The sequence below is a fragment of the Thioclava atlantica genome, assembly GCF_000737065.1.
Lineage (GTDB): Bacteria > Pseudomonadota > Alphaproteobacteria > Rhodobacterales > Rhodobacteraceae > Thioclava > Thioclava atlantica.
Window position 1 is genome coordinate 56,118 of the sequence record NZ_AQRC01000012.1, and the last position, 83,813, is coordinate 139,930.

Genomic DNA, 83,813 nt, shown 5'->3' on the forward strand with positions numbered 1-83,813 from the left:
GATCTGCCTGATGCATGCGCAGGGCCTGCCCGAGACGATGCAGGACGATCCGGACTACACGGACGTTCTGCTCGACGTCTACGACTATCTCGAGGACCGGATCGCGCTGGCCGAGGCGCATGGCGTCGCGCGCGCCTCCGTCATCGCCGATCCGGGCATCGGCTTCGGCAAGACGATCCAGCACAATCTCGCGCTGATCCGCGGCCTGAGCCTGTTCCACGCGCTCGGCTGCCCGATCCTGCTGGGCGCCTCGCGCAAGCGGTTCATCGGCACGATCGGCGCGGCCGAAGAGGCCGATCGCCGGATGCCGGGCACGCTCGCCGTCACGCTCGCGGGGCTCGAGCAGGGCGTTCAGATCCACCGCGTCCACGATGTCGCGGAAATCGCGCAGGGCCTGCGCCTGTGGAGCGCGATCAAGAAAGGGTACGAGGAATGAGCAGGAAACTCTTTGGCACCGATGGCGTGCGCGGCGAGGCGAATTCCGGCCACATGACCGCCGAGATGGCGCTCAAGCTCGGCGCGGCGGCGGGGCGCTATTTCCGTCAGGACGATTCGCGCGGACATCGGGTGGTGATCGGCAAGGACACGCGGCTCTCGGGCTACATGTTCGAGAACGCGCTGACCGCGGGGCTGACCTCGACGGGGATGAACGTGCTGCTGCTCGGGCCGGTACCGACGCCCGCGGTGGGCTATCTCACCCGCTCGATGCGCGCCGATCTGGGGATCATGATCTCGGCCAGCCACAACCCGGCCAAGGATAATGGCATCAAGTTCTTCGGCCCCGACGGGTTCAAGCTGTCGGACGATGCCGAGGCCGAGATCGAGGCGCTGCTCGATGGCGAGATCCGCCTCGCCAAGCCCGAGAATATCGGCAATGCGAAGCGCATCGACGACGGGCTGGGGCGCTATGTCGAATATGCCAAGACCACCTTCCCGAAACTGTGGAAACCCGAGCTGAAGGTCGTGGTCGACTGCGCCAATGGCGCGGCCTATCGTGCGGCGCCCGCGGTGTTGTGGGAGCTCGGCTGCGAGGTGATCCCGGTCGGCGTCTCGCCCAACGGGCGCAACATCAACGACCGCTGCGGCTCGACCCATACCCAGACCTGCGCCGAGGCGGTGGTCGCGCATGGCGCCGATCTCGGGATCTCGCTCGACGGCGACGCGGACCGGGTGATGATCATCGACGAGACCGGGCAGGTCGCGGATGGCGATCAGATCATGGCGCTCTTCGCGGCCCGCTGGGCCGAAAGCGGTCAACTCAGGGGCGGCGCGCTGGTCGCGACCGTGATGTCCAATCTCGGGCTCGAGCGGTTCCTCGAAGGGCGCGGGCTGCGGCTCGAGCGCACCAAGGTCGGCGACCGCTACGTGGTCGAGCGGATGCGCGAGGGCGGCTTCAACCTGGGCGGCGAGCAATCGGGCCATATCGTGATGACCGATTACGCGACCACCGGCGACGGGCTGATGGCGGGGCTGCAATTCCTCGCCGCGATGGCCGAGACCGGCAAGCGCGCCTCGGAACTGGTGTGCCAGTTCGAAACCGTGCCGCAGATGCTCAAGAACGTGCGCTACGGCGCGGGGCAGGAGCCGCTGAGCGCACCCGGTGTCACCAAGGCGATCGCGGCGGCCGAGGCGCGCCTGTCGGGGCAGGGCCGCCTGCTGATCCGCAAATCGGGGACCGAGCCGCTGATCCGGGTGATGGCGGAATGCGAGGACGAGGCGGTCCTGGCCGAGACCGTCGACGGGATCGTCGCCGCGGTCGAGGCCGAGACCGTGTAAGGGGGCGCTGCCCCCTCGGGCCCCGGGCCCTCACCCCCGGGGTATTTCGCTCTAGGTGAAGATCAGGTCTGGACGAGCCCGAGACCGATCCAGATCAGCAGCGTCGCCTCGAAGATCGTCCAGGCGATCCCGATCCGGGCCCAGCCTTTGGGGCCGGACGCGCGGCGCACGCTGCGAAACAGCCCGCTGAGCACCGCGATGCGATAGATCCCGGCCAGGATCGCGGTGCCGCCGAAGAGCGGTCCGAGATGGCCGGGCGCGATCTTCGCGGTAAAGAGCGCGATCAGTACCAGAAGCGGAACGACCAGCATTGCAGGCCCGTAATTGCCCGCCCAGAACGTGTCGCCCGGGCTGAGGCGGCCCGCGAAGAGATCGGCGAACCAGCGCGGGGTGAAGAATTTCGCGCGCTCCGCCTGGATCGCGTCGAATTCGTCTTGCGGCATGTCCTGCATGGGGCCTCCTGAGCTTTGCTGCGACCTTTTCAGGAAATGCGCCCCCGGGCAAGCGGGTGCGCCAATCGGGCGGAGGGCGGCCGCGCACGCCTCGCTCAAGACAATGTAAATGAACCGGAGGCCGCGCGCGCGGGTTGAGGTGACGGAGGAGAAGAGGAGAGCTCGAGAAGAGGAGGTCTCGCAATGAATGGCTCAACCGTATTTCCGATTTCACATTTCTGGCCGGTGGCGATCGGGTTCCTGGCGCTGTCGATCAACTATTTCGTGCAAGGCGGCGCCGCGGTCGCACACGGGCCGCGATGGTCGGGCGACGAGGTGAAATGGGGGCGCACCCTCGGGCTCTGGGGGATCTTCCTCGGCGGGGTCGGGCAGCTCGTCACCGGCATCTACCTGATGGTCGGCCTGACCTGGTTTCCGGTCTTCGACAACGCCGCGCCGCTCTACATGGCCGCGGTCGCCTTCTCGATCTACGGCATCCACTGGATCGTGATCGGCGCGCGGCGGTTTCTGGGGGCCGATAGCGGGCCCGAGGCCTGGATGGCGATCCCGCTCTTCGGGCTCAGCGCGCTCGGGATGATCTCGTTCTTCGGCAATGGCGACACGCCCGTGGGGATCCTGTTCATCGGGCTGGTGCTGATCTATGTCGCCGAGATCTACACCCGCTGGACCAATAGCGAGAGCGGCGAGCGCTGGACCGGCTATTTCCAGCTCGCGACCGGGGCGTGGCTGTTCTACCTCGCCTTCGCCGTGACGCTGAACATGGCCAACGGCATGAACTGGTGGGTGTAAGCCCGCGCGCCCCTGGAAAATGAAAAACCCCGGCGCCGAGGCCGGGGTTTTCCTGTTCTTGATAGGGCGCGATCAGTTGCGCGACTTGTCGACCATCTTGCCCTTGGAGATCCAGGGCATCATGGCGCGCAGCTTCTCGCCGACCTGCTCGATCTCGTGCTCGTCATTGATGCGGCGGGTCGCCTTGAAGAAGGGCTGGCCGACCGCGTTTTCCTGCATGAAGTCACGCACGAACTTTCCGGTCTGGATGTCGGTGAGGACGTCCTTCATGCGCTTCTTGGTCTCCTCGTAGGGGAGGATGCGCGGGCCCGAGACATATTCGCCGTATTCGGCGGTGTTCGAGATCGAGTAATTCATGTTCGCGATGCCGCCCTCATAGATCAGGTCGACGATCAGCTTCACTTCGTGGAGGCACTCGAAATAGGCCATTTCCGGCTCGTAACCGGCTTCCACGAGGGTCTCGAAGCCCATGCGGATCAGCTCGACGAGGCCGCCGCAGAGAACCGCTTGCTCGCCGAAGAGGTCGGTTTCGCATTCCTGGCGGAAGTTGGTCTCGATGATTCCCGAGCGGCCGCCGCCGATGGCCGAGCAATAGCTCAGCGCGATGTCCTGGGCCTTGCCGGTCGCGTCATTCTCGACCGCGAAGAGGCAGGGCACGCCGCCGCCCTTGGTGTATTCGCCGCGCACGGTGTGGCCCGGGCCTTTCGGGGCCATCATGATCACGTCGATGCCGGGCTTCGGCTCGATCAGGCCGAAATGCACGTTCAGGCCGTGCGCGAAGGCGATGGCGGAGCCTTCCTTCAGGTTGTCATGGACGTATTTCTTGTAGGTCTCGGCCTGAAGCTCGTCGGGCATGGTGAACATGATCACGTCACACCAGGCAGCCGCTTCGGCGATGCCCATCACCTGAAGGCCTTCGCCTTCGGCTTTCGCTTTCGAGGGCGAGCCGTCGCGCAGCGCAACGACGACGTTCTTCGCACCCGAATCGCGCAGGTTCAGCGCGTGGGCGTGGCCCTGCGAGCCGTAGCCCAGAATGGCGACTTTCTTGTCCTTGATCAGGTTCACATCGCAATCGCGATCGTAATAGACGCGCATGGCGTTCCTCCTTCTTGTCTGGGGTTGAGAATAGCCGTTCTGCCCGAAAGAGCATTTCAGAAGTTGAGGAAAATGCGCGCATGGCGTAAAAATCATTCTTAATACTTTCGTTACTCGAGAAATCCATGCAGATTGACGATACCGACCGCCGGATCCTGCGCCAGATGATGGCCGAACCGGGCCTGCCCACGGCGGAACTGGCAGAGCGCGCGGGCGTGACCACCCCCACCTGCTGGCGGCGGATCGAGCGTCTGCGCGAGGGCGGCGTGATCCGGGGCGAGGAGGCGGTGATCGACTGGCCAGCGCTCGGCTGGGAGGTCGAGGTGAGCTTGCGCTTCACCCTCGACAAGACCAATCCGCGCGCCTTCGACGAGTTCATCGCAGCCGCGCGCGAGGTGCCCGAAGTGCTCGAGATCCAGAGCTTTCTCGGCTCGACCGACATGCGCCTGCAGGTGATCGCCCGCGACATGGCGCATTACCAGGAAATCTATCGCAACCGCATCCTGACCCTGCCGCATATCGCGGAACTCGACGCGCTGATGCTGATCTCGACGATCAAATCCAGCGCGGAGCTGCCGGTATGAGCCTCGATCTCGACGATACCGACCGGGCTATCCTGCGCGCGCTCAGCCGCGATTCGACGCAAAGCGCGGGTGCGCTCGGGCGCAAGCTGGGTCTGTCGCAGCCCGCGACATGGCGCCGAATTCGTCGGCTCGAGGAGGCGGGGGTGATCGCGGGGCGCCGCGTCGTCGTCGATACCGAGGCGCTCGGCTTCGGCGTGACGGTCTTCCTGGGGGTGAAGCTGGCCGCGAAGGGGCGCGTCAGCCTCGAGGATTTCGAGCGCGCCGTGACCGCGATCCCCGAGGTGCAGCTGGTTCAGCACGTCCTTGGCCTCTTCGATTACCGCCTGCGCGTCACCGCGCGCGATCTGGCCGATTTCGAACGCGTGTTGCGGCGTCGGATCATGACGCTGCCCGGGGTGGGGCAGGTCGAGGCGAATGTGCTTCTGAGCGAAGAACGGCGGCCCGGCCCGCTGGGCTGATTCATTTTCAGTTGAAAATTTGGGCGTTCTGCGCGCCAAATGGGCGGGTTGCCCGCTTCGATCTCGCCATGGCGCGTGTTGGGAAGCGGAAGGCATGGACCGTCCCTCCGGTGCGGTCTTGGATCGGGAGGGAGGGACCGATGCTCGACGCCACTATCCAGACCAAGACTGCGCCCAAGATGCAGCGTTCGCGTGGAGCCGCGCGGGCGGGATTCGACGGTGCGCGGCTGGTCGGGCTGCATCAGAGTGGGTCGGCCAAGGCTATCCTGCCCCGCGTCCCGGGCGCGCCCGAAGTGGTTTTTCTCAATACCTCCGGCGGTTTGACCTCGGGCGACCGGCTTTCCTATGAGACGGATCTCACGGGGGGCGCGCGGCTGGTCGCCACGACCCAGGCCGCCGAGCGCGCCTATCGCGCCGATGACGGACGCGCCGAGGTGAGCGTGCATCACAGGGTCGGGGCTGGCTGCCATCTCGACTGGCTGCCGCAGGAGACCATCCTCTTCGATCGCGCCAAGCTTTCGCGCGACACCGTGATCGAGCTTGCCCCCGACGCGTCCTGCCTGATGCTCGAGGCGGTGGTGCTCGGCCGGATCGCGATGGGCGAGCGGGTCCGCGATCTGCAGTTCCTCGACATGCGCCGGATCGAGCGCGTCGGCCGCCCCGTCTTCATCGAACCTTTCGCGCTTGGCTCCGAGCTTCTCGCCAAGGGTGCGCGCGGCGCGATCCTCGGCGAGGCCCGAGCCTTCGCGACGCTGGTGCTCTGCGCACCCGGCGCCGAGGATGCGGTGGACCCGGTGCGCGCGGTGCTCGACGAACCCGGCGTCGAGGGCGCCGCCTCGGGTTTCGACGGGAAATGCGTGATCCGATTGCTGGCGGAGGAGAGCTGGCCGATGCGCCGCCAGATCCTGCGCCTGATGGAAACCTTGCGGCGCGGGCAACAAGCCCCGCGCGTCTGGCAGATCTGAGGAAGAAAGATGAACCTGACACCGAGGGAAAAGGACAAGCTGATGATCAGCCTCGCCGCGATGGTCGCGCGGGGCCGGCTCGAGCGCGGCATGAAGCTCAACCATCCCGAGGCGATCGCGATCATCTCGGATTTCGTGGTCGAGGGCGCGCGCGCGGGCCGTTCGGTCGCCGATCTGATGGAGGCGGGCGCGGGCGTGATCTCGGCCGATCAATGCATGGAGGGGATCCCCGAGATGATCCATTCGATCCAGGTCGAGGCGACCTTCCCCGACGGGACCAAACTCGTCACCGTCCACCATCCGATCCGCTGAGATAAGTTTCGCTAATCCAACCCGCCCTGAAATAAGTTTTGCTTACGTGAGGCCCTCCATGAAGAAACTCGCCGCTCTCGCCACTCTCGCCCCCTCCGCCGCGCTCGCCCATCCCGGCCACGGCGCGGGGACGACGCTGTTCTTCCATGACGGCCCGCTCGTCGCCGTGCTCGTGCTCGCAGCGCTCGCCTATGTCGGGCCCGAGCTGGCCCGCGCCCTGCGCCGCAAAAAGGATTGAACCGATGATCCCCGGAGAGATCCTGCCCGCCGCGGGCGACATCACGCTCAACGAGGGGCTCGAGGCGATCACGCTGATGGTCGCCAATACCGGCGACCGCCCGGTGCAGGTCGGCTCGCATTACCATTTCGCGGAGACGAATTCCGCGCTCGCCTTCGATCGCGCAGCTGCGCGCGGTTACCGGCTCGATATCGCGGCGGGAACGGCGGTGCGCTTCGAGCCGGGCCAGAGCCGTGAAGTGCGCCTCGTGCCCTATCGCGGGGGGGCGTGAAGTCTATGGATTCAATCAGAAAGTGATGGGGGCGCTCTGATGCCGGCTTTGATCCCGCGCAGCACCTATGCCGACATGTTCGGCCCCACGACCGGCGACCGGGTGCGGCTCGCCGATACCGATCTCATCATCGAGGTCGAGCGCGACCTGACCACCTATGGCGAGGAGGTCAAGTTCGGCGGCGGCAAGGTGATCCGCGACGGGATGGGCCAGAGCCAGATCTCGCGCGCGGGCGGGGCGGTCGATACCGTCATCACCAATGCGCTGATCGTGGACCATACGGGCATCTACAAGGCGGATGTCGGGCTGAAGGGCGGGGTGATCGTGGCGATCGGCAAGGCGGGCAATCCCGACACCCAGCCGAATGTCGACATCATCATCGGGCCCGGGACCGAGGCCATTGCGGGGGAAGGGAAAATCCTGACCGCAGGCGGGTTCGACGCGCATATCCATTTCATCTGCCCGCAGCAGATCGAGGATGCGCTGGCCTCGGGGATCACGACGATGCTGGGCGGCGGCACCGGCCCTGCGCATGGCACGCTGGCCACGACCTGCACGCCGGGGCCGTGGCATATCGGTCGGATGCTGCAAAGCTTTGACGCCTTCCCGATGAACCTCGCGCTGGCGGGCAAGGGCAATGCCTCGCGCCCCGAGGCGCTGGTCGAGATGGTCGAAGGGGGCGCCTGCGCGCTGAAGCTGCACGAGGATTGGGGCACCACGCCGGGCGCGATAGATTGCTGCCTGTCGGTGGCCGACGACATGGACGTGCAGGTTATGATCCATACCGACACGCTCAACGAGAGCGGCTTCGTCGAGAATACGCTCGCCGCGATCAAGGGCCGCACGATCCACGCCTTCCATACCGAGGGCGCGGGCGGCGGCCATGCGCCCGATATCCTGAAGGTGGTCAGCGCGCCGAACGTGATCCCGTCCTCGACGAACCCGACGCGGCCCTACACGGCGAACACGGTCGAGGAGCATCTCGACATGCTGATGGTGTGCCACCATCTCGACAACAAGGTGCCCGAGGACGTGGCCTTCGCCGAGAGCCGAATCCGCAAGGAGACGATCGCGGCCGAGGATATCCTGCATGACATGGGCGCGATGTCGATCATCTCCTCGGACAGTCAGGCGATGGGCCGGGTGGGCGAGGTGATCATCCGATGCTGGCAGACCGCCGACAAGATGCGCAAGCAGCGCGGACGCCTGCCCGAGGAAAGCGGCGAGAACGACAATGTCCGGGTGAAACGCTATATCGCGAAATACACGATCAACCCGGCGATCTGTCACGGGATCTCGGGCCATGTCGGTTCGGTCGAGGTGGGCAAGCGCGCCGATCTGGTGCTGTGGAACCCGGCCTTCTTCGGCGCGAAACCCGATATGGTGCTGATCGGCGGCTCGATCGCGGCGGCGCAGATGGGCGATCCGAACGGCTCGATCCCGGCGCAACCCTTCTACATGCGCCCGATGTTCGGCGCCTATGGCGGGGCGCGGCACGCCAGCGCAGTCACCTTCGTCAGCCAGGCGGCGCAGGCGGGCGGGATCGCGGCCAAGCTGGGATTGCAGAAGACCACGCTGGCGGTCGAGAATACCCGCGGCATCGGCAAGGCGCAGATGATCCATAACGCGGCGACGCCGCAGATTGACGTGCATCCCGAGACCTACGAGGTGCGTGCCGATGGCGAATTGCTGACATGCGAGCCGGCCGAGGTCCTGCCGCTCGCGCAGCGCTATTTCCTGTTCTGAGGGGTCAATGCAGCTCGCAGAGGGTCACAGCAAGTCCCGGTGCGGCGGCGAGATGCCCGTCGACCGTTGCCAGCATCGGATGGCGCGGCGCCGGCGCGCTATGGGGAAGGGTGTGCAGTACCCGCGTCACCTTCATCCGGTGGAAGGCGGGATCGCTGCGGATCGCCTCGGGCAGCAGGCGCGGCTCCAGCACCTGCCGGCTCTGGGTGACGATCTCCACCCGGCTCCAGCGCCCGAGCCGCGGCATGTCGGGCTGGGTCAGATAGGCCTCGCGCAACTCCGCCTCGCGGCGGCGCAACCGCGCGATTTCGGAGCGGATATGGGCAAGCTCATCGGCGGGCGCGCGGCGGTGCAGCATGCGGTGTCTCCTTTGATCCGAACACGAGAAGCCTGCCGCCACTCTTTTGAGAAACAGTTAAAGGAGACGCGATCATGAGCGATTACCCCAGAGCCGGTTCGGTCGCGCCCGCGGGCGCCTGGTCGGAAGCGGTCGATCACGTCGCGCTCGATTACGAGGGACGCTTCCTGCGCCGCAAGCGGCTGGTGGCGGCGTCGGGCAAGGGGTTCCTCGTCGATCTGCCCGAGGTGACCAATCTCGTGGGCGGCGAGGCCTTCGTGCTCGGGGACGGGCGCTGCATCGAGGTGCGTCCGGCGCTCGAGCCGGTGCTGGTCGTGACCGGCGATCTGGCGCGGCTCGCCTGGCATATCGGCAACCGCCACACGCCCTGCCAGATCGAGGCGGAGCGGCTGGTGATCCGCGCCGATCACGTGCTCGAGGCGATGCTGAAGCGCCTGGGCGCCGAGGTGTCGCCGGGGGTGGAAACCTTCCAGCCCGAGGGCGGCGCATACGGGACGGGCCGCACGATGGGCCACGATCACGGTCATTCGCATGACCACGGCCACGACGATCATCACGACCATGCCTGATCCCACCGCACCGCTTGCGCTGATGCAATGGCTCTCCCCGGCCTTTCCGACCGGGGCCTTCGCCTATTCGCACGGGCTCGAGCAGGCGGTGGCGGCGGGCGAGGTGCATGATGCGGAGAGCTTCGCGGCCTGGCTGGAGGATGTGATCGAGCTTGGCGCGGGCTGGTGCGATGCGGTCCTTCTGGGCTGCGGGCTGAGGGGCGGCGATCCCGATCAGCTCGATGCGGTGGCGCGCGCGCTCGCGGGCTCGGGCGAACGGCTGCGCGAGACGGTGGAGCAGGGCACGGCCTTCGCGCTGGCGCAGGCGGGCTTGCGGGGCGCCGAGGTTCCCGCGCGCGCCCTGCCGGTCGCGGTGGCCGAGGCGGCGCGGGATCTCGATCTGCCCGCGGCGCAGACGGTTTCGCTCTATCTGCATGCCTTCGCGTCGAACCTCGTCTCGGCGGCGGTGCGGCTCGTTCCGCTGGGGCAGATCGCCGGGCAGCGGGTTCTGGGCGGGCAACATGAACGGATCGCGGCGCTGGCTGTGCGGGCGGAGGCGGCGGAGCTTGCCGATCTGGCCAGTTCGGCCTTTCGCGCCGAGATCTCGGCGATGCAACATGAGACGCTCGACGTGCGTCTGTTCAAGACTTGAGGTGAGATGATGGGCAACGGACCTTTGCGGGTGGGGATCGGCGGACCGGTGGGCGTGGGCAAGACCACGCTGACGGAACAGCTCGCGCGGGCGCTGGCGGCGCGGGTCTCGATGGCGGTGGTCACGAATGACATCTATACCCGCGAGGATGCCGAGGCGCTGATGCGCGCGCAGGTCCTGCCGGGCGAGCGGATCCGGGGCGTGGAAACGGGGGGCTGTCCGCATACCGCGATCCGCGAGGACGCCTCGATCAATCTTGCCGCCATTGCCGATCTGAACGCGCAGATCCCCGATCTGGAGCTGGTGCTGATCGAGAGCGGGGGCGACAACCTCGCCGCGACCTTCAGCCCCGAACTGGCCGATCTGACGATCTATGTGATCGACACGGCGGCCGGACAGGACATCCCGCGCAAACGCGGGCCGGGGGTCGCGAAATCGGATCTGCTGGTGGTGAACAAGACCGATCTCGCGCCGCATGTGGGGGTCGATCTGGAGCTGCTCGAGGCCGATACGCGACAGGCGCGGGGCACGCGGCCCTATGTCATGGCGAAGCTGCGCCGCGGCGAGGGCATCGACGAAATCGTCGATTTCCTGTGCCGCGAGGGCGGGCTGGAGCTGTGCCCGGCCCCCGCTTCCGCCTCCGCCAGCGCCTGATCTTCCGGTTCCGCTCAGTTCGGATCGCGGCGCGCGCCTGCTATCGTAGCCCCTCGCTTCGGGGGGCTTTCGATGATCCGGGCTGCTGCGTCCCTCTGTCTCGCCATCGCGCCGAACCTCGCGCCGGGCTGCCCGGCGCCGCTGCCGCTCGAGGTGGCGCCCGAACAGATCGCGGAGCTCACGCGGTGGATCGAGCGCCATTCCGACTATGCCGCCAGCGCGCTCGGCCCGCCTCCGATCTTCCTGTGCCAGACCGGCGAGGTGATCGCCTATGAGGGGCACGACGTGGTGGTCGATTCCGAGCTGCGCGCCGCCTACGACCTGCGCAACGACCGCATCTTCCTCGTGCTGCCCTGGTCGGCAAGCGATCCCCGGAACCTGTCTTCGCTGCTGCATGAGCTGATCCACCGCGCGCAGTTCGCGGCGCGGGACTGGCCCTGTGCGGCGGCGACCGAGCCCGAAGCCTACCGATTGCAGGAGCAATGGCTGGCCGAGCGGGGGATCGAGGCGGGGTTCAACTGGTTCCGGATCGAGATCGAGGCGCGTTGCCTCTCCGATCATCATCCGTGAGGGGGGGCGGGCGACGCCGTGCGGCGGTCTCAGCCCTCCGCGCTCAGCCGTTCGGCCTTCTTGCGCACCAGAACCGTGCGCAGATCGTGCATCGCCATGAGCAGCGCGTCGGTGATCTCCTCGAGCTGGGCGTCGCTCGCACGTGATTGCGCCCATTGGGCGACGAGGTTGAGCTGATCGACCGTGCGCGCGATGTCGTCAACGTCGCGTTCGGCCAGCACCGCGCGGCGGCGGGCGATCCAGGCCTCGATCTCGGCGCGGTCCTGCGCGCTCAGTTCGCGCTCGCCCTGCGGCTTGATCTCGCCATTGCGGACATTGACATTGGCGAGCGGGTCCATCTCGATCCGACGCTGCCGGTTCTCGGTATCGACGCGAAACACCGTCGCGCCGTTTTCCTTCACCCGGAAATAATACTCCGGCAGATCGCCCATGCGCCGCTCTCCCCGCTGGCCCGTTCCGGGCCTTATCGAAGCCCCTCGCAGAAGGCCTTGATGCGTGCGCAGGCCTCGGTCAGGACATCATCCGACGTAGCGTAGCTGATGCGGAAATTCGGTGAAAGCCCGAAGGCCGCGCCGAAGACGACAGCGACGCCGTTTTCCTCGAGCAGCGCGGTGGCGAAATCCTCGTCCGTCTCGATCTTGCTGCCCCCGGCCGAGGTCTTGCCGATGCAATCCGCGATCGAAGGGTAGACATAGAAGGCGCCCTGCGGGGTGGGGCAGGTGATGCCGGGGCAGGCATTGAGCCCGGCGACCACCAGATCGCGCCGGCGCTTGAAGGCCGCGCGCGAGGTGGCGATGTAGCCCTGCGGGCCGTTGAGCGCCTCGACGGCCGCCCATTGCGAGATCGTGCAGGGGTTCGAGGTGGACTGGCTCTGCACCTTGCGCATCGCGGCGATCAGGGGCTCGGGGCCCGCCGCATAGCCGATCCGCCAGCCGGTCATCGCATAGGCCTTGGAGACGCCATTGACGGTCAGCGTGCGGTCGTAGAGCCCCGGTTCGACCTGCGCGGGCGTGGTGAAGTCGAACCCGTCGAAGGTGAGATGCTCATACATGTCGTCGGTCATCACCCAGACATGCGGGTGACGCATCAGAACATCGGTCAGCGCCTTCAGCTCGTCGCGCGAATAGGCCGCGCCCGAGGGGTTCGAGGGCGAGTTGAACAGGAACCACTTGGTCTTGGGCGTGATCGCGGCCTCGAGCGCCTCGGGGCTGATCTTGTAGCCCTGCGCGGGATCGCCTTGCACGAAGACGGGCGTGCCGCCGCCGATCAGAACCATGTCGGGATAGCTGACCCAGTAGGGCGTGGGGATCACCACCTCGTCGCCCGGGTTCAGCGTCGCCATCAGCGCGTTGAACAGAACCTGCTTGCCGCCCGAGGAGACCGAGACCTGAGACGGCGCATAGGACAAGCCGTTCTCGCGGGCGAACTTGGCGCAGATCGCCTGTTTCAGCTCGGCGATGCCGTCGACGGCGGTGTATTTCGTCTTTCCGGCGACGATCGCGGCGACGGCGGCCTGCTTGATGTTCTCGGGCGTGTCGAAATCGGGTTCGCCCGCCGAGAGGCCGATCACGTCATGGCCCTGCGCGCGCAGCTCGGCGACTTTGCCGGTCATCGCGACGGTCGGCGACGGCTTCACCCGCGCGAGCGTGTCGGAAAGAAAGGCCATCGGGTCGTCTCCGGTTTGTAACTCGTCTCCCGAACTCTTAGGGTTGGCCGGGTAGGCGATCAAGTGCAAGCGGGCAAGTGCGAGCGGGCAGGTGCAAGCGGGCCAGCGACAGCGGGAGAGCGGCGATGAGCGATGACTGGTATGGCGACAGCTCGGCGACCTTCGGGGATCGTCTTGCAGGTGCGCGCGAGGCGGCGGGGCTGAGCCAGGAGGATCTGGCGCGGAAAATCGGCGTGCGGCTCGAGACGCTGCAGGCCTGGGAGGACGACGTGGCCGAGCCGCGCGCGAACCGGCTCCAGATGCTCTCGGGGATGCTCAACGTCACCTTGATGTGGCTCCTGACGGGCGAGGGCGAGGGGCTTGACGGCCCGCCCGAGACGGTGGCAGATGCCGGGGCGGAGCGCGCCCTGGTGCGCGAGATCCGCGAAGTGCGGGCCGGCCTCGAAGAGCTCGATGCGCGGCTCGGACGGCTCGAGAAGAGATTGCTGTCGGGAGAAGAGGCATGACCGAGACCCGTGACGCGCGGCTCAAGCGGATGCGGATGCGCAGCTGGCGCCGCGGCATCAAGGAGATGGACCTGATCCTCGGGCCCTATGCGGATGCGAAACTGGCCGAGCTCGACGAACCCACGCTCGATCTCTATGACCGGCTGCTCGAGGAAAACGACCAGGATCTCTACCCCTGGGTCTCGGGCGCGCAGCCCTGTCCGCCGCAGTATCTCGATCTGCTGACCGAGATCGGGAACTTCGCCCGCGAGCGGCATATCACCCGTGCGTAAGCCCCGCGCCGTCCGGTCTCGGGCGGCTTAACGGTTTTTTTCCCATTTTCCGCAACTCTCGCCCCAAGGAGCGGGAAAACCGGCGGAGAATGAGATGACGGTGCAGAAAACTGCGAGCGAGATGATGCCCGTCCCGGCGGCGCCCGGGCTGATGGCGGGTTACCTGGACAGCCTGGCGCTGCTCGAGCGGCTGCACCGCCTGCTTCTCGACGTGATCAAGGACGAGTTCGAACGGCTCGCCATCCTCGAGATCAACCCGGTACAGGCGCTGCTGCTGTTCAATGTCGGCGAAAACGAGGTGGCCGCGGGCGAGCTGAAGACCCGCGGCTACTATCAGGGCTCCAACGTCTCCTACAATCTCAAGAAACTGGTCGAGGCGGGATACATGCACCACCAGCGCTGCGAGATCGACCGGCGCTCGGTGCGGGTGCGGCTGACCAAGAAGGGGCGGGCTCTGCGCGACACGGTCGCGGCGCTGTTCGAACGCCACGCCTCGGGGATGGAGGCGCGCGGCGTCATCGGCTTCGAGGCGATGGAGGAGATGAACCACACGCTGCGCCGGATCGAACGCTACTGGACCGAGCAGATCCGCTACATCTACTGACATGCGCCGCGGGGTACGCGCGCCACGTTGCGTCTCCCGCCCCTTGCCATGCCCCCGCGCATCGCCCAATCTTGCGCCCGAGGAGGGCGGGCGATGCAGATGTACGAGGCGATCAACGTGCTGGGCGGAGCCCTGCAGCCCTGCTCGTTCCGGCCCCGCACGGGCTTTTTCCGCGATGGCAGCTGCAATACCTGCTGGGAAGATGCGGGCGGCCACACGGTCTGCGCGGTGATGACCGCCGAGTTCCTGGCCTGGTCAGCCTATATCGGAAATGATCTGAGCACGCCGCGCCCCGATGTCGAATTCCCGGGGCTCAAGCCGGGCGACCGCTGGTGCCTGTGCGCCTCGCGTTTCCTCGAAGCGGTGGAGGAAGGCTGCGCGCCCCAGGTGATGCTGGCCTCGACCCATCGCGACGCGCTGCGCGTGGTGCCCTTCAAGGTGCTTGCGGCCCATGCGGCGGAAGGCAAGGCACCGAAGGGCTGACGGGAGGGGCGGCCCCGAGGCGCCGGGGCGTCTCGCGTTCTGGGCGATTTCACCTTTTTCCCCGGCTCGGACGCGCCGGTGGCGCTCCGCCCGACCTTCTCAAGGCAGGAGCGTCGAAGGGGATGGTGTGAGGCGATCGGGCCGGGCACGGGGGCGTTGGCGAACGTTCGGGGACACCCTGGTCCGGGCCCGCCGAGCCCCCTTATCCCACCGGCACCCAGATCACGTCCTCGATCTTCGGCGCGCCGGTCGCGAGCATCGCCAGCCGGTCGAAGCCGAGCGCGATGCCGGAGGCCTCGGGCATGATCTCGAGGGCGGCGAGGAAATCCTCGTCGATCGGGTAGCGCTCGCCATAGAGGCGCTCCTTGAGATCCATGTCCGCCTCGAAGCGTCGGCGTTGCTCGGCCGGGTCGGTCAGCTCGCCGAAGCCGTTGGCAAGTTCGACCCCGCAGGCATAGAGCTCGAAGCGTTCGGCCACGCGCGGATCGTCGGGGGCGGGCCGGGCCAGCGCGGCCTCGGCCAGCGGGTAGCGGTCGAGAATGGTTGCGCGGCCATGGCCCAGATGCGGCTCGACCCGCGCCACGAGGATCTTCGAGACCATGTCCGCCCAGCCGTCATCCGCGGCGACCGGAAAACCGACCGCGTCGCATTGCGCGCGCAGGGCCCCCGCATCGGTCTCGGCGCCCTTGCAGGTCGCGAGCAGGTCGATCCCGGCATGACGCGCGAAGGCCTCGGCGACGCCCAACCGTTCGGGTTCGGCGAAGGGATCGCATTCGGCCGTGCCGTAGCGCAGCACCGACGACCCCGCCGCCTTCGCCGCAAGCCGCAGGATCGCCGCGCAATCGGCCATCAGCGCAGTGTAATCCTCGCCCGCGCGATACCATTCGAGCATGGTGAATTCGGGGCTGTGGCGCGTGCCCGCCTCGCGGTTGCGCCAGACATGGGCGAAGGCGGCGATGCGGGGCTCGCCGGCCGCGAGCAGCTTCTTCATCGCGAATTCGGGCGAGGTATGCAGATACATCCGCCGCGCCTGCCCGTCATTGCCGATCAGATCGGTCGCGAATGCGTGCAGATGCGCCTCGTTACCCGGGCTCACCTGCAGCGCGCAGGGATCCACCTCGACAAAATCCTGTTCGGCCAGCCAGGCGCGGATCGCGGCCTGGATGCGGTTGCGCGCGAGCAGTGCGGGACGGCGGTCGGCATGGCGTTCGGGGCTCCAGAACGGGGGCATGGCAAGCCTTTCAGGCTGGAAATCGGGGCGCAAATGGTTTAGGCGACCTGCAGCCCGGGCGCCAGAGCCCGTTTTCCAATTCCACAAGGGAACGCAATGGTCAAAGTCATCGCCTCTTCGGTCCGCAAGGGCAACGTGCTCGAAATCGACGAGAAGCTCTATGTCGTGCTCTCGGCGCAGAACATCCATCCCGGCAAGGGCACCCCGGTGACCCAGGTGGACATGCGCCGGATCTCGGACGGGACGAAGGTGTCGGAGCGCTGGCGGACGACCGAGCAGGTCGAGCGCGCCCATGTCGAGGAAAAGGAATACGACTTCCTCTACGAGGACGGCGAAGGCTACCACTTCATGGACCCCGAGAGCTACGAGCAGATCGCGGTGCCCGAGGACGTGATCGGCGATGCGAAAGTGTTCCTGCGCGACGGTATCCGCGTCTATCTCAAGACCTTCCAGGAAGCCGCGATCGCGATCGAACTGCCGCAGAAGGTGACCGTCGAGGTCGAGGAGACCGAGCCGGTCGTGAAGGGCCAGACCGCGTCCTCCTCCTACAAGCCGTCGATCTGCACCGGCGGGATCCGCGTAATGGTGCCGCCGCATATCGGCGTGGGCACCCGGATCGTGATCAACACCGAGGACAGCACCTATCAGGAGCGCGCGAAGGACTGATCCTTCGGCTCCATCGGGTTACGGGGAAGGCGTCCTGCGGGGCGCCTTCTCTCATTCGGAAGGCCAGAGGCTGCCCGTCCCGCGCCAAGGAGCGCCACGTCGCCCGCGCGTTAGCCTGTGCCCCTCTCTTCGCGCAGCGGCCAGAGCTCCAGCAGCCCCGCCCCCAGCACCAGCAGCCCGCCCGCGAGTTCCATCGGCGAGAGCGTCTCCCCGGCGAGAAACGCGGCCGATAGAGCGCCGACCAGAACCTCGGTCATCAGCAGGAGCCCCACGCGGGCGGGTTCGAGCCGCACCGTCGCCCACATCAAGGCGGCGAGCGACAGCCCCCACCAGAGGGCCCCGGTGACCAGCGCGAGCGAGACGGTGCGCGCAAGGTCCCGCACCGCGTCAGGGGCCGGGAGCGGTTCGAGAAACGGGGCGAGCAGGAGGGTGACGAGCGTTGCGCCGAGCGCGAAGACGAAGGCGGAGGCGGGCGCCCCGAGATCGGATTTCGCGCGGATGCCGGTGGTGGCGATCGACCAGAGCACGCCGCCTGCGAGCGTCATCCATTCGCCGAGATCGCGCGGCAGGGGCAGACCGTCTCCCGCGCCGAGCATCAGCGCGAGGCCGCCAAGCCCGACCATGATCGCCAGGTAGCGCAGGCGCGGCGTCGGCCAGCCCATCACGAAACGCCCGATCAGCGTGGACCAGACCGGCGTGAGGAACCACATCAGGATCACCAGCGCGACGCGGCCATAGACGAACCCGATCGAATAGAGGGCGAAGGCGGCGCCCCCGAGCGCGATGGAGACGAGCGCGACGGGCGCGCCGCGCCCGATCTCGCGGCGGCGGGCGAGGGCGACGGGGGCGAGGACGCCAAGCGCGCAGAGCGTGATCGCGAGCGTGCCCCAAGCGCCGGGCAGGCCCCGCGCGTCGAGCGCGCGCACCGGCAGCCAGTAGAGCCCCCAGAAGGCGCCCATGGCCAGCGTGATCGCGCTGGCGATGAGGGTGACGCGCGCCTCGGGCATGAGTCTAGCCGAGCTTCGCAATCCATGCCGTCAGCGCCTCGAGCGCCTCGGGCTCGTCGAGGAAGGGAATATGGGCGCGGCCGGGCACCTTGGCATAGATCATGTCGGGACGGCGGCGGCGCATCTCGGCGCAGGTCGCATCGCTCAGCAGGTCGGAATTGGCGCCGTGGATCAGCGCCAGCGGCAGACCGTCGGCGGCGTCGAAAAGCGGCCAGGCTTCGGGGACGCCCTCCTTGAACGCGGCGAGGAAGGCCTCGCGCAATTCCGGGTCGTAATTGATCTTCAGCCCGGTTTCGGTCTCGACGTAATGGTGGCGCACCTCGTCTTGCCAGCGGCGCTCGGGCACGCCCTCGAAGCCCTTCATCGCCTCGGGCAGCTTTGCGGCCATCTCGGCATGGGTCCGGGCCGCGGGGTTGCGCCCGATATAGTCGAAGATCTTGTGGAGCCCGTCCGTCTCGAGCACCGGGCCGACATCGTTCAGGCAGAGCCCCGTCATGCGCTCCTTCGCGGTCGCGGCCATGAACATCCCGATCAGCCCGCCGCGCGAGGTCCCGAGGATCGCGGCCTTCTCCAGCCCCAGATGATCGAGCAGTTGCAACGCGTCCTTCGCCTCGCGCGGGACGGTGTAGGTGGCCTCGCCCGTCCATTGGCTTTGTCCGCGCCCGCGATAGTCCATCCGGATCAGCCGCACATCGTCGAGGAGCGGCACGACATAGTCGAAATCGCGCGTGTTGCGGGTCAGGCCCGACAAGGCGAGGACGGGCACGCCCGTGCCCTCGTCGAGATAGGCCAGTTTCGCCCCGTCATCGGCGGTGAAGAAGTTCATGCGCGTCTCCTCTGGATTGCGGCTCTGCCAGCGATCATAGTGCGTTGAAAGGAGATCGCCATGTCCGAGACGCTCGAGAAACTGCAAGCGCGGCTCAACCAGCTCGAAGAGGAGATCGAGCAGGAATGGGACCGCCGCCGCGAGGCGATGGCCTTTCGGCTCGAGCATAACCGGGTGGTCTTCGAGCGCGAGGTCCGCGAGGCCCATCGCCGGGCGCGGGTCGGTTTCTGGACGTTCATGAGCCGGACCCGGCCGCTCTTCGTTCTCACCACCCCATTCGTCTACGGGCTGCTGGCGCCGTTCGCGCTGCTCGACCTCTGCGTCACGCTCTATCAGGCGGTCTGTTTTCCGGTCTACAAGATCGCCAAGGTGAAGCGGGCGGATCATATTTCGATCGACCGCCAGCATCTGGCCTATCTCAACGGGTTGCAGAAGCTCAATTGCATCTATTGCGGCTACTGCAACGGGCTTCTGAGCTATGTCCGCGAGGTCGCGGGGCGGACCGAGCAATATTGGTGCCCGATCAAGCATTCCCGCCGGTTGAAGGCGCAGCATCGGCATTACCGCGATTTCGTCGACTATGCCGATGCCGAGGGCTTTATCGCGCAGACCGAAAAGCTTCGGGATGCGCTGCGCCAGATGAAGGACTGATCAGATCCAGTCGGGGACGCCGCGCAGATCGCGCAGGGTGGCCGCGGGCTTGTAGGGCAGGCGTTCGAGCGGAGCGCCGCCGCGATTGACCCAGAGCACCCGGAAGCCCGCCTTCGACGCGCCGGCGGCATCCCATCCGTTCGAGGAGATGAAGGCGGTTTCCTCGGGAGAGACGCCCATCTTCCGGGCGATCATCGAGTAGACCTCGGCGGCGGGCTTGTAGCGGCGCAGCTCGTGGATCGAGATCACGTCATCGAGCAGATGGCCGATCTTGGCGGCATGAACCGCGGCGTCGAGCATCTCGGGCGCGCCGTTCGACAGGATCGCGCGCCCGATGCCGCGATGCTGCAAGGCTTCGAGCATCGCGGGGACCTCGGGGAAGGCGGAGAGCTCGCGATAGAGCGCCATCAGCCGATCGGCGAGGTTCGGATCGTCGAGCCCCTGCGCCTCCATCGCCCAGTCGAGACCGTCGCGGGTGAGCTGCCAGAAATCGACGTAATCGCCCATGATCTCGCGCAGCCAGGAATATTCAAGCTGCTTGCGCCGCCAATCGGCCGCCAGGCGCGGCCAGATCTCGGTCAGGCGCGGCTCCTCATGCGCGAGTTCGCGCGCGGCGGCATCCACGTCGAAAAGCGTACCGTAGGCGTCGAAGACGCAAAGCTGTATGGACATTGGCAATTCCTCCCCTGCGTCAATCTACCCGCTATGCGAACGGGTGCAATGCGATGTGGCGCAAAAGGAGGAAAGCCTGCCCCGCAAACCCGTGCAGGGCAGGGGCAGGATCAGAGGTTTTCGGCCGCGGGCATGCCCATGACGTGATAGCCGCTATCGACCGAGATGATCTCTCCGCTCGTGCAGGCGCCGTAATCCGAGCACAGATAGACGGCGGTGCCGCCGATCGTCTCGAGCGTCGCGTTGTGGCGCAGCGGTGCATTCGCCTCGGTATGGCGGAAGGTCTTGCGTGCGCCGCCGATCGCCGCGCCCGCGAGGGTCTTCATCGGGCCGGGCGAGATCGCGTTCACGCGGATGCCCTCGGGGCCCAGATCGGCCGCGAGGTAACGCACCGCCGATTCCAGCGCGGCCTTGGCGACGCCCATCACGTTGTAGAACGGCGTCACCCGCTGCGAGCCCATATAGGTCAGCGTGATCATCGAGCCGCCCTCGCTCATCAGCTCCGAGGCGCGCTTGGCCACGTCGATGAAGCTGTAGCAGGAGATCGTGAGCGAGTTCTTGAAATTGTCGCGGGTGGTATTGATGAACCGGCCCGCGAGCTCGGTCTTGTCGGAATAGGCGATCGCGTGGATGACGAAATCGAGCGAACCCCATTCGTCCTTCAGCCTGGCGAAGGCGGCATCCATCGAGGCGTCGTCATTGACGTCGACATCGAGCAGGAGGGACGAGCCCACGGAGGCCGCGAGCGGCTCCACGCGCTTGCCGAACGCTTCGCCCTGATAGGAGAAGGCGAGCTCTGCGCCTTCGTCCGCCAGTGCCTTCGCGATGCCCCAGGCGATCGAGCGCTCGTTGGCGACCCCCATCACGAGGCCGCGCTTGCCCTTCATTAGTTCCGCCATTCCCGTCCCTGCCGCCGTTTGTGGTCGTTAGTCGCGATACTTGCTCATCACGAGCGAGGCATTGGTGCCGCCGAAGCCGAAGCTGTTCGACAGGACCGAGTCGAGCTCGATATCGTCGATGCGCTGCGTCGCGATCTCTTCCGGTTTGATGGCCGGGTCGAGTTCGGTGACATTGGCCGAGGCCGCGATGAAGTTGTTCTTCATCATCAGGATCGAATAGATCGCCTCATGCACGCCGGTCGCGCCGAGCGAATGGCCGGTGAGCGACTTGGTCGAGGAGATCTTCGGCACATTGCCTTCGCCGAAGACGCGGCGCACGGCCTCCACCTCGGTCACGTCGCCCGCGGGCGTCGAGGTGCCGTGGGCGTTGATGTAGGAGATCTTGCGGCCTTCGGGCAGCGTCGAGGTCGCGAGGCGCATCGAGCGCTCTCCGCCCTCGCCCGAGGGCGCCACCATGTCGTAGCCGTCCGAGGTCGCGCCGTAGCCGGTCAGCTCGGCATAGATCTTCGCGCCGCGCGCCTTGGCATGCTCGAGCTCCTCGAGCACCACCACGCCGCCGCCGCCCGCGATCACGAACCCGTCGCGCTTGGCGTCGAAGGCGCGCGAGGCGAGTTCGGGGGTGTCGTTGTATTTCGAGGACATCGCGCCCATCGCGTCGAACAGGCACGACAGGGTCCAGTCGAGTTCCTCGCCGCCGCCGGCGAAGATCACGTCCTGCTTGCCCATCTGGATCAGTTCGGCAGCGTTGCCGATGCAATGCGCAGAGGTCGAGCAGGCCGAGGTGATCGAGTAGTTCACGCCCTTGATCTTGAACGGCGTGGCGAGGCAGGCGGAGTTGGTCGAGCTCATGCAGCGGGTGACCATGAACGGACCCATCCGCTTGGGCGAACCCTTCTCCATCACGATGCGGTGCGCCTCGAAGAAGTTCGAGGTCGAGGGGCCGCCCGAACCCATGATCAGGCCGGTGCGCGGGTTCGAGATGTCGCTATCCTCGAGACCGCTATCGGCCAGCGCCTGCTCCATCGCGATGAAGTTGTAGGCGGCGCCCGCACCCATGAAGCGCAGGTTGCGCTTGTCGATATGGTCCTCGAGCACGATCTGCGGCTGGCCCTTGACCTGGCTGCGGAATCCGCGTTCGGCATAGTCCTCGGCGAAGACGATGCCGGACTTGCCCGCCTTGAGGCTGGCGGTGACTTCTTCGGCATTATTGCCGATGGGCGAGACGATGCCCAACCCGGTGATGACAACGCGGCGCATATGGGCCTCCTGTCCTTGTCTCGTGGGGGTCAGCTCTCGGAGAGCGCGACCTTCATGTCCTTGACCTGGTAGATCACTTCGCCATCGGCCTCGACGATCCCGTCGGCGACGCCCATGGTCAGCCGGCGGGTCTGCACGGCCTTGGTGAAATCGACCTTGTAGGTCAGCATCTTGCGATCGGGGCGCACCATGCCGGTGAGCTTCACCTCGCCGACGCCGAGCGCGTAGCCGCGCCCCTGCCAGCCGCGCCAGCCGAGGTTGAACCCGGTGAGCTGCCACAGCCCGTCCAGCCCGAGGCAGCCCGGCATGATCGGGTTGCCGGGGAAATGGCATTCGAAGAACCACAGATCGGGGGTGATGTCGAACTCGGCGACCACATGCCCCTTGCCGTGCAGACCGCCATCACCCGAGATATCGGTGATGCGATCCATCATCAGCATCGGCGGGGCCGGAAGCTGTGCATTGCCGGGGCCGAACAGCTCTCCGCGTGCACATTTCAGAAGATCTTCTTTCCCGAAGCTCGTCGGAAACCCTGCCATCGGCGCTCCTTCCCGGTTTTGGCGTCCTTTTGCATCCCTCTATCACCGCGCGACGGAGCGGCGCAAGGGTAACGGCGCGGCGCGGGGTGTGCAGTTCCATTGAAACCTGAGTCGAAAAGTCGCATATAGAGAGCGAGGAGTAATGCCATGGCAATGACGAATCCGACCGAACACCGCCGCGGCCATGACTGGCTGGCGACCGCCGGGCTGCGCCCGACGCGGCAGCGGCTCGCGCTTGCGACGCTTCTGGTGGGCGACGGGAAGGATCGACACGTGACGGCGGAAAGCCTCTATGCCGCGGCGCTCGACGCGGGCGAAAAGGTCTCGCTCGCGACGGTGTACAACACGCTCAAGGCCTTTTGCGATGCCGGGCTGATGCACGAGATCACGGTCGATGGCTCGCGCAGCTATTTCGACACCCGGATGGACGATCACCCGCATTTCTTCTGGGAAGACGAGAATTACCTCACCGATGCGCCCGCCGAGGAGCTCAAGCTCGCCTCGGTGCCCGCGGCCCCCGAGGGGACCGAGATCACCCGCGTGGATGTGGTGATCCGGGTGCGCAGAGCGTAATCCGGCAGGACCGGACATGAACGGCCCGCCACGAGGCGGGCTTTTTGCTGTCATGTGAACGGGCCGGGTGACGAAGCGACCCGGTGTCAGGGCAGGATCGCCAGCCAGGCCCAGATCGTCAGGATCGACAGCGCCGTCGCGATCAGCACCGAGGAGGCCGCGACCCGGCGCGCAACACCGTAGATATTGGCGAAGAGATAGGCGTTCACGCCCGGCGCCATCGAGGCGGTCAGTGTCGCCGAACGCAGTGCCGCGGTGTCCACCTTGAAGGCGAAATGCGCGAGGCCATAGGCGATCGCGGGGTGCAGGATCAGCGACAGCCCGGTGACCATCGCGATCGCCTTCGCATCGCCCTCGGGACGGTAGCGGTAGAGCACGCCGCCAAGGCCGAACAGCGCCGCGGGAAGCGCCGCGCGCGCCATCATGTCCATCGAGACCTGGATCGGGTGGGGCAGGGGCATGCCGGTCAGCGTGGTCACGATCTTGATCGCGAACCCCGCGAGGATGCCGATCACCAGAGGGGTCCGCAGCACGCCCACCAGCGCGTTGAGCCCGACCCGGCCGAGGCTCGCCCCCGAGCCCGAGGAGCGCACCATCTCCATCGCGAGGATGCCCACGGTGTAGAGGAAGGGCGAATGGACCGAGATGATCGCGAAGTTGTTCGACAGCGCGTCCGCCCCGTAGGCGCGCTCGGTGATCGGGACGCCCAGCAGGAGCGAGTTCGAGAACAGGCAGGCGAAGCCGATCGCGACGCTTTCCGGCCCGGTGCGCCCCATCATCCGTGCGCCGGTGATGCCGATCGCGAAGGAGACCAGCGCGCCGGCATAGAAAGCCGTCATCATCGGCCAGTTGTAGCTCTGCCCCAGATCGAGCCCCGCGATCGAGCGCGCGAGCAGCACCGGCACCGCGAAATTCTGGGCAAAGCGCATCAGCCCGTCGACCGCGGCCTCGGAGAACATCTTCCGCCAGGCCACGACATAGCCGAAGCCGAGCACGAGAAAGACCGGAAGGATGACGTCGATCAGGGTGCTCATGGGGCGGGGAATTCCAGCACCATGCCGTCATGGGCCGGGCGCACATGCTCGGGCGTTTCCGCCGCGACCGCGTCGTGATCGAGATCGATATGCATATTGGTCAGCACCGCGCTGGCAGGCCGGGCGCGCGCGATCCATTCGAGCGCGCGCGACAGATGCGCATGGGTCGGGTGCGGCGTGCGGCGCAGCGCGTCGAGCACCCAGCAATCGAGATCGTCGAGATGCGCCCAGGCGGGCTCGGGGATCTCGGAGACATCGGGCAGGTAGGCGAGCCCGCCGATCCGGAAGCCGAGCGCGTCGATATTGCCATGCTCGACCCGGAACGGCTGGAACGGGATCGCCCCGCCCGCGCCGCTCACCTCGAAGGCATGTTCGTGGCGGATCGCGTTGAGATCGCAGATCGGTTTGTAATTGCTGTCCGGCGGCTGGACGAACGCATAGGCGAAGCGGCCCAGCAACGCGGATTCGGTGTCGTTATCGGCCCAGACCGGCAGGCGGCGGCGCATGTTGAACACGACCTGGCGCAGGTCGTCGATCCCGTGGACGTGATCGGCATGGCTGTGGGTGTAGACCACGCCGTCAAGCTCGCCCACGCCCGCATCCAGCAATTGCTGGCGCATGTCGGGCGTGGTGTCGATCAGCACCCGGGTGGTGCCCGCGGGGCTCACCCGTTCGACCAGCATCGAGCAGCGGCGCCGGCGGTTCTTCGGGTTGGCGGGGTCGCATTCGCCCCAGAGATTGCCGATGCGCGGCACGCCCCCGGAGGAGCCGCAGCCGAGGATCGTGAAGCGCAGGCGGCTCATGCGGCGAGGCTCCCGCGCTCGCCATGCTCGGCGGCCTTCCAGAACAACCGGTCGAAATTGGCCTGTGTCGCCGCGGCGAATTCCTCGAGCGGCAGGCCGAACACCTCCGCGCCGACCTTCGCGGTGAGCGCCGTGTAGGCGGGCTCGTTGCGCCGGCCGCGATGGGGCGGGGGCGCGAGATAGGGGCTGTCGGTTTCCACCAGGATCCGGTCGAGCGGGGCGGCGGCGAAGATGTCGCGCACCTCCTGGCTGCGGGGGAAGGTCGCGATGCCCGACATCGACAGGTAGAAACCCATCTCCACCGCGGCCTGCGCCAGACGCGGCCCCGAGGAATAGCAATGCATCACGCAGCTATAGGGTTTGGCCTTCATGCCCTCGCTCAGGATCGCCTCCATGTCGGCATCGGCGTCGCGCGAATGGATGATGAGCGGCAGGCCGGTTTCCTGCGCGGCCTCGATATGCAGGCGCAGCGAGGTCTTCTGAACCTCGGCGCTCTCGGCGGTGTAATGATAGTCGAGCCCGGTCTCGCCGATGCCGACGAATTTCGGGTGCTTGGCGAGGGCGACCAGCTCCTCGACCGACGCCATCGGCTCTTCGGCGACGCTCATCGGATGGGTGCCCGCGGCGTAGAAGACCCCCTTGTGGGTTTCGGCGATCGCGCGCACCGAGGGCTCGTTCTTCAGCTTGGTGCAGATCGTGACCATGCGCGTGACGCCGGCAGCGTTGGCGCGCGCCACGACCTGATCGAGCTCGCCCGCGAAATCGGCGAAATCGAGGTGGCAATGGCTGTCGGTGATCTCGGGCGGAAGGGGCAAAACGGTCTCCTTTCGCGCCGCTCACGAGGCGGCGGCTGTGATCTCCAAGACGATATCCATCACGAGCGCGGCAGGGTCAAGGTTGACCGCCCGGCCGTGGCGCGCCCGCGCGCCCAGGGTCTGGTGCAGGCTGGCCCATTTCATCGCCGCCTGTTCGTCCGGCGAGATCCGCGCGAGAAGCTCGGCCTCGCCCGGAGCGGCCTCGGGGCTGGGCGGGCCCGCGACGCCCGCGCGCGCGGCGCGCGACAGAAAGAGGTCGATCAGGTTCAGCACGAGCTGGTAGCGGTCCTCGTTGCCCTTGCCCACGCAGCTTTCGGCCAGCGCCAGCGCGCCGAGCCGGTCGAGCCGGGGCAGGGTGGCCATGAGGCCCACGAGCTTGGCATAGGTCGTCATCCCGTCGAGATTGACGAGCCGGATCGCCGCGCCCACCGATCCGCCCGAAAGCGCGGCGAGCGCGTGATGGTCCAGTTCGGGCGGCTCGCCCGCCTCCTCGGCGGCGGCAAGCGCGGCCTCCATCTCTTCGGGCGCGAGCGTGCCCAGCCGCAATTCGCGGCAGCGCGAACGGATCGTCGGCAGAAGCCGCGCCGGCTGATGCGCGATCAGCAGGAAGGTCACCCGGGCGGGCGGCTCCTCGAGCAGTTTCAGGAGCGCGTTGGCGGCCTGCGTGTTCATCTCGTCCGCGGCATCGACGATCACCACCCGGCGGCCCCCTTCGGCGGCGGAGAGATGCAGGAAGGAGCGCAGCTTGCGCACCTCGTCGACGCGGATGTCCTGACTGAGCGCCGACTCGGTCGCGTTCGCGCCGCGCTTCAAGACGAAGATCCCCGGCTCGGATCCGGCATGGATGCGCGAAAGGGCGGGGTGGTTCGGATCGGGCTCGAGGCTGGTTGGCGGTTGCACGTCGCCGAAGAGGCCGGGGCCCTCCTCTTCCGGCCGGGTCAACAGGAAGCGGGTGATCCGCCAGGCCAGCGTCGCCTTGCCCACGCCGCGCGGGCCGGTCAGCAGCCAGCCGTGATGCAGCCGCGACATGTTGAAGGCGTCGAGGAAATCCTGCTCGGCCCGGCTCTGACCGACCAGCCGCACGGTGTCGCGCGGGTGGCGCGCGCCGGGGGCGAGGGTCGGATCGGGAAGGTCGGCTAGGCTCATGGCGGGCACTCTAGTAGCGCGCGCGGGCGGTTTCCAGCGGGGTTTTGCGTGGGATGGGCCAGGTTCCCGAGGTTGGCGCGGGCGGCCACCTCCGGGCCGGAGCTCAGCCGGGCAATTCCGCCTGAACGGTTTCCAGCACGTCTTGCGCCACCCGCTGCGGATCGCGCGCGCCGTCGATCACGCGGAAGCGGGGCGCGAATTCCTTCGAAAGCGCAAGAAAGCCCGCGCGCATCTTCTCCTGCAGGCCGAGGCCGAAATCCTCGAAACGCTCCTCGGTGCCCTGCCGGCCCTTGGCGCGGGAGAGCCCGGTGGCCGGGTCGATGTCGATCAGGATCGTCAGGTCGGGTTCGCGCTTGATCATCAGGCTGTGGAGCTGATCGACCACCGCGCGCAGATCCCCGCGCGAGAGCCCCTGATACATCCGGGTGCTGTCGGCGAAGCGGTCGCAGATCACGACCTTGCCGGAGGCGAGCGCGGGTTCGATCACGCGTTCCAGATGGTCGCGGCGGGCGGCGGTGAAGAGCAGGATCTCGGTCTCCGCCGACCAGCGGTCGGGATCGCCCTCGAGGACGAGACGGCGGATCTCCTCGGCACCGGGCGAGCCGCCCGGTTCGCGCGTCAGAACGACGTCATGCCCCGCCTCGCGCAGGGCATCGGCCAGCATCCGCGCCTGGGTGGATTTGCCCGATCCGTCAATACCCTCGAAACTGATGAACATCCGGGCTCAGCTGCTCGCCTGTTTCTTGGCCGCGTCGATCGCCATGCCGGTGAGCCGGGCGAGCGCCGCCTTGACGCGGACCGCGAAACCGCCGCGCTTGACGTCATCGGTGGCGACCAGGGCGACCTCGCGCGGATCGTCGAGGCCGGGAACGGTGATCACCAGCTTGCCGATCTTCTGACCCTTCGCGATCGGGGCGGCGACCGGGCCGTCGAAGACGGCCTCGGCGGTGACCTTGTCCTTCGAACCGGCCGGCAGAAGCAGCGACAGATCCTTCTCGGGGGCGAGGCCCACGGTGGATGTCCCGCCAAGCCAGACGGGGGCCTCCGCAAGCCGGGTGCCCGCCCTGGCCACGTCCTTCATGACGAATTGCCGGAAGGCCCAGTTCGCCACCGCTTCGCCTTCCTGCGCACGGGATTGTTCGGAGGGAAGGCCCGCGAGGACGAAGACGATCCGGCGTTCGCCCATCAGCGCCGAGCCCACCAGCCCGTAGCCCGCTTCCTGGGTGTGACCGGTCTTCATGCCGTCGGCCTTCCAGTCGGCGGCCTTGATGTCGAGCAGGGGGTTGCGGTTCTCGGCATTCGCCGGAGCGCGGTCCTTGTAGTTGAAATGGGTCTCGGAGAAGAAGTGATAATATTGCGGGAAATGGGAGATGATGCGGCTCGCGACGAGCCCGAGATCATGCACCGACATCCGCTGGCCGGGATCGGGCCAGCCGCTCGCATTGGCGAACATCGAGTTCTTCATCCCCAGTTCCTGGGCGCGCTCGGTCATCAGCTTGGCGAAGGCGGGTTCGGAGCCCGCGAGGCCCTCGGCGACCACCACGCAGGCATCGTTGCCCGAATTGATGATGATGCCCTGCACGAGATCGCGCACGCTCGGCCGGTCGGTCGTGTTGAGAAACATCGTCGAGCCGCCCATCGACTGCGCATGGGGCGAGACGGGGAAGGTGGTGTCCATCGTCACGCGTCCGTCCTCGAGCGCCTCGAAGAGCAGATCGAGGGTCATCAGCTTCGACATCGAGGCCGGCGGGATCGGAATATCGGCATTCTTCGACAGCAGCACCGTCTTGGTGGTCAGGTCATAGACCCAGGCGGCGCGGGCCTTGGTGTCGAACGCCCAGGCGGGAAGCGCGATGAGCGAGGCGAGCAGGGCGGCGGTAATCAGTCGCAGGAAGGTCATGTCGTTGCGTCGTTCCTAGTTCGAGACGGGGAAGGCATCCGGATAGCCCAGCCCGTGAATGGTCGTCTCCAGCGCCTTGAGGTCGGTCTTGCTCGGGGCAGGGCCCGCGACGACGCGCCAGAAGGTCTTGCTGTGGCTCGTTTCCTTTCGGATCGAGGCGATGATGCCCGCCTTCGCCATCTGGCTCTGGGCGCGTTTGGCATTGGCCTCGCTCGAGAAGATCCCGATCTGGACATACATCCTGCCCGCGGGCGCTTTCGGCGCGGCGGCGGTCTGGGTCGTCGCGGCGACCGGCGGTGCGGGGGCGGGGCCCGGCGCGGGCGGAGCGCCGATCGCCGGTTTCGCCGGCTTGGGTTGCGGCTTGGTCGGCATGCCGGACATGTCACCCGCCGCGGAGGCCGGTTTCGCCGCGCCGCCGCCCGTATCGCCGGGCGCGTCGAGCGAGCTCTGCTCGACCGTCTCGGGCTGCGCGATCACCGGCTTGCTCACCAGCGGTTCGGCCTGCGCCGTCTCGGCGGGCGCGGTCTCGCGGCGAAGCGCGATGACCGAAAGCTCCGTCGGTGCCCCCGCGAGCATGCCGAGCGCGTCGGCCGCATCGGAGCTCACCTGCAATTTCGGTCCGGGCGCGTCCAGCTCGCGCTTGAACAGCGCGCCGATCACGAATTTCCCGTTCGACTTGTTGCGCACGATCACCCGCTCGGGATCCTTCACGCCGGGATAGGCGACCCAGACGCCCCCGAGCGAGGGCCGTCCGTCCCAGAGCCCCTTCTCGTCGACCGAGAAGACCTGCGGCGCCTCGACATCGCGTTCGACCAGCTTGGTGCCGCTCTCGGAACGTGCCGCCGCCGTATCGCCCGTTTCGGTCTTCGGTTTGAGAAAGCCGAAGGGATTGCCGGTGGTCTCCTGGCAGCCCGCCAGCGCGAGGCCGGTTCCCAAGACGAGGGCGATCTTCATCGCCCGGTTGCGCGTGGTCCTGTCCTGCCGTGTCATCTCTTGCCCCTCTCGCGCGGTTTTCCCGCCTCTTGGTTGCCTCGCCATGGCGGCGCGCCGTTTCCCTGTCCGTTCGACGGCCCGCGCAGGCGCGATCCTAGCGATTTGCCCCCGCCGTGAAAAGCAGCCCCTTGAGGCGCGGGCGGAAATCGGCGCGAAAGGCTTTCAGAATCGCGTGAAGCGGTCTAGTTCCGTGCCGGTCGGAGGAGTGGCAGAGTGGTTTAATGCACCGGTCTTGAAAACCGACGTAGGTGAAAGCCTACCGTGGGTTCGAATCCCACCTCCTCCGCCAATATATACCGTTAACTACTTGTTTTTACTTGATAAAATACTAAGATTATTAATCTTGACCCCTCTTCTGTTCCCTCTGTGGGGCCGGAAGGTTTCGGCCTTTATTCGCCTGTTTTGGCGCGCTCTTAGGGTTCCCGCAGTTTCCAAGACGAAGGCCGCCTCCTTTCGGAAGGCGGCCTACGACGCGAGATTCGCGGGGGTGGCGGGGCGGCTAGTCGGGTCTGGTGGCGGAGCGTAAAGCGTAAATTTCCTCGAGCGTCAGTCCCATTGCGCGCGCGGCATTGTGTTCGGCTTGCACTCGTGGCTCCTCGCCCTCGTATTCGCGGACCGCCGCGCGTTCTTCCCAAAGGTCCAGCATGACTTCCGGGTGTCCCGACAAAACCGACAAAACCGACAGAACCTCGCTCGACTGGGGATTTGTCAGTTCTGTCGGTTTTGTCAGGCGGGTTTGGGGCGCTCGTGCGGCGGCCAGCCAACGGGTCACGGCTGGGCCTCATGGATTGCCGGGTTCACCGCAAAGGCTCGGCTGGGGCGGCCGCCTTGCGGGCCGGGTGTGGCGTCCAGAGGCCGCAGGATTTCACCGTCTTCCAGCAATGCAAGTGCCGGATTGAGTTTGCCGATCGTGCTAAGCCCTGTCAGGTCGAGGCGTAGCGCCTCGCGACTGGTGAAGCGTGACCAGCCTTGCGCGCGGATTGCTGCCAGCAATCGCCGCGCCCCACGCTCGGCCGGGCTGAGGGCCGCATCAGCATAGGCGCGCCGGGCCATTGGTAGCAGATAGGATTCGACCAGATGGGCGGCGCGTCCGAACGCGTTCGCGCTCACCTCGCTTGGGGCTTCGCCCGGTGCCGCCGTCCAGTCGAGATAGGTCAGCACCAGCGACAGCCGCACCGCGAAGCCCGGCGCTTTCCCGATGAAGGACAGGAGTAAACCTTCCGCGCCTGTCTCCCACTCGCGGGTGGCTAGGCGGAAGCTGTCGAGAAGGTCGCGTGCCGAATCTGAGAAAGGGATGATCCAAGGTCGTGCAATATCGCGATCATCCACGGTCAGGTTCAGACCATGCAGCCGGGCCAGCGCCTCGGGCAACAGGGCTTGCCCCGGAAAGCCGCGCGGACGGCGCAGCGCCACGGGCTCGGGCCAGAACGGCAGGAAGCGCGCGAGCAACCCGTCATCGTCACTGCGCAGCAGTAACGATTTGAGCCGATCGGGTTGGATGCCGCCTGTGACCCCGATCGAGAGCCGGTCGATATGGACCGGGGCGCGGCCCATCCGCTCGACGGTATAGGCGCGCCCGCCATAGGCTTCGAGCCAGAACGGCCGGTCCGAACCGCCGCCCGCGTAGCGTGTCATGCCTTGCAGCCAGCCCGCCAATTCATCGCGCGCCATCAGTGTTCCGCGCGGTTGACGTTCCAGGATCACCGCGAGGCGTTCGACCGTGCTGTCCGCGATGGCAAGGCGCGGCGCAAATGGCTCCGGGCCGGGATCGGCGCTTTCCGGGCGCGGGGGCGGTTCGGAGCCTTCTTTCAGCGCTGCCTTGGCCTGTTCTTTCCACCCGCTCTCGGCCAGCCGTGCCAGCTCGGACGCTTCGCGCCAGGCGGTAATGTCGCCTTCGATCGCGCGCCAGCTTTCGCGCTCGACCGTCTTGAGCGGGCCAAGCACGGCGTCGAGGCCGGGCGATTTGTTTGAAGACGGCGCACCAATCGCCATTGTCCAGAGGATCGGCGGTTCGGCCCAGCCCTCCCAGGGCGCAACCCAGCGCGTATTGCCAAGCGCGGACCCGATCACGGCCAGCAATCCGGCTAGGACGTAATCGGGTGGCGCTGATTTGGCCTCGGCGGCGCATGCGATCCAATCCGCCCAGGCGGGGGCAAAGACCTCGCCTAGCGGTAACCTGGGTGCAGACGGGGTTTCGACGCGTAGGAAGCGTGGTGCGGGGGCGGGCCAATCGGGATGATAGGGGATTTCCCGGCTAGTGATATTGCTAGGCATAGCATAGGCAGTCATGCGCGTGCCTCCTTCCCGCAGAGCACATCATTCCAATCGTTTCCTTCGGAGGCGGGCAAGAGGGAGACGCGCCAGCCGAGCCCGTATGCCCGTGCGGCCAGTTGCTCGGCAGCCGCGTGCCCGGCCGGATCGCCATCGCTCGCGATCGTCAGTTGCCCAGGTCGGGACGGAAGATTCAGTGCTGCCATGCCGCCTGCGCTCAGCGCAGCCCAGACGCTCGGGGCGCCCGGCAAAAGGCCCGAGAGCAGTGATAGACCGGTTTCGATCCCTTCCGTTACCACAAGCCTGTCCCGGCCGTGGGAAAGCCGAACGGCGCCGCCCTTGGTTGGACCAAGCATTGCCTTGGCCGGGGTGATTGGCGCTTTGCCGGAACCGTCATGCGCAAGGTAGGTGCGATGGATCGCAGGCCCCGGTCCGCCGGCGACCCTAGCCAGAAGCGCGGGCCAGCGCGTGGCACTCGCGTGCCAACAGTTTTCCGCATAGGCTAGGCTAGGCGGTAGCTCACAAGTGATCCCGCGCCGCCTAAAATAGGCTTCCGCTAGGCTTCCCCTGAGCGGCTGTGCCTCAGACCAAGCGCGTTCGGCCTGGCGGGCACGGCGCATTGCATTCTCTCTGTCCGCTACGCGCAACTCTCGATCGGAAATGTTGCTCGGCTGGCTGTTCACCTGCGCGCCCAGGCTGCGCAGGGCGGAGCGGATCTCGGCATAAGAACAGCCGCGATGACATTTGAGCAGCACGCGACCTGCCGAGCCGTCGGCAAGGCTCAGGCTTGGGCTGCGATCTTCATGCGCGGGGCAACGGGCCGTGCCATAGCCGCCATGCCAGGCACCGCCCAGGCGACGGGTCAAATCAGCGGCCGGGCTCATCGCGTCACCTCACACGGGAAGTTCGCGGGGAGGGCGTGGAGTTTCGGCCAGGAGAGGCCGGTTTCCCGCTGGGAGGCGCGGACGAGCGCGTCTCGGGTCACAAAGTAGCCTAGCGTGTCCCAAGCGGTGCCCCCGGCCTTAAAGTCGGCCCGACGCCTCTGGAAGAGCCACTGAATTCCGTCGCGGCATATTGCGGCGCGGTAACGGCCGTGTCGGACGATAACCTTTGTATAGGCGTCATCAGTTTCGCGGTTCGCGGCACCGGCACGTGCTTGGCGGGAGGCTCTTGCTGCGATCAATCCAGCATTCATTGCATCACCTCCTCGTCACAGCTCTCCAGCCAGTCGCGCAGATCCGCCTCGCGCCAGCCCACCGCGCGCTTGCCGATCCGCACCGGCTTGGGAAAGCGCCCCTCGGCGATCATCGCGTAGAGCGTCGAGCGCGATAGCCCGACCAGTCGTTCCACATCAGGGCGTCGAAAAATCCGTCCGTTCATTAGACATATCTCTCCTAGTCCCGCGCCAATGCGTTTGCGCGCGGGGTGTTTCTGGCAGTAATGCGAGTGGGTTGGGTCATCCCCGAAGATCCCGTCGGGCAACCCCGAAAGGCTTGTCCGACGCGAGCCACCTGCCGCCGATAAGCGCCTCGCAAGGCCTGTAAATCACAGGTGATTCCGTCTTGTCTTGCTGGGTTCGATGGAGCTTTTATCTATTTTATTTCAATGCATTAGATTTGAAATAGTGGGGCTTACGCTATAGGGTAAGCGATTTGAAAAAAGTTTTGCAGAAATACGAGGAGGCGCGCGGATTGGGCGGCCGCATTAACGTGGACACTCGCCCTTGCAGGAGCGTATCACTTCGCGCGGCAAACAGCCCGTGACGGTCCTGATCGACCGATCAAGCCCATGCGGAGCGCGGTTTGGGGTCGGTGCTGAGGGCGAAAAGCGGGCTTTCGCTGCGCGATGCAGCAGCGACCGCAACCAGCACTGACAACCCAGACCGCGCGCGAACCAATACAGTCCTAAGAGACAAGCACAGAAGCTACTCCATCAAGGATTTTTCGGTGGGAGGGAATATAGTTGGGGGCCAAAGCGATAAAGGCCCAAGCCCAAGGTTTGTAATTGTGGCCGTCGGGATTAAAGTATCGATCTTTGGGTAAGCCTAATAGCTCAGGAGCCTTGTCTTTGATCAACTTATCTTTTTCGTAGTCTCGTTTCGCCTCATCTTGAAAGCGAGCAATATCATTCTCTCTTCGCTCCGAATGCCTTCTACCTTCTTCGGGTGTCAGAAAACTACGCGGCAGGAAGCTATCTTTGACGATTTCGGGGCACTCATCTTTGAACGCCATGAACACGAGTAAAGGCGCATCTAAGGGGCGATCCGCATAGCAGCGCAAAGCAACTTCGACCTTCAGGAGTATTCTCTTGGTTTTGCGCATCGAAAGCTGACACTCGACCGCGAGTATACTTGCCATTTCAGCTGCGCGTTCCACTGAAAACGCTTCATTCTCGCCGAACGGAATCTTCAATGGCAAATCGCATGCCAATTCGTAAACGGCCGTCTTGAACGCTTCGGGCTGTGGATCAAGTTTCAGTCGAATATCGACGAACTTGTCGAGATATTTTTCGTCTCCCTTTGCAACCCCGAACCGGTGCCTCGCAAGGCTCTCTAAGTAGTCTGCATTCACCATTAAGCAGAAGACGAAGCCGGACTGGCCGAAGATGAGTTTTGTCGCTTCCAAGAACGAAATCGCATATTCAGGGTGGCAGCGATCAAGCTCATCGATGATCACCACAACGCGTTCGTTCTCAGCGCCTTCGACGAGCGCTGCCCGTAGAGCTTCAAGCTGTTCGGGAAGTTCAGTTTTTCGAACTCTTTCAGCTGCCATCTGCGAAGCGATGAGCTGCCCCGCTACTTTCGACATCTCGCTACCAACATCCTTGATTACACCATCAAGCGCGTCGAAATCTTCTAGCTGGTCGATGGCGCTGTCGGTTATCGCTTCAAGGATTTCGTCTGCGCCAGACTTAAGCATGACGCGGGTGAGGGCCCTAGCGCCGACAGCTCCAACTTTCTTGGCGGATTCAAGCGCTTTCCTGCCCTTGCTTTTCTCGTCTTTCGGCAGCGCGTCCACGAGCGCGCCAAGCAGCGTAATGACAGGGTCGCCGGAGTGATCAGACTGCTGCACGTCGACTTCAACGACAACTTCGCCCGCTGTCTTGAGTTGCTTTGCCCAACCTTTGCGGAAGAAGGTCTTGCCACGACCGAACCCGGCTTCGATGGAAATGACCTTTTCCGTTTCAATTGACTGAACGAGGTTTGTGAAGGCATTGCCAATCTCTTCGTAACCCAGTCGGTCGTTTTCCCAAGCGCCTTCCGCAGATGCTGCATCCTTCAAAGCAAATACCCTCAACAATCGGTCAAATATGAAAGCAACCATTAGAAAATCATGAACTGCTGATTAGTGAAAGAGAAGAAAGCGCCCAGTTGGCTTAAGGCCCACTGGTCCTTCAATGAAAGTCGACATTGAAAGGCAATTTGGGGTTGGGAGCGGCCATGCGTTCCACCAGTTTTGAAGTTCCGCTCTGGGCCGAGCGCGTCGACACGGCCGGGCTAGTCGCAAGAAAGGCTTGCCGCGACGCCGCCGACGCGTTCTGATAAATGGGACATGAAAACTGAGGCGCAGCGGGGAAAACCTGGCAGCGCTTTGTTTTTCTGAGTTTTCCTCGAATGCACCCGACTTGCGCATCGGTTCGACAAGTCGCACGAAGCGCTAGGGTACAGAATCCCAACAAATGTGGGCTGATATTTCCGTTTTTTCTGGTTCCTCGGCAAAAGATCGCGCAACCATGCTCACGTCTATTGTTGTCCCTCAACACCCAATTCTGGAGGCTATTATGCGCTGGCTATTCTCGGTCTTTCTCGTTGCTCTTACCGCCGGGAGCGCCCTTGCAGGCGTGCATATCTCAGACCGTTATGAATATACGGTCATTTCGAGCCCGGACATCGAAGTGCCAGCCCGACAGTTCGTCTCCTACAAAGCTCACATCCCGACCTCAGGAACGCTTTCCGTCTCAGTTGCTGTCCTGAACAAGACCTTCAATGACGGGTCATTCTGGGTGTGCGACGCAAGCGGCTATCAGGCCCTCTATGCAGGTCGCGCAGCCCCGAGTTGCCGCGGCATGGAGCGCACGAGAGGGCATTTCTACTTCACCTATAACGTGGACCGTCCCGGTGACTATTACCTAGTCGCCGATAACCGCTTCAGCATGCTCGATGCGAAGCACTACGCCTTCGAGGTGCGTGCAGACATTCGCACGCCAGACCGCATTCGCCAAGGCTACACCGGTCTACTGACCCTCATCTCGCGCGCCGAGCAAGAAGTTTTCAGCGCGCCCCAGATCAACTTCTCCATGAAACCCTGCGGGACAGCGAATGCTTATTCGAAAACGGTCGATGGCAGTATCGTCGTCTGCTCTGAGCTTGCACAGATGCTCGAAGATCAAGGCAACACCAAGGCGATCGTTGGGATCATGTTCCATGAGATGGGCCACAGCCTTCTAAATCTTTGGGGGCTTCCCAACTGGGGAAATGAGCAAACCGTGGACGAATTCTCCGCCTACATGATGATGCGCTATCTCGACGATAGCTACATTAAGGCCGATATCGACTTCTTCTCAAACGGTAACACACAGCAAGAAGTTGCGAACATGGTGAAAAACGGAGATCCTCATCCGCTCTCCATCCAGCGCGTGCGAAATCTTCAGGCTATCTTGAAAAATCGAACCGGCTTCATGCAGCGCTGGAACCGAGCCCTCTACCCTCACATGAAAACCTCGGTTCTTCAGGGCATCGCACAATGGCCAACCACCTCAGATGACCCTCTCCTGGCGCGAGAGATTCTGGCGCAGCGCTGAAGAACGCGCCGAACCCACGGTTCTCGACTTCGCCTGACATACAGGTAGAGCTGCAGTTGTTCTGGAAAGCAGAATGGCCGCCGCAAGGTCGAGGCGGCCATTGGCGCAACCCTTATTGGATTGGCTCCAGATCCAAGGTTTCGGTTGTTGAAACTCACTGTTCCTGCGCTGGTGTCCCAAATACCAGAATGTGTCGCAACGCTGCATGGCCTCGTCGAGCCCCTTTTGACCGTCGACATACGACCCAACGCGCATATCTGCTTTTCAAGTCGCGCGACCTGGGACAACGACCTGGCCGCCATCGAAAGGATCGACGGGCTTCCCGGCTGAACGGTCGCGCCGATAATGCACCTCGAACAACAACCAGACGGCGAGGGAGCGACCGTCGGCTTCGTCCGCAGAGCTGACATCGGAGCCAGAAGGATGCTGCGCCGGGTTCCGAACGACCGCTTCGGCGAAGCAGCGCTGCGCCGCCAACGAGGACCGCGAATGTCCGTTCAGGGCCGAATGGCGCACTCGCGCATGCGCCAATGTAGCGAAGGCAGATTGCATTTCTAGGTGCCGCCAAGCGGGCAGCGCCTATCTACGCCCCCAAAAACTCCGCCCACTGTGCCATCAGCTCACGCCGCCGCTCCACCATGTCCGACCGGCGATAGGCGCGCTCAACGGTGCTGCCCACATGATGCGCGAGTGCCAGTTCGGCCAAAACGTGATCATGCCCATTCTCAGCCGCCCAATCGCGGAAGGTAGAGCGTAGCCCATGTGGGACCGCTGTATCGCCCGATTGGGGGTCGAGAAAGCGTTTCGCATTGGATTTCTGCGCGGACTCATCCATCCGGCGCATGACGGCCGAGATCGACATGTCTGACAGAGCTCCGCCTCGCGGCGCGAAGAAGGCAACATCGCTGCCTTCCAGACGTGGCAGCGCCCGCAGTACGTCGATGGCCGCATCGCTCAGCGTCACGCGATGCTCGCGCGCCGCCTTCATTCGCTCCGCCGGGATGATCCAAAGCCGTTTGTCGAGGTCCAGTTCCGCCCAGGTCATCCCACGCACCTCGCCGGAACGTGCCGCCGTCAGGCAAAGGAATTCTAACGCGCGGGCGCTCATCCCATCCATCTTGCGCAGTCGCGCCCAAAAGGCGGGGGCATCGGCCAGAGCGACGGCCGGATGGTGCTTTTTCTTCGCAACCTTGCTGGGTTTCGGCAACACTTCCGAAAGGTTGCCTTTCCAGCGCGCCGGGTTTGCCTCGATCCGATAGCCCGAAACGGCTGCCCAGGATAACACCGCCTCCATCCGCTGGCGCAAGCGGCTGGCCGTTTCTGTCTTCGTGGACCAGATCGGAGTCAGCACATCAAGCATATCTTGCAAGCCAAGATCCTCGACCGACTTCTCTCCGATCACTGGCACCGCGTATCGGTCGAGCGTCGAGCGCCATTGCTTGCGGTGCTTCTCGCTGCGGAACTCGGCCAGCTTGTGCGCGATGTAGCGCTCCACCGCCTGGCCGAAGGTCAGAGCCTCGATGCGCTGCCGCCGTTCCTCGATCGGGTCTTTGCCCACATAGGCCATGCGCTTGTTCGCGATCGCCTGTTCGCGGGCCATCGCAAGCGTCACGACCGGGGGCGATCCGAGTCCCGCTTCGCGTAGCTTTCCGTTGATCGTGATCCGTTGAATCCAGTTCTTCCGCCCGTCGGGCTTGACCCGCAGTCGCAAGCCGTGGCCTAGCTTGTCGGAATAGCTGCCAGGCTGTTTGATGTTCTTCACGAATGTCGCTGTCAATTTTCCGTTCAAAAAACTCTCCGTCGAACTCTGGCGTTCCCCCAATTGATCCCTTTTTGGGTGCCGGATAGGGCGGGTTTTTGCAAGAGGTCTTCGGAACAAGATTTTCAGAAATCCTCTTATTTACAAAGGTAATGTGGATGTATTCGGATTTACCGGGAAGCCATTATGGGTGTCACCTCCTCCGCCAGTTTCCCAACATGCTGAAGGCAGACAAGGAACGGCCGCCGGGGCGAGGCAGGAATTGCCCCGTTGGAGTCCCCTGTCCACGTCCCCGCACGGTTCCGGCGCGCAAGCTTATTGGCGGCGCACGGCGCGGCGCCTTCCGGGCCGGATTGGTGCCGCATCGGTGGGGGGCGGCCTCCACCCGGTCGCGGTGGAGACCAATCTCGTACGAACGAATGTTACGTCAGGTCGGCAGCGCTCGGTTCGCGCCGATCCCTGAGAAGCCCGTTCAACCCGCGGTCGCCAAGCGGCAATTCGACGGCGTAATTCACGCCGCGCCCTTGCGTGGGTTCCAAGTGCATCGCGCCGTCATGCAGGGCGACCAGTTCGCGCGCGACGATCAGGCCCAGCTCGGACCCTTCGGCCTGTTCCGTGGCGGAGGGGGGCGTCTCGGAAGTCTCGTCGATCGCGACTTCGCGCGGATAGGGTTGCCCCTGCGCGACGATGCTCAGGCGCGCGATCCGGTTCTGCGTGTCCCTGAGAACGGTCACGTCGACGGTTCCGCCCGTCTCGGAGAGCCGCTCCGCATTGGCGAGAAGGTTGATCAGGACCCGTCTCACCTGCTTGCGGTCGGCGTTGACGATCGCCGGCGTGCTGTCCGGTGCGGTGACGAAGGCCAGCCCGGGTTTCTCCGGGTCGCCGCGCCAGTCCGCCACGACCTCCTTGACGAGATCGAGCAGATCGAAACGCTCCTTGTTCAGCTTCAGGCTCTTGGCCTTGATCCTTTCGAGATCGAGAAGGGTGTCGATCAGCTCCTGCAGGCTTTCGCCCGTGTCGACGGTGAGCCGCGAGATCTTCGTGTCAGTCTCCGGGGCGGAGGCCTGCGCGCCGCTGCGCTGCTGGGCGAGAGAATCGCGGATCGCGGTCAGCGGCATGCGAAGCGCGTGGCTGACGGTGGCGAGGAAATCCGCATTCGCCTTCTCCGCCAGCTGGCGCTCGGAAATGTCGCGCAGGATGCCGACGAAGAGCCGGCGCTTCCCGAGCATCGTCTCCGTCACCGTCAACTCGAGCGGGAAGGTCGTGCCGTCCGACCGCTTCCCGGTTTCGGTGCGCCCCGACCAGTCGATCCGCCGCGTCCCTTCCTTCTGGTAGCGGGTCAGGTAGTTGTCGTGATGGCGCGCGTGGCGGAGCGGCATCAGCATGCTCACATTCTGCCCGATCACCTCTTCCGCCTCATATCCGAAGATCTCCTCGCATGCGGGATTGAAGGTGACGATCTTGCCGCTGGTGTCGATCGACAGGATGCCCTCGCCGACATTGTCGAGGATCAGGCGGAGCCGGGATTCGGCCTGGACATGCTTGTCGACGAGGAGCTGGAAGGCCTTGGCGAGCTGGCCCAACTCGTTCTTCCACTGGACGGGGAGGTTGAGGGCGGTCTCGCCCTTCGTGGCCCGCTTGACCTCGGCCCTGAGGATGTTGAGCGGGCGCATGATGATGGTGATGAGAATGAAGGCTGCCACCACTGCGAGCGCCACCACCAGGGCGGCGGCCAGCGCGCTCTCCATCCCGATCCCGCCGATCTTGGCGACGGTTGTCGCGACAGGTTGAACGAAGGCGATTTTGATCTTCCGAGCGGGCTGCTCGGGGTTGATCGGCATGGTCGTGAAATAGGAGATGTTGCCGTCGGCCTCCAGAACTCCGCTTTCCTGATCTGCGGTCAGCAGCTTCTCCGCGATCCCGGTGGGCGGGCGCGTGTATTGACCGGCCACCTCGAGACGCGCGATTTCCCCGCCGGTGAAATAGGTCATGTAATCGCCCTGGTCATTCATGACGATCACGTTGGAATCCTTGTCGATCCCCCCGAAGGAACTGCTCAGGAGCGTGCCATAGTCGATATTGACGATGATGAAGCCTTCGAGCCCATTCGTGGCCGACAGCACCGGATGCATCACCCTCAGCGTGTAGGTCAGGGGATAGGAAATCCGGCCCTCTTCGCGGTTGAAGGTGACGGGCGAAAACAGAACATGCCGCTCGCCCCCCGAAGGTCCGTGCGCGTGCGTCTCGTGCCAGTCGTGATTGACGATCTGCTTGTAATAGGACTCGTTCGACTTGTTCTGCAATGCGACGTCGGGCGTTGCGGTCACGCCGTTGGCGTCCCTGTCGACCCGGACGATTTCCTTGCCGCCGTTGCGCACGCCGATCAGTCGAGCCTGCTTGTATTCGGGGCGGCTTTCGAGCAGCGCCTTGAACAGCGTGGTCACGCGCTGCTTCGAGTCGCGCGCGGCGGCCAGGGCAGCGGCCGGGCTGGCCGGATCGTTGTTCTCCGAGAGCAGCGAACGCACCTCGCCCGCCTTCGACACCAATTCCGCATCCGCGGCGAACTGTCGGTACTGCTCGCCGTAGTAGAGCGACAAAAGCTGCGTCTCGCTCTGCATGCCCTTCAAGAAGGCCCGGCGCGAGATTTCCTTCGCGTTCTCGTTGAAGAAGTAGGTGACACCGGCCGAGGCGGCCAGGGCCAGGGAACAGGTAACCAGAGTGATCGTTCTGCGCAGGGGTATCAAGTCTTTCCCTTTGTTCTAAGCACTATCCATGAGTTGCGTCGGCCCGGTTCAAACCCGGTTCTGGCGGTCGTCACACCCGACCATATCCAATCATGACGCCCGATACATCGAAAATACTACATGCCGATGGGCGCGAGGGGATGAGGTGCGGGGGGGTGCATCGACATTCGGTCGCCAGAGTTCCGTGCCCCGTCGAGGGGCGTTTCCCACTGATTCCTTTGCGGAATTTTGCGAAAGTCAGGGTCAGGGACGGTCGCGATTTCCTCCGTTTTCATCGTGGTGGTCGGTCTGATTTATCATGAATCTTTCTTGCATCTTTGGTTTTTTATGTCAGAAAACATATCCGATACGCAATAAAGATGCGCGAGCCCTGAAAGGGGCAATTATTAGCCGCAAAAATGACAGAATGTTTTCGCGAGATTTTTAAATCCCGAGGTATTTTAATGGGAGAAATGAAATGATTTCTAGCAGACGACTGATCGCGTATGGCGCGGCACTGACCCTCTCGATCTCTTCCGCACCACTCGCAACTGCCCTGACCGTCGGGGCCAGCATCGGCGGTGTAGACGCGAACGCGAGCCTTGGCGGAAGCGGGGTAAGCGCGAGTGTCGGCGTGGGCGGCTCGAACACTGGTGGTTCGGGCGGTTCGACCGGTGGCACGGGCGGAGGCGCCTCTGGTGGCGGATCCGGCGGCTATGCCGGCGGTTCGACCGGCGGAACCGGCGCCGGATCCGGCGGTGGCTCCCCGCAGGGCGGCGGCGGATACATGTACGGCTCCGCCGCGCAATCCGGCGCCAACGCAAAGGCAATGGGCTACCCGTCGGGATATGCCGGTGCCTCGGCGGCGCAATACCAGCGGCTGATCGGAACGACGGTCCTTTCGGCAGAATCCCTGCCGCTGGGAACGATCGTTGGCATCCGGCCCCAGAAGAACGGACCGCCTCTGGTCATCTTGTCGGTGAATCCCGCGCTCGGGATGAAGCAGGACAATGTGACCATGCGCATGCGTCTCGGCGAGGAGCATGCCGGAAGCGCGATCAAGCTCACGATCCCGGTGGGTGCTTTCGCGCAGCTCTTCCCGGCGTCGTAAGGCTGCGGAGGTCGGCGCAAACCGGCCTTCCCCATGAAAAGCGCAAAGGGCCACCCTCGGCCCTTTGTGCATGAGGCGGCTCCCCAGTTCCTCTCATTGCGCGTTCTCGGCGCTCGGACACCGTCGGTGCGAAGGTCACCCCATCCGGGTGTGAAGGTTCCACAGCAGCCAGATCGTGCCGCCCCCCATCAGGAGCAGGATCAGCGTCGTGAAGAGGATCAGGTGAAGATCCTCGCGCGTCTGACCCTTGAGACGGATATGCAGGAAGAAGCGCAGATGCGCCGCGATCTGCAACACCGCCGCGATCGCGGTGACCCAGAGGATCGTCATGCGCGGCGCAAGATCCCAGGCCACGAGCGCGAAGACCGGAAGGGTGAGAGCGAGAGCCAGCCCCAGCCCGATTAGATAACTGCGCGCCTCGCGGCGCTTGTCCGTCTCGTCGCTCATGCCAGCCCCCCGATATAGACGAGTGAGAAGATCCCGATCCAGACGAGGTCGAGGAAGTGCCACAGCACCGCAAGGCGCACCATCGACACCTTCACCCCGTCATCGAGGCCGTATCGCGCGAGTTGCCCGAGGATCGCGAGCCCCCAGAGACAGGCGGCGCTCACATGCAGACCGTGGAGCGGCACCAGCGCGAAGAAGGCCGAGAGGAAGCCGCTCGCCTGCGGGACCCCGCCCTTGCCGGCCATCTTGAGAAAATCGTGGATCTCGAAGCCGACGAACGCGAGGGCAAGGGCCATCGCCACGACGAGCCAGATCACCATCTTCGTCGGCCGATCCTCGTGTTTGAGCGCGAGATGCGAGAAGCCGATCGCGACCGATGAGGCGAGCAGCAGCATCGTCTCGATGAAGATCGACTTCAGCTCGAACAGATCATGCGGGCCGGGGCCGCCATTGGTATTCGGGCGCATCACCACGTAGGTCGCCATCAGCAGGCCGAACAGGATCGCGTCCGACATCATGAAGACCCAGAAGCCGAAGACCTCGGTCTCGGCGCGGTCATCGGCGCTCTGGTGGTTCGAGCCCAGATTGAGGCCCGGGTGGCGGGTTTGGGTAGCGCTCATTCGGCAGCCTCCTGCGGCATCGGGATCGCGTGCCCGCGGTTGTCGCGGGTATATTCGGCGCGGCGCGAGACGCGCGGGGTGCGGGCGGCGAGGGCACGGAACGCGCGCCAGGTCTCGCGCACCTCATGGGCCGGGATCACCTTCTCGGTGTCGCGCCGGAAGCCCTGCGCGATGAGGACAACCGGGACCAGAGCGGCCAGCGGGAGGGCCAGCCACCACAAGTACCAGGTGAGCGCGAAGGCGAGGCCGGTTCCCAGGGCCCCGATCACCGGGCCCAGCACCGCGTTCTTCGGCATGCGGATATCCTCGTAGCCGTCATCGGGCGGTCCGAGGTCTTCCCCGGTCATTTTCAGCGTCGCGAAGGCGTCGCGCCCCTCGACCCGGGGCAGGGCGGGGAAGTTCCATTCGGGCGGCGGAGCCGGGAGGCCCCATTCCAGCGAGCGCCCGTCCCAGGGATCGCCCACCGGCACCGCGAGCCGCGCCCGGTCGCGCACCGAGACCCGGAGCTGCACGAGCAGGAAGGTGAAGGCGAGCACGATCAGCCCCGCCCCCGCGAGCGCCACGACGGTCCAGGGCAGCCAGGCGCCGGTGAAATAATCCGCCATCCGCCGGGGCATCCCCATCAGCCCGAGCGCATAGAGGGGAAAGAAGGCCCCCATGAAGCCGAAGATCCAGCACCAGGCCGCGCGATAGCCCCATTTCTCGTCCAGCCGGAAACCGAAGGCCTTGGGAAACCACATCGTGTAGCCGGCGATCATCCCGAACAGGAGGCCCGGGATCAGCATGTTGTGGAAATGCGCGACGAGAAAGAGCGTGTTGTGGGTCTGGTAGTCGATCGTCGGATTGGCCAGCAGGATCCCCGAGAGCCCGCCGATGGTGAACAGGAACAGGAAGGCCAGAGCGTAGAGCATCGGGACCGAGATCCGCACCCGGCCGCGATACATGGTCAGCATCCAGTCATAGATCTTCACCCCCGTCGGCACCCCGATCAGCATCGTCGCGATCCCGAAGGCGGCATTGAGATTGGCGCTCTGGCCCATGGTGAAGAAGTGGTGGACCCAGACCGTGAAGCTGAGAACCGCGATCGCCATGGTCGCGATCACCAGCGCGGTGTAGCCGTAGAGGGTCTTGCCCGAGAAGGTCGAGAAGACCTCCGACCAGACGCCGAAGGCGGGCAGGATCAGGATATAGACCTCGGGATGGCCGAACAGCCAGAACAGGTTGGCGTAGTTCATCATGTTGCCGCCGCCGCCATTGGTGAACAAATGGAAGTCCAGATAGCGGTCGAGGGCGAGCAGCGCGGTCGCGATGGTGAGGGGCGGCATCGCGAAGATCATCAGGATCGAGGTGCACAGCGCCGTCCAGGTGAAGAGCGGCATCCGCATCAGCGTCATGCCCGGGCAACGCTTCTTGTAGATCGTGACCGCGAAATTGATGCCGGTGAAGGTCGTCCCGAGCGAGCTGAGCGTGACCGCCCAGATCCAGTAATCGGGTCCGGCTCCGGGATTGAAGGCGGCCTCGGTATAGGGCGGATATCCCGACCAGCCCCCGGTCGAGAACGGCTCGAGCACGAGGCTCACCATCAGGATGATCCCGCCCGCCACCGTCAGCATCAGCGAGACCGAGTTGAGCACCGGGAAGGCCACGTCGCGCGCCCCGATCTGCAGCGGCATCACGTAATTGATCATCCCGGTCAGGAAGGGCATCGCCATGAAGAAGATCATGATCGTCCCATGGGTCGAGAAGAGTTGCGCGAAATGCTCGGGCATCACAATCCCGCCGCCGTCATGGCCCACCACCTGCTGCATCCGCATCACGAAGGCCTCCGCGAGAGCGCGGGCGAGCATGACGAAGGAGAACACGATATACATGATCCCGATCTTCTTGTGATCGACCGAGGTCAGCCAGTCCGACCAGAGCGGTTTCCACCAGCCCTTCCATGTCACGATGACCAGCGCGACGAGCGCGCCGAGAACCGCCGCCCCCGCCGCCGCCGAGCCGGTGATCCCCGACAGCAATTCGGTGCGACCATGCGCGGTGACGATATCGCTCAGCGGGATCGCGTCGAGTGTCAGCCGTCCGAAGGGAAATCCCCAATCCGTCATTCTCCCGTCTCCTTCATCCCGGCGATCTTGTCGAACAGCGCCGTCGGCGCGGCCGCGAAATGCACCACGGTCCCGTCGGGCATCCCCAATGCGTGGCGCAGGTCGAGCTTCGTGCCCTTGTGCTCCAGCGCCGCGCGGGCTTTCTCGTCGAAGGGCAGCCCCTGCGCCCTGGCCTGCGCGACCCAGCTCTCGAAATCGCCGGGGCGCATCGCCACCGCGGTGAAGCTCTGGGCCGAGAACCCTTTGCCGTTATACTGGGTGTTGCGCCCCTCGAAGCGCCCGGGGCCGTCGGCGGCGAGATTGAGCTGCGTGCGCATCCCCTTCATCGCGTAGATCTGGCTGCCCAGCCGCGGGATCAGCAGGCTCTGCATCACCGTGTCCGAGGTCAGGTTCAGCTTCACAGGCCGGTCTGCGGGAAAGGCCATCTCGCCCACGCTCGCGACGCCCTGTTCGGGATAGATGAACAGCCATTTCCAGTCGTATCCGATCACGTCGATCACGACGGGCGGGGCCTTGGCTTCGGCCACGGGAAGGTAGGGATCGAGCTGGTGGGTCCGTTCCCACAAGATGGTTCCGAGAACGATCACGACGAGGAACGGGACGCCCCAGGCCAGCACCTCGAAGAGAAGGGAGAATTTCCATTCCGGGCGGTAGTCGCCACGCGCGCGCCCGTAGCGATAGCGCCGTACCAGCCAGGGCGTCGCCGCGAAGACCGGCACGACCACGATTGCCATGAGGATCAGGATGAGACGTAGATGTGAGACCTGCGCCGCCGCAACCGGACCCGCGGCATCGAGGAAACTGTCGGCCTGCGCCGCTTGGGCGGAGGCCAGGCATGCCGCACATGCCATGCTCGTCTCGAAGGGCAGGGGCCAGCGCAGAGCGGCAGCTCTCATGGCGGAAACTCGCTTGTTTTGGCGGGCTTGCTTGAGGTCACGCGCGCCGCGCAGCCGGCCGGCAAGCCGCTAAGGAACTGGGTGATTATGCAGGCCAACCGATCGGCGCGGCTCTGGTTCCTTCACACCGCCGTAAGGAAGCGAGGGGGACGCAATCGCGAAGAGGCATGAGGGGCCCGGCCCTCGGTTCCGCGTCTTCGGCGGCGGGGTCACTCCTGGCCGTCCTCGTAGAGATCGAGCACGTCGTCCTCCATCACGCCGCCGATGATCGCGAAGGCGGGCGGCGCGCCCTGGAAATCGCCGAGCGTGAGATGGGGGAAGACGAAATATTTCGCGGCGACGTTTTCCTTGCGCGCGGCAAAGATGATGCGACGGATCCCGGCGAAACGCGCAGCCGCGAGGCACATCTCGCAGGGCTGAAGGGTGCTGATCAGGACGCAATCGCCGAGATCGGCGCGACCGAGCGCGGCAGTCGCGCGGCCGAGGGCGACGATCTCCGCATGTTGCGTCGGATCGGTGTCGCGCTCGACATGGTTGGTGCCGGTGGCGACGATCTTCCCGTCACGCAGCACGGCGGCGGCGATCCCCGCCTTGCCGGGCTCGCAGACTGCCGCACGCGCCTGTGCGACGGCTTCGCGCATCGCGTCGCGTTCGAAATCACTGGGCGTGTCCATCGTGCCTCCGGGGTGCGGGCTTCTCTTGCGCAACCGCCGGTGGGCCAACATGTTCCCTTGAGGTCTGCCCCGGGTCGTCCTAACCTTCGCGCAGGGCCCCCTGCGCGGAGAGCCATTCCTTCACCTGCGTCGCGTGGGCCCCGGATATTCTCACCGTATCGACGAGAGCGAGAGCTTCCTCGGGGTCGCGGATGAGGCGGGGGGATTTCAGATCGCCCCCTGCGCGCCAGAGCGCCACGATCTCGCCGCTCTCGCCAGTTTCGGCGATCAGGAGATTGTCTTTCATATTTCCCTCGCAGACGTCGCAAGACTGTCGCGCCACATGCGCGCGGCAGCCTGCTTTTAGCGAGATATCCCTCCCGGTCAACGCTCGCCTGAGGGCGCGATTTTCTTCGCGCGTCATCAAGGTTTCACATGAACGCAACGGGACTTTCATTTGAATGGCTAGGGTGCGGACCGAACGAAATCGGCCGGGCTGTGACGCATGACATTCACCTTTTCCGATCGCCAGCGGCAGATCCTCGACGAGGTCCGGCGTGCGGGTCAGGTCTCGATCGAGAGTTTCGCGCAGATCTTCGGCGTGTCGCCGCAAACCATCCGCAGGGATGTGAATGAGCTCTGCGCGGCGGGTGCGCTGCGCCGGGTTCATGGCGGCGTGGAGATGCCGCAGAGCGAAAACCTGCTCTACAGCTCGCGCCGGACCCTGAACGGGGTGGCCAAGCGCAAGATCGGAGCGGCCTTCGCGGCGCGGATCCCTTCGGGCGCCTCGCTCTCGGTTTCGATCGGGACGAGCCCGGAATATGCGATCGGAGCGCTCGAGGCGCAGAGCGATCTGATGGTGCTGACCAACAACCTCAACATCGCCCTGTCGGCCTGCGAACGCGAGGGCTGGACGGTGCGGGTTCCCGAAGGGGCCGTGCGCGCCGGAGACCGGGACATTCTCGGGCCGCAGGTCGAGGAATTCTTCGCCCGCTACCAGGTCGATTTCGGTGTCTTCGGGGTCGGCGGGGTCGCTGAGGACGGCACGCTTCTCGATTTCACCGAGGCCGAGGTGGCCGCGCGCATGGCGATCTTGCGCAATTGCCGCCGCTCCGTGCTGCTGCTCGACCGCACCAAATTCGGCCGGCCGGCGCATGTGCGCGGCGGTCACATGCGCGAGGTCGACGAGGTGATCTGCGACGGGCCGCTGCCTGCGCCGATCGCCGCGGATCTCGCGGCGGCGGGCGTCACCGTCTCCATTACCGAGGATATGCAATGACCGCGATCGAAACGCAGCAGGGCCGGGCGATCCGTCTCGCCGGGATCTCGAAGCACTGGGGCGAGACGACGGCCCTGTCGGAAATCTCGGTCGAGGCGCCGGCAGGAAGTTTCACCGCGCTGCTCGGCCCCTCGGGCTGCGGCAAGTCCACCCTTCTGCGGATCGTGGCCGGGCTCGAGGAAGCCAGCGGCGGGCAGGTCCTCATCGGCGAGGAGGAGGTGACCGGCCGCCCCGCCGACAAGCGCGACCTGTCGATGGTGTTCCAGTCCTACGCGCTCTTTCCGCATCTCAGCGTGGCCGAGAACATCATCTTCGGCCTGCGCACGCGGCGCGTGGCCCGCGCCGAGCGGATGGCGCGGCTCGCGCAGGTCGCCGAGCTTCTGGGTCTTGCGCCCTATCTCGACCGCAAGCCGGGGCAGCTCTCGGGCGGGCAGCAGCAGCGCGTGGCGCTGGGGCGCGCGGTGATCTCGCAGCGCCCGGTCTGCCTGATGGACGAACCGCTCTCCAATCTCGATGCGAAGCTGCGCCAGACCATGCGCACCGAGCTGCGCGCGCTGCAGCGCGAGTTGGGCTTCACCATGCTCTACGTCACCCATGACCAGGTCGAGGCGATCACCATGGCCGATCAGGTCGTGCTGATGAATGCCGGCCGGATCGAGCAGGTGGCGAGCCCTCACGACCTGTACGAACGGCCCGCGACGATCTTCGCCGCGCGCTTCATCGGCACCCCGCCGATGAATATCCTGCCGCAGTCGGCACTGGGCGAGACCGGCGCGCGACTGGCGGCGGAGCTCGGCGGCGACCTGGCCTTCGGGATGCGTCCCGAGGCGCTGCGGCCCGATCCGCAGGGCCTGCTCGAGATGCAGGTCACGGGCGGCGAGTATCTGGGCGCGGATGCCCTCGTCCAAGGCCGCATCGGGGGCGCCGAAGCCCTGATGCGCGTTCCGGGCCAGGCGCTGCCCGAGCAGGGCACCGCGCTGCGCGTCGCGCTCGCGCCCCAGGATCTTCACCTCTTCGACGCGGGCACGGGCAGGCGGATCGACTATCCGCAGCCCGCGTCGCCGATGGCTCGACCGGGACACCCGGCGGGCAGCTCTGGCGCAATGTCGCCGCTTTCCAACCCGAAGGAACCCTGAAACATGTTCGATACGCTCTTCAAGGGTGCCGCGACCGCGGCGGCGCTCGCCCTCGTGACCGCGCTTCCCGCGCGTGCGGTGGACCTGCAATTCTACTTCCCCGTCGCCGTGGGCGGTGGGGCGGCCAACACCATCGAGTCGCTCACCGATGCCTATATGAAGGATCACCCGGACGTTAAGATCGACCCGATCTACGCCGGCTCCTATCAGGACACGATCACCAAGGTGATCACCGCGGCGCGCGGCGGCAACCCGCCCCAGATCGCGGTGGCGCTCTCGGTCGACATGTTCACCCTTCTCGACGACGACCTGATCCTGCCCTTCGACGATTACGTCAAGACCGACGCGGACAAGGCGTGGCTCGACGGCTTCTACCCGGCCTTCATGGAAAACAGCCAGGTGGACGGCAAGACCTGGGGCATCCCGTTCCAGCGTTCGACCCCGGTGCTCTACTGGAACAAGGCGGCGTTCAAGGCGGCCGGCCTCGACCCGAACACCCCGCCCGCGACCTGGCAGGACATGGCCGCGATGGGCCGGAAGCTGACCAAGACCGACGCCAATGGCAATGTCACGCAATGGGGCGTGCGCATCCCGACCTCGGGCTTCCCCTACTGGCTGTTCCAGGGGCTGGTCGCCGAGAATGGCGGCAAGCTGGCCAATGCCGAGGGCACCGAGACCTATTTCGACAGCCCCGAAGTGATCGAGGCGCTGCACTACCTCGTGGACCTGTCGAGCAAGGACAAGGTCATGGAGCCGGGCATCGTCGATTGGGGCGCCACGCCGAAAGCCTTCTTCGAGGGCCATACCGCGATGATGTGGACCACCACCGGCAACCTGACCAACGTCCGCAAGAACGCGCCCTTCGACTTCGGCGTCGCGATGCTGCCCAAGCACAAGATGCGCGGCGCTCCGACCGGCGGCGGCAACTTCTACCTCTTCAAGGGCTCCTCGCCCGAGCAGCTTTCGGCCGCCGTCGATTTCATCAAGTGGATCACCGCGCCCGAGCAATCGGCCCAGTGGACGATGGCGACCGGCTATGTCGCGCCGCGCCCGGCCACCTGGGACACCCCCACGATGAAGGAATACGCCCAGGAGTTCCCGCCGGTGCTCGTCGCGCGTGACCAGCTGCAATACGCCACGGCCGAGCTCTCGACCCACGAGAACCAGCGCGTGACGCAGATCCTCAACGACGCGCTCGCTGCCGCCATCACCGGGCAGAAGACGCCCGAGGACGCGCTCAAGGACGCGCAGCAGAAGGCCGACGCGGTGCTCTCCGCCTACCGCTGATCCCGAACTCACTTCCCGGGGCGGGCCGTTCGCGGCCCGTCCCGACAAACCCCGGAAGGACGACCCCGATGCGCAAGCGTGAATGGATATATGGCTGGCTTCTGATCCTGCCTGCGCTGACGCTGATCTTCCTCTTCACCCATTTTCCCGCGGTGCTGACGCTTCTGCACAGCGTCTTCTCGACGCCGCGCGGGCGCAAAGCCGCGCATTTCGTGGGGCCCGCCAATTACGAGCGGATGATCCACGACCCGGTCTTCTGGAAGGTCCTGACCAACAATCTCTGGTATGCGCTCGGGACGATCCCCGTCGCGATCGCGTTGGCGCTGCTGATGGCCGTGCTCGTCAACCGGCCCTTTCCCGGCCGGGCGCTCTCGCGGATGGCCTTCTTCACGCCCACGATCCTGCCGCTGATCGCGGTGGCGAATATCTGGCTCTTCTTCTACACGCCGGGCTTCGGGCTGATCGACCAAATCCTCGGACTGTTCGGCCAGGGCCAGACGAACCTTCTGGGCGATCCCGCGACCGCGCTTCCCGCGCTGATGGTGGTCGCCGTCTGGAAAGAGGCGGGGTTCTTCATGATCTTCTACCTCGCCGCGCTGCAGGCGATCCCGCCGCAACTGGCCGAGGCCGCGCGGATCGAGGGGGCGGGGCGCTGGACGATCTTCCGCCGGATCACCTTCCCGCTGCTGATGCCGACGACGCTTTTCGTCTCGATCAACGCGGTGATCAACTCGTTCCGGCTGGTCGATCACATCTTCATCCTGACCAATGGCGGGCCCGACAACGCCTCGTCGCTGCTGCTCTTCTACATCTACGAGACCTCGTTCCGCTATTGGGACACCGCCTATGGCGCGACGCTGACGGTGGTTCTGCTGGCGCTGCTATGCCTGCTCGCGATCGGGCAATTCTTCTTCTTCGAGCGCAAGGTGCATTACAAATGAGCCGCTTCGACCGCTATCTGTGGAATGCCGGGGCGGGACTGCTCGCGCTGCTGTGGATCCTGCCGCTGCTCTATGCCGTCTGGACCGCCTTTCACCCCGCGGCCTACGAGGCGGATTTCACCCTGACCGCGCCGCTCACGCTCGAGAATTTCGGCAAGGCGTGGCAAGCGGCCCCCTTCGGGCGGTACTTCCTCAACACCTTCATCTTGGTCACCGGGATCACCGCGGCGCAATTCGTGCTCTGCACGCTCGCGGCCTACGGTTTCGCCCGCTTCCGCTTTCCCGGCCGCAACATCCTGTTCTCGCTCGTGCTGTTGCAGCTGATGGTGATGCCCGACATCCTGATCGTCGAGAACTACAAGATCATCCGCGCCTTCCATCTCGTGGACACGCTTTTCGCGGTCGCGCTGCCCTATATCGCCTCGGGCTTCGGCGTGTTCCTCATCCGGCAGACCTTCATGACGGTCCCGCGCGAGCTCGACGACGCGGCGCGGATCGAGGGGGCGGGGCCGCTTCTGACGCTCTGGCGGGTCTATGTGCCGCTCGCCAAGCCGACCTATCTCGCCTACGGGCTGGTCTCGGTCAGCTATCACTGGAACAACTTCCTCTGGCCGCTGATCGTGACGAACTCGGTCGAGACGCGGCCGGTCACCGTCGGGCTGAGCGTCTTCGCGACGACCGACTCCGGGGTCGAATGGTCGGTGATCAATGCCGCGACCCTGATGACCTCGGCCCCGCTCCTCATCGCTTTCCTCCTGTTCCAGCGCCAGTTCGTCCAGAGCTTCATGCGCGCCGGCATCAAGTGATTCAAAGAAAGGATAGTTCATGACCCTTCCGCTTCTCGGCGCCGCGATCCGTCGCCACGATCTCGACATCCTGCGGGACTGGATTTTCGAGCCGGGCCGCGCGATCGAAATCCAGGATTTCGTCTTTCCCGAGGTGATCGCAGGCGATCCGGGCGATCTGATCGCCTCCTACAAGGTCGCGCTCGAGGGCCATCGCGGGCGGCGGGGCATCCACGGGCCGTTCTTCGGCCTCGATCTCTCGAACCCCGACCGCGAGATCCGCGCGGTGGTCCGCAAGCGCCTTCTCAAGGGGCTCGAGATCGTCGAGGCCCTGGGCGGGAGCCACATGGTCGTGCATTCGCCCTTCACCTACTGGCATGTTCTCAACCGCGACAATTACCCGACCGTGCATGACCAGATGGTCGAGGCGATGGCGGACTGTCTCGACCCGGTGCTGGCGCGGGCCGAAGATACCGGCTGCACGCTGATGCTGGAGAATATCGACGACACCGATCCGTCGGCGCGGGTCGAGGCGGTCGCGCGGATCGACCATCCGAACCTCATGGTCTCGATCGATACCGGTCATGCCGAACTGGCGCATGGCCGCTATGGCGCGCCGCCCGTGGTCGACTTCATCGCGCAGGCGGGGGTGCGGCTCGGGCATGTCCACCTGCAGGACGCCGACGGCTACGCGGACCGGCACTGGCATCCGGGCGAGGGGCGTATCCTCTGGCCGGCAGTCTTCGCGCAGATCGCGCAGCTTCCCAAGATGCCGCGCCTGATCCTCGAGGTGCGCAACCGCCTCGAGCGCTTGCCCGCCACGGTACGCGCGCTCGAAGCACAGGGGCTTGCCCGCTAGCGGCATAGCCCGCCCGCGATCCGCCCCACCCGCGATCCGCCCGGCCGGTCACGATGCGCTGACCTGCGTTTTGACCGATTGACGCTGCGCGCGGATCGCCTAGTATCGCCCCCACGTCAGGGGAGTCCCGCCTAGGGGACTGAGAGGCTGACAGGGGGCGGTAACGCCCTTGGTGACGCGACCCTTTGAACCTGACCCAGTTGATGCTGGCGTAGGAAGACCGAAGGGTATTTCCCCCAACGCGCGAGCCGGGGTGGTCCTTTCGGGCCACGAGGCCCATTCGCGCGCAAGCGCCGGGCTCTCACGGCCCCTTTCTGCTTCCCGTTTCACTTGGGTCTTTTCGCAAGAGGAGACCGAAATGAAAGACACGATCCCGACCATCACCACCGGCCCGCTGCCCGCCTCGACAAAGGTCTATCTGCCGGGCGAGATCCACGACATTCGCGTGCCGATGCGCCAGATTGCCGTGTCGAACGAAGATCCGCTGAGTGTCTATGACAGCTCGGGCCCCTATTCCGACCCGCAGGCCGCGATCGACATCGCGAAGGGCCTGGGCGATCTGCGCGGAAACTGGCTGGCCGAGCGCGGCGATGTCGAGGCCTATGACGGACGCGCGGTCACGCCGGCCGATAACGGCTTTGCCGAAGGCGCGCGCCTGACCCCGGAATTCCCGGTGCGCCGCCAGCCGCTGCGCGCGGTGGGGGATCGGGCGGTGACCCAGCTGGCCTATGCCCGCGCGGGCATCATCACACCAGAGATGGAATTCGTCGCGATCCGCGAGAATGAGGGCCGGATGGCCGCCCATGCGCGTGACGGCGAGGCCTTCGGGGCGGAGCTGCCCGATCTCGTCACGCCCGAATTCGTGCGCCGCGAGATCGCCGAGGGCCGCGCGATCATCCCCGCCAACATCAACCACCGCGAGCTGGAGCCGATGATCATCGGCCGCAATTTCCTTGTGAAGATCAACGCCAATATCGGCAACTCCGCCGTGACTTCCTCGATGGAGGAAGAGGTCGAGAAGATGGTCTGGGCGATCCGCTGGGGCGCCGACACGGTGATGGACCTCTCGACGGGGCGCAACATCCACAACATCCGCGACTGGATCATCCGCAATGCGCCGGTGCCGATCGGGACGGTGCCGCTCTATCAGGCGCTGGAGAAGGTGAACGGCATCGCCGAGGACCTGACCTGGGAGATCTACCGCGACACGCTGATCGAACAGGCCGAGCAGGGCGTCGATTACTTCACCATCCATGCGGGGGTGCGGCTGCACATGATCCCGATGACGGCGAAGCGTGTGACCGGGATCGTCTCGCGCGGCGGCTCGATCATGGCAAAGTGGTGCCTGCACCATCACCGCGAAAGCTTCCTCTACGAGCATTTCGACGAGATCTGCGACATCTGCCGCCGCTACGACGTGTCCTTCAGCCTCGGCGACGGGCTGCGTCCCGGCTCGATCGCCGACGCCAATGACGAGGCGCAATTCGCCGAACTGCGCACGCTGGGCGAACTGACCAAGATCGCCTGGGCCAAGGAGTGTCAGGTGATGATCGAGGGCCCCGGCCATGTACCGATGCACAAGATCAAGGCGAACATGGACGAGCAGCTCAAGCATTGCCACGAGGCGCCCTTCTACACGCTCGGGCCGCTCACGACCGATATCGCGCCGGGCTATGACCATATCACTTCGGCCATCGGGGCGGCGATGATCGGTTGGTTCGGCACCGCGATGCTGTGCTATGTCACGCCCAAGGAGCATCTGGGCCTGCCTGACCGCGACGACGTCAAGACCGGCGTCATCACCTACAAGCTGGCCGCCCATGCCGCCGATCTGGCCAAGGGCCATCCGGGCGCGCAGCGCCGCGACGATGCGCTGTCGCGGGCGCGCTTCGAGTTCCGTTGGGAGGACCAGTTCAACCTCGGGCTCGACCCCGATACCGCGCGCGCGATGCATGACGAGACGATGCCGAAAGAGGCCCACAAGGTCGCGCATTTCTGCTCGATGTGCGGGCCGAAATTCTGCTCGATGCGGATTTCTCACGACATCCGGGCCGAGGCCGAGAAGCGCGAGGGCATGGCGAAGATGGCCGAGAAGTTCCGCGAGGGCGGCGCGCTCTACATCCCGGCCGAGAAGGCGGAGCCCGCGGAATGATGTTCTCGGTCCTGGGCGCAGGGGTGGCGGGGCTCTGCACCGCCACTTCCCTCGCCGAGCGGGGTGCGCGGGTCGAGGTGATCGACCCCGACCCCGAGCCGACGGGGGCGTCGTGGTATGCGGGGGGCATGCTCGCGCCCTTCTGCGAGGGCGAGGCCGCACCCGAGGATGTCGTCACGCGCGGACAGGCGGCGCGGGACTGGTGGGCCGCGCGGGTGCCCGGCGTTCTGCAGCAGGGCACGCTCGTCGTCGCGCCCGCGCGCGACCGCAGCGAGTTGCAGCGCTTCGCACGGGCAACCCGGCAGCATAGCTGGGTGAGCCCGGGCAATCTCGAACCCTATCTCGCGGGGCGGTTCGCGGAGGGGCTCTACTTTGCCGAGGAAGCCCATCTCGATCCGCGCGCGGCAACGCGCGCCCTGTGCGCGCGGCTGCGCGATCTCGGGGTGGAGTTGCAGTTCGGAACCGGGGCGCAGCCGCGTGGGCAGATCGTGGATTGCCGCGGCCTCGCGGCGCGCGACCTGCTGCCGGAACTGCGCGCGGTGCGTGGCGAGATGCTGATCCTCGAAACCCGCGAGATCATGCTCTCGCGCCCGGTGCGCCTGCTCCATCCGCGCTTTCCCTGCTACATCGTGCCGCGCGGCGAGGGGCTTTTCATGGTCGGCGCGACGATGATCGAGAGCGACCGCGACGATCCGATCACCGCGCGCTCGGCGATGGAACTGCTTTCGGCGGCCTATGCGCTGCATCCCGCCTTCGGCGAGGCCGCGATCGTCGAGACCGGCGCGGGGCTGCGGCCCGCGCTGCCCGACAACCACCCTTCGGTGATCTTCCGCGGCGAGAGGATCTTCGTGAACGGGCTGCATCGGCACGGCTTCCTGATGTCGCCCGCCCTCGCCGAGGAGGTCGCCGCGACCGTCTTTCAGGAGAACCATCATGCGTGTTGAGGTGAACGGAAAGCCGCGCGAGGTCGCGGCGCGAGACCTCGCCGCGTTGCTTGCCGAGCTGGGCATTGCGGGCGAGAGCGTCGCGACGGCGCTCGATGGCGGTTTCGTGCCGCGCGGCGCGCGCGCCGGGGCCGTGCTCGAACCGGGCGCGAAAGTCGAGATCCTCGCGCCGATGCAGGGAGGCTGACCATGTTCTACGGAACCGAGCTGAAAAACCGGCTGATGCTGGGCACCGCGCAATATCCCTCTCCTGCGATCCTGCGCGACGCGATCGCGGCCTCGGGGGCGGAGGTGATCACCGTCTCGCTGCGCCGCGAAGGGGCGGGGGGCGGGGCCTTCCGCGAGATCCTGAAGGAGAGCGGTTGCCGCATCCTGCCCAATACCGCGGGCTGCCACTCGGTGCGCGAGGCGGTGACCACGGCGCAGATGGCGCGCGAGCTCTTCGATACGCGTTGGGTCAAGCTCGAGGTGATCGGCCATGCCGACACGCTCCAGCCCGACCCGTTCGCGCTCGTCGAGGCGGCGCGGATCCTGAGCGCCGAGGGGTTTCAGGTCTTTCCCTACACGACCGAGGATCTGATCGTGGGCGAGAAGCTGATCGAGGCGGGCTGCGAGGTCCTGATGCCCTGGGGGGCGCCGATCGGCTCGGGGCAGGGGCTGCGCAACCTCGAGGGGCTGCACACGATGCGCGCCCATTTCCCCGACACCCCGCTGGTGGTCGATGCCGGGATCGGCGCGCCCAGCCAGGCGATGGCGGCGATGGAGATGGGCTTCGATGCGGTGCTCCTCAATACCGCCGTGGCCAAGGCGCTCGACCCGGCCGCGATGGCGCGCGCCTTCGGGCAGGCTGTCGAGGCGGGGCGCGTGGCGCATGGCGCGGGGCTGATGCCGCGACGCGACATGGCGCAAGCCTCGACGCCGATTTTCGGCATGGCGGAGTTCGCATCATGAGGCTCGATCCGTTCTACCTGATCGTGGGCGACGTCGCGCGGCTCGAGGCGCTGGTGCCGCTTGGGGTGAAGCTGGTGCAATTGCGGCTCAAGGACATGGAGGAGGCCGAGTTGCGGCGCCAGATCGCACGGGGGCAGGCGGTCTGCGCGGCGCATGGCGCGCAGCTCGTGGTGAACGATTACTGGCAGATCGCGCTCGATCTGGGCTGCGATTTCATCCATCTGGGCCAGGAGGACATGGAGCGCGCGGATTTCGACGCGCTGCGCCAGGCGGGCGTGCGCTACGGGCTTTCGACCCATGACGAGGCCGAGCTGGACCGCGCGCTGGCGCATCGGCCCGCCTATGTCGCGCTCGGGCCGGTCTATCCGACGCTGCTGAAGAAGATGAAATGGGCCCCGCAGGGGCTCGAGCGGGTGACGCGCTGGAAGGCGCTGGTGGGCGATGTGCCGCTGGTCGGGATCGGCGGGCTTACGCCCGACCGGTTGCCCGGCCTCTTCGCGGCAGGCGCGGACAGCGCGGCGGTGGTGACCGATATCCAGCAGGCCGAGGACCCGGTTGCGCGCTGCCGCGCGTGGCTGGCGGCGACGCGAGGCTATGGCGCATGAGCCGCTACGCCCGCCAGACCTGCCTGCCCGAGATCGGCACCGAGGGACAGGCGCGGCTCGCACAGGCGCGGGTGCTTGTGATCGGCGCGGGCGGGCTGGGTGCGAGCGTGCTGCCGCTTCTTGCCGGGGCGGGGGTCGGAGCGCTGCGGGTGATCGATCCCGACCGGGTCGAGGAGAGCAACCTGCACCGCCAGACCCTGTTCCGGATGGGCGATCTGGGGCGCCCGAAGGCCGAGATCGCGGCCGAAAGCCTGCGCGCGCTCAACCCCGATTGCGAGGTCAGCCCCGGCGTCTTCCGCCTCGATCCCGCCAATGCGCGCGCGGAACTGGCGCGTGTCGATCTGGTGATCGACGCGGCCGACAGTTTCGCGGTGACCTATGCGCTCTCCGATCTGTGTCATGCGCGCGGGCTGCCGCTGGTGAGTGCTTCGGTGCTGGGGCGGTCGGGCTATGCGGGCGGGTTCTGCGGCGGCGCGCCGAGCTATCGCGCGGTTTTCCCCGACCTGCCGCCCGCGCTGCAAAACTGTGCAAGCGCGGGGGTGATGGGGCCTGCCGTGGCGAGCCTCGGGGCGCTGCAGGCGCAGATGGCGCTTTCGGTCCTGCTCGGCCACGTTCCGAGCCCGCTCGGCCAGCTTGTCTCGGTTGATCTCGCGACTTGGCGATTTTCGGGCTTCCGCTTCGACGGGGCACCCGAGCCGGGGAGCGGCTCTGCGGTGATCGCGCTGCGCGAGATCCGCCCTGAGGATGTCGTGATCGATTTGCGCGGCGAAGCGGAGGCGCCCGCCCCGGCCCATCCGCGAGCCCTGCGGCTTTCTCCCGAAGCCGTTGCGGCCTTCCAGCCCGATCCGGGGCAGCGCGCCGTCTTCGTCTGTGCGACGGGCCTGCGCGCTTGGTGCGCGGCGACGGTTCTGGCCGCGCGCGGCCCCTACGAGACGGCCATTGTCGCGGTGGGATCATGAGCCGCCCGGTCCTCTTCATCGGCGGCCTCGATTCGAGCGGCGGTGCGGGCATCCTGCGCGACACCGCGACGGCGGCCGAACTGGGCGCGCCCGCGCGCGTCGCGCTGACCTCGGTCACCGCGCAGAGCGATCACGCGGTCACCGCGATCCATCCGGTTCCGAGCGACGTGCTCGCCGCCCAGATCGACATGGGGCTGCACGGGGGCGTTGGGGCGGTGAAGATCGGGATGCTCGGCACGCGCGCCACGGTCGAGACCGTCGCCGACCGCCTGCCGCGCGTGCCGGTGGTTCTCGATCCGGTGCTGCGCTCGAGTTCGGGGCGGGACCTGATCGACGCGGAGGGGCGCGCGGCGATGGTTGGGCGCCTTTTGCCCCGCGCTACCCTGCTGACCCCTAATATTCCCGAATTGCAGGCGCTCGCGGTAGCGACGGGGCTGTCCGCGGAGGCGCCCGAGAGCACCGTGGTTGCAGAGCTTCTCGGGCGTGGCTGCGGGGCGGTCCTCGTGAAGGGCGGGCATGGGGTGCCGGGCGGGCTTTGCGAGGACCGGCTCTATACGAGCGCGGGGCAGGTGGAGCGCTTCGCGCGGCCCTGGGTCCGGGCGTCGCTGCGCGGCACGGGCTGCCAGCTGGCCAGCGCGATCGCGGTGCATCTGGGGAGGGGGCTCGCGCTTGCCGACGCGGTGGCGCGCGCCCGCGATCTGCTTCAGGCCCGGTTCGAGGCGGCCGCCTCCTGAGAGGCGCGCCTGCCCGATCAGCGCCGGTGCACGATCCGCTCGATGGCCTGCCAGACCAGCACCGGCGCGAGGCTCGCGCCTAGAACGAGCCCCCAGAGCGGCGCGCCGAGCGGGGTGAGTCCGAGCAGTTCGGCCAGCGGCGAGATCAGCGGCGGAAGCGTGAGCAGAAGCGAGCAGAGCCCGAGCGCGGCCCAGACCCACGGGTTGCGGGTGATCTCGTTGACGAAGACCCCGGTGCGGGGCGCGCGCATGTTGAAGACCTGCCAGAGCTGGGCGAAGCCGAGGGTGAGGAAGGCGACCGTGACGGTTTCCGTCGCGCTCAGCGCGAGCCCGGTATAGGCGAGCGCGAAGGCCGCGAGCGTGGCGAGGCTCATCAACAGGCTTTGCCCGACGATCCGGCGCCATTGCGGGCGGCCGAGGATCGGCTCGGCCGGCGGGCGCGGCGGCTGGTCGAGCACGTTGCGCTCGCCTTCGCCAAGCGCCAGGGCGAAGGCGGGGAACACATCCGTGATCAGGTTGAGATAGAGGATCTGCAGCGGCAGGATCGGCAGGGGCAGGGTCACCGCCAGCGCGAGGCCGACCACCAGCACCTCGGCGAGGTTGCACGCCATCAGATAGCTGGCGAAGCGGCGGATATTGGCGAAGATCACCCGGCCTTCGCGGATTGCCGAGACGATGCTGGCGAAGGCGTCGTCGAGCAGCACCATCGCCGCCGCGCCGCGCGCCACATCGGTGCCGCGCTTGCCCATCGCCACGCCGATATCGGCCTGCCGGAGCGCGGGCGCGTCGTTCACCCCGTCCCCGGTCATCGCGACGACCTCGCCCGCGCGCTGATAGGCGCGCACCAGATCGAGCTTCTCGGCCGGGGTCACCCGCGCGAAGATGCCGTGGCGGATGAAGGCGTCGCCATCGGTGGTGAGGGCCTGGATCTCGTGCCCCTCGACGACCGGGCCGTCGGAGCCGAGCAGGCCCGCATCGCCGCCGATGCTGCGCGCGGTCGCGGCATGATCGCCGGTCACCATGATGACGCGGATGCCTGCGCGGTGGCAGTTCGCGATCGCTTCGGGCACATCCGCACGCACCGGGTCCTCGAGCCCCACGAGGCCGAGAAAGACCAGCCCTTCGGCAAAATCCCCATCCGCATCGGGGGCCCGTTTCGCGGCGCAGCCCAGAACCCGCAGGCCTTCGCCCGCCATCTCGTGCGCTCGGGCGTGCCAATGCGCCTTATCTTCCTCGGTGAAGGGGCGGGGCGCGGTGTCGCCGGCGATGCGGGAGGCGGTCGCGAGCACGGTCTCGGGCGCGCCCTTGAGCGCGTAGAGATAGCCGTCCTGCGCCTGATGCACCGTCATCATCAGCCGGTGCTGGGTATCGAAGGGGCGGGTGCGTACGCGCGGGAGGCGCTTGCGCAATTCGGCGGGGGCCTGGCCTGCCGCCTGCGCGGCGCGCAAAAGCGCCACCTCCATCGGATCGCCGATGCCCTTCTCGCTCGCGGGATCGAGCACCGCATCGTTGCAAAGGGCCGCCGCCTCGAGAAGCGCCTCGGCCTCGCGGGACATTGCCTTTCCGGCCTCCGCATCGGTGTCGTGGCGCCCCGAGGGCAGCCAGAGCGCGCGGACCTCCATCCGGTTCTCGGTCAGGGTGCCGGTCTTGTCGGTGAGGATCACAGTCGTCGCCCCGAGCGTCTCGACCGCCGAGAGCCGTTCGATCAGCGCGTTCTGCCGCGCCATGCGCCACATGCCGCGCGCGAGCGTGAGCGTGGCGACGACGGGCAGGCCCTCGGGAACGGCGGCGACCGAAAGCGCGATCGCGGCTTCGACGACGAGGCGCGCGTCCTTCCCGGTGAGCCAGCCGATCAGCGCGATCAGCGCCGAGAGCGCGAGGATCACCCACAGAAGCTGGCCCGAGAGCCGGGCGAGCTTGCGTTCGATGGGGGATGTGTCCTCGCCCGCCTCGGTCACGAGCTGAGACAGATGCCCGATCTCCGTCGCCGCGCCGGTCGCGACCACCACACCCCTCGCGCTGCCCTTGAGAAGCGCGGTGCCCAAAAAGAGCATCGAGTGCCGCTCGCCGAGGCGGGCGTCGGGCGCCACCGGCTCGGGCGATTTCGCGACCGCGACCGATTCCCCGGTGAGCGTGGATTCGTCGACCTGCGGATCGGCCCCCTGGATCAGGCGCAGATCGGCGGGGACCGCATCGCCCGCATCGAGCAGGACGATATCGCCGGGCACAAGATCGCGCGCCGGCATCACCCGGTCATGCCCGCCGCGGCGCACCCGGGCGTTCGGCGTCGCGAGGCCCCGCAAGGCCTCGATCGAGCGAGTCGCCTTCAGCTCGGTCGAAAACCCGATGAAGGCGTTGAGCGCGAGAACTATCGCGATCGCGACCGCCTCCTCGATCTCGCCCAGCCAGAGCGCCAGCACCGCGGCCATGCCGAGCAGCGCGACGAGCGGGCTTGCGAATTGCCGTGCGACGAGGGTCACGAGGCCGGTCCGTCGATGCGTGACGAGGCGGTTGGGCCCGGTCTCGGCCAATCTGCGGGCCGCTTCCTCATCGCTCAGACCGACCGCGGGATCGACGCTTCGCGCCGCCAGGACCTCCGCGACAGTGCGGGCCTGATCGGGCAGGGGCTCTCTGGGCGGCTTCGTCACGTCGGGCTCCGGCTGGGGAAGGGATCGGGAAAGGGCAGGACGCTTGGGCCCACTCTAGGCGCGCGGCCGCGCGGGCGCAAAGCGCATTTCAACGGGTTACCCGTCGGACACGGCGCGGCATTGCGGCGCAGCGCGGCCCGGAGGAAGATTGCGATTTCACGCGAATGCATTACGACTGGGGCGTGATCTGGCGCAGGAGCTGACATGTCGAAGACGATCTACATTCTCAATGGCCCCAACCTGAACCTTCTGGGCAAGCGCCAGCCCGAGATCTATGGCCACGAAACGCTCGGGGATGTGGAACGCGCCTGCGCCGCTGTCGCCGAGCCCGCGGGGTTCGAGATCGCGCTTTTCCAGTCGAATCACGAGGGCGGGATCGTCGATATGATCCACGAGGCCCGCGAGAAGGCCTGCGCGATCATCATCAATGCGGGCGCCTATACCCATACCTCGATCGCGATCCTCGATGCGCTCAACACGTTCGAGGGGCCGGTCTTCGAATGCCATATCTCGAATGTCCACAAGCGCGAGAGCTTCCGGCACCATTCCTATATCAGCCCGCGCGCCGATGGGGTCATCGCCGGGTTCGGGACCGAGGGCTACGCGCTCTGCGTGCGCCGGGTCTGCTCGCTTCTGGGCGGCTGAGCCGGACGCGGCGCGACTTTCGCGCCTGAAAATCACGGACCATCACGAATTCGTCGCATGCGCGTAACAGAGCCGTTACGCGCGCGCCCTAACCACGCTTCGAAACGTGGGGGGCACATGAAGCTCGAATTCAGAAACGTGAGCAAGATTTTCGGCGAGAAGGCGGCGGTGGATGACGTCTCCTTCACGCTCGAGGGCGCCGGATTCGTCGGCGTGATCGGACGCTCGGGCGCGGGGAAATCGACGCTCCTGCGCATGGTCAACCGTCTGGGCGATGCGAGCCGCGGCGAGATCCTCGCCGGGGGCACGGATATCCTGCGCCTGAAAGGGGCCGAGAAGCGCGCCTGGCAAAGCCGTTGCGCTATGGTGTTCCAGCAGTTCAACCTCGTGCCGCGGATGGATGTGGCCTCGAACGTGCTGCATGGCCTGCTCGGGCGGCGCTCGACGCTGGCGACGCTGTTCAGCCTCTGGAACAACGAGGATATCGCCCGCGCGCTCGAGATCCTCGACCGTCTCGGCATCGCCGAACAGGCCGCCAAGCGTGCCGAGGCGCTCTCGGGCGGCCAGCAGCAGCGCGTGGCGATCGCCCGCGCGCTGATGCAGGACCCCGATATCATCCTCGCCGACGAACCCATCGCCTCGCTCGACCCGATGAACGCGCAGGTCGTGATGGACGCGCTCAAGCGGATCCAGACCGAGGACGGGCGGATGGTGATCGCCAACCTGCACACGCTCGACACCGCGCGGCGCTATTGCGACCGCGTGATCGGGATGCGCGACGGGCGCGTGGTCTTCGACGGCCGCCCCGACCAGCTCACCACCGGGGTCGCGCGCGAGATCTATGGCGCGGATGCGAGCTTCACCGAAGCCGCGACCTCGACCGCGATCGAGGGGCTGGCCCCCGACACCGAATACGCAGCCGCCCTGATGGGCGACTGAGTTGCCACCGGCTCAGGGGCGCATGACCCAGACCCCGGGCCATTTCCATAACGGGAGACGACCATGAAGACTCTGCTCGCCACTCTGGCCGTGACCACCGCGCTTGCCGGTGCCGCTTCGGCCCAGGACGTCAAGGAATTCAACATCGGCATCCTGGGCGGTGAAAACGCCCAGGACCGTCTGGCCAACAACGCCTGCCTGAAGGACTACATGTCCGAGGCGCTCGGCGTTCCGGTCAAGCTCTACGCTCCGGCCGATTACGACGGCGTGCTTCAGGGCCTGATGGGCGGCACGATCGACCTCGCGCTGCTGGGCGCCTCGGGCTATGCCAAGATCGCGATCGCGGACCCGAAAGCCGTGACCCCGGTCCTGACCACCGCGAACCCCGACGGCTCCTATGTCTATTACTCGGTCGGTTTCACCCGCAAGGACAGCGGCATCACCTCGCTCGAGGACATGAAGGGCAAGAGCTTCGGCTTCGGCGATCCGAACTCGACCTCGGGCTACCTGATCCCCTCGGTCGAGATCCCGAAAGCGACCGGCCATTCGATGGACTCGGGCGACTATTTCGGCGAGGTGAAATTCACCGGCGGTCACGAGCAGACCATCATCGCGGTCTATAACGGCGATATCGACGCCGGTGTGACCTGGGCCGACGGCCAGGGCGCTTGGGAAGACGGCTTCAACAACGGCGCGCTGCGCAAGGCCGTGGATGCGGGCCTGATCGACATGAACAACCTCGTCGAGATCTGGCGCTCGAAGCCGATCCCGAACGGCCCGATCGTGATCCGCAACGAACTGCCCGAGGACATGCGCGCGAAGGCGACCAAGGTCCTCGAAGACCTCAAGACCACCGATGCCGAATGCCAGTACAACGTGGCGGGTGGCGACTCGGCCGGCTTCGTTCCGATCTCGCCGGACTATTACGACACCATCATCGAAGTGCGTAAGAAGAAGATCGCGCAGGGCTCGTAAGCCTTTGCTCTGATGGCGGGCCGGGGACGCATCTCCGGCCCGTTCGCCGTTTCTATTCCCGGAAAGTCCCGATGTCCCTGACCGACCCGAACCTGACCGAGAGCTACCTCGCCATGACCCGCCGCAAGCGGCTCTATGGCGGCCTGATCCTCGTGGTCTTCGTGGCGCTGATGGCCTCGGGTTTCAAGGTCGCCGACGCCCGCAATGCCGGCGGCTTCTTCGACGGGCTGCACCGGATCTTCGATTTTCCCGCCGAGATCTTTTCCGAAGCCTTCGCCAAGTGGCAGAACCTGCCCTCGCGTTTCATCGACGCGGTGCCTGCGCTGATCGAGACGCTCAATGTCGCCGCGGTCTCGACCGTGGTGGGCGGCATCGGCGCGATGGGGCTCGCGGTCCTGTCCACCCGCGGGCTCGCGCCCTGGCCGCGGCTGATCCCGGTCTTTCGCCGCCTGATGGACGTGATGCGCGCGCTGCCCGAGATCGTGACCGCGCTGGTGCTGATCTACCTGCTCGGCGGCGGGCCGGTCGCGGGGATGGCCGCGATCACGCTGCACTGTTTCGGCGCGCTCGGAAAACTGTTCTCGGAAGTGGCGGAGAACGCCGATCTCAAACCGGTCGAGGGGCTGCAATCGGTCGGCGCGAACTGGTTCCAGCGGATCTGGCTGGGGGTGCTCCCGCAGGTCGCGCCGAACTGGTCCTCCTATGCGCTGCTGCGCTTCGAGATCAATATCCGCGCCTCGGCCATCCTCGGCTTCGTCGGCGCGGGCGGGATCGGCTACGACCTGAAGACCGCGCTGCAATGGGGGCAGGGGCGCTATGACGCCGTGGTCGCGATCTTCGCGCTGCTGTTCCTCACCATCGTAGCGGTGGACACGATCTCCGACAAGGCGCGCTCTCGGCTGGTGCGCGGCGGCAAGCTGAAGGAGGGCCGGCTGTGAGCCTGAGCATGACCGATATCACCGTCGCCACGCGCCACGAGGACCTCGCCCGCAGCTTTGCCCGGCGCAAGTGGCGCGCCCTCGCGGTGCCCGCGATCCTGCTGGTCTATTTCGCCTATGTCTTCGCCGCTTTCGATATCGGAGGGGTGATCGCGCAGGCCAAGCCGGACCACGCGAAGGTCCTGCTGCGCGACTTCTGGTCCTACAAGACGCAGGTCAGCCACGAGAACCGCACCGGCCAGACCGTGGTCGCGATCGAGGGCGAACGGCGCGGCACCTATCCCGCCGACGCGCCGCCCGACTGGGTGCATCGCAAGGGCGAGACCACCGCTATCGACCTGCCCGGCGGCGCCAGCGTCACCTATCTGCCCGGCACCGTCGCCCGGCTCGAGATCCCGCAATTCGGCCCCGTGACGGTGGCGCTCGACGGGCGCAAGGTCACGCTCGAACTGCCGCAGGGAAAAAACCTGCCCGACTGGATCTCGGCCTCGCGCACGCGGGTTTCGGTCGATCAGGGCGACTGGCGGTTCTCGATGACGCGCAACCGGACCGAGACCTTCCGCTACTTCCCCGGCTGGGAGCTGTTCTTCTTCACCCTCGACAGCCCGTTCCACGGCAAGAGCGTCAGCCAGCTGGTCTCGCTTGCGCTCTGGGGGCCGCGGGTCGATCCGGCGATGCCGAACATCCAGGCGATGGCGCGCGATTTCTGGAACAACAACATGTGGCACCACTCGAACGTCTTCTGGGCGATGGCCGAGACGGTGCTGATGGCCTTCCTCGGCACGATGGGCGCGGGGCTGATCGCGTTGCCGCTGGCCTTCCTCGCCGCGGTCAATTTCACGCCGCTCAATGCGTTGCGCCTCGCGCTGCGCCGGGTCTTCGATTTCCTGCGCGGCGTCGACGGGCTGATCTGGACGGTGATCCTCAGCCGCGCCTTCGGGCCCGGACCGCTGACCGGCTCACTTGCGATCCTGCTCACCGATACCGGCACCTTCGGCAAGATGTTCTCCGAGGCGCTGGAGAATATCGACGGCAAGCAGGTGGAGGGCATCGGCTCGACCGGGGCGAACGGCATCCAGCGGGCGCGGTTCGGGGTGATCCCGCAGATCGCGCCGGTGATCCTGTCGCAGCTTCTCTACTACCTCGAATCCAACACCCGCTCGGCGACGGTGATCGGCGCGCTGGTGGGTGGCGGGATCGGCCTGCTGCTGACGCAGGCGATCATCACCCAGAAGGACTGGGAAGAGGTCAGCTATTACGTCATCCTGATCGTGCTGACGGTGATGGCCATGGATTCGATCTCGGGCTGGATCCGGCGCCGTTTCATCAAGGGCTGATCCATGCCGAAACTCGACCCCGACGCGCCCCATGTCGCGCCCGATTGCGAGGTGGTGAATTCCACCTTCGGACGTTTCTGCGAACTGGGGCACGGCAGCCGGGTTCTGAACTCCGATTTCGGCGACTACGCCTATTGCGACCGCTATGCCGATATCGCCAATACCTCGGTGGGAAAGTTCGCCAATATCGCGGCCTTCACCCGGATCGGGCCGACCGATCACCCGTGGCGCAGCCCCGCCCAGCATCACTTCCTCTATCGCTCCTCCTATTATTTCGAGGGCGAAGAGGACTGGGGCGAATTTTTCGCCGCACGCGCGGCGCGGCGCTGCACGCTCGGGCCGGATTGCTGGATCGGGCATGGCGCGATCGTGAAGCCCGAGATCGAGATCGGGGCCGGGGCGGTCGTCGCCTCGGGCGCGGTGGTCACGAAGGATGTGGCGCCCTTCATGATCGTCGCGGGCGTACCTGCGCAGCCTCTGCGGATGCGGTTTTCCGAAGAGATCGCGCAGGATCTCCTTGATCTGGCCTGGTGGGACTGGGAGCACGCGCGGCTGCATGCGGCGCTCGCCGATTTCCGCCATCTCCCGATCGAGGCCTTCCTGGAGAAATATCGCGACTGAGCGCGGCTCAACCCCCGTCTGGATGGATGTCGGGATGGATGGTGAGGGCGACGCGGTCGCCCGCGAACCAGCTGATGCCGAATTCGATCGGCTCCCCCTGAAGATCGACGTTCACCGCCTCGGTGCGCAAAAGCGGCGCGCCCTCGGAAAGCTTCATCAGCCCCGCCCGGGTTGCGCGGGCAAGCGTCGCGCTCACCCGTGTCGAAGCCCGGATGTAGTCCGCGACTCCCGCCTCGCGCAAAGCGGCGGTCACTGAGGCATGACGGGCGAGCGCCTCGGGCAGGGTGGGGAACCGCGCGGCGGGGAAGATCGACCGGAACTGCGCGAGCGGCAGGCCGTCCCCGAGCGACAGCCCCTCGAAGACATGCACCTGCGCATGGGGGGAGAGCTTCAGGGCCTCGGCCTCGTCGGCGCGCGCCGGTCGGGTCTCGATCCGCAGCACCTCGCGCGAAGGCGTGCGGCCCGAGGCGGCCACGTTCTGCTGGAACCGAACCCGCCGCCCGATCGGATAATCGGCGGGCGCGGCCATCGCGACGAAAACCCCCGCGCCCCGGCGCGAGACCACGAGTTTCTCCTCTGCCAGCGCGCCGAGCGCATGGCGCACCGTATGGCGATTGACCCCGAACCGCGCGGCCAGCTGCGCCTCCGTGGGCAGTTTCGCCCCCGCCGGGTATAGCCCTTCGGCGATCTCGGAGCGCAGCGTGTCGGCGATCTGGCGCCAGATGGGTGTGCGGTCTGTCATCCAAGTTTCACTTGAGCTCGATGTCGGAATCGGGTGATATTTGTCTAGTTGTATAGGAAGCTAGACAAATCGGCAAGATGTCCAAACTGACCCCAGATCAAGAGGCGCGGCGCGCGCGGATGGGACTGCTCGCGCGGGCCAGGCCGTCCCGGCTCGCGGCGCTCTATCCCGAACTGCCCGCCCATGAGGTGCTGCGCGCGCCCGAATGCGGCGCGGTGATGGTGCGCGGGCGCGTCGGCGCGAGCGGCGGCCCGTTCAATCTCGGCGAGATGACGGTGACGCGCTGCTCGCTGAGGCTCCCGGACGGCACGGTCGGTCATGCCTATGTGCAGGGCCGCGACAAGGACCACGCACTGCGCGCGGCTGCCATTGATGCGCTGAGCGAGGCGGGGCAGGGCGATGTCGCGCCGGTATTCGAGGCCCTGCGTGCCGAGGAGGCCGAGCGCCGCCGGACCCGCGCCGAGAAGGCCGCGGCGACCAAGGTCGAGTTTTTCACGATGGTGCGGGGGGAAGACCAATGAGCGATCTCTCGGGCGGGTTCGCCCATGCTCCCGAACAGGCCGCGCGCGCCTTCCGCGCCTGCCTCGAAACGCTTGCGCGACCGGGGCAGGTTCAGCGTCTCGAAGGTGCGGCCCCGCCTGCACCGCTTTCGCCCGCGGCGGGGGCTGTGCTGCTCACGCTCGTCGATCAGGCGGTGCGCTTGCATCTGGCGCCCTCGCACGACCGTCCCGAAATTCGCGACTGGATCGCCTTTCATTGCGGCGCGCCGCTGGTGGCGGCCGAGGAGGCCGATTTCGCGCTCGGGAGCTGGGAGGCGCTGCAACCGGTTGGCCGGTTCGCGATCGGCACGCCCGCTTACCCGGACCGCGCGGCGACGCTGATCGTCGAGATGGAGACGCTCGCGCCGCCCAATGCCCGGCTCACCGGGCCGGGGATCGCGCGCGACGCCGAGGCGCGCCTGCCCGAGATCGCGGCCTTCGCAGACAATCGCGCGCGCTTCCCGCTTGGCTTCGACTGTTTCTTCACGAGCGGCGACCGGGTCTCCGGGCTGCCGCGCTCGACCAAGGTGGAGGCGCTCTGAATGTATGTTGCGACCAAAGGCGGCGAGCGCGCGATCGAGGCGGCGCATCAATGGCTGGCCGAGGAGCGGCGCGGCGATCGTGACGTGCCCGAATTGTCGATCGCCCAAATCCGCGAGCAGATGAGCCTTGCGGTGAACCGGGTGATGGCGGAGGGCTCGCTTTACGATCCCGATCTCGCGGCGCTCGCGATCAAGCAGGCGCGGGGCGACCTGATCGAGGCGATCTTCCTGATCCGCGCCTATCGCACGACCCTGCCGCGGTTCGGGGCGAGCCTGCCCGTCGAGACCGGCGAGATGGCGATCACGCGGCGCGTCTCGGCCACGTTCAAGGATGTGCCGGGCGGGCAGGTGCTGGGGCCGACCTTCGACTACACGCACCGGCTGCTCGATTTCAAACTCGCCGCCGAGGGCACGACCCCCGAGGCGCAGCGCAAAAGCGCCGACGAGACGCCCGCGCCCCATATCCTCGACCTGCTCGACCGCGACGGCTTGATGGAGCCGCTCGAGACTTCGGAGGACACGCCTTCCGATCTCACCCGCGAGCCGCTCGAGATGCCCGCGGATCGCCCGCTGCGGCTTCAGGCGCTCGCGCGGGGCGACGAGGGCTTCGTGCTCTCCCTCGCCTATTCGACGCAGCGCGGCTACGGCCGGACCCATGCCTTCGTGGGCGAACTGCGGATCGGGACCTGCGCGGTCGAGATGGAGATCCCCGAGCTGGGTTTCGCCGTCGAGATCGGCGAGGTCGAGCTCTCGGAATGCGAGACCGTGAACCAGTTCACCGGCTCGAAGACCGAGCCTGCGCAATTCACCCGCGGCTACGGGCTGGTCTTCGGCCAGAACGAACGCAAGTCGATCTCGATGAGCCTCGTGGACCGCGCGCTTCGCTGGGAGGAACTGGGCGAGGATAATACCGGCGCCCCGGCGCAGGATGCCGAATTCGTGCTCTATCACTGCGACAACATCCAGGCGACGGGGTTCCTCGAGCATATCAAGTTGCCCCATTACGTCGATTTCCAGTCCGAGCTGGAGCTGATCCGCCGATTGCGCCGCGAGGCCGGGGCGGAAGAGAGGGAGGCCGCGGAATGAGCGATCAGGCCTTCAACTTCGCCTATCTCGACGAGGCGACGAAACGGATGATCCGGCGCGCGCTGCTGAAGGGTATCGCGGTGCCGGGCTATCAGGTGCCCTTTGCGAGCCGCGAGATGCCGATGCCCTATGGCTGGGGCACGGGCGGCGTGCAGGTGACTGCGGCCTGCCTGACCCCGGAAGACACGCTCAAGGTGATCGACCAGGGCGCGGATGACACGACGAACGCGGTCTCGATCCGGGCCTTCTTCGCACGCACGGCGGGGGTCGAGACGACGACCCGCACCGGCGAGGCGAGCGTGATCCAGACCCGTCACCGCATCCCCGAGGAGCCGCTCGTCGAAGGGCAGATTCTGGTCTATCAGGTTCCGATCCCGGAGCCCTTGCGGTTCCTCGAGCCGCGCGAGAGCGAGACGCGCAAGATGCACGCGCTCGAGGAATACGGGCTGATGCATGTGAAGCTCTATGAGGATATCGCGCGCCACGGCGAGATCTCGACCGCCTATGCCTATCCGGTGCGCGTCGAGGGGCGCTACGTGATGGACCCCTCGCCGATCCCGAAATTCGACAACCCGAAACTGTCGGACAACCCCGCGATCCAGCTCTTCGGCGCGGGGCGCGAGCAGCGGATCTACGCGCTGCCGCCCTATACGCAGGTCGTCAGCCTCGATTTCGAGGACCATCCCTTCGTCGCCTCCAAGGCCGAGCATTCGTGCGATCTGTGCGGCTGCGGGACGAGCTATCTCGACGAGGTGATCACCGATGACCGGGGCGGGCGGATGTTCGTCTGCTCGGATACCGATTTCTGCGAGACCCGCCGCGCTCAGGGGCATCGGGGGCGGCTGGCTCCGGAGGAGAGGACATGAAGGATATGGGCGAGACGCCGCTTCTGCAGGTCGAGGCGCTGAGCAAGCGCTATGGCGCGCGGATCGGCTGTGCGGATGTGAGCTTCGATCTCTGGCCGGGCGAGGTGCTGGGCATCGTCGGCGAGAGCGGTTCGGGCAAATCGACGCTGCTCTCCTGCCTTGCGGGGCAGATGGCGCCCGATCAGGGCCGGGTGCTCTATCAGGGGCGCGACACGGTGGCGATGAGCGAGCCCGAGCGCCGGGTTCTGGCGCGCACCGACTGGGCCTTCGTGCATCAGAACCCGCGTGACGGGCTCCGGATGGGCGTCTCGGCGGGCGGCAATGTGGGCGAGCGGCTGATGGCGGTGGGCGCACGCAATTACGGCGCGATCCGCGAGGCCGCGACCGACTGGCTCGGCCGGGTCGAGATCGAGGCGGGGCGGATCGACGACCGCCCGCGGCAGTTCTCGGGCGGGATGCAGCAGCGCTTGCAGATCGCGCGCAACCTCGTGACCGCGCCGAAGCTCGTCTTCATGGACGAGCCGACCGGCGGGCTGGATGTGAGCGTGCAGGCGCGGCTCCTCGATCTTTTGCGGGGGCTGGTGCGCGATATGGGGCTTTCGGTGATCCTCGTCACCCACGACCTCGCCGTGGCCCGGCTCCTGGCCGACCGGCTGATGGTGATGCAGGGCGGCCATGTGATCGAGCACGGTCTGACCGATCAGGTTCTCGACGATCCCCAGGCGCCCTATACGCAGCTTCTCGTGTCTTCCGTTTTGCAGGTGTGAGCCCATGATCGAGATCGAAAACCTCTCCAAGAGTTTCACGCTGCACAATCAGGGCGGCGCGGTGATCCCGGTGATGGCGGGCGCGCATCTGCGCGTCGCGCGCGGCGAATGCGTGGCGCTGACCGGCGCGTCGGGGGCGGGCAAGTCCACGCTGATGCGGATGATCTGGGGCAATTACCTCGCCGATGCGGGGGCGATCCGGGTGGGCGATCTGGACCTCGCGCAGGCCTCCCCGCGCGAGATCATCGCGCTCAGGCGCGAAGTGCTGGGTTATGTGAGCCAGTTCCTGCGGGTGGTGCCGCGGGTGCCTACGCTGCGGGTCGTGGCCGAACCGCTCCTGTCGCTCGGCGCGGGCGAGGCGGAGGCCGAGGCGCGGGCGCGCGACCTGCTGGCGATGCTCAATATCCCCGAGCGGCTCTGGGCGCTCTCGCCCACCACCTTCTCGGGCGGCGAGCAGCAGCGGGTGAACATCGCGCGCGGTTTCGCCCATCCCTATCCGGCGCTCCTGCTCGACGAACCCACCGCCTCGCTCGATGCGACGAACCGCGAAGTGGTTCTGGCGCTGATCGAGGAGGCGAAGACCCGGGGCGCGGCGATCGTCGGGATCTTCCACGACGAGGCGGCGCGGGCGCGGGTCTGCGACCGCAAGGTCGATGTCACGGGGTTCTCGCCGCAAGCGCGACGGGGGGCGGCATGAAAGGGCGGCTGATCGCGGTGGTGGGCGCCTCCGGTGCGGGCAAGGACACGCTGATCCGTGGCGCGCTTGCGCGCGATCCGGGCCTGCACTGGGCGCGGCGCTCGATCACCCGCCCGCGCTCGGGGACCGAGCCCTTCGAGAGCCTCACCGAGGCGGAATTCGACACGCGCATCGCCGCGGACCGTTTCGCGCTGCATTGGCGCGCGCATGGGTTGCGCTACGGCGTCGCGCGGGCCGAACTCGAACCGATCGAGCGAGGCGAGACGGTGCTCTTCAACGGCTCGCGCGCCGCGCTGGCCGAGGCCGCGGCGCAGTTCCCCGCGCTGGAGGTGGTCGAGGTGATCGCGCCCGTCCCTCTGCGCGCCGAACGCCTCGCCGCGCGCGGGCGCGAGAGCGCGGCCCAGATCGAGGCCCGGATCGCGCGCAATACCGAGCCGCTTCCCGCCGCACTTCCGGTCCGGCAGGTCTGCAACGATGCCGGCGAGGAAGAGGGTGTGATCCGCTTCCTCGCGGCGCTTCATCCGGTCAGGGCGTAGCGATGGATCAGGTGGAAGCGACCATCCGCCGCCTCACCGAAGAGGCACAGATCCCCGATCACGTAGGGTCGGGGCAGATGCGGCGCGAAGAAGGCCTCGGCGATCGGCGCGAGCCGGGCGCGCTCCTCGGCCGGAAGCGGGCCGCTGAGCGTCATGTGCATCTCGAATTGCTCGAAGACGTAGGGGTATCCGAAATGCGTCAGCAGGTCGCGCTGACGCAGGCTGAGCGACTCGGGCTTGCGCTTGGCGATCTCGGCCTCGCTCAGCGGCGCGCGCAGCGGATCGAGCCGCTCCACGACAGAGCCTGCCATGGCGCGCAGCGCCGCGAGATCGCCCACCGGACGGAGCGCCAGGAAATCGCCGAGCGTCGCGACCTCCATCGCCTCGAGCCGAACCGGCGCGAGATCGTCGGACAGGGCCTCGAGCGCCTCTTCCAGTTCGGCAAGCGAGCGCTCCTCGAACAAGCGGAACGGCGCCTTGATCGTCGCGTGAAACCCATATTTGCGCGGGACGGCGGTGATCTCGCTCAGCGGCCGCGGCAGCCCTTCGAGCGCGGGGGGCGCGGTCTCGCAACCGCGCTCCGCGTCCCATCCCAGCCATTGCGCCCCGGCCTCGGCCAGACCCGGCTCGGCGGGCGCGTGATAGATTGCATATCGTTTGAACTCGTTCATGCTGGCCTCTTCGCATCCCCGCGTCACCGGGATGTGACATTTCCCCGGCAGTGCGCGAGATACAACCCTATACCACGGAGCCTCAGATGAGCGACACGATCCTTGCCAATGCCACACTGGTCCTGCCCGATGAGGTGATCCGGGGGGCGCTCGTGATCCGCGAGGGCGAGATCGCGGCGATCGACCAGGGCACCGAAGTGCCCGCGGGGGCGGCCGATTGCGGCGGCGATCTCTTGATGCCGGGGCTGATCGAGCTGCATACCGACAATCTCGAGCGCCATATCGAGCCGCGCCCGAAGGTCAACTGGCCCCATGCGGCCGCGATCATCGCGCATGATGCGGAACTGGCCTCGGTCGGGATCACCACCGTCTTCGACGCGCTCCGGGTGGGCTCGATCGGCGTGTCGGGGGCGAACCGGGCCGATTACCACGAATATGCGCGCGCTCTCGCGAGCGAGATCCTCGAGATGCGGGCGAGCGAGGCGCTGCGGATCAGCCATTACCTGCACCTGCGGGCCGAGACCTGCTCGGAGACGCTGCTCGACGAGCTGGCGAAATTCGGTCCCGAGGATCGTGTGGGCATCGTCAGCCTGATGGATCACACCCCCGGCGAGCGGCAGTTTCGAGACCTGACGAAGCTGCGCGACTATGTCTGCGGAAAGCACGGGTTGAGCGACGCGGAATTCGACGATCACGTCGCAAGCCAGATCGCGCTCAAGGAACGGCTCGGCCAGACCCACCTGGAGGCTGCAATCGCGGCGGCGGGCCGGTTCGGAGCGGTTCTGGCAAGCCATGACGACACCACTGCGGACCAGGTTGCGCAATCGGCCGGGCAGGGGGTGCATTTCGCGGAATTCCCCACCACGCAGGAGGCCGCGCGTGCCTGCCGCGCCCATGGGATCGCGGTGATGATGGGCGCACCGAACCTGATCCGGGGCGGGTCGCATTCCGGCAATGTGGCGGCGCATGAACTGGCGGAGGCCGATCTGCTCGATATCGTCTCGTCGGATTACGTCCCCTCGGCGCTCCTCTCGGCGGCGCTTCTCCTGGGCGATCTCTGGGACGATCTGGCGCGCGGTGTGGCGACGGTGACAGCGGCGCCCGCGCAGGCGGTCGGGCTCGACGATCGTGGCCGGATCGAGATCGGCAAGCGGGCGGATCTGATCCGGGTGCGGCGGATCAACGGCTCGGGCGCGCTGCGCGGGACCTGGGTGAAAGGCGCGCGGGTCGCGTGAGCTTGCGAGGGCCCCGGCGGGGCTCCGATCCCCCGAATCCCGTTGCGCGAATCTGAGCGAAATCTTTCGCAGGCTTTCGGAATGGTCGCAAATCGCAATCACAAAACCGTGAACGGACGGGGCGCCAAGGGCGCCCCGAATTCCATCCGAGCGGTAAAATTCAAGAAAATAAAGGGATCCGGAAACCGTGTGCTCGCGCCGCCGCGAGCGCACTGCACAAACGGGTCACGGCCTTGTTTTAATACTGTTACATCGACAAACTAAGCGCCGTAGCGCGGATGCCCTCCGAGGGGTCCAGATCGCCAAAATCAAATGAATCCCGCTACAGGATGGGAGGACGACATGAAGAATTTCGCACTCGGCGCGGCTATCGCGTCCGCGGCGCTCGCAGCGCCGCTTTCCGCTTCGGCGCAAACCGAAATCCAGTTCTGGCACGCCTTCACCGGCCGGCTCGGTGAGCTGGTCGATGCGCAGGTCGAACAGTTCAACGCCAGCCAGGACGAATACAAGGTCGTGGCAACGCACAAGGGCAACTACTCGGAAACGCTGAATGCTGGCATCGCCGCGTTCCGCGCCGGCGAGCAGCCCGATGTCCTGATGGTCTTCGAGGTCGGCACCGCGACGATGATGGCCGCCAAGGGGGCCATCAAGCCGGTCTACCAGGTGATGGAAGATGCGGGCGTGCCCTTCAATTCCGACGATTATATCGGTGCGGTGAAGGGTTATTACACCACCACCGACGGCAAGATGCTGTCGCTGCCCTTCAACTCCTCGACCCCGGTTCTCTGGGTCAACCGCGACATGCTCGACAAGGCGGGCGTGGCCAAGGATGCGCCGCTCACCACCTGGGAAGACGTCGGCAAGGTGCTCGACCAGCTCAAGTCCTCGGGCGTCGATTGCCCGATGACCACTGCCTGGCAGAGCTGGATCCATCTCGAGAACCTCTCGGCCTATCACAACGTGCCCTTCGCTTCGGAAGAGAACGGTTTCGCCGGGCTCGACACCAAGCTCGAATTCAACGGCCCGGTGCAGGTCAAGCATATCCAGACGCTGGGCGACTGGGCGAAGAAGGGCGAGTTCGTCTACAAGGGCCGCCGCAACGAGGGCGGTGCCGATTTCCGCGCCGGGACCTGCGCGCTCTTCACCGAGAGCTCGGCCGGTTACGCGGGCATCAAGTCGGAAGCCAAGTTCAACTTCGAGGTCCATCCGCTGCCCTATTGGGGTGACGTGAAGGGTGCGCCGCAGAACACCATCATCGGGGGCGCGTCGCTCTGGGTCATGGCCGGCAAGTCGGACGAGCACTACAAGGGCGTGGCCGAATTCCTGAACTTCCTCTCCTCGCCCGAAGTGCAGGCGAAGTGGCACCAGGACACCGGCTACCTGCCGATCACCAAGGCCGCGGCCGAACTGACCCGCGAGCAGGGCTTCTACGACAAGAACCCCGGCACCGATATCGCGGTGAAGCAGATGACCGCCAACGCGCCGACCGAGAACTCGAAAGGTCTGCGTCTGGGCAACTTCGACCAGATCCGCGGCATCATCGACGAGGAGCTCGAGGGCGTCTGGTCGGGCGACAAGACCGCTCAGGAAGCGCTCGACAGCGCGGTGGAGCGTGGCAACCAACTGCTGCGTCGCTTCGAAGCGGCCAACCGCTGATCACCTGACAACCGCCGCGGACGGGGCCATCCCGTCCGCGGTTTTCCATTTGCGAACACCGGGGCCATGGATAAACGCGTTACCTTCAAGGGCTGGCTGCTGCCGCTGCTGCTGATCGCGCCGCAGGTGCTGATCTCGGTGGTCTTCTTCTTCTATCCGGCGGGCGAGGCGGTCTGGCAATCGCTCTTCATTCCCGATCCGTTCGGCCTGTCGATGCAATATGTGGGGCTCGGGAATTTCGAGTTCCTGTTCAACGATCCCTATTATCGGGCCTCTTTCGTCACCACGGCGGTCTTCTCGACGCTGGTGACGCTGGTTTCCATGGTGCCGGCGCTGTTTCTCGCGGTGCTCGCCGACCGGCTCGTGAAGGGGGCGGGGACCTATCGCACCCTGCTGATCTGGCCCTACGCGGTGGCCCCTGCGGTCGCGGGCGTGCTGTGGCTGTTCATGTTCAACACCCGGATCGGCGTGGTGGCCTTCTATCTCAACCAGCTCGGCTATGACTGGAACCATGTGCTCAACCAGAACGAGGCGATGGGGCTTGTGGTCGTGGCCTCGTCCTGGGGACGGATCAGCTACAACTTCCTGTTCTATTTCGCGGCGCTGCAGGCGGTGCCGAAATCGGTGATCGAGGCCGCGGCGATCGACGGGGCGCGGTTCTGGCGGCGCTTCTTCACGATCGTGCTGCCGCTCCTGTCGCCCACGACCTTCTTCCTGCTGGTCGTGAACATCGTCTATGCCTTCTTCGAGACCTTCGGCGTGATCCACACGATCACATCGGGCGGTCCGCAACAGGCCACCACGATCCTCGTCTACAAGGTCTATGCCGACGGCTTCGTGGGGCAGGATCTGGGCTCGTCCGCAGCGCAATCGGTGGTGTTGCTGGTCGTGGTCGGCCTGCTGACGGTGCTGCAATTCAAGTTCGTCGAGAAGCGGGTGCATTACTGATGGCCGATATCCGCAAAGAACCTCCCCCCGGCATGGTCGAGAAGCGCGGAGGCGCGCTTTGGCTGACCCATGCGCTGATGATCGCGGGCGTGCTTGTGATCTTCTTCCCGATCTGGCTGGCCTTCGTCGCCTCGACCCACACCCAGCCCGAGATCGCGCAGGCGCCGATGCCGGTCCTGCCGGGCAGCCACCTGATCGAGAATTACAAGCGCGCGCTGTTTTCCGGCGTGAATGTTCCGGTCGCGACGATGCTGCTGAACTCGCTGGTGATGGCGCTCGGGATCGCGCTCGGGAAGATCGCGATCTCGCTCCTCTCGGCCTTCGCCATCGTCTATTTCCGGTTTCCCGGGCGGAAGTTCTTCTTCTGGATGATCTTCCTGACCCTGATGCTGCCGGTCGAGGTGCGGATCGTGCCGACCTATCAGGTCGTCGCGGGCTTCGGGCTTCTGAACTCCTATTCGGGCCTGATCCTGCCGCTCATCGCCTCGGCGACGGCGACCTTCCTGTTCCGGCAGTTCTTCCTCACCGTTCCCGACGAGCTGGCCGAGGCCGCGCGCGTCGATGGCGCGCGCCCGATGCGCTTCTTCGTCGACATCCTTCTCCCGATGAGCCGGACCAATATCGCCGCGCTCTTCGTGATCCTCTTCATCTATGGCTGGAACCAGTATCTCTGGCCGCTCCTGATCACCACCAAACCCGAGATGAACACCATCGTCATGGGCCTCAAGCAGATGTTCCCCAGCGGGGACGACATCGCCGACTGGCCGGTCATCATGGCCACGTCGATCCTTGCGATGATCCCGCCGGTGATCGTGGTGATCTCGATGCAGAAACTCTTCATCCGCGGCCTCGTGGACAGCGAGAAATAAAGGCGACCAATGGCTACCGTAGAGCTCGACAAGATCAAGAAACGCTTCGGCTCGACCGATGTGCTGCACGGCATCTCGATGGATATCCGCGATGGCGAGTTCATCGTCATCGTGGGCCCCTCGGGCTGCGGGAAATCGACGCTCCTGCGCATGGTCGCGGGGCTCGAAAGCGTGAGCGAGGGCGAGATCCGCATCGGCGAGAAACGGGTGAACGAACTCGAACCGATGGATCGCGACATCGCGATGGTGTTCCAGAATTATGCGCTCTACCCGCATATGTCGGTGCGCCAGAACATGGGGTACGGGCTCAAGATCGCGGGCATGGCGAAGGACGAGATCAACCGCCGCGTCGAGCAGGCCGCGACGCTGCTGCAGCTTTCCGACTATCTCGACCGCAAACCGCGCCAGCTCTCGGGCGGCCAGCGCCAGCGGGTCGCGATGGGGCGCGCGATCGTGCGCGAACCGGCGGTGTTCCTGTTCGACGAGCCGCTTTCGAACCTCGATGCCAAGCTGCGGGTGCAGATGCGCGTCGAGATCCGCGAATTGCAGCGCAAGCTCGGGATCACCGCGCTTTATGTGACCCACGATCAGGTCGAGGCGATGACGATGGCCGACCGGATGATCGTGATGAACGGCGGGGTGGCCGAGCAGATCGGGACGCCCCTCGAAGTCTATGAGCGCCCGGTGACGGTCTTCGCCGCGCAGTTCATCGGAAGCCCCTCGATGAATATCCTCCCCGCCGAGATCCGCGACGGGAAGGTGTATCTCGGCGAGGTCGCGATCGCTCCGGTTCAGGCGTCCGACGGGCCGGTGAGCCTCGGAATGCGCCCCGAGCATCTCCATCCCGACCCGGAAGGCCCGCTGTCTCTGCGCGTCACGCTGGCCGAGCCGCTGGGCGCGAACACGCTGCTGCACGGCACGCTCGAAGAGTCGGGCGAGGCGCTCACCGCGGCGCTGCCGGGGGTGCATGCGGCGCAGGCCGAGGCCGTGGTGATGCGGCTTTCGGTGACGCCCGAGCATATCCATCTCTTCGACCCGAAGACCGGAAAGAGGCTGGACTGAGCTCAGCCCGCGCTGATCTGGTGGGTGATCTCCCGCGCCGCCTGGCGCACCGCGTCGCCGATCTCGGGCAACCGGGCATCGGGCAGGCGCTGGACCGGGCCGGATATCGAGATTCCCGCCACGGCCTCCGCGTGAATGTTGAAGATCGGAGCGGCGATGCAGCGCATCCCCAGGGTGCGTTCTTCGTCATCGAGCGCATAGCCACGCGCCCGCACCGTTTCGAGCTGGGCGCGCAAGGTCTCGGCATCGGCGATCGTTTTCCCGGTGAAGCGCTGGAACTCGTAGCTCGCGAGCAACCGCTCGAGCCGCTCGGGTTCGTAGCCGCTCAGCAGCGCCTTCCCGATCCCCGAGGCATGCATCGGCGCCACCGTTCCGGGCGGAAAGAAGGCCCGGATCGCCTGATGCGTCTCGACCTGCCCGGCAAAGAGCACCTGGCCCTGCCGCTCGATCCCGAGATTCGAGGTCTCGCCCGTGCTCTGCATCAGTTCGCGCATCAGGGGGCGGGCGCGTTCGAAGACATTGGTATGGCGCAGGAAGCTTGATCCGATGCGGAAGGCGGCAGGGCCGATATGCCAGTCCTGTCCCTCGGGCGAAGTCTCGACGAATTCGCGCGCATGCAATGTTGAGAGCACCCGGTGCATCGTCGCGGGCGACTGGTCGAGTTCGCGCGCGATCGCGCTGAGGTTCAGCCCCTCGTTGCGCGAAAGCAGATCGAGCACGTCGAGCGCCCGGTCAAGCGCCTGGATGGTGGCCTGGGCGGGGTCGGTGTTGAACCCTTTCGGGCGGCCCTTGCGGCGGGGTGGGGCCATGAACCTGCCTCCCGTGATGCGAAAAACTTTTTAAAGCAGCATAAAGCAAAAATATATTTCACAGAATGAAAAACGTATCGCACTGATCAGGCTGGGCTTTCTTGGATTTCTTGCGCCTGCTGCGCCGTTTTCAGAAAAATATCGGCCTCTGGGCCTGCATGGTAGATCTATGCGCAGCCAGAGGAGGAGGCGTCATGATCCATCTCAATCCCGTATTCATTCCGGGCCCGACCAACATTCCCGAAAGCCTGCGCAAGACCATCGACATGCCGACGATGGACCATCGCAGCCCCGGTTTCGCCGATATCCTGCATCCCGCGCTCGAAGGGGTGAAGAAGGTGCTCAGGACCGAGGCCGGCGAAGTGTTCCTCTTCCCGTCGACGGGGACGGGCGGCTGGGAGACCGCGATCACCAACACCCTTTCGCCCGGAGACAAGGTTCTCGCCTGCCGCAACGGGCTCTTCAGCCATAAATGGATCGACATGTGCCAGCGCCACGGGCTCGATGTCGAGGTGGTCACGCAGGCCTGGGGCGACGGCATTCCGACCGACCGCTTCGCCGAGATCCTGAGCGCCGACAAGAGCCACGCGATCAAGGTCGTGCTCGCCACCCATAACGAGACCGCCACCGGCGTGACCTCGGATATCGCCGCGATCCGGCGCGCGCTCGACGCGGCGGGTCATCCCGCGATGCTCTTCGTCGACGGGGTCAGCTCGATCGGTTCGATGGATTTCCGGATGGATGACTGGGGCGTCGATATCGCCGTCACCGGCAGCCAGAAGGGTTTCATGTTGCCGCCCGGTCTCGCCATCATCGGCTTCTCCCAAAGGGCCCTGGCCGCGGTCGAGAGCGCGCGCCTGCCGCGCTGCTTCTTCGATATCCGCGACATGCGCGGCGCCTATGCGGCGAACGGCTTTCCCTACACGCCGCCGGTGGGGCTAATCAACGGGCTCAAAGCTTCGACCGAGATGCTGCTATCGGAAGGGCTCGACCAGGTCTTTTCCCGGCACAACCGGATCGCGGAAGGGGTGCGCAAGGCGGTGGCCGCCTGGGGGCTCGAGCTTTGCGCGGTTCGGCCCGAACTCTATTCCGACAGCGTCAGCGCGGTGCGCACGCCCGACGGGTTCGACGCGAACCAGATCGTGGCCCATGCGCTCAGGACCTATGGCGTGGCCTTCGGTGCGGGGCTGGGCGATGTCGCGGGCAAGGTGTTCAGGATCGGCCATCTGGGGTTGATGACCGATGGGATGGCGCTTTCCGGGATCGCGACCGCCGAGATGGCGATGGCCGATCTCGGGCTGCCGGTCGAGCTGGGCAGCGGCGTCGCGGCGGCGCAGGCGCATTACCGTCAGGCCCCGGCGGAGCTGCGCAAGGCGGTGGCCTGAGCCCGGCTCAGCGCCCCGCGCCGCCATAGCTCCGCCCCAGCCGCTCGAGCATCTCGAGGCTCTGGGAGAGCTGGTCGCGGGAGATGAATTCGTCGGGTTTGTGGGCCTGCTCGATCGAGCCGGGCCCGCAGATCACCGCGCTCATCCCGATCTGCTGGAACAGCCCCGCCTCGGTGCCGAAGGGCACGACCTCGGCCCGGTTCGCGCCGGTCAGGCGGAAGATCAGGTCGCGCGCGGCGTTCTGCTCCATCGGGAGCAATCCCGCCACCTCGCCGATCACCTCGGTCGAGATCTGCGCATGAGGCGCGATCGCGCGCATCTCGGGCAGCAGCACCTCCTCGACATGGCGCGCGATCGCCTCCTTGACGAAGTCCTGATCCTCGGGAACGACCGGGCGCATCTCCCAGTCGAGCACCGCCTTGCCCGCGATCACGTTATGGGCATGCCCTCCGCGCAGACCGCCCACGTTGATCGTGGTCTGGGGCGGGTCGAAGCGCGACGGGACCGGGGCACGCGCCATCAGCTCCGAGCGCAGTTCCAGAAGGCGCGTGATGTAGCGCGCTGCATATTCGACCGCGTTGACGCCGCGCTCGGGGGCCGAGCCATGCCCTTCTGCGCCAGAGAAGGTCACCGTGTATTCGCAGCAGCCCTTGTGCCCCTCGATCACCTGCATCAGCGTCGGCTCTCCGATCAACGCCATCGCGGGCCGCACTTCGCGCTCGGCGAGCAGTTCGACCAGATTGCGCGCGCCGAGACATCCGACCTCCTCGTCATGGGTGAAGGCGAAATGGATCGGACGCTCGGTCGCCGCGGCGCGCAGCGTGTCGAGCTTCGCCAGGCAGGCCGCGATGAAGCCCTTCATGTCACAGGTGCCGCGCCCGTAGAGCCGTCTGTCGCGCTCGGTCAGCGTGAAGGGATCGCTCGACCAGTCCTGATCCTCGACCGGGACCACGTCGGTATGGCCCGAGAGGACCAGCCCGCCCGAGACCTCCGGACCGAGCGTCGCGAAGAGATTGGCCTTGTGCCCGGTCGCGTCGCGATGGATCTCGACCCGCGCGCCCGCATCCGAGAGCATCTCGGCCATATAAGCGATCGCCTCGAGATTGCTGTCGCGCGAGACGGTGGGGAAGGCGATCAGCTCGCGCAGGATCGCGGTGCAGCGCTCGAGATCGTCCATCCGCTCACTCCTTGACGAAGAGCTGTCTGGGGACGTTGCAGAGCGGTTCGGCGGGGCCGTCCTCGCGGATCAGGATGGTCTCGGTGGTCTCGAGG

General features: G+C 66.1%; 91 protein-coding genes, 1 tRNA gene and 1 pseudogene (1 of these 93 only partly in view). 56 read left to right on the plus strand and 37 right to left on the minus strand.

Annotated elements, in window-relative coordinates; all coding sequences use genetic code 11:
• Positions 1 to 436 carry the end of a dihydropteroate synthase gene (gene folP, locus DW2_RS14075; RefSeq protein ID WP_038147641.1) on the plus strand. 584 nt of this gene lie to the left of the window's left edge, so the window shows 436 of its 1,020 coding nt (coding positions 585-1,020); its start codon lies off the left edge, out of view; the stop codon is at positions 434 to 436.
• Positions 433 to 1,776 (plus strand): phosphoglucosamine mutase, encoded by a 1,344-nt coding sequence (glmM, locus tag DW2_RS14080; RefSeq protein ID WP_038147643.1) that lies wholly within the window; start codon positions 433 to 435, stop codon positions 1,774 to 1,776. The genes folP and glmM overlap by 4 nt, the downstream gene beginning before the upstream one ends.
• A gap of 62 nt (positions 1,777 to 1,838) precedes the next feature.
• Here the strand turns inward: glmM and DW2_RS14085 are convergent, their stop codons facing one another.
• Positions 1,839 to 2,228, minus strand: a complete 390-nt coding sequence (locus DW2_RS14085) for a hypothetical protein (protein ID WP_038147645.1) — start codon at positions 2,226 to 2,228, stop codon at positions 1,839 to 1,841.
• A gap of 183 nt (positions 2,229 to 2,411) precedes the next feature.
• Here DW2_RS14085 and DW2_RS14090 point away from each other — a divergent pair, with 183 nt between their 5' ends.
• Entirely contained in the window at positions 2,412 to 3,017 is a 606-nt protein-coding gene (locus DW2_RS14090; RefSeq protein WP_038147648.1) for a hypothetical protein, read from the plus strand.
• Between the two features lie 72 nt (positions 3,018 to 3,089).
• Here the strand turns inward: DW2_RS14090 and ilvC are convergent, their stop codons facing one another.
• Positions 3,090 to 4,112, minus strand: a complete 1,023-nt coding sequence (gene ilvC, locus DW2_RS14095; RefSeq protein WP_038147650.1) for a ketol-acid reductoisomerase — start codon at positions 4,110 to 4,112, stop codon at positions 3,090 to 3,092.
• Positions 4,113 to 4,237: 125 nt separating this feature from the next.
• On the opposite strand from ilvC, the gene DW2_RS14100 reads away from it, so the two are divergent.
• From DW2_RS14100 to ureC, 7 genes and pseudogenes are all read left to right on the plus strand, one after another.
• Entirely contained in the window at positions 4,238 to 4,696 is a 459-nt protein-coding gene (locus tag DW2_RS14100; protein ID WP_038147652.1) for an Lrp/AsnC family transcriptional regulator, read from the plus strand.
• Positions 4,693 to 5,154 (plus strand): Lrp/AsnC family transcriptional regulator, encoded by a 462-nt coding sequence (locus DW2_RS14105; protein WP_038147653.1) that lies wholly within the window; start codon positions 4,693 to 4,695, stop codon positions 5,152 to 5,154. The genes DW2_RS14100 and DW2_RS14105 overlap by 4 nt, the downstream gene beginning before the upstream one ends.
• A 140-nt stretch (positions 5,155 to 5,294) precedes the next feature.
• Entirely contained in the window at positions 5,295 to 6,119 is an 825-nt protein-coding gene (locus DW2_RS14110) for an urease accessory protein UreD (protein WP_051856080.1), read from the plus strand.
• 9 nt (positions 6,120 to 6,128) lie between these two features.
• The gene (locus tag DW2_RS14115; RefSeq protein ID WP_038147655.1) at positions 6,129 to 6,431 is read left to right on the plus strand and encodes an urease subunit gamma; all 303 of its coding nucleotides are present in this window, start codon (positions 6,129 to 6,131) and stop codon (positions 6,429 to 6,431) included.
• Between the two features lie 58 nt (positions 6,432 to 6,489).
• Complete coding sequence (locus tag DW2_RS14120; protein ID WP_038147657.1) at positions 6,490 to 6,669, plus strand: hypothetical protein; 180 nt, start codon at positions 6,490 to 6,492, stop codon at positions 6,667 to 6,669.
• A gap of 4 nt (positions 6,670 to 6,673) precedes the next feature.
• Positions 6,674 to 6,980: pseudogene (locus DW2_RS14125) on the plus strand (urease subunit beta).
• Positions 6,980 to 8,686 carry an urease subunit alpha gene (gene ureC / locus DW2_RS14130; protein WP_038147660.1) on the plus strand — a complete coding sequence of 569 codons (1,707 nt, stop codon included), beginning with the start codon at positions 6,980 to 6,982 and terminating at the stop codon, positions 8,684 to 8,686. Before DW2_RS14125 ends, ureC begins: the two are co-directional and overlap by 1 nt.
• Before the next feature lie 4 nt (positions 8,687 to 8,690).
• Here ureC and DW2_RS14135 read toward each other — a convergent pair whose 3' ends face one another.
• Entirely contained in the window at positions 8,691 to 9,044 is a 354-nt protein-coding gene (locus DW2_RS14135; protein WP_038147662.1) for a hypothetical protein, read from the minus strand.
• 74 nt (positions 9,045 to 9,118) lie between these two features.
• Here DW2_RS14135 and DW2_RS14140 point away from each other — a divergent pair, with 74 nt between their 5' ends.
• From DW2_RS14140 to DW2_RS19130, 4 genes are all read left to right on the plus strand, one after another.
• Positions 9,119 to 9,613, plus strand: a complete 495-nt coding sequence (locus DW2_RS14140; protein WP_038147663.1) for an urease accessory protein UreE — start codon at positions 9,119 to 9,121, stop codon at positions 9,611 to 9,613.
• On the plus strand, positions 9,576 to 10,244 hold the full coding sequence (locus DW2_RS14145; RefSeq protein ID WP_238321336.1) for an urease accessory protein UreF: 669 nt from the start codon (positions 9,576 to 9,578) through the stop codon (positions 10,242 to 10,244). Before DW2_RS14140 ends, DW2_RS14145 begins: the two co-directional genes overlap by 38 nt.
• Positions 10,245 to 10,253: 9 nt before the next feature.
• Positions 10,254 to 10,898 (plus strand): urease accessory protein UreG, encoded by a 645-nt coding sequence (gene ureG / locus DW2_RS14150; protein ID WP_038147790.1) that lies wholly within the window; start codon positions 10,254 to 10,256, stop codon positions 10,896 to 10,898.
• Between the two features lie 72 nt (positions 10,899 to 10,970).
• Positions 10,971 to 11,468, plus strand: a complete 498-nt coding sequence (locus DW2_RS19130) for a DUF6647 family protein (RefSeq protein WP_051856083.1) — start codon at positions 10,971 to 10,973, stop codon at positions 11,466 to 11,468.
• Positions 11,469 to 11,497: 29 nt separating this feature from the next.
• Here the strand turns inward: DW2_RS19130 and DW2_RS14160 are convergent, their stop codons facing one another.
• Both DW2_RS14160 and DW2_RS14165 read right to left on the minus strand, forming a co-directional pair.
• A complete protein-coding gene (locus tag DW2_RS14160; protein WP_038147666.1) occupies positions 11,498 to 11,899 on the minus strand; it encodes a hypothetical protein in 402 nt (133 codons plus the stop codon).
• A 32-nt stretch (positions 11,900 to 11,931) separates the two neighbouring features.
• Positions 11,932 to 13,134, minus strand: a complete 1,203-nt coding sequence (locus DW2_RS14165) for a pyridoxal phosphate-dependent aminotransferase (RefSeq protein WP_038147669.1) — start codon at positions 13,132 to 13,134, stop codon at positions 11,932 to 11,934.
• A gap of 125 nt (positions 13,135 to 13,259) precedes the next feature.
• Between DW2_RS14165 and DW2_RS14170 the strand changes: the two genes are divergently transcribed.
• The 4 genes from DW2_RS14170 to DW2_RS14185 all read left to right on the plus strand — a co-directional run bounded on the left by DW2_RS14170 (position 13,260) and on the right by DW2_RS14185 (position 14,999).
• Positions 13,260 to 13,640 (plus strand): helix-turn-helix domain-containing protein, encoded by a 381-nt coding sequence (locus tag DW2_RS14170; protein WP_038147671.1) that lies wholly within the window; start codon positions 13,260 to 13,262, stop codon positions 13,638 to 13,640.
• Entirely contained in the window at positions 13,637 to 13,912 is a 276-nt protein-coding gene (locus tag DW2_RS14175; RefSeq protein WP_038147673.1) for an FAD assembly factor SdhE, read from the plus strand. The genes DW2_RS14170 and DW2_RS14175 overlap by 4 nt, the downstream gene beginning before the upstream one ends.
• A gap of 94 nt (positions 13,913 to 14,006) precedes the next feature.
• Complete coding sequence (locus DW2_RS14180; protein ID WP_202900120.1) at positions 14,007 to 14,516, plus strand: MarR family winged helix-turn-helix transcriptional regulator; 510 nt, start codon at positions 14,007 to 14,009, stop codon at positions 14,514 to 14,516.
• A 93-nt stretch (positions 14,517 to 14,609) separates the two neighbouring features.
• Complete coding sequence (locus DW2_RS14185) at positions 14,610 to 14,999, plus strand: DUF2237 family protein (RefSeq protein WP_038147675.1); 390 nt, start codon at positions 14,610 to 14,612, stop codon at positions 14,997 to 14,999.
• Positions 15,000 to 15,201: 202 nt separating this feature from the next.
• On the opposite strand, the gene epmA is transcribed toward DW2_RS14185, so the two are convergent.
• Positions 15,202 to 16,230 carry an EF-P lysine aminoacylase EpmA gene (epmA, locus tag DW2_RS14190; RefSeq protein WP_038147676.1) on the minus strand — a complete coding sequence of 343 codons (1,029 nt, stop codon included), beginning with the start codon at positions 16,228 to 16,230 and terminating at the stop codon, positions 15,202 to 15,204.
• 96 nt (positions 16,231 to 16,326) lie between these two features.
• Between epmA and efp the strand changes: the two genes are divergently transcribed.
• Complete coding sequence (gene efp / locus DW2_RS14195) at positions 16,327 to 16,896, plus strand: elongation factor P (RefSeq protein WP_038147678.1); 570 nt, start codon at positions 16,327 to 16,329, stop codon at positions 16,894 to 16,896.
• A gap of 110 nt (positions 16,897 to 17,006) precedes the next feature.
• On the opposite strand, the gene DW2_RS14200 is transcribed toward efp, so the two are convergent.
• Positions 17,007 to 17,903: a DMT family transporter gene (locus tag DW2_RS14200; protein WP_038147681.1), complete on the minus strand. Its 897-nt coding sequence runs from the start codon at positions 17,901 to 17,903 to the stop codon at positions 17,007 to 17,009.
• A gap of 4 nt (positions 17,904 to 17,907) precedes the next feature.
• The gene (locus DW2_RS14205; RefSeq protein ID WP_038147684.1) at positions 17,908 to 18,729 is read right to left on the minus strand and encodes an alpha/beta fold hydrolase; all 822 of its coding nucleotides are present in this window, start codon (positions 18,727 to 18,729) and stop codon (positions 17,908 to 17,910) included.
• A 60-nt stretch (positions 18,730 to 18,789) separates the two neighbouring features.
• On the opposite strand from DW2_RS14205, the gene DW2_RS14210 reads away from it, so the two are divergent.
• Positions 18,790 to 19,380 carry a hypothetical protein gene (locus DW2_RS14210; RefSeq protein ID WP_038147686.1) on the plus strand — a complete coding sequence of 197 codons (591 nt, stop codon included), beginning with the start codon at positions 18,790 to 18,792 and terminating at the stop codon, positions 19,378 to 19,380.
• On the opposite strand, the gene DW2_RS14215 is transcribed toward DW2_RS14210, so the two are convergent.
• The 4 genes from DW2_RS14215 to fabA form a co-directional block, all read right to left on the minus strand.
• Positions 19,381 to 20,052, minus strand: coding sequence for a haloacid dehalogenase type II (locus DW2_RS14215; protein WP_038147688.1), 672 nt, complete (start codon positions 20,050 to 20,052; stop codon positions 19,381 to 19,383).
• A gap of 110 nt (positions 20,053 to 20,162) precedes the next feature.
• Positions 20,163 to 20,951: an enoyl-ACP reductase FabI gene (locus DW2_RS14220; RefSeq protein ID WP_038147691.1), complete on the minus strand. Its 789-nt coding sequence runs from the start codon at positions 20,949 to 20,951 to the stop codon at positions 20,163 to 20,165.
• A 27-nt stretch (positions 20,952 to 20,978) separates the two neighbouring features.
• A complete protein-coding gene (gene fabB / locus DW2_RS14225) occupies positions 20,979 to 22,208 on the minus strand; it encodes a beta-ketoacyl-ACP synthase I (RefSeq protein WP_038147693.1) in 1,230 nt (409 codons plus the stop codon).
• A 29-nt stretch (positions 22,209 to 22,237) separates the two neighbouring features.
• Complete coding sequence (gene fabA, locus DW2_RS14230; RefSeq protein WP_038147695.1) at positions 22,238 to 22,747, minus strand: bifunctional 3-hydroxydecanoyl-ACP dehydratase/trans-2-decenoyl-ACP isomerase; 510 nt, start codon at positions 22,745 to 22,747, stop codon at positions 22,238 to 22,240.
• A gap of 147 nt (positions 22,748 to 22,894) precedes the next feature.
• Between fabA and irrA the strand changes: the two genes are divergently transcribed.
• Complete coding sequence (gene irrA, locus DW2_RS14235; protein ID WP_272944431.1) at positions 22,895 to 23,320, plus strand: iron response transcriptional regulator IrrA; 426 nt, start codon at positions 22,895 to 22,897, stop codon at positions 23,318 to 23,320.
• A gap of 86 nt (positions 23,321 to 23,406) precedes the next feature.
• Here irrA and DW2_RS14240 read toward each other — a convergent pair whose 3' ends face one another.
• The 7 genes from DW2_RS14240 to DW2_RS14270 form a co-directional block, all read right to left on the minus strand.
• The gene (locus DW2_RS14240; RefSeq protein WP_038147697.1) at positions 23,407 to 24,354 is read right to left on the minus strand and encodes an AEC family transporter; all 948 of its coding nucleotides are present in this window, start codon (positions 24,352 to 24,354) and stop codon (positions 23,407 to 23,409) included.
• A complete protein-coding gene (locus DW2_RS14245) occupies positions 24,351 to 25,157 on the minus strand; it encodes an MBL fold metallo-hydrolase (protein ID WP_038147700.1) in 807 nt (268 codons plus the stop codon). Before DW2_RS14245 ends, DW2_RS14240 begins: the two co-directional genes overlap by 4 nt.
• Positions 25,154 to 25,972: a TatD family hydrolase gene (locus DW2_RS14250; protein WP_038147703.1), complete on the minus strand. Its 819-nt coding sequence runs from the start codon at positions 25,970 to 25,972 to the stop codon at positions 25,154 to 25,156. The genes DW2_RS14245 and DW2_RS14250 overlap by 4 nt, the downstream gene beginning before the upstream one ends.
• A gap of 21 nt (positions 25,973 to 25,993) precedes the next feature.
• Positions 25,994 to 27,118, minus strand: a complete 1,125-nt coding sequence (locus DW2_RS14255; protein ID WP_038147706.1) for a DNA polymerase III subunit delta' — start codon at positions 27,116 to 27,118, stop codon at positions 25,994 to 25,996.
• Positions 27,119 to 27,221: 103 nt separating this feature from the next.
• Positions 27,222 to 27,836 carry a dTMP kinase gene (tmk, locus tag DW2_RS14260; RefSeq protein ID WP_038147708.1) on the minus strand — a complete coding sequence of 205 codons (615 nt, stop codon included), beginning with the start codon at positions 27,834 to 27,836 and terminating at the stop codon, positions 27,222 to 27,224.
• A 6-nt stretch (positions 27,837 to 27,842) separates the two neighbouring features.
• Entirely contained in the window at positions 27,843 to 29,018 is a 1,176-nt protein-coding gene (locus DW2_RS14265) for a D-alanyl-D-alanine carboxypeptidase family protein (RefSeq protein WP_081874998.1), read from the minus strand.
• A gap of 15 nt (positions 29,019 to 29,033) precedes the next feature.
• Positions 29,034 to 30,008, minus strand: a complete 975-nt coding sequence (locus tag DW2_RS14270; RefSeq protein ID WP_051856086.1) for an SPOR domain-containing protein — start codon at positions 30,006 to 30,008, stop codon at positions 29,034 to 29,036.
• Between the two features lie 202 nt (positions 30,009 to 30,210).
• Between DW2_RS14270 and DW2_RS14275 the strand changes: the two genes are divergently transcribed.
• Positions 30,211 to 30,300 (plus strand) — tRNA-Ser (locus DW2_RS14275).
• A 210-nt stretch (positions 30,301 to 30,510) separates the two neighbouring features.
• Here DW2_RS14275 and DW2_RS19840 read toward each other — a convergent pair.
• From DW2_RS19840 to DW2_RS14295, 5 genes are all read right to left on the minus strand, one after another.
• Positions 30,511 to 30,783: a hypothetical protein gene (locus tag DW2_RS19840; RefSeq protein ID WP_156102983.1), complete on the minus strand. Its 273-nt coding sequence runs from the start codon at positions 30,781 to 30,783 to the stop codon at positions 30,511 to 30,513.
• Entirely contained in the window at positions 30,780 to 32,300 is a 1,521-nt protein-coding gene (locus DW2_RS14280) for a DUF3987 domain-containing protein (RefSeq protein ID WP_081874999.1), read from the minus strand. Before DW2_RS14280 ends, DW2_RS19840 begins: the two co-directional genes overlap by 4 nt.
• Positions 32,297 to 33,166 carry a DUF7146 domain-containing protein gene (locus DW2_RS19475; protein ID WP_081875000.1) on the minus strand — a complete coding sequence of 290 codons (870 nt, stop codon included), beginning with the start codon at positions 33,164 to 33,166 and terminating at the stop codon, positions 32,297 to 32,299. Before DW2_RS19475 ends, DW2_RS14280 begins: the two co-directional genes overlap by 4 nt.
• Before the next feature lie 307 nt (positions 33,167 to 33,473).
• Positions 33,474 to 33,662 (minus strand): helix-turn-helix transcriptional regulator, encoded by a 189-nt coding sequence (locus DW2_RS14290; RefSeq protein WP_038147714.1) that lies wholly within the window; start codon positions 33,660 to 33,662, stop codon positions 33,474 to 33,476.
• A gap of 524 nt (positions 33,663 to 34,186) precedes the next feature.
• Entirely contained in the window at positions 34,187 to 35,605 is a 1,419-nt protein-coding gene (locus DW2_RS14295; RefSeq protein WP_051856091.1) for a KAP family P-loop NTPase fold protein, read from the minus strand.
• A 457-nt stretch (positions 35,606 to 36,062) separates the two neighbouring features.
• Here DW2_RS14295 and DW2_RS14300 point away from each other — a divergent pair, with 457 nt between their 5' ends.
• The gene (locus tag DW2_RS14300) at positions 36,063 to 37,082 is read left to right on the plus strand and encodes a DUF4344 domain-containing metallopeptidase (RefSeq protein ID WP_038147717.1); all 1,020 of its coding nucleotides are present in this window, start codon (positions 36,063 to 36,065) and stop codon (positions 37,080 to 37,082) included.
• 583 nt (positions 37,083 to 37,665) lie between these two features.
• Here the strand turns inward: DW2_RS14300 and DW2_RS14305 are convergent.
• Positions 37,666 to 38,871: a tyrosine-type recombinase/integrase gene (locus DW2_RS14305; RefSeq protein ID WP_238321337.1), complete on the minus strand. Its 1,206-nt coding sequence runs from the start codon at positions 38,869 to 38,871 to the stop codon at positions 37,666 to 37,668.
• A gap of 392 nt (positions 38,872 to 39,263) precedes the next feature.
• Positions 39,264 to 41,585, minus strand: a complete 2,322-nt coding sequence (locus DW2_RS14315) for a sensor histidine kinase (protein WP_038147721.1) — start codon at positions 41,583 to 41,585, stop codon at positions 39,264 to 39,266.
• Between the two features lie 457 nt (positions 41,586 to 42,042).
• Between DW2_RS14315 and DW2_RS19845 the strand changes: the two genes are divergently transcribed.
• Positions 42,043 to 42,675, plus strand: coding sequence for a hypothetical protein (locus tag DW2_RS19845; protein WP_156102984.1), 633 nt, complete (start codon positions 42,043 to 42,045; stop codon positions 42,673 to 42,675).
• Positions 42,676 to 42,810: 135 nt separating this feature from the next.
• Here the strand turns inward: DW2_RS19845 and DW2_RS14325 are convergent, their stop codons facing one another.
• The 6 genes from DW2_RS14325 to DW2_RS14350 form a co-directional block, all read right to left on the minus strand.
• Entirely contained in the window at positions 42,811 to 43,122 is a 312-nt protein-coding gene (locus tag DW2_RS14325; RefSeq protein WP_038147722.1) for a cytochrome o ubiquinol oxidase subunit IV, read from the minus strand.
• Positions 43,119 to 43,742, minus strand: a complete 624-nt coding sequence (locus DW2_RS14330) for a cytochrome c oxidase subunit 3 (protein ID WP_038147723.1) — start codon at positions 43,740 to 43,742, stop codon at positions 43,119 to 43,121. The genes DW2_RS14325 and DW2_RS14330 overlap by 4 nt, the downstream gene beginning before the upstream one ends.
• Positions 43,739 to 45,847 carry a cbb3-type cytochrome c oxidase subunit I gene (locus tag DW2_RS14335; protein ID WP_081875004.1) on the minus strand — a complete coding sequence of 703 codons (2,109 nt, stop codon included), beginning with the start codon at positions 45,845 to 45,847 and terminating at the stop codon, positions 43,739 to 43,741. Before DW2_RS14335 ends, DW2_RS14330 begins: the two co-directional genes overlap by 4 nt.
• Positions 45,844 to 46,743 carry a cytochrome ubiquinol oxidase subunit II family protein gene (locus DW2_RS14340; protein ID WP_156102985.1) on the minus strand — a complete coding sequence of 300 codons (900 nt, stop codon included), beginning with the start codon at positions 46,741 to 46,743 and terminating at the stop codon, positions 45,844 to 45,846. Before DW2_RS14340 ends, DW2_RS14335 begins: the two co-directional genes overlap by 4 nt.
• A 209-nt stretch (positions 46,744 to 46,952) precedes the next feature.
• A complete protein-coding gene (locus DW2_RS14345) occupies positions 46,953 to 47,417 on the minus strand; it encodes a nucleoside deaminase (RefSeq protein WP_038147725.1) in 465 nt (154 codons plus the stop codon).
• A 79-nt stretch (positions 47,418 to 47,496) separates the two neighbouring features.
• Positions 47,497 to 47,703: a hypothetical protein gene (locus tag DW2_RS14350; RefSeq protein WP_038147728.1), complete on the minus strand. Its 207-nt coding sequence runs from the start codon at positions 47,701 to 47,703 to the stop codon at positions 47,497 to 47,499.
• 198 nt (positions 47,704 to 47,901) lie between these two features.
• On the opposite strand from DW2_RS14350, the gene DW2_RS14355 reads away from it, so the two are divergent.
• The 13 genes from DW2_RS14355 to thiD all read left to right on the plus strand — a co-directional run bounded on the left by DW2_RS14355 (position 47,902) and on the right by thiD (position 60,028).
• Entirely contained in the window at positions 47,902 to 48,675 is a 774-nt protein-coding gene (locus tag DW2_RS14355) for a DeoR/GlpR family DNA-binding transcription regulator (RefSeq protein WP_038147730.1), read from the plus strand.
• Entirely contained in the window at positions 48,672 to 49,811 is a 1,140-nt protein-coding gene (locus tag DW2_RS14360) for an ABC transporter ATP-binding protein (protein ID WP_081875006.1), read from the plus strand. Before DW2_RS14355 ends, DW2_RS14360 begins: the two co-directional genes overlap by 4 nt.
• A 3-nt stretch (positions 49,812 to 49,814) precedes the next feature.
• The gene (locus DW2_RS14365) at positions 49,815 to 51,098 is read left to right on the plus strand and encodes an ABC transporter substrate-binding protein (RefSeq protein WP_038147734.1); all 1,284 of its coding nucleotides are present in this window, start codon (positions 49,815 to 49,817) and stop codon (positions 51,096 to 51,098) included.
• A 68-nt stretch (positions 51,099 to 51,166) separates the two neighbouring features.
• Positions 51,167 to 52,039 carry a carbohydrate ABC transporter permease gene (locus DW2_RS14370; RefSeq protein ID WP_038147738.1) on the plus strand — a complete coding sequence of 291 codons (873 nt, stop codon included), beginning with the start codon at positions 51,167 to 51,169 and terminating at the stop codon, positions 52,037 to 52,039.
• Entirely contained in the window at positions 52,036 to 52,845 is an 810-nt protein-coding gene (locus tag DW2_RS14375; RefSeq protein ID WP_038147740.1) for a carbohydrate ABC transporter permease, read from the plus strand. The genes DW2_RS14370 and DW2_RS14375 overlap by 4 nt, the downstream gene beginning before the upstream one ends.
• Before the next feature lie 19 nt (positions 52,846 to 52,864).
• Positions 52,865 to 53,683: a sugar phosphate isomerase/epimerase family protein gene (locus DW2_RS14380; RefSeq protein WP_038147744.1), complete on the plus strand. Its 819-nt coding sequence runs from the start codon at positions 52,865 to 52,867 to the stop codon at positions 53,681 to 53,683.
• 358 nt (positions 53,684 to 54,041) lie between these two features.
• On the plus strand, positions 54,042 to 55,835 hold the full coding sequence (gene thiC, locus DW2_RS14385) for a phosphomethylpyrimidine synthase ThiC (protein ID WP_038147747.1): 1,794 nt from the start codon (positions 54,042 to 54,044) through the stop codon (positions 55,833 to 55,835).
• Positions 55,832 to 56,779 carry a glycine oxidase ThiO gene (thiO, locus tag DW2_RS14390; protein WP_337588246.1) on the plus strand — a complete coding sequence of 316 codons (948 nt, stop codon included), beginning with the start codon at positions 55,832 to 55,834 and terminating at the stop codon, positions 56,777 to 56,779. The genes thiC and thiO overlap by 4 nt, the downstream gene beginning before the upstream one ends.
• A complete protein-coding gene (thiS, locus tag DW2_RS14395) occupies positions 56,769 to 56,966 on the plus strand; it encodes a sulfur carrier protein ThiS (RefSeq protein ID WP_038147749.1) in 198 nt (65 codons plus the stop codon). Before thiO ends, thiS begins: the two co-directional genes overlap by 11 nt.
• Before the next feature lie 2 nt (positions 56,967 to 56,968).
• The gene (locus DW2_RS14400; protein WP_038147751.1) at positions 56,969 to 57,730 is read left to right on the plus strand and encodes a thiazole synthase; all 762 of its coding nucleotides are present in this window, start codon (positions 56,969 to 56,971) and stop codon (positions 57,728 to 57,730) included.
• A complete protein-coding gene (locus DW2_RS14405; protein ID WP_038147754.1) occupies positions 57,727 to 58,335 on the plus strand; it encodes a thiamine phosphate synthase in 609 nt (202 codons plus the stop codon). The genes DW2_RS14400 and DW2_RS14405 overlap by 4 nt, the downstream gene beginning before the upstream one ends.
• Positions 58,332 to 59,294, plus strand: coding sequence for a HesA/MoeB/ThiF family protein (locus DW2_RS14410; RefSeq protein WP_038147756.1), 963 nt, complete (start codon positions 58,332 to 58,334; stop codon positions 59,292 to 59,294). Before DW2_RS14405 ends, DW2_RS14410 begins: the two co-directional genes overlap by 4 nt.
• The gene (gene thiD, locus DW2_RS14415) at positions 59,291 to 60,028 is read left to right on the plus strand and encodes a bifunctional hydroxymethylpyrimidine kinase/phosphomethylpyrimidine kinase (RefSeq protein ID WP_051856097.1); all 738 of its coding nucleotides are present in this window, start codon (positions 59,291 to 59,293) and stop codon (positions 60,026 to 60,028) included. The genes DW2_RS14410 and thiD overlap by 4 nt, the downstream gene beginning before the upstream one ends.
• A 17-nt stretch (positions 60,029 to 60,045) precedes the next feature.
• Here thiD and DW2_RS14420 read toward each other — a convergent pair whose 3' ends face one another.
• On the minus strand, positions 60,046 to 62,676 hold the full coding sequence (locus DW2_RS14420) for a cation-translocating P-type ATPase (RefSeq protein ID WP_051856099.1): 2,631 nt from the start codon (positions 62,674 to 62,676) through the stop codon (positions 60,046 to 60,048).
• A gap of 204 nt (positions 62,677 to 62,880) precedes the next feature.
• On the opposite strand from DW2_RS14420, the gene aroQ reads away from it, so the two are divergent.
• From aroQ to DW2_RS14450, 6 genes are all read left to right on the plus strand, one after another.
• Positions 62,881 to 63,321 carry a type II 3-dehydroquinate dehydratase gene (aroQ, locus tag DW2_RS14425; protein ID WP_038147758.1) on the plus strand — a complete coding sequence of 147 codons (441 nt, stop codon included), beginning with the start codon at positions 62,881 to 62,883 and terminating at the stop codon, positions 63,319 to 63,321.
• A 117-nt stretch (positions 63,322 to 63,438) separates the two neighbouring features.
• A complete protein-coding gene (phnC, locus tag DW2_RS14430) occupies positions 63,439 to 64,260 on the plus strand; it encodes a phosphonate ABC transporter ATP-binding protein (protein WP_038147760.1) in 822 nt (273 codons plus the stop codon).
• A 63-nt stretch (positions 64,261 to 64,323) separates the two neighbouring features.
• Positions 64,324 to 65,235: a phosphonate ABC transporter substrate-binding protein gene (gene phnD, locus DW2_RS14435; protein ID WP_038147761.1), complete on the plus strand. Its 912-nt coding sequence runs from the start codon at positions 64,324 to 64,326 to the stop codon at positions 65,233 to 65,235.
• Positions 65,236 to 65,306: 71 nt separating this feature from the next.
• On the plus strand, positions 65,307 to 66,173 hold the full coding sequence (gene phnE, locus DW2_RS14440) for a phosphonate ABC transporter, permease protein PhnE (protein WP_038147762.1): 867 nt from the start codon (positions 65,307 to 65,309) through the stop codon (positions 66,171 to 66,173).
• 8 nt (positions 66,174 to 66,181) lie between these two features.
• Positions 66,182 to 67,510 (plus strand): phosphonate ABC transporter, permease protein PhnE, encoded by a 1,329-nt coding sequence (gene phnE / locus DW2_RS14445; protein WP_038147805.1) that lies wholly within the window; start codon positions 66,182 to 66,184, stop codon positions 67,508 to 67,510.
• Positions 67,511 to 67,513: 3 nt separating this feature from the next.
• Positions 67,514 to 68,131, plus strand: coding sequence for an LbetaH domain-containing protein (locus DW2_RS14450; RefSeq protein WP_038147763.1), 618 nt, complete (start codon positions 67,514 to 67,516; stop codon positions 68,129 to 68,131).
• Between the two features lie 7 nt (positions 68,132 to 68,138).
• Here the strand turns inward: DW2_RS14450 and phnF are convergent, their stop codons facing one another.
• Positions 68,139 to 68,873: a phosphonate metabolism transcriptional regulator PhnF gene (gene phnF / locus DW2_RS14455; RefSeq protein WP_038147764.1), complete on the minus strand. Its 735-nt coding sequence runs from the start codon at positions 68,871 to 68,873 to the stop codon at positions 68,139 to 68,141.
• A 77-nt stretch (positions 68,874 to 68,950) separates the two neighbouring features.
• On the opposite strand from phnF, the gene phnG reads away from it, so the two are divergent.
• From phnG to DW2_RS14490, 7 genes are read left to right on the plus strand one after another with little or no spacing between them, the layout of a single operon-like run.
• Positions 68,951 to 69,394 (plus strand): phosphonate C-P lyase system protein PhnG, encoded by a 444-nt coding sequence (phnG, locus tag DW2_RS14460; RefSeq protein WP_038147765.1) that lies wholly within the window; start codon positions 68,951 to 68,953, stop codon positions 69,392 to 69,394.
• Positions 69,391 to 69,954 carry a phosphonate C-P lyase system protein PhnH gene (gene phnH / locus DW2_RS14465; protein WP_038147767.1) on the plus strand — a complete coding sequence of 188 codons (564 nt, stop codon included), beginning with the start codon at positions 69,391 to 69,393 and terminating at the stop codon, positions 69,952 to 69,954. Before phnG ends, phnH begins: the two co-directional genes overlap by 4 nt.
• Positions 69,955 to 71,040, plus strand: coding sequence for a carbon-phosphorus lyase complex subunit (locus tag DW2_RS14470; RefSeq protein WP_038147769.1), 1,086 nt, complete (start codon positions 69,955 to 69,957; stop codon positions 71,038 to 71,040).
• Entirely contained in the window at positions 71,037 to 71,906 is an 870-nt protein-coding gene (locus tag DW2_RS14475) for an alpha-D-ribose 1-methylphosphonate 5-phosphate C-P-lyase PhnJ (RefSeq protein WP_038147771.1), read from the plus strand. The genes DW2_RS14470 and DW2_RS14475 overlap by 4 nt, the downstream gene beginning before the upstream one ends.
• Positions 71,907 to 71,911: 5 nt before the next feature.
• Positions 71,912 to 72,673, plus strand: a complete 762-nt coding sequence (gene phnK / locus DW2_RS14480) for a phosphonate C-P lyase system protein PhnK (RefSeq protein ID WP_038147806.1) — start codon at positions 71,912 to 71,914, stop codon at positions 72,671 to 72,673.
• Between the two features lie 4 nt (positions 72,674 to 72,677).
• Positions 72,678 to 73,370: a phosphonate C-P lyase system protein PhnL gene (phnL, locus tag DW2_RS14485; RefSeq protein ID WP_038147772.1), complete on the plus strand. Its 693-nt coding sequence runs from the start codon at positions 72,678 to 72,680 to the stop codon at positions 73,368 to 73,370.
• A complete protein-coding gene (locus DW2_RS14490; protein WP_038147774.1) occupies positions 73,367 to 73,906 on the plus strand; it encodes a hypothetical protein in 540 nt (179 codons plus the stop codon). Before phnL ends, DW2_RS14490 begins: the two co-directional genes overlap by 4 nt.
• On the opposite strand, the gene DW2_RS14495 is transcribed toward DW2_RS14490, so the two are convergent.
• Positions 73,888 to 74,577, minus strand: a complete 690-nt coding sequence (locus DW2_RS14495; RefSeq protein WP_038147775.1) for a DUF1045 domain-containing protein — start codon at positions 74,575 to 74,577, stop codon at positions 73,888 to 73,890. The genes DW2_RS14490 and DW2_RS14495 overlap by 19 nt on opposite strands.
• An 86-nt stretch (positions 74,578 to 74,663) precedes the next feature.
• On the opposite strand from DW2_RS14495, the gene DW2_RS14500 reads away from it, so the two are divergent.
• From DW2_RS14500 to DW2_RS14520, 5 genes are all read left to right on the plus strand, one after another.
• A complete protein-coding gene (locus tag DW2_RS14500) occupies positions 74,664 to 75,812 on the plus strand; it encodes an alpha-D-ribose 1-methylphosphonate 5-triphosphate diphosphatase (RefSeq protein WP_038147776.1) in 1,149 nt (382 codons plus the stop codon).
• Positions 75,813 to 76,154: 342 nt separating this feature from the next.
• Positions 76,155 to 77,468, plus strand: a complete 1,314-nt coding sequence (gene ugpB, locus DW2_RS14505; RefSeq protein ID WP_038147777.1) for a sn-glycerol-3-phosphate ABC transporter substrate-binding protein UgpB — start codon at positions 76,155 to 76,157, stop codon at positions 77,466 to 77,468.
• 66 nt (positions 77,469 to 77,534) lie between these two features.
• The gene (gene ugpA / locus DW2_RS14510) at positions 77,535 to 78,416 is read left to right on the plus strand and encodes a sn-glycerol-3-phosphate ABC transporter permease UgpA (RefSeq protein ID WP_038147778.1); all 882 of its coding nucleotides are present in this window, start codon (positions 77,535 to 77,537) and stop codon (positions 78,414 to 78,416) included.
• Between the two features lie 32 nt (positions 78,417 to 78,448).
• The gene (gene ugpE / locus DW2_RS14515) at positions 78,449 to 79,285 is read left to right on the plus strand and encodes a sn-glycerol-3-phosphate ABC transporter permease UgpE (protein WP_038147807.1); all 837 of its coding nucleotides are present in this window, start codon (positions 78,449 to 78,451) and stop codon (positions 79,283 to 79,285) included.
• Between the two features lie 9 nt (positions 79,286 to 79,294).
• Entirely contained in the window at positions 79,295 to 80,347 is a 1,053-nt protein-coding gene (locus DW2_RS14520; protein WP_038147779.1) for an ABC transporter ATP-binding protein, read from the plus strand.
• 2 nt (positions 80,348 to 80,349) lie between these two features.
• On the opposite strand, the gene bhcR is transcribed toward DW2_RS14520, so the two are convergent.
• A complete protein-coding gene (bhcR, locus tag DW2_RS14525; RefSeq protein WP_038147780.1) occupies positions 80,350 to 81,156 on the minus strand; it encodes an HTH-type transcriptional regulator BhcR in 807 nt (268 codons plus the stop codon).
• A gap of 194 nt (positions 81,157 to 81,350) precedes the next feature.
• Between bhcR and bhcA the strand changes: the two genes are divergently transcribed.
• On the plus strand, positions 81,351 to 82,541 hold the full coding sequence (gene bhcA, locus DW2_RS14530) for an L-aspartate--glyoxylate aminotransferase BhcA (RefSeq protein WP_038147781.1): 1,191 nt from the start codon (positions 81,351 to 81,353) through the stop codon (positions 82,539 to 82,541).
• Positions 82,542 to 82,548: 7 nt separating this feature from the next.
• Here the strand turns inward: bhcA and argE are convergent, their stop codons facing one another.
• Entirely contained in the window at positions 82,549 to 83,718 is a 1,170-nt protein-coding gene (gene argE / locus DW2_RS14535; protein WP_038147782.1) for an acetylornithine deacetylase, read from the minus strand.
• Positions 83,719 to 83,813 lie beyond the last annotated feature (95 nt).

Excerpts from the sequence above, each read along its gene's own strand:
- DW2_RS14400 (WP_038147751.1), top strand. The coding sequence starts at position 56,969 with ATGTTCTACGGAACCGAGCTGAAAAACCGGCTGATGCTGGGCACCGCG.
- DW2_RS14475 (WP_038147771.1), top strand. The coding sequence starts at position 71,037 with ATGAGCGATCAGGCCTTCAACTTCGCCTATCTCGACGAGGCGACGAAA.
- phnH (WP_038147767.1), top strand. The coding sequence starts at position 69,391 with ATGAGCGATCTCTCGGGCGGGTTCGCCCATGCTCCCGAACAGGCCGCG.
- phnF (WP_038147764.1), bottom strand. The coding sequence starts at position 68,873 with ATGACAGACCGCACACCCATCTGGCGCCAGATCGCCGACACGCTGCGC.
- phnE (WP_038147805.1), top strand. The coding sequence starts at position 66,182 with ATGACCGATATCACCGTCGCCACGCGCCACGAGGACCTCGCCCGCAGC.
- phnE (WP_038147762.1), top strand. The coding sequence starts at position 65,307 with ATGTCCCTGACCGACCCGAACCTGACCGAGAGCTACCTCGCCATGACC.
- DW2_RS14135 (WP_038147662.1), bottom strand. The coding sequence starts at position 9,044 with ATGCTGCACCGCCGCGCGCCCGCCGATGAGCTTGCCCATATCCGCTCC.
- DW2_RS14410 (WP_038147756.1), top strand. The coding sequence starts at position 58,332 with ATGAGCCGCTACGCCCGCCAGACCTGCCTGCCCGAGATCGGCACCGAG.
- DW2_RS14265 (WP_081874998.1), bottom strand. The coding sequence starts at position 29,018 with ATGACCTTCCTGCGACTGATTACCGCCGCCCTGCTCGCCTCGCTCATC.
- DW2_RS14290 (WP_038147714.1), bottom strand. The coding sequence starts at position 33,662 with ATGAACGGACGGATTTTTCGACGCCCTGATGTGGAACGACTGGTCGGG.
- DW2_RS14405 (WP_038147754.1), top strand. The coding sequence starts at position 57,727 with ATGAGGCTCGATCCGTTCTACCTGATCGTGGGCGACGTCGCGCGGCTC.
- ugpA (WP_038147778.1), top strand. The coding sequence starts at position 77,535 with ATGGATAAACGCGTTACCTTCAAGGGCTGGCTGCTGCCGCTGCTGCTG.
- DW2_RS14145 (WP_238321336.1), top strand. The coding sequence starts at position 9,576 with ATGACCACGGCCACGACGATCATCACGACCATGCCTGATCCCACCGCA.
- DW2_RS14120 (WP_038147657.1), top strand. The coding sequence starts at position 6,490 with ATGAAGAAACTCGCCGCTCTCGCCACTCTCGCCCCCTCCGCCGCGCTC.
- thiO (WP_337588246.1), top strand. The coding sequence starts at position 55,832 with ATGATGTTCTCGGTCCTGGGCGCAGGGGTGGCGGGGCTCTGCACCGCC.
- DW2_RS14300 (WP_038147717.1), top strand. The coding sequence starts at position 36,063 with ATGCGCTGGCTATTCTCGGTCTTTCTCGTTGCTCTTACCGCCGGGAGC.
- DW2_RS14200 (WP_038147681.1), bottom strand. The coding sequence starts at position 17,903 with ATGCCCGAGGCGCGCGTCACCCTCATCGCCAGCGCGATCACGCTGGCC.
- DW2_RS14115 (WP_038147655.1), top strand. The coding sequence starts at position 6,129 with ATGAACCTGACACCGAGGGAAAAGGACAAGCTGATGATCAGCCTCGCC.
- ugpE (WP_038147807.1), top strand. The coding sequence starts at position 78,449 with ATGGTCGAGAAGCGCGGAGGCGCGCTTTGGCTGACCCATGCGCTGATG.
- DW2_RS14220 (WP_038147691.1), bottom strand. The coding sequence starts at position 20,951 with ATGGCGGAACTAATGAAGGGCAAGCGCGGCCTCGTGATGGGGGTCGCC.
- fabA (WP_038147695.1), bottom strand. The coding sequence starts at position 22,747 with ATGGCAGGGTTTCCGACGAGCTTCGGGAAAGAAGATCTTCTGAAATGT.
- DW2_RS14335 (WP_081875004.1), bottom strand. The coding sequence starts at position 45,847 with ATGACGGATTGGGGATTTCCCTTCGGACGGCTGACACTCGACGCGATC.
- DW2_RS19130 (WP_051856083.1), top strand. The coding sequence starts at position 10,971 with ATGATCCGGGCTGCTGCGTCCCTCTGTCTCGCCATCGCGCCGAACCTC.
- DW2_RS14360 (WP_081875006.1), top strand. The coding sequence starts at position 48,672 with ATGACCGCGATCGAAACGCAGCAGGGCCGGGCGATCCGTCTCGCCGGG.
- DW2_RS14240 (WP_038147697.1), bottom strand. The coding sequence starts at position 24,354 with ATGAGCACCCTGATCGACGTCATCCTTCCGGTCTTTCTCGTGCTCGGC.
- fabB (WP_038147693.1), bottom strand. The coding sequence starts at position 22,208 with ATGCGCCGCGTTGTCATCACCGGGTTGGGCATCGTCTCGCCCATCGGC.
- DW2_RS14520 (WP_038147779.1), top strand. The coding sequence starts at position 79,295 with ATGGCTACCGTAGAGCTCGACAAGATCAAGAAACGCTTCGGCTCGACC.
- phnK (WP_038147806.1), top strand. The coding sequence starts at position 71,912 with ATGGGCGAGACGCCGCTTCTGCAGGTCGAGGCGCTGAGCAAGCGCTAT.
- thiD (WP_051856097.1), top strand. The coding sequence starts at position 59,291 with ATGAGCCGCCCGGTCCTCTTCATCGGCGGCCTCGATTCGAGCGGCGGT.
- ilvC (WP_038147650.1), bottom strand. The coding sequence starts at position 4,112 with ATGCGCGTCTATTACGATCGCGATTGCGATGTGAACCTGATCAAGGAC.
- DW2_RS14175 (WP_038147673.1), top strand. The coding sequence starts at position 13,637 with ATGACCGAGACCCGTGACGCGCGGCTCAAGCGGATGCGGATGCGCAGC.
- DW2_RS14450 (WP_038147763.1), top strand. The coding sequence starts at position 67,514 with ATGCCGAAACTCGACCCCGACGCGCCCCATGTCGCGCCCGATTGCGAG.
- DW2_RS14215 (WP_038147688.1), bottom strand. The coding sequence starts at position 20,052 with ATGTCCATACAGCTTTGCGTCTTCGACGCCTACGGTACGCTTTTCGAC.
- aroQ (WP_038147758.1), top strand. The coding sequence starts at position 62,881 with ATGTCGAAGACGATCTACATTCTCAATGGCCCCAACCTGAACCTTCTG.
- ugpB (WP_038147777.1), top strand. The coding sequence starts at position 76,155 with ATGAAGAATTTCGCACTCGGCGCGGCTATCGCGTCCGCGGCGCTCGCA.
- DW2_RS14355 (WP_038147730.1), top strand. The coding sequence starts at position 47,902 with ATGACATTCACCTTTTCCGATCGCCAGCGGCAGATCCTCGACGAGGTC.
- DW2_RS14085 (WP_038147645.1), bottom strand. The coding sequence starts at position 2,228 with ATGCAGGACATGCCGCAAGACGAATTCGACGCGATCCAGGCGGAGCGC.
- tmk (WP_038147708.1), bottom strand. The coding sequence starts at position 27,836 with ATGTTCATCAGTTTCGAGGGTATTGACGGATCGGGCAAATCCACCCAG.
- DW2_RS14375 (WP_038147740.1), top strand. The coding sequence starts at position 52,036 with ATGAGCCGCTTCGACCGCTATCTGTGGAATGCCGGGGCGGGACTGCTC.
- efp (WP_038147678.1), top strand. The coding sequence starts at position 16,327 with ATGGTCAAAGTCATCGCCTCTTCGGTCCGCAAGGGCAACGTGCTCGAA.
- thiS (WP_038147749.1), top strand. The coding sequence starts at position 56,769 with ATGCGTGTTGAGGTGAACGGAAAGCCGCGCGAGGTCGCGGCGCGAGAC.
- phnC (WP_038147760.1), top strand. The coding sequence starts at position 63,439 with ATGAAGCTCGAATTCAGAAACGTGAGCAAGATTTTCGGCGAGAAGGCG.
- DW2_RS14185 (WP_038147675.1), top strand. The coding sequence starts at position 14,610 with ATGCAGATGTACGAGGCGATCAACGTGCTGGGCGGAGCCCTGCAGCCC.
- epmA (WP_038147676.1), bottom strand. The coding sequence starts at position 16,230 with ATGCCCCCGTTCTGGAGCCCCGAACGCCATGCCGACCGCCGTCCCGCA.
- irrA (WP_272944431.1), top strand. The coding sequence starts at position 22,895 with ATGGCAATGACGAATCCGACCGAACACCGCCGCGGCCATGACTGGCTG.
- DW2_RS14280 (WP_081874999.1), bottom strand. The coding sequence starts at position 32,300 with ATGACTGCCTATGCTATGCCTAGCAATATCACTAGCCGGGAAATCCCC.
- DW2_RS14270 (WP_051856086.1), bottom strand. The coding sequence starts at position 30,008 with ATGACACGGCAGGACAGGACCACGCGCAACCGGGCGATGAAGATCGCC.
- DW2_RS14170 (WP_038147671.1), top strand. The coding sequence starts at position 13,260 with ATGAGCGATGACTGGTATGGCGACAGCTCGGCGACCTTCGGGGATCGT.
- DW2_RS14340 (WP_156102985.1), bottom strand. The coding sequence starts at position 46,743 with ATGAGAGCTGCCGCTCTGCGCTGGCCCCTGCCCTTCGAGACGAGCATG.
- DW2_RS14245 (WP_038147700.1), bottom strand. The coding sequence starts at position 25,157 with ATGAGCCGCCTGCGCTTCACGATCCTCGGCTGCGGCTCCTCCGGGGGC.
- DW2_RS14365 (WP_038147734.1), top strand. The coding sequence starts at position 49,815 with ATGTTCGATACGCTCTTCAAGGGTGCCGCGACCGCGGCGGCGCTCGCC.
- thiC (WP_038147747.1), top strand. The coding sequence starts at position 54,042 with ATGAAAGACACGATCCCGACCATCACCACCGGCCCGCTGCCCGCCTCG.
- DW2_RS14490 (WP_038147774.1), top strand. The coding sequence starts at position 73,367 with ATGAAAGGGCGGCTGATCGCGGTGGTGGGCGCCTCCGGTGCGGGCAAG.
- DW2_RS14100 (WP_038147652.1), top strand. The coding sequence starts at position 4,238 with ATGCAGATTGACGATACCGACCGCCGGATCCTGCGCCAGATGATGGCC.
- ureC (WP_038147660.1), top strand. The coding sequence starts at position 6,980 with ATGCCGGCTTTGATCCCGCGCAGCACCTATGCCGACATGTTCGGCCCC.
- DW2_RS14370 (WP_038147738.1), top strand. The coding sequence starts at position 51,167 with ATGCGCAAGCGTGAATGGATATATGGCTGGCTTCTGATCCTGCCTGCG.
- bhcR (WP_038147780.1), bottom strand. The coding sequence starts at position 81,156 with ATGGCCCCACCCCGCCGCAAGGGCCGCCCGAAAGGGTTCAACACCGAC.
- DW2_RS14090 (WP_038147648.1), top strand. The coding sequence starts at position 2,412 with ATGAATGGCTCAACCGTATTTCCGATTTCACATTTCTGGCCGGTGGCG.
- DW2_RS19475 (WP_081875000.1), bottom strand. The coding sequence starts at position 33,166 with ATGAGCCCGGCCGCTGATTTGACCCGTCGCCTGGGCGGTGCCTGGCAT.
- DW2_RS14330 (WP_038147723.1), bottom strand. The coding sequence starts at position 43,742 with ATGAGCGCTACCCAAACCCGCCACCCGGGCCTCAATCTGGGCTCGAAC.
- DW2_RS14205 (WP_038147684.1), bottom strand. The coding sequence starts at position 18,729 with ATGAACTTCTTCACCGCCGATGACGGGGCGAAACTGGCCTATCTCGAC.
- ureG (WP_038147790.1), top strand. The coding sequence starts at position 10,254 with ATGGGCAACGGACCTTTGCGGGTGGGGATCGGCGGACCGGTGGGCGTG.
- DW2_RS14470 (WP_038147769.1), top strand. The coding sequence starts at position 69,955 with ATGTATGTTGCGACCAAAGGCGGCGAGCGCGCGATCGAGGCGGCGCAT.
- DW2_RS14295 (WP_051856091.1), bottom strand. The coding sequence starts at position 35,605 with ATGGTTGCTTTCATATTTGACCGATTGTTGAGGGTATTTGCTTTGAAG.
- DW2_RS14380 (WP_038147744.1), top strand. The coding sequence starts at position 52,865 with ATGACCCTTCCGCTTCTCGGCGCCGCGATCCGTCGCCACGATCTCGAC.
- DW2_RS14325 (WP_038147722.1), bottom strand. The coding sequence starts at position 43,122 with ATGAGCGACGAGACGGACAAGCGCCGCGAGGCGCGCAGTTATCTAATC.
- DW2_RS14165 (WP_038147669.1), bottom strand. The coding sequence starts at position 13,134 with ATGGCCTTTCTTTCCGACACGCTCGCGCGGGTGAAGCCGTCGCCGACC.
- DW2_RS14140 (WP_038147663.1), top strand. The coding sequence starts at position 9,119 with ATGAGCGATTACCCCAGAGCCGGTTCGGTCGCGCCCGCGGGCGCCTGG.
- DW2_RS14110 (WP_051856080.1), top strand. The coding sequence starts at position 5,295 with ATGCTCGACGCCACTATCCAGACCAAGACTGCGCCCAAGATGCAGCGT.
- glmM (WP_038147643.1), top strand. The coding sequence starts at position 433 with ATGAGCAGGAAACTCTTTGGCACCGATGGCGTGCGCGGCGAGGCGAAT.
- DW2_RS14105 (WP_038147653.1), top strand. The coding sequence starts at position 4,693 with ATGAGCCTCGATCTCGACGATACCGACCGGGCTATCCTGCGCGCGCTC.
- phnL (WP_038147772.1), top strand. The coding sequence starts at position 72,678 with ATGATCGAGATCGAAAACCTCTCCAAGAGTTTCACGCTGCACAATCAG.
- DW2_RS14345 (WP_038147725.1), bottom strand. The coding sequence starts at position 47,417 with ATGGACACGCCCAGTGATTTCGAACGCGACGCGATGCGCGAAGCCGTC.
- DW2_RS14210 (WP_038147686.1), top strand. The coding sequence starts at position 18,790 with ATGTCCGAGACGCTCGAGAAACTGCAAGCGCGGCTCAACCAGCTCGAA.
- DW2_RS14500 (WP_038147776.1), top strand. The coding sequence starts at position 74,664 with ATGAGCGACACGATCCTTGCCAATGCCACACTGGTCCTGCCCGATGAG.
- phnD (WP_038147761.1), top strand. The coding sequence starts at position 64,324 with ATGAAGACTCTGCTCGCCACTCTGGCCGTGACCACCGCGCTTGCCGGT.
- bhcA (WP_038147781.1), top strand. The coding sequence starts at position 81,351 with ATGATCCATCTCAATCCCGTATTCATTCCGGGCCCGACCAACATTCCC.
- DW2_RS14350 (WP_038147728.1), bottom strand. The coding sequence starts at position 47,703 with ATGAAAGACAATCTCCTGATCGCCGAAACTGGCGAGAGCGGCGAGATC.
- phnG (WP_038147765.1), top strand. The coding sequence starts at position 68,951 with ATGTCCAAACTGACCCCAGATCAAGAGGCGCGGCGCGCGCGGATGGGA.
- DW2_RS14255 (WP_038147706.1), bottom strand. The coding sequence starts at position 27,118 with ATGAGCCTAGCCGACCTTCCCGATCCGACCCTCGCCCCCGGCGCGCGC.
- DW2_RS14160 (WP_038147666.1), bottom strand. The coding sequence starts at position 11,899 with ATGGGCGATCTGCCGGAGTATTATTTCCGGGTGAAGGAAAACGGCGCG.
- DW2_RS14495 (WP_038147775.1), bottom strand. The coding sequence starts at position 74,577 with ATGAACGAGTTCAAACGATATGCAATCTATCACGCGCCCGCCGAGCCG.
- argE (WP_038147782.1), bottom strand. The coding sequence starts at position 83,718 with ATGGACGATCTCGAGCGCTGCACCGCGATCCTGCGCGAGCTGATCGCC.
- DW2_RS14180 (WP_202900120.1), top strand. The coding sequence starts at position 14,007 with ATGACGGTGCAGAAAACTGCGAGCGAGATGATGCCCGTCCCGGCGGCG.
- DW2_RS19845 (WP_156102984.1), top strand. The coding sequence starts at position 42,043 with ATGATTTCTAGCAGACGACTGATCGCGTATGGCGCGGCACTGACCCTC.